This window comes from Streptomyces sp. NPDC032126 (genome assembly GCF_055580085.1).
In genome coordinates this window covers 987,774-1,102,394 of the sequence record NZ_JBVIMA010000001.1, presented here as the reverse complement: position 1 = coordinate 1,102,394, position 114,621 = coordinate 987,774, and the positions used below count along the sequence as shown (strand labels likewise).

The 114,621-nt window shown below is 73.6% G+C and carries 93 protein-coding genes, 1 tRNA gene and 1 pseudogene (2 of these 95 running past the window's edge); 51 read left to right on the top strand and 44 right to left on the bottom strand.

The genetic code is table 11. The features are described 5' to 3' along the window. The 3 genes from ACZ5NW_RS04620 to ACZ5NW_RS04610 all read left to right on the top strand — a co-directional run. Positions 1-187 carry the 3' end of an Rv1733c family protein gene (locus tag ACZ5NW_RS04620; RefSeq protein ID WP_468742232.1) on the top strand. It extends 401 nt beyond the left edge of the window, so only the last 187 of its 588 coding nucleotides appear in the window; its start codon lies beyond the left edge, outside the window; it ends in the stop codon at positions 185-187. Positions 188-298: 111 nt separating this feature from the next. Next, the gene (locus ACZ5NW_RS04615; RefSeq protein WP_468742231.1) at positions 299-1,267 is read left to right on the top strand and encodes an acetylxylan esterase; all 969 of its coding nucleotides are present in this window, start codon (positions 299-301) and stop codon (positions 1,265-1,267) included. Between the two features lie 167 nt (positions 1,268-1,434). Next, positions 1,435-2,235 (top strand): GntR family transcriptional regulator, encoded by an 801-nt coding sequence (locus ACZ5NW_RS04610; protein ID WP_468742230.1) that lies wholly within the window; start codon positions 1,435-1,437, stop codon positions 2,233-2,235. Here ACZ5NW_RS04610 and ACZ5NW_RS04605 read toward each other — a convergent pair. Further along, positions 2,205-2,963 carry a class I SAM-dependent methyltransferase gene (locus tag ACZ5NW_RS04605; RefSeq protein WP_468742229.1) on the bottom strand — a complete coding sequence of 253 codons (759 nt, stop codon included), beginning with the start codon at positions 2,961-2,963 and terminating at the stop codon, positions 2,205-2,207. The genes ACZ5NW_RS04610 and ACZ5NW_RS04605 overlap by 31 nt on opposite strands. 5 nt (positions 2,964-2,968) lie before the next feature. Continuing rightward, entirely contained in the window at positions 2,969-3,532 is a 564-nt protein-coding gene (locus tag ACZ5NW_RS04600; RefSeq protein WP_468742228.1) for a PadR family transcriptional regulator, read from the bottom strand. Positions 3,533-3,606: 74 nt separating this feature from the next. Here ACZ5NW_RS04600 and ACZ5NW_RS04595 point away from each other — a divergent pair, with 74 nt between their 5' ends. Further along, positions 3,607-4,008: a nuclear transport factor 2 family protein gene (locus tag ACZ5NW_RS04595; RefSeq protein WP_468742227.1), complete on the top strand. Its 402-nt coding sequence runs from the start codon at positions 3,607-3,609 to the stop codon at positions 4,006-4,008. A gap of 61 nt (positions 4,009-4,069) precedes the next feature. Here ACZ5NW_RS04595 and ACZ5NW_RS04590 read toward each other — a convergent pair whose 3' ends face one another. Further along, positions 4,070-4,990: a zinc-binding dehydrogenase gene (locus ACZ5NW_RS04590; protein WP_468742226.1), complete on the bottom strand. Its 921-nt coding sequence runs from the start codon at positions 4,988-4,990 to the stop codon at positions 4,070-4,072. Between the two features lie 479 nt (positions 4,991-5,469). Between ACZ5NW_RS04590 and rho the strand changes: the two genes are divergently transcribed. The 3 genes and pseudogenes from rho to ACZ5NW_RS04575 form a co-directional block, all read left to right on the top strand. After that, entirely contained in the window at positions 5,470-6,612 is a 1,143-nt protein-coding gene (gene rho / locus ACZ5NW_RS04585; protein WP_468742225.1) for a transcription termination factor Rho, read from the top strand. 100 nt (positions 6,613-6,712) lie between these two features. After that, on the top strand, positions 6,713-7,927 hold the full coding sequence (locus ACZ5NW_RS04580) for an abortive phage infection protein (protein WP_468742224.1): 1,215 nt from the start codon (positions 6,713-6,715) through the stop codon (positions 7,925-7,927). Positions 7,928-7,980: 53 nt separating this feature from the next. Next, positions 7,981-8,904, top strand: a pseudogene (locus tag ACZ5NW_RS04575) (D-alanyl-D-alanine carboxypeptidase family protein); the annotation flags it as partial. Positions 8,905-8,990: 86 nt separating this feature from the next. Here ACZ5NW_RS04575 and ACZ5NW_RS04570 read toward each other — a convergent pair. The 15 genes from ACZ5NW_RS04570 to ACZ5NW_RS04500 all read right to left on the bottom strand — a co-directional run bounded on the left by ACZ5NW_RS04570 (position 8,991) and on the right by ACZ5NW_RS04500 (position 25,885). Continuing rightward, complete coding sequence (locus ACZ5NW_RS04570; RefSeq protein WP_468742983.1) at positions 8,991-10,364, bottom strand: glycosyltransferase 87 family protein; 1,374 nt, start codon at positions 10,362-10,364, stop codon at positions 8,991-8,993. A gap of 35 nt (positions 10,365-10,399) precedes the next feature. Further along, on the bottom strand, positions 10,400-11,794 hold the full coding sequence (mptB, locus tag ACZ5NW_RS04565) for a polyprenol phosphomannose-dependent alpha 1,6 mannosyltransferase MptB (protein WP_468742223.1): 1,395 nt from the start codon (positions 11,792-11,794) through the stop codon (positions 10,400-10,402). 127 nt (positions 11,795-11,921) lie between these two features. Then, positions 11,922-12,860 carry a glutaminase gene (locus tag ACZ5NW_RS04560; RefSeq protein ID WP_468742222.1) on the bottom strand — a complete coding sequence of 313 codons (939 nt, stop codon included), beginning with the start codon at positions 12,858-12,860 and terminating at the stop codon, positions 11,922-11,924. Between the two features lie 36 nt (positions 12,861-12,896). After that, positions 12,897-14,306 (bottom strand): aspartate ammonia-lyase, encoded by a 1,410-nt coding sequence (gene aspA / locus ACZ5NW_RS04555; protein WP_468742221.1) that lies wholly within the window; start codon positions 14,304-14,306, stop codon positions 12,897-12,899. Between the two features lie 118 nt (positions 14,307-14,424). Beyond that, complete coding sequence (locus ACZ5NW_RS04550; protein WP_468742220.1) at positions 14,425-15,441, bottom strand: asparaginase; 1,017 nt, start codon at positions 15,439-15,441, stop codon at positions 14,425-14,427. A 44-nt stretch (positions 15,442-15,485) separates the two neighbouring features. Then, on the bottom strand, positions 15,486-16,925 hold the full coding sequence (locus ACZ5NW_RS04545; protein WP_468742219.1) for an amino acid permease: 1,440 nt from the start codon (positions 16,923-16,925) through the stop codon (positions 15,486-15,488). After that, a complete protein-coding gene (locus ACZ5NW_RS04540; RefSeq protein ID WP_468742982.1) occupies positions 16,922-17,599 on the bottom strand; it encodes a FadR/GntR family transcriptional regulator in 678 nt (225 codons plus the stop codon). Before ACZ5NW_RS04540 ends, ACZ5NW_RS04545 begins: the two co-directional genes overlap by 4 nt. A gap of 188 nt (positions 17,600-17,787) precedes the next feature. After that, positions 17,788-18,624: an undecaprenyl-diphosphate phosphatase gene (locus tag ACZ5NW_RS04535; protein ID WP_468742218.1), complete on the bottom strand. Its 837-nt coding sequence runs from the start codon at positions 18,622-18,624 to the stop codon at positions 17,788-17,790. Between the two features lie 82 nt (positions 18,625-18,706). Next, the gene (crcB, locus tag ACZ5NW_RS04530; protein ID WP_468742217.1) at positions 18,707-19,072 is read right to left on the bottom strand and encodes a fluoride efflux transporter CrcB; all 366 of its coding nucleotides are present in this window, start codon (positions 19,070-19,072) and stop codon (positions 18,707-18,709) included. 2 nt (positions 19,073-19,074) lie between these two features. After that, positions 19,075-19,482 carry a DUF190 domain-containing protein gene (locus ACZ5NW_RS04525; protein WP_468742216.1) on the bottom strand — a complete coding sequence of 136 codons (408 nt, stop codon included), beginning with the start codon at positions 19,480-19,482 and terminating at the stop codon, positions 19,075-19,077. Next, a complete protein-coding gene (crcB, locus tag ACZ5NW_RS04520; RefSeq protein ID WP_468742215.1) occupies positions 19,479-19,934 on the bottom strand; it encodes a fluoride efflux transporter CrcB in 456 nt (151 codons plus the stop codon). The genes ACZ5NW_RS04525 and crcB (ACZ5NW_RS04520) overlap by 4 nt, the downstream gene beginning before the upstream one ends. Before the next feature lie 494 nt (positions 19,935-20,428). Continuing rightward, complete coding sequence (locus ACZ5NW_RS04515; RefSeq protein ID WP_468742214.1) at positions 20,429-21,391, bottom strand: SMP-30/gluconolactonase/LRE family protein; 963 nt, start codon at positions 21,389-21,391, stop codon at positions 20,429-20,431. A gap of 144 nt (positions 21,392-21,535) precedes the next feature. Further along, entirely contained in the window at positions 21,536-21,823 is a 288-nt protein-coding gene (locus ACZ5NW_RS04510) for an ArsR family transcriptional regulator (RefSeq protein WP_468742213.1), read from the bottom strand. A 170-nt stretch (positions 21,824-21,993) separates the two neighbouring features. Then, positions 21,994-23,562, bottom strand: coding sequence for a glycoside hydrolase family 53 protein (locus ACZ5NW_RS04505; protein WP_468742212.1), 1,569 nt, complete (start codon positions 23,560-23,562; stop codon positions 21,994-21,996). A gap of 301 nt (positions 23,563-23,863) precedes the next feature. Further along, positions 23,864-25,885, bottom strand: a complete 2,022-nt coding sequence (locus tag ACZ5NW_RS04500; RefSeq protein ID WP_468742211.1) for a beta-galactosidase — start codon at positions 25,883-25,885, stop codon at positions 23,864-23,866. Between the two features lie 229 nt (positions 25,886-26,114). Here ACZ5NW_RS04500 and ACZ5NW_RS04495 point away from each other — a divergent pair, with 229 nt between their 5' ends. The 6 genes from ACZ5NW_RS04495 to ACZ5NW_RS04470 all read left to right on the top strand — a co-directional run bounded on the left by ACZ5NW_RS04495 (position 26,115) and on the right by ACZ5NW_RS04470 (position 31,286). Continuing rightward, entirely contained in the window at positions 26,115-27,443 is a 1,329-nt protein-coding gene (locus ACZ5NW_RS04495; RefSeq protein ID WP_468742210.1) for an ABC transporter substrate-binding protein, read from the top strand. Then, on the top strand, positions 27,440-28,417 hold the full coding sequence (locus tag ACZ5NW_RS04490; RefSeq protein WP_468742209.1) for a carbohydrate ABC transporter permease: 978 nt from the start codon (positions 27,440-27,442) through the stop codon (positions 28,415-28,417). Before ACZ5NW_RS04495 ends, ACZ5NW_RS04490 begins: the two co-directional genes overlap by 4 nt. Then, positions 28,414-29,325 (top strand): carbohydrate ABC transporter permease, encoded by a 912-nt coding sequence (locus ACZ5NW_RS04485; RefSeq protein ID WP_468742208.1) that lies wholly within the window; start codon positions 28,414-28,416, stop codon positions 29,323-29,325. The genes ACZ5NW_RS04490 and ACZ5NW_RS04485 overlap by 4 nt, the downstream gene beginning before the upstream one ends. Continuing rightward, the gene (locus tag ACZ5NW_RS04480) at positions 29,322-30,353 is read left to right on the top strand and encodes a LacI family DNA-binding transcriptional regulator (protein ID WP_468742207.1); all 1,032 of its coding nucleotides are present in this window, start codon (positions 29,322-29,324) and stop codon (positions 30,351-30,353) included. The genes ACZ5NW_RS04485 and ACZ5NW_RS04480 overlap by 4 nt, the downstream gene beginning before the upstream one ends. Before the next feature lie 98 nt (positions 30,354-30,451). After that, a complete protein-coding gene (locus tag ACZ5NW_RS04475; RefSeq protein ID WP_468742206.1) occupies positions 30,452-30,802 on the top strand; it encodes a VOC family protein in 351 nt (116 codons plus the stop codon). Between the two features lie 67 nt (positions 30,803-30,869). Beyond that, positions 30,870-31,286: a MarR family winged helix-turn-helix transcriptional regulator gene (locus tag ACZ5NW_RS04470; protein WP_468742205.1), complete on the top strand. Its 417-nt coding sequence runs from the start codon at positions 30,870-30,872 to the stop codon at positions 31,284-31,286. 39 nt (positions 31,287-31,325) lie between these two features. Here the strand turns inward: ACZ5NW_RS04470 and ACZ5NW_RS04465 are convergent, their stop codons facing one another. Next, positions 31,326-32,417 carry a hypothetical protein gene (locus ACZ5NW_RS04465; protein WP_468742204.1) on the bottom strand — a complete coding sequence of 364 codons (1,092 nt, stop codon included), beginning with the start codon at positions 32,415-32,417 and terminating at the stop codon, positions 31,326-31,328. Positions 32,418-32,469: 52 nt separating this feature from the next. Then, positions 32,470-32,865, bottom strand: coding sequence for an SseB family protein (locus tag ACZ5NW_RS04460; RefSeq protein WP_468742203.1), 396 nt, complete (start codon positions 32,863-32,865; stop codon positions 32,470-32,472). 214 nt (positions 32,866-33,079) lie between these two features. Between ACZ5NW_RS04460 and ACZ5NW_RS04455 the strand changes: the two genes are divergently transcribed. Next, positions 33,080-34,645, top strand: coding sequence for a hypothetical protein (locus ACZ5NW_RS04455; RefSeq protein WP_468742202.1), 1,566 nt, complete (start codon positions 33,080-33,082; stop codon positions 34,643-34,645). Here ACZ5NW_RS04455 and ACZ5NW_RS04450 read toward each other — a convergent pair. Continuing rightward, complete coding sequence (locus ACZ5NW_RS04450) at positions 34,572-34,943, bottom strand: winged helix-turn-helix transcriptional regulator (protein WP_468742201.1); 372 nt, start codon at positions 34,941-34,943, stop codon at positions 34,572-34,574. The genes ACZ5NW_RS04455 and ACZ5NW_RS04450 overlap by 74 nt on opposite strands. A gap of 122 nt (positions 34,944-35,065) precedes the next feature. Here ACZ5NW_RS04450 and ACZ5NW_RS04445 point away from each other — a divergent pair, with 122 nt between their 5' ends. The 13 genes from ACZ5NW_RS04445 to ACZ5NW_RS04385 all read left to right on the top strand — a co-directional run bounded on the left by ACZ5NW_RS04445 (position 35,066) and on the right by ACZ5NW_RS04385 (position 48,765). Continuing rightward, on the top strand, positions 35,066-35,716 hold the full coding sequence (locus tag ACZ5NW_RS04445; RefSeq protein ID WP_468742200.1) for an FMN-dependent NADH-azoreductase: 651 nt from the start codon (positions 35,066-35,068) through the stop codon (positions 35,714-35,716). A 111-nt stretch (positions 35,717-35,827) separates the two neighbouring features. Next, positions 35,828-36,589, top strand: coding sequence for an AfsR/SARP family transcriptional regulator (locus ACZ5NW_RS04440; protein ID WP_468742199.1), 762 nt, complete (start codon positions 35,828-35,830; stop codon positions 36,587-36,589). 50 nt (positions 36,590-36,639) lie between these two features. After that, a complete protein-coding gene (locus ACZ5NW_RS04435) occupies positions 36,640-38,151 on the top strand; it encodes an esterase/lipase family protein (RefSeq protein WP_468742198.1) in 1,512 nt (503 codons plus the stop codon). A gap of 182 nt (positions 38,152-38,333) precedes the next feature. After that, positions 38,334-39,482, top strand: coding sequence for a 3-dehydroquinate synthase family protein (locus ACZ5NW_RS04430; RefSeq protein WP_468742197.1), 1,149 nt, complete (start codon positions 38,334-38,336; stop codon positions 39,480-39,482). A 44-nt stretch (positions 39,483-39,526) separates the two neighbouring features. After that, entirely contained in the window at positions 39,527-40,738 is a 1,212-nt protein-coding gene (locus ACZ5NW_RS04425) for a sedoheptulose 7-phosphate cyclase (protein WP_468742196.1), read from the top strand. Next, positions 40,731-41,471 carry a cupin domain-containing protein gene (locus ACZ5NW_RS04420; RefSeq protein ID WP_468742195.1) on the top strand — a complete coding sequence of 247 codons (741 nt, stop codon included), beginning with the start codon at positions 40,731-40,733 and terminating at the stop codon, positions 41,469-41,471. The genes ACZ5NW_RS04425 and ACZ5NW_RS04420 overlap by 8 nt, the downstream gene beginning before the upstream one ends. Next, on the top strand, positions 41,468-41,884 hold the full coding sequence (locus tag ACZ5NW_RS04415; protein WP_468742194.1) for a hypothetical protein: 417 nt from the start codon (positions 41,468-41,470) through the stop codon (positions 41,882-41,884). Before ACZ5NW_RS04420 ends, ACZ5NW_RS04415 begins: the two co-directional genes overlap by 4 nt. Then, positions 41,881-42,426, top strand: a complete 546-nt coding sequence (locus tag ACZ5NW_RS04410; protein ID WP_468742193.1) for a VOC family protein — start codon at positions 41,881-41,883, stop codon at positions 42,424-42,426. The genes ACZ5NW_RS04415 and ACZ5NW_RS04410 overlap by 4 nt, the downstream gene beginning before the upstream one ends. Continuing rightward, positions 42,423-43,982, top strand: coding sequence for a GMC family oxidoreductase N-terminal domain-containing protein (locus tag ACZ5NW_RS04405; protein WP_468742192.1), 1,560 nt, complete (start codon positions 42,423-42,425; stop codon positions 43,980-43,982). Before ACZ5NW_RS04410 ends, ACZ5NW_RS04405 begins: the two co-directional genes overlap by 4 nt. Positions 43,983-44,006: 24 nt before the next feature. Then, a complete protein-coding gene (locus ACZ5NW_RS04400) occupies positions 44,007-45,128 on the top strand; it encodes an NAD(P)-dependent alcohol dehydrogenase (protein ID WP_468742191.1) in 1,122 nt (373 codons plus the stop codon). Positions 45,129-45,688: 560 nt separating this feature from the next. Then, positions 45,689-46,381, top strand: a complete 693-nt coding sequence (locus ACZ5NW_RS04395) for a response regulator (RefSeq protein WP_468742190.1) — start codon at positions 45,689-45,691, stop codon at positions 46,379-46,381. A 96-nt stretch (positions 46,382-46,477) separates the two neighbouring features. Beyond that, positions 46,478-48,577: a sensor histidine kinase gene (locus ACZ5NW_RS04390; RefSeq protein ID WP_468742189.1), complete on the top strand. Its 2,100-nt coding sequence runs from the start codon at positions 46,478-46,480 to the stop codon at positions 48,575-48,577. Between the two features lie 44 nt (positions 48,578-48,621). Beyond that, positions 48,622-48,765: a hypothetical protein gene (locus tag ACZ5NW_RS04385; protein WP_468742188.1), complete on the top strand. Its 144-nt coding sequence runs from the start codon at positions 48,622-48,624 to the stop codon at positions 48,763-48,765. 61 nt (positions 48,766-48,826) lie between these two features. Here ACZ5NW_RS04385 and ACZ5NW_RS04380 read toward each other — a convergent pair. After that, positions 48,827-48,900: transfer RNA gene (locus ACZ5NW_RS04380), tRNA-Pro, on the bottom strand. Positions 48,901-49,422: 522 nt separating this feature from the next. Here ACZ5NW_RS04380 and ACZ5NW_RS04375 point away from each other — a divergent pair. From ACZ5NW_RS04375 to ACZ5NW_RS04345, 7 genes are all read left to right on the top strand, one after another. Then, positions 49,423-56,337, top strand: a complete 6,915-nt coding sequence (locus ACZ5NW_RS04375; protein ID WP_468742187.1) for an SDR family oxidoreductase — start codon at positions 49,423-49,425, stop codon at positions 56,335-56,337. A gap of 44 nt (positions 56,338-56,381) precedes the next feature. Then, positions 56,382-60,914: a beta-ketoacyl synthase N-terminal-like domain-containing protein gene (locus ACZ5NW_RS04370; RefSeq protein ID WP_468742981.1), complete on the top strand. Its 4,533-nt coding sequence runs from the start codon at positions 56,382-56,384 to the stop codon at positions 60,912-60,914. Next, positions 60,911-61,222 (top strand): acyl carrier protein, encoded by a 312-nt coding sequence (locus ACZ5NW_RS04365; protein WP_468742186.1) that lies wholly within the window; start codon positions 60,911-60,913, stop codon positions 61,220-61,222. The genes ACZ5NW_RS04370 and ACZ5NW_RS04365 overlap by 4 nt, the downstream gene beginning before the upstream one ends. Positions 61,223-61,225: 3 nt before the next feature. Further along, positions 61,226-62,020 carry an alpha/beta fold hydrolase gene (locus ACZ5NW_RS04360; protein WP_468742185.1) on the top strand — a complete coding sequence of 265 codons (795 nt, stop codon included), beginning with the start codon at positions 61,226-61,228 and terminating at the stop codon, positions 62,018-62,020. Further along, positions 62,017-63,195: a glycosyltransferase gene (locus ACZ5NW_RS04355; protein ID WP_468742184.1), complete on the top strand. Its 1,179-nt coding sequence runs from the start codon at positions 62,017-62,019 to the stop codon at positions 63,193-63,195. The genes ACZ5NW_RS04360 and ACZ5NW_RS04355 overlap by 4 nt, the downstream gene beginning before the upstream one ends. Then, positions 63,192-64,250, top strand: coding sequence for a class I SAM-dependent methyltransferase (locus ACZ5NW_RS04350; RefSeq protein WP_468742183.1), 1,059 nt, complete (start codon positions 63,192-63,194; stop codon positions 64,248-64,250). Before ACZ5NW_RS04355 ends, ACZ5NW_RS04350 begins: the two co-directional genes overlap by 4 nt. Before the next feature lie 101 nt (positions 64,251-64,351). Next, the gene (locus ACZ5NW_RS04345; protein ID WP_468742182.1) at positions 64,352-64,696 is read left to right on the top strand and encodes a cupin domain-containing protein; all 345 of its coding nucleotides are present in this window, start codon (positions 64,352-64,354) and stop codon (positions 64,694-64,696) included. On the opposite strand, the gene ACZ5NW_RS04340 is transcribed toward ACZ5NW_RS04345, so the two are convergent. Then, a complete protein-coding gene (locus tag ACZ5NW_RS04340) occupies positions 64,686-65,690 on the bottom strand; it encodes a LacI family DNA-binding transcriptional regulator (RefSeq protein WP_468742181.1) in 1,005 nt (334 codons plus the stop codon). The two genes, ACZ5NW_RS04345 and ACZ5NW_RS04340, sit on opposite strands and share 11 nt — an antisense overlap. A gap of 122 nt (positions 65,691-65,812) precedes the next feature. Between ACZ5NW_RS04340 and ACZ5NW_RS04335 the strand changes: the two genes are divergently transcribed. Further along, on the top strand, positions 65,813-66,970 hold the full coding sequence (locus ACZ5NW_RS04335) for a Gfo/Idh/MocA family protein (RefSeq protein WP_468742180.1): 1,158 nt from the start codon (positions 65,813-65,815) through the stop codon (positions 66,968-66,970). Positions 66,971-66,995: 25 nt separating this feature from the next. Here ACZ5NW_RS04335 and ACZ5NW_RS04330 read toward each other — a convergent pair whose 3' ends face one another. Then, entirely contained in the window at positions 66,996-68,015 is a 1,020-nt protein-coding gene (locus ACZ5NW_RS04330; protein WP_468742179.1) for a LacI family DNA-binding transcriptional regulator, read from the bottom strand. Between the two features lie 124 nt (positions 68,016-68,139). Here ACZ5NW_RS04330 and ACZ5NW_RS04325 point away from each other — a divergent pair, with 124 nt between their 5' ends. From ACZ5NW_RS04325 to ACZ5NW_RS04310, 4 genes are all read left to right on the top strand, one after another. Further along, positions 68,140-69,309 (top strand): phytanoyl-CoA dioxygenase family protein, encoded by a 1,170-nt coding sequence (locus tag ACZ5NW_RS04325; RefSeq protein WP_468742178.1) that lies wholly within the window; start codon positions 68,140-68,142, stop codon positions 69,307-69,309. Positions 69,310-69,324: 15 nt separating this feature from the next. Beyond that, the gene (locus ACZ5NW_RS04320; protein WP_468742177.1) at positions 69,325-70,101 is read left to right on the top strand and encodes an SDR family oxidoreductase; all 777 of its coding nucleotides are present in this window, start codon (positions 69,325-69,327) and stop codon (positions 70,099-70,101) included. Positions 70,102-70,167: 66 nt separating this feature from the next. Then, positions 70,168-71,172 carry a Gfo/Idh/MocA family protein gene (locus ACZ5NW_RS04315; RefSeq protein ID WP_468742176.1) on the top strand — a complete coding sequence of 335 codons (1,005 nt, stop codon included), beginning with the start codon at positions 70,168-70,170 and terminating at the stop codon, positions 71,170-71,172. Between the two features lie 59 nt (positions 71,173-71,231). Continuing rightward, on the top strand, positions 71,232-71,678 hold the full coding sequence (locus tag ACZ5NW_RS04310) for a GNAT family N-acetyltransferase (RefSeq protein WP_468742175.1): 447 nt from the start codon (positions 71,232-71,234) through the stop codon (positions 71,676-71,678). Positions 71,679-71,687: 9 nt separating this feature from the next. Here ACZ5NW_RS04310 and ACZ5NW_RS04305 read toward each other — a convergent pair whose 3' ends face one another. Genes ACZ5NW_RS04305 through ACZ5NW_RS04285 form a run of 5 tightly spaced genes read right to left on the bottom strand, consistent with a single transcriptional unit; the run spans position 71,688 to position 76,217 of the window. Next, the gene (locus tag ACZ5NW_RS04305; RefSeq protein WP_468742174.1) at positions 71,688-72,248 is read right to left on the bottom strand and encodes a GNAT family N-acetyltransferase; all 561 of its coding nucleotides are present in this window, start codon (positions 72,246-72,248) and stop codon (positions 71,688-71,690) included. 49 nt (positions 72,249-72,297) lie between these two features. Further along, positions 72,298-73,200, bottom strand: coding sequence for a sugar phosphate isomerase/epimerase family protein (locus tag ACZ5NW_RS04300; RefSeq protein ID WP_468742173.1), 903 nt, complete (start codon positions 73,198-73,200; stop codon positions 72,298-72,300). A gap of 1 nt (position 73,201) precedes the next feature. Next, a complete protein-coding gene (locus ACZ5NW_RS04295) occupies positions 73,202-74,116 on the bottom strand; it encodes an ATP-binding cassette domain-containing protein (protein ID WP_468742172.1) in 915 nt (304 codons plus the stop codon). 5 nt (positions 74,117-74,121) lie between these two features. Further along, positions 74,122-75,198, bottom strand: a complete 1,077-nt coding sequence (locus ACZ5NW_RS04290) for an ABC transporter permease (RefSeq protein WP_468742171.1) — start codon at positions 75,196-75,198, stop codon at positions 74,122-74,124. After that, the gene (locus ACZ5NW_RS04285) at positions 75,198-76,217 is read right to left on the bottom strand and encodes a sugar ABC transporter substrate-binding protein (RefSeq protein ID WP_468742170.1); all 1,020 of its coding nucleotides are present in this window, start codon (positions 76,215-76,217) and stop codon (positions 75,198-75,200) included. The genes ACZ5NW_RS04290 and ACZ5NW_RS04285 overlap by 1 nt, the downstream gene beginning before the upstream one ends. Positions 76,218-76,483: 266 nt before the next feature. On the opposite strand from ACZ5NW_RS04285, the gene ACZ5NW_RS04280 reads away from it, so the two are divergent. Continuing rightward, entirely contained in the window at positions 76,484-77,242 is a 759-nt protein-coding gene (locus ACZ5NW_RS04280; protein ID WP_468742169.1) for a GntR family transcriptional regulator, read from the top strand. A gap of 55 nt (positions 77,243-77,297) precedes the next feature. On the opposite strand, the gene ACZ5NW_RS04275 is transcribed toward ACZ5NW_RS04280, so the two are convergent. The 3 genes from ACZ5NW_RS04275 to ACZ5NW_RS04265 form a co-directional block, all read right to left on the bottom strand. Then, positions 77,298-78,056 (bottom strand): SDR family NAD(P)-dependent oxidoreductase, encoded by a 759-nt coding sequence (locus tag ACZ5NW_RS04275; protein WP_468742168.1) that lies wholly within the window; start codon positions 78,054-78,056, stop codon positions 77,298-77,300. Between the two features lie 2 nt (positions 78,057-78,058). Further along, positions 78,059-79,237 carry an acyl-CoA dehydrogenase family protein gene (locus ACZ5NW_RS04270; protein WP_468742167.1) on the bottom strand — a complete coding sequence of 393 codons (1,179 nt, stop codon included), beginning with the start codon at positions 79,235-79,237 and terminating at the stop codon, positions 78,059-78,061. 124 nt (positions 79,238-79,361) lie between these two features. Continuing rightward, entirely contained in the window at positions 79,362-79,934 is a 573-nt protein-coding gene (locus ACZ5NW_RS04265; protein ID WP_468742166.1) for a TetR/AcrR family transcriptional regulator, read from the bottom strand. A gap of 124 nt (positions 79,935-80,058) precedes the next feature. Between ACZ5NW_RS04265 and galE the strand changes: the two genes are divergently transcribed. The 3 genes from galE (at position 80,059) to ACZ5NW_RS04250 (ending at position 86,520) form a co-directional block, all read left to right on the top strand. Then, positions 80,059-81,120 (top strand): UDP-glucose 4-epimerase GalE, encoded by a 1,062-nt coding sequence (gene galE, locus ACZ5NW_RS04260; protein ID WP_468742165.1) that lies wholly within the window; start codon positions 80,059-80,061, stop codon positions 81,118-81,120. A 160-nt stretch (positions 81,121-81,280) separates the two neighbouring features. After that, positions 81,281-85,771: an aminotransferase class I/II-fold pyridoxal phosphate-dependent enzyme gene (locus ACZ5NW_RS04255; RefSeq protein WP_468742164.1), complete on the top strand. Its 4,491-nt coding sequence runs from the start codon at positions 81,281-81,283 to the stop codon at positions 85,769-85,771. Next, positions 85,771-86,520, top strand: a complete 750-nt coding sequence (locus ACZ5NW_RS04250; protein WP_468742163.1) for a class I SAM-dependent methyltransferase — start codon at positions 85,771-85,773, stop codon at positions 86,518-86,520. Before ACZ5NW_RS04255 ends, ACZ5NW_RS04250 begins: the two co-directional genes overlap by 1 nt. On the opposite strand, the gene ACZ5NW_RS04245 is transcribed toward ACZ5NW_RS04250, so the two are convergent. The 3 genes from ACZ5NW_RS04245 to ACZ5NW_RS04235 are packed head-to-tail and all read right to left on the bottom strand — an operon-like array spanning position 86,420 to position 90,584. Continuing rightward, positions 86,420-88,288, bottom strand: coding sequence for a glycoside hydrolase family 15 protein (locus ACZ5NW_RS04245; RefSeq protein ID WP_468742980.1), 1,869 nt, complete (start codon positions 88,286-88,288; stop codon positions 86,420-86,422). The two genes, ACZ5NW_RS04250 and ACZ5NW_RS04245, sit on opposite strands and share 101 nt — an antisense overlap. Positions 88,289-88,296: 8 nt before the next feature. Then, positions 88,297-89,259: a UDP-glucuronic acid decarboxylase family protein gene (locus ACZ5NW_RS04240; protein ID WP_468742162.1), complete on the bottom strand. Its 963-nt coding sequence runs from the start codon at positions 89,257-89,259 to the stop codon at positions 88,297-88,299. A 20-nt stretch (positions 89,260-89,279) separates the two neighbouring features. Continuing rightward, positions 89,280-90,584, bottom strand: a complete 1,305-nt coding sequence (locus ACZ5NW_RS04235; RefSeq protein ID WP_468742161.1) for a UDP-glucose dehydrogenase family protein — start codon at positions 90,582-90,584, stop codon at positions 89,280-89,282. A 122-nt stretch (positions 90,585-90,706) separates the two neighbouring features. Between ACZ5NW_RS04235 and ACZ5NW_RS04230 the strand changes: the two genes are divergently transcribed. After that, positions 90,707-91,540 carry a class I SAM-dependent methyltransferase gene (locus tag ACZ5NW_RS04230; protein WP_468742160.1) on the top strand — a complete coding sequence of 278 codons (834 nt, stop codon included), beginning with the start codon at positions 90,707-90,709 and terminating at the stop codon, positions 91,538-91,540. Positions 91,541-91,587: 47 nt separating this feature from the next. Here ACZ5NW_RS04230 and ACZ5NW_RS04225 read toward each other — a convergent pair whose 3' ends face one another. After that, positions 91,588-92,814: a carboxylate--amine ligase gene (locus ACZ5NW_RS04225; protein WP_468742159.1), complete on the bottom strand. Its 1,227-nt coding sequence runs from the start codon at positions 92,812-92,814 to the stop codon at positions 91,588-91,590. A gap of 134 nt (positions 92,815-92,948) precedes the next feature. On the opposite strand from ACZ5NW_RS04225, the gene ACZ5NW_RS04220 reads away from it, so the two are divergent. From ACZ5NW_RS04220 to ACZ5NW_RS04210, 3 genes are read left to right on the top strand one after another with little or no spacing between them, the layout of a single operon-like run. Then, the gene (locus ACZ5NW_RS04220) at positions 92,949-93,983 is read left to right on the top strand and encodes a phosphotransferase family protein (protein ID WP_468742158.1); all 1,035 of its coding nucleotides are present in this window, start codon (positions 92,949-92,951) and stop codon (positions 93,981-93,983) included. A gap of 22 nt (positions 93,984-94,005) precedes the next feature. Continuing rightward, a complete protein-coding gene (locus ACZ5NW_RS04215) occupies positions 94,006-95,289 on the top strand; it encodes an NAD(P)-binding domain-containing protein (protein ID WP_468742157.1) in 1,284 nt (427 codons plus the stop codon). Then, entirely contained in the window at positions 95,286-96,164 is an 879-nt protein-coding gene (locus ACZ5NW_RS04210) for a glycoside hydrolase family 16 protein (protein ID WP_468742156.1), read from the top strand. The genes ACZ5NW_RS04215 and ACZ5NW_RS04210 overlap by 4 nt, the downstream gene beginning before the upstream one ends. On the opposite strand, the gene ACZ5NW_RS04205 is transcribed toward ACZ5NW_RS04210, so the two are convergent. From ACZ5NW_RS04205 to ACZ5NW_RS04175, 7 genes are all read right to left on the bottom strand, one after another. Further along, on the bottom strand, positions 96,090-96,986 hold the full coding sequence (locus ACZ5NW_RS04205) for a polysaccharide deacetylase family protein (protein WP_468742155.1): 897 nt from the start codon (positions 96,984-96,986) through the stop codon (positions 96,090-96,092). The genes ACZ5NW_RS04210 and ACZ5NW_RS04205 overlap by 75 nt on opposite strands. A gap of 11 nt (positions 96,987-96,997) precedes the next feature. Continuing rightward, a complete protein-coding gene (locus ACZ5NW_RS04200; protein WP_468742154.1) occupies positions 96,998-98,005 on the bottom strand; it encodes a glycosyltransferase family 2 protein in 1,008 nt (335 codons plus the stop codon). Beyond that, positions 98,002-99,354: a lipopolysaccharide biosynthesis protein gene (locus ACZ5NW_RS04195; RefSeq protein ID WP_468742153.1), complete on the bottom strand. Its 1,353-nt coding sequence runs from the start codon at positions 99,352-99,354 to the stop codon at positions 98,002-98,004. The genes ACZ5NW_RS04200 and ACZ5NW_RS04195 overlap by 4 nt, the downstream gene beginning before the upstream one ends. Positions 99,355-99,374: 20 nt before the next feature. Beyond that, positions 99,375-100,664 carry a glycosyltransferase family 2 protein gene (locus ACZ5NW_RS04190; protein WP_468742152.1) on the bottom strand — a complete coding sequence of 430 codons (1,290 nt, stop codon included), beginning with the start codon at positions 100,662-100,664 and terminating at the stop codon, positions 99,375-99,377. After that, positions 100,661-101,410, bottom strand: a complete 750-nt coding sequence (locus ACZ5NW_RS04185) for a glycosyltransferase family 2 protein (protein WP_468742151.1) — start codon at positions 101,408-101,410, stop codon at positions 100,661-100,663. The genes ACZ5NW_RS04190 and ACZ5NW_RS04185 overlap by 4 nt, the downstream gene beginning before the upstream one ends. Before the next feature lie 113 nt (positions 101,411-101,523). Beyond that, a complete protein-coding gene (locus tag ACZ5NW_RS04180; protein WP_468742150.1) occupies positions 101,524-101,892 on the bottom strand; it encodes a hypothetical protein in 369 nt (122 codons plus the stop codon). Beyond that, on the bottom strand, positions 101,889-103,766 hold the full coding sequence (locus tag ACZ5NW_RS04175) for a glycosyltransferase (RefSeq protein ID WP_468742149.1): 1,878 nt from the start codon (positions 103,764-103,766) through the stop codon (positions 101,889-101,891). The genes ACZ5NW_RS04180 and ACZ5NW_RS04175 overlap by 4 nt, the downstream gene beginning before the upstream one ends. Before the next feature lie 148 nt (positions 103,767-103,914). Here ACZ5NW_RS04175 and ACZ5NW_RS04170 point away from each other — a divergent pair, with 148 nt between their 5' ends. Both ACZ5NW_RS04170 and ACZ5NW_RS04165 read left to right on the top strand, forming a co-directional pair. Next, positions 103,915-104,787, top strand: a complete 873-nt coding sequence (locus ACZ5NW_RS04170; protein WP_468742148.1) for an alkaline phosphatase family protein — start codon at positions 103,915-103,917, stop codon at positions 104,785-104,787. A gap of 129 nt (positions 104,788-104,916) precedes the next feature. Continuing rightward, on the top strand, positions 104,917-105,669 hold the full coding sequence (locus ACZ5NW_RS04165; protein ID WP_468742147.1) for a TetR/AcrR family transcriptional regulator: 753 nt from the start codon (positions 104,917-104,919) through the stop codon (positions 105,667-105,669). 40 nt (positions 105,670-105,709) lie between these two features. Here the strand turns inward: ACZ5NW_RS04165 and ACZ5NW_RS04160 are convergent, their stop codons facing one another. Next, a complete protein-coding gene (locus ACZ5NW_RS04160; protein ID WP_468742146.1) occupies positions 105,710-108,382 on the bottom strand; it encodes a helix-turn-helix transcriptional regulator in 2,673 nt (890 codons plus the stop codon). Positions 108,383-108,884: 502 nt separating this feature from the next. On the opposite strand from ACZ5NW_RS04160, the gene ACZ5NW_RS04155 reads away from it, so the two are divergent. Then, positions 108,885-112,616 carry a type I polyketide synthase gene (locus ACZ5NW_RS04155; RefSeq protein WP_468742145.1) on the top strand — a complete coding sequence of 1,244 codons (3,732 nt, stop codon included), beginning with the start codon at positions 108,885-108,887 and terminating at the stop codon, positions 112,614-112,616. 21 nt (positions 112,617-112,637) lie between these two features. Then, positions 112,638-114,621 carry the 5' portion of a non-ribosomal peptide synthetase gene (locus ACZ5NW_RS04150; protein ID WP_468742144.1) on the top strand. It continues 1,403 nt past the right edge of the window, so 1,984 of the gene's 3,387 nt are visible here — the first part of the coding sequence; its start codon is at positions 112,638-112,640; its stop codon lies off the right edge, out of view.

The following is a 114,621-nucleotide window of genomic DNA, read 5'->3' as shown; positions in this document are numbered from 1 at the left end:
GCCGAGTGACGCGACGGTGTGGCAGCGCACCCTGACCATCGCGACGTGCGCGGCGGTCGGCACGGCCGGTGCGGTGCTGCTCGGCCACACGCTGGTGCGCAGGGTCGCCCTGTGGCACCGGCTGAGCGAATGGGAGCGCGAGTGGGCCCGCACGGAACCGGAGTGGACCCGGCGCCAGGGCGCATGACCACGGGCCCGCAGCGCGGCGCGCGGGGGTGCGCGAAAGGGTCTGGAAAGCGCTCCCACCCGCACGTACGGTGTGCTTGTTCGCACGGGAACTCAACAAAGGCGGTCCTGTATGGCCCTGTTCGACCTGTCCCTCGACGAACTCCACGAGTACCGCAGCGAATCCCCGGATCCGGAGGACTTCGACGCCTTCTGGTCCAAGACGCTGGCCGAGACGCGCGAGCACGACCTCGACGCCCGCTTCGAGCCGGTCGACACCGGACTGAGCACCGTCCAGGTGTTCGATGTGACGTTCGCCGGGTTCGGCGGTCACCCGGTCAAGGGCTGGCTGACCCTGCCGGCCGCCGCGCGGGAGCCGCTGCCGCTGGTCGTGGAGTTCGTCGGATACGGCGGCGGGCGCGGGCTGCCGCACGAGCATCTGCTGTGGGCCTCGACCGGCCGGGCCCACTTCGTCATGGACACCCGTGGCCAGGGCAGCGCCTGGGGCGGGGGCGGCGGCACGGCCGACCCCGTGGGCGGCGCGCCGTCGTACCCCGGTTTCATGACGCGCGGACTCGACGCGCCCGAGAACTACTACTACCGCCGGGTGTTCACGGACGGGGTGCGCGCGGTGGAGGCGGCCCGTTCGCACCCGCTGACCGACGCCTCGCGGACCGCGCTGACGGGCGGGAGTCAGGGCGGCGGCATCACGATCGCCGTGGGCGGGCTGGTGCCGGACCTGGTGGCGGTCGCCCCGGACGTGCCGTTCCTGTGCGACTTCCCGCGTGCCGTGACGCTGACGGACCGTCACCCCTACCGGGAGATCGGCCTGTTCCTCAAGACGCACCGCGGCCGCACCGAGGACGTGCTGCGCACGCTGTCCTACTTCGACGGCGTGCATTTCGCCGCGCGCGGCTCGGCGCCCGCGCTCTTCTCGGCGGCCCTGGAGGACCAGACCTGCCCGCCGTCGACGGTCTTCGCCGCGTTCAACGCCTGGGGGCACGAGGACAAGAGGATCGAGGTCTACGACTTCAACGACCACGAGGGCGGCGGCCCCTTCCAGCAGGCCGAGCAACTGCGCTGGCTGAGCGCGTACGCCTGAGGCGTTCGGCCCCCGCCGGACCCCGCCGGGGCGCGGTGACGCGGTCGGGGCGTTCGGTTTCGGCCGATCGCTCCGGCCACCCTTCCCATGTGGTTTAGACCAATGCTAGATCTGGTGGCGCACCGAGCACGCACGGATACGGCACGTCACCACAGGAGGCGCGCGGCATGGCCCGCAGCATCCCCCGGGAACACCCGGACACCGAACACCCGGACACCGCCCACCCCGACGACCGGCCCCTCTACTGGCGGATCGCGACGCAGCTGCTCGACCAGCTGCGGGACGGCACCGTCCCACCCGGCGCACGGCTGCCGGGCGAGCGCCGGCTGGCGGAGCGCTTCGGGGTCAGCAGGGACACCGTACGGCAGGCGCTGGAGATGCTGCGCCGGGACGGTCTGCTCGGGACCGACCGGCGCGGCAGTCACGCCGCGCTGCCCGGTACCCCGGTCGGCACCCCGTCCTTCCTCGCCTTCCCGGTCGGCGCCCGGGCCGAGGACCCGGTGGCCGTGGACCGGACCACCGTCAGCTGGGAACCGCCCCCGCCCGGGCACGCGGAGGCCCTGGGTCTCGCCCCGCACCGGCCGACGCTGGTGCACCGCTACGAGTCGCCCGGCACGGACGGGCGGGGCCGGCGCACCGCCGTGACGTCGTTCTCGGCCGTCGCGCTCGCCGAGGTCGAGGAGCTGGCCCGCTACCGCGACCGCACCGACACCGCCCACGCGCCCCAACTGCGGCGCGCCTACGACTGGATGCGCCGCGCGGGCCTCACCCTGCACCACCACGACTCGATCACCCTCCCCCACGGCCCCGAGGGCAGGGACGGCACGACCGGCACCGGCGCGCCCTCGATGCGGGTGACCCGCCGCGTGCACGACCAGTTCGCCCGCCCGCTGGAGATCACCGACCTGGTGCTGGACACCCGACAGGGCGCGCTGGTCTACGAGTTCACCCTGCCGTCGGCCGGCTGACCGACGGACGGCACCCGGGCCAGGACCAGCCGGACGCGTGGGCTTCCGTCGCCGCGCCGCCCGAACTCGGGCAGCGCCCGGAGGTCCACGCGGAACCCGGCGCGCTCCAACTCCCGCCGTACGTCGCCGAGTCGGAAGGCCCGGTAGTACATGACGAACGGCGGCCGCCACAGGGCGTTGCGCACCCGCATCACCGCGTCGAAGCCGAGCAGCATCCAGTACGCGGGGGCGGTCGGCCGGGGCGGGGCGAGCACGGGGAAGGCGAAGGTGCCGCCCGGGCGCAGGACCGAGCGCACCTGGGCGAACAGGCCCGGCAGTTCACGGGGCAGGAAGTGGCCGAACGCCCCGAAGCTCACGGCGAGATCGAAGGCGGGCGTGAAGGGCAGCGCGCGGACGTCCGCCCGGACCCAGGACACGCGCGGCCCGCTGATATCGGTGCGCTTGCGGGCCTCGGCCAGCATCCCGGCGCTGAAGTCGACGCCGGTGACACCGCGCCGGCACAGCCGGGCGAGCACGTCCATCCCGGCGCCCGTCCCGCAGCACAGGTCCAGCCCGTCGTCGTAGGGCCCCGTCGGCTCCAGCGCGGCGGCGACGGCGTCCAGGACGGAGTCGGGGGTGCGGAACGGGGTGTGGTCGAACTTGGGGGCGAGCAGGTCGTAGCCGCGCTCGACGGACGACAGCGCCTGGACGGCGAGTTCGCGCAGGCTCGGGCCTTCGGGGCTGAACATCCGTCTCACCCTAGGGCAACACGCTGCCGCACCACGGCCAGGGCCCGCTCGCACCAGCGCAGGTTCTCCTCCTCGAAGCCGATCCCGGCCATGAGGGTGAGATACGGGCCGACCCGGTCGGTCTCGCGCAGGTACTCCTCCTCGGTGCGGCCGCCGAGAAGCCGCTCGCGCACCCGCTCGTAGCGATCCAGCTTGCCGCGCGACCAGCTCATACGCTCCTCGATCAGCTCCCGGGTGATCTCCGGGTCCACCGCGTCCCCGGCCTGGATCTTGATCAGGAGTTCGTCGCGGATGGCGGTGGGCCTGCGGGGCGGGGCGGCGGCGAAGGCGCGCAGATCGGCGCGGCCGGTCTCGGTGAGGGTGAACATCCGCTTGTTGGGCCGCCGTTCCTGCTGCACCACCCGGGCCTCGATCAGGCCGTCCTGCGCGAGCCGCTCCAGCTCGCGGTAGAGCTGCTGCGGGGTCGCGGGCCAGAAGTTCGCGAGCGAGACGTCGAAGATCTTGGACAGCTCGTAGCCCGATGCCTCGCCCTCCAGGAGGGCGGCCAGAACGGCGTACTTGAGAGACATGTGGACACGGTAACAGCAGGTGATTATTCTCAGGCTCGCCTATTAAATTATTTGAGTAAGGGTGAGGTGAACCGATGCGCGCGTTCCGCGAGGCGGTCGAGGCCGGGGACATGGACGCCGTCGAGGCGCTGCTGGCCGAGGACGTCGTCTTCACCAGCCCGGTGGTGTTCAAGGCGTACGAGGGCAAGGCGATCACGGCCGCGATCCTGCGCGGCGTGACCCGCGTCTTCGAGGACTTCCACTACGTCCGGGAGCTCGCCGGCGCCGACGGCCGCGACCACGCGCTGGTGTTCGCGACCCGGGTGGGCGAACGGGAGCTGACGGGCTGCGACTTCATCCACCTCGACGAGGAGGGCCGTATCGACGAACTCACCGTCATGGTCCGCCCGTTGTCCGGGGCGCAGGCGCTGGCCGCGGCCATGGGGGCACAGTTCGACGAGATCCTGAAGGAGGCGCAGGCCCGGTCCGCCGGCTGAGAACCGTCAGGTCAGGGGCTGGGCGCGCCTCAGCCGGGGAGGGGCCCTTCACTGACCGGCGTCACGAGATGTCGAGAATCGCCTTGCCCCGCAGCGTGCGGTCGCTCAGGGCGCGTACCGCGTCCGCGATCTTCTCCCAGGGGCCGCGCCAGCCGACCGGGACCCGCAGCCGGCCACCGTCCACGAGGGTGAGCAGGCGCGTCAGCTGGGCGTTGCGGTCGGTGAGGCCGCCGCCGTTGTAGACCGACACGATGCTGCGGGGCGCGATGCTGCCCAGCGTCGACCCGACCGGGAGCACCGACTCCCGCCCGGCGGCCCAGCCCACGCTCTGCAGACTGCCGCCCGGCGCCAGCAGGCCGTAGGCGGCGACGAGTTGGTCCCCGCCGACGGTGTCCACCACGACGTCCACCGGCGCGTCCACCGCGTCGACGCCCGCCACGACCTCGTCCGCGCCCAGCTCGCCCACCCAGCGCCGCCCGTCCTCGGCACCGGCCACCCCCACGACGTACGCCCCGCCGAGCGCCGCCAGCTGGACGGCGAACCCGCCGACCCCGCCCGACGCCCCGGTGACCAGCACCCGGCGCCCCAGCAGCGGCCCCGCCTGCTCCAGCGCCCGCAGCGCGGTCCCCGCGGCGACCGGCAGGGCCGCGGCCTCCCCGAGGTCCACGCCCGCCGGGACCACCGCCACATCGGCGACGTCCATCGCCCGCAGGGCGCCGAAACCGCCTCCGGTGCCGAAGCCGACGACCCGGCTGCCCACCTCGGGTCCGCCGCCGTCCGGCGCGGCGGCCACCACCACGCCCGCCGCGTCATAGCCCAGCACCTCGCCGGGCCCGGCCTGCTCGGCGAAGTACAGTTCGGCGGCGTTCAGCGAGGTGTGCCGCACCTCCACCAGCACCTGCCCGGGGCCCGGAACCGGGTCCGGGGCCTCCCCGAGCCGCAGCCGTCCGGGTGCCTCGGGGTCCACGATCAGTGCGCGCATGGTCTGCCCTTCCGTCGTCAGGTGATCCGCCGTGCGTCCTACGCGCAACCAGCGCCGGGGCCGATCCCTTCCCGCGCGCGCGACGGGAACCGACGGGACATCGGCGGGGAATGGCGAGGAATGGCGAGGAATCGGCGGGAACAACTGCGGTCGCCGGCGCGTTCTCCCCTACGAAGCGGTGCAGCGGTGCTACGCTGCCATCAGCACTTGTGCACGCCCCGTCGTGGGCGCCGGTGCTGTTCTTCTCTCTCTTCACCCTTGCGTTCGACCTCGCGTCCGACGAAGGTCCGGTCGATCTCGTCCCCTACGCAGGCGCTCTTCCGGTACCGCCCGCGCGGTGCAACTCACCGCACCGGCCGTGCCGTTCCCGCCGCCGGCAGGCCCGCCCGTGAGGAACTCGCCCACGGCCGCCCGCCCTTCGCGGCTTCCCCTTCCCCTCGCATGTCACATGCCCGCCGTCCTCGAAAGGACCGCCCCCGATGACCACCACACTCGAACACCCCCCTGTCCAGGAGCAGCCCCCGGCCCGGATCGTCACCGGCGTCCTCGACGTCGACGGCGGCGGGAAGGGACATCTGCGCTCCCCCGACTGCCTGCCCTCCCCCACCGACCCCGCCGTCCCCCCGGCGCTGATCCGCCGTCACGGCCTGCGCAAGGGCGACCTCGTGGAAGGCGTGCTCGGCGGCCGCCGCGCACTGACCGACATCACCCGCGTCGAGGGCCGCGCACCGGACGCACCGCACGGCCGCCGGCACTTCCGCGACCTCACCCCCCTGCACCCCGGCGAGCGACTGCGCCTGGAACACCCGGCCGCCGGCCTCGCCGGACGCGTCATCGATCTGCTCGCGCCCGTCGGCAAGGGGCAGCGCGGACTGCTCGTCGCCCCGCCCAAGGCCGGCAAGACCGTACTGCTCCAGCAGATCGCCGCCGCCGTCGCCGGCAACCACCCCGAGTGCCGGCTGATGGTGGTCCTCCTCGACGAACGCCCCGAGGAGGTCACCGACATGCGCCGCTCGGTGCGCGGCGAGGTCTACGCCTCGACGTTCGACCGGGCGCCGGGACAGCACATCGCGCTCGCCGAACTCGTCGTCGAGCGGGCCAAGCGGCTCGTCGAGGCGGGCGAGGACGTCGTGATCCTGCTCGACTCGCTGACCCGGCTGTGCCGAGCGCACAACAACGCGGCCGCCGCCGGGGGCCGCACCCTGAGCGGCGGGGTCGACGCGACCGCGCTGCTCGGTCCCAAGCGGTTCTTCGGCGCCGCGCGGGCCGTCGAGGAGGGCGGCTCGCTCACCATCCTCGCCACCGCCCTGGTCGAAACCGGTTCCCGCGCCGACGACTTCTTCTTCGAGGAGCTGAAGAGCACCGGCAACATGGAGCTGCGCCTGGACCGCGAGCCCGCCTCCCGGCGCGTCTTCCCCGCCGTCGACATCACCACCTCCGGCACCCGCCGCGAGGAACTGCTTCTCTCCCCGGCCGAGTTGACCGCGACACGCGGACTGCGCCGGGCGCTCGGGTCCCGCGACGGCCACACCGGTCTGGAGACCCTGCTGGAGCGGATGCGGGCGACTCCCGACAACGCGACCTTCCTGCGCCGCGTCCAGCCCACCCTGCCGTCCGGCTGAGGGCCGGGCATCCTTCGGCGCCGTTCTCCCATCCCTTCGTCGGGGCACCGTAGACCTTCGGGGGACGGCAGGGCCCACCCGCGCTCGGCACAGTGACCGTATGGATGAGACCAAGGGGATCAGCCGGGCACGGTTCCTGGCCGGTATGGCGTCGACCGGGCTCGCGGCGGCGCTGCTGCCGGCCGGCGCGGCGGGAGCGACGGGCCGCGCGACGGGAGCGACGGGCGCCTCGGCGTCGACGGCGGACGGGCCGTCCCCGACGGCCACCGGCGCGGCCCGGCCCGCTCACGGGCGGCACGGGCTGTGTCACCGGGGCGTCGTCTACACCGTCGGCGAGGGCGAGACGCCCGGCACCGCCTTCAGCCGCGACCGGATGCGCGCCGACCTCCGGGTGATCCGCGACGAGTTGCACGCCGACACCGTCGACGTCACCGGCGACGGCGTGGAACGCCTCACGACCACCGCCGCCGAGGCGGCCGAACGCGGACTGCACGTCTGGCTCCAGCCCACCCTCGGCGACGTACCGGAGCGGGACGTCCTGGAACACCTGGCCGAGACCGGCCGGTTCGCCGAGCGGCTGCGCCGGCAGGGCGCGAGCGTCGACTTCAGCGTGGGCTGCGAGTTCTGGCTGTTCGTGCCGGGCATCGTCCCCGGCGACACGGCCGTGGAACGGATCAGGAACCTGCTCTCCGGCAGCGTCGACCCCGTCGCGATGCAGCGCCGTCTCGACCGGTTCACGGCGAGGGCGGCGGCGGTCGGCCGCTCCGTCTTCCACGGCCGGCTGGGGTACGCCGCCGCCCAGGACGACACCGTCGACTGGCGGCTGTTCGACATCGTGGGCATCGACTACTACGCCTCCCACCCGCGCCCCGTCGACCACCTCCGCGCCCTGCGCCGCTACCTGCGTTGGGGCAAGCCGCTGGCCATCACGGAGTTCGGCACCTGTGCCTACGTCGGGGCCCCCGAGACGGCGGGCATGGGCTGGGACGTGGTCGACGACTCCAAGAACCCGCCGGAGATCAAGGGGCACCTGGTGCGCAGCGAACGCACCCAGGCCGACTACGTGGCGGGGCTGGTGGACGTCTTCGCGTCCCTGAACCTCTACGCGGCGATGGCGTTCGAGTTCGTCACGCCGGACGCCCCGCACCGGCCCGGTGACCCGCTGCACGACCTCGACATGGCGAGCTACGGCCTCGTGAAGCCCCTCAAGGACCGCCCGGACGACCCGTCCTCCGACTGGCACTGGGAGCCCAAGGAGGCGTTCCACGCGCTGGCCGGACGGTACGCGCGGCTCGCCCGGACGCACGGCGGGTGAAGCCATCCGGGTGCTCGCGGGCGGTGTACGGCACGGGCAGCGCGGCGCCGGGCATGACCGTTCCTACGTTTGACCATATGACGATCGGATTTTCCTCTCGGATCCTCTCCTCCCGGGCCGCCGCCTCGGCCTGCGTGGTGTGCGTCGCCGGCGCCCTGGCCCTGGGACCCGCCGACGCCCTGGCCCTGGCCCTGGCCCCCGCCACGGCCGCCGCCCCGGCGGGCCCCACCCCCGCCGGGACCGGCGCCGGCGGGCCGGGCGCGCCGGGCGGGCCCGCGGCCACGCCCGCTTCCTCGCTGCTGCACCGCCCCGGCACCCAGGTCCGCCCGCACCGCCGGGCGCCGCAGGTCCCGGACGTCTCCGCGCTGTCGTGGCTGGTGGCCGACGCCGGGACCGGTGAGGTGCTGGCCGCCGCGAACGCGCACCGCAGGCTGCCGCCCGCCAGCACCCTCAAGACGCTGTTCGCGCTCACCGTGCTGCCCGGCCTGCCGGCCGGCGTCCAGCACGAGGTGACCGAGCGGGAGCTGTCCGGGATCGGCGACGGCAGCAGCCTCGTCGGCGTGGCGGCCGGACGCACCTACAGCGTCGCCGACCTGTGGCGCGGGGTGTTCCTCAACTCCGGCAACGACGCCGTGCACGTCCTGGCCGCCCTCAACGGCGGCTGGCACACGACCGCCCTGCGCATGCAGGCCACGGCGCACGCCCTGGGCGCGCTCGACACGCGCGTGCTGTCGCCCGACGGCTACGACACGCCCGGGCAGGTGTCGTCGGCGTACGACCTGGCGGTGTTCGGCCGGGCGGGGCTGCGCAACGCCGAGTTCGCGCGGTACTGCGGCACGGCCGTGGCGAGCTTCCCGGGGGCGAGCGGAGGGTCGTACGAGATCGCGAACACCAATCGGCTGCTGACCGGCGCGGACGGCGTCGAGCCCTACCCGGGGCTGATCGGCGTCAAGAACGGCTACACCACCAACGCGGGCAACACCCTGGTGGCCGCCGCCCGCCGGGGCGGACGCACCCTCGTCGTCACCGTGATGCACCCTCGCTCCGGCGGGCGTTTCGCCGTCTACGAGGAGGCGCGGGCGCTGCTCGACTGGGGGTTCGCGGCCGCCGGGCGGGTCGATCCGGTGGGCTCGCTGGACGCGTTGCGGGCGCGGCCGCGTCCCGGCCCGCCGGCGCTGCCGGTCGTCGCCTCCGTCGCCGCCCCCGCCGCGGCCGACGGACCCGGCGGCGGGCCGGGGCTGACCGACGTGCTGCTGATCGCGGGCGCCGCCGGGCTGGGCGCGGCGGCCGTCGCGTTCGGGCTGCGGCTGCGGCCCCGCCGCTCGGCGGGCACCTGATCGACGGGCAGCCACAGCAGCAGCCCGAGGGTGATCCAGGTGTAGGCGTTGCTGCCGACGAAGCCGTCGACGCCGGAGGCGTCGTGGAACCACAGCCACACCACGCTGGTGCACAGCACCGCGTACAGGGCGCCCGCGACGCGGGGGTGTCCGGCGCGGACCAGCACGGCGAAGGACGGCAGCAGCCACACCAGGTGGTGCACCCAGGTGATGGGGCTGACCAGACAGGCCGTCAGGCCGGTGAGGGCGAACGCCGCGTGCCAGTTCCCGGTGGCCGCGGCGCGCCGGGCCCGCACCGCCCACACGCCCAGCGCGCAGAGGACGAGCACCGCCCAGACGGCCCGGCTCTCCACACCGAGCCGGGCCAGGACGCCCTGCAGCGACTGGTTGGAGACGTAGTCCAGGCGGCCCACCCGGGTGGTGTCCCACATCGCCTCGGTCCAGTAGAAGCGTGAGGCGTCCGGGTCGACGAGGGCGGCCAGCGCGGTGGCCCCGGCGGCCACGGCGGTGGCGACCGCGGCCGCGCGACGGCGTCCGGCGAGCAGCAGCAGGCCGATGAAGAGCGCCGGCGTCAGCTTGATCGCCGCCGCGAGACCGATCCCGGCGCCCGCCCGGCGTGCGCGGCCGGTGGTGAGCAGCCAGGCGTCGGTCAGGACCAGGGCCAGCAGCACGACGTTCACCTGGCCGAAGCTGAGGGTGTCGCGCAGCGGTTCGTAGAGGGCCAGGGCGCAGGCGGCGAGGGCGGCGCCGTACCAGCCGTGGCGCCGCCAGGCGGGCCCGGTGAGCACGCGCAAGGCCCAGGCGAGGGCCGCCAGGTTGAGCAGCAGGCAGACCGCGATGGCCGTGCGCAGGCCGAGCAGGGCCATGGGCAGCATGGCGACGGCGGCGAACGGCGGGTAGGTGAAGCCGTACGGCGTGCCCGGCACCCGGTAGTCGTAGAGGCGGCCGCCGTGGTGGATCCAGGTGTCGACGGTGCCGTAGTAGACGCGCAGGTCGAACCAGTCGCGCAGCAGGGGCACGGTCGCGGTGAAGACGGTGACGGCGGCGGCGAGGGCGAGGACCAGCAGCAGGCGGCCGCGGTCGGTGGCGGGCGCGGACACCGGCAGCGGACGGCCTCGGTCGGTGGCGGCCGTTCTCATGCGGTCCTCCCCACGGCCGGGGCCTGGGTGGCGAGGTGGGCCTGCCACAGCACGACCACGGCGAGCGCGCCCCCGGAGACGGCCAGCACCAGCTGGTCGGCGCCGGCCGCTCCGCCGTCGGGCAGCACGGCGAGGGCCAGCACGCCGGCCACGGCGGCCGTCCGGTGCCGTATCGGGGTGTCGGGGGCCGCGGCGGCGATGAGGAACAGACCCCACAGGGCGTACCAGGGGCGGACGGCCGGGCCGAACGCGGCGACCGCGGCGAGGCTCAGCCCGAGCGCGTACACCGGGCGCGGCCGCAGCCGCCACCATATGGCGATCAGCGCGACGGCGGTCACCACGAGGCCGAGCACGTGCCAGGCGGGGACGGCGTACGGGGCGAGGCCGCTGCCGAGGTGTTCCAGCAGGGCGCGGGTGGCGCGGCCGAGGAGGCCGGTGAGCGCCCAGTTGTGCGGGGAGACGGGGGTGCCGAGGGCGCCGATCCAGCCGTATCCGGTGCCGGCGACGGCCGTCGCGGTGACCGTGGTGGCGGCGGACGCGGCCGCCGTCGTCAGCACGGCCGGCAGGGGGCGGCGCCCGGCACGCAGCTGGAGCACCAGGATCGCGGCGAGGCCGAGCGCGGCGGGGGCCTTGACCAGGGCGGCGAGGGTGACCAGCACCGCGCCCAGGGCGGGGCGGCGGCCGAGCGCGGCGACCAGGCCGAGGCCCAGCAGCCCGAGCATGATCGCGTCGTTGTGGGCGCCGGCCACCAGGTGCACCAGGACCAGCGGGTTGAGCACGCCCAGCCACAGCGCGGCGGCCGGGTCGGCGCCGCAGTGCCGGGCCAGCCGGGGCAGGGCGGCCGCCATCAGCGCCACGCCGAGGACGGCCACGGCGCGCATCCCGGCGAGGCCCGCGGGCAGTTCGCCGCGGGTCAGCGCGGACAGCGCGCCGGCGACGGCCAGGAAGACGGGGCCGTAGGGGGCGCCGGTGTGCCGCCACAGCGGGGCGACCTCGTCCGCGAGCGGGCCGCCGAGCCTGGACGGGCCGTGGGCGTAGACGTCGATATGGGCGTCGACCATGGCGCCCTGGGCGAGATAGCTGTAGACGTCCCGGCTGAACAGCGGGGGCGCGAGCAGCAGCGGCGCCGCCCAGACGGCGAGGACGAGCACCAGGGCGCGCGGGCTCGGCGGGGCGCTGCCGCGGACCAGGCGGCCGAGAAGTGCCCAGGCGGCGGTGAGCAGGACCAGCCCGAAGTACACGCCGACCAGGCCGAGGACGGCCTGGGGCGAGGAGGGCGCCAGGAGGTCGCCGGCGGGCAGCGCACCGGCCGTCTCGCCGCCCAGGGCGAGACAGGTGGTGCCGGCCAGGCCCAGCACCTGGCAGCGGCGGAGATCGACGGGAAAAGCCATGGCCAACACTCGGGCATCGTGTCAACGCCGGGTGGCCGGAAAGCGACGCTCCGCCCTCGGGGCGGCGGCCTGCTCGTGACCGCCGTGTGAGCGCGCCGGGCGGCTCCCGAGGGGCACGGGCGGCGGTTCAGAACACCGAGAGGCCGGTGAGGGTGGTGAAGCGGTCCAGGGCGGCCACACCGGCGACCGAGTTGCCCCGTTCGTCGAGGCCGGGGCTCCATACGCACAGGGTGCAGCGGCCGGGGACGACGGCGATGATGCCGCCGCCCACGCCGCTCTTGCCGGGCAGGCCCACCCGGTAGGCGAAGTCGCCGGCCGCGTCGTAGGTGCCGCAGGTCAGCATGATCGCGTTGATCTGTTTGGCCTGGCTGCGGGTGAGCAGCCGGGAGCCGTCGGCGCGTATGCCGTGCCGGGCGAGGAAGGAGATGGCCAGGGCGAGGTCGGCGCAGGAGGCGGTGATCGAGCACTGGCGGAAGTACTCGAACAGCAGCGTCGGCACGGCGTTCTCGATGTTGCCGTACGACTTCATGAAGTGGGCGAGGGCCGCGTTGCGGTCGCCGTGCGCGGTCTCGGACGCGGCGACGGCCCGGTCGAAATCGAGGTCCGGATTGCCGCTCTCGGCCCGCAGGAAGGCGAGCAGGGTGCCCGCCGCGTCCCCGGTACGGGTGTGCAGGCGGTCGGTGACGACGAGGGCGCCGGCGTTGATGAACGGATTGCGCGGGATGCCGTTCTCGTACTCCAGCTGGACCAGGGAGTTGAAGGGGTTGCCGGAGGGCTCGCGCCCCACGTGCTCCCACAGTTCGTCGCCCTCGCGGGCCAGGTCGAGGGCGAGCGTGAAGACCTTGGTGATCGACTGGGTGGAGAAGGGCGCCCGCCAGTCCCCCACGCCGTACACCGTGCCGTCCAGCTCCGCGACGGCCATGCCGAAGCGGCGCGGGTCGCGGGCCGCGAGCGCCGGGATGTAGTCGGCGGGACGGCCCCGGCCGGGGGTCCGCTCGATCTCCTCGGCGATGCGCTCCAGGACCGGCTGGAAGGCGAGGGACGACGTCGTTGTCATGATCACCATTGTGCCTCCGGGTCGGTCCTGGCGCGCAGCCGCAGGTCAGGCCAGCGGGGAGCCGCTGCCGGCGACGACCTCGGGACGGAGCAGGTCGGCGAGGGTACCGGCGGGCAACAGCCCCTTCTCCAGGACGAGTTCGGCGACGCCGCGGCCGGTGGCGAGGGCCTCCTTGGCGATGTCGGTGGCGGCCTCGTAGCCGATGTGCGGGTTGAGCGCGGTGACCAGGCCGATGGAGTTCTCGACGGTCGCGCGCAGCTTCTCGGTGTTGGCCGTGATGCCGTCGACGCAGCGCTCGGCGAGGGTGAGACAGGCGGTGCGCAGGTGGGTGATGGACTCCGACAGGGAGTGCAGGATGATCGGCTCGAAGGCGTTCAGCTGGAGCTGGCCCGCCTCGGCGGCCATCGTGATGGTGACGTCGTTGCCGATCACCTCGAAGGCGACCTGGTTGACGACCTCGGGGATCACCGGGTTGACCTTGCCGGGCATGATCGACGAACCGGCCTGCACGGGCGGCAGATTGATCTCGCCGAGACCGGCGCGCGGGCCGGAGGAGAGCAGCCGCAGGTCGTTGCAGCTCTTGGAGAGCTTGACCGCGACGCGCTTGAGGACGCCGGACATCTGCACGAACGCGCCGCAGTCCTGGGTGGCCTCGACGAGGTTCGCGGCGGTGACGAGCGGCAGCCCGGTGATCTCGGCGAGATGGCGGCGGGCCGACTCGGCGTATCCGGCGGGGGCGTTGAGGCCGGTGCCGATGGCCGTGGCGCCGAGGTTGATCTCATGGATCAACTGGACGGCCTCGTCAAGACGATTGCGGTCCTCGTCGATCATGACGGCGAACGCGGAGAACTCTTGACCGAGCGTCATGGGGACCGCGTCCTGCAACTGTGTACGGCCCATCTTGAGCACATTGCGGAACTCGACGGCCTTGCGGCCGAAGGCGTCCTGCAGGACAGCCATCGCCTTGAGCAGTCCACGTACCGCGAAGACCGTCGCTATCTTGACGGCGGTCGGGTAGACGTCATTGGTGGACTGGCCGAGGTTGACGTCCTCGTTGGGGTGCAGGAACCGGTACTGGCCCTTCTCGTGGCCGAGCAGTTCCAGCGCCCGGTTGGCGACGACCTCGTTGGCGTTCATGTTCGTCGAGGTGCCGGCGCCGCCCTGGATGACGTCGACGACGAACTGGTCGTGCAGCTTGCCCTCGCGGATCTCCCGGCACGCTTCGACGATCGCGGCGGCCTTCCGCGGCTCCAGCAGGCCCAGCTCCTCATTGGCGAGGGCGGCGGCCTCCTTGACGGCGGCGAGGGCCTCGATCAGATGCGGGTAGGCGGAGATCGGCGTACCGGTGATCGGGAAGTTCTCGGTGGCACGCAGGGTGTGGACACCCCAGTAGGCGTCGAGGGGAACATCACGGAACCCGAGCAGATCGTGTTCGCTCCGGGTGACGGCGTTCATGAAGAAACGATCCTCTTTCTGAGGTACGAAGATGAGAGCGCCCCTGAAAGGGGCACGGGGAACTGCGCGATCAGCCACGACGGTCCCGCAGCCGCAGACCGACAGGCGAGGCGGGCCGCTAGGCGCACGCACTCAACTCAAGGGGATCGAGAGCCCGGACGGCCCGCACACACCCGACCGGCTCCCCACCCCCGAGAAGCGGCTCCCCCACGAACTCGGCGAGCAGACCGGGATCGACGCCGGCGCGAGCCAACGCGGCCGCGGCCACCGGGATCCGCGCCCGGTTCGCCCCGTCGGAGATCTTGACCGCGACCGCCCGCCCATCGGGCAGCGCCGCGACCTGGACCCCCTCGAAGCCGTCCTTGGCGAGCAGTCCGGGAACGGCCCGCATCAGCGCGGCCACGTCCCGGCCCGCGCCGGAGGCCATCTCGGGGTGGGCCCGCATCGCGTCCGCCACGCGCGCCTCGGGGGTGCCGGGCACGGCGCCGGTGATACGGGCGGCGGCCCGGGCGAGCCCGTGCAGGGAGACCGCGAAGAGAGGGGCGCCGCACCCGTCGACGGTGACCCGGGCGATCCGCTGGCCGGTGAGGTCCTCGACGATCTCGGCGATCGCCTTCTGGAGCGGGTGCTCCGGGTCGAGGTAGCCGTCGAGGGGCCAGTCGTTGAGCTTGCAGGTGTACAGCATGGCCGCGTGCTTGCCGGAGCAGTTCTGGGCGAGCCGGGAGGGCGCGCGGCCCTCCCGTACCCAGGTGTCGCGCACGGCCGGGCCGTACGGCAGGTCCGGGACGTTGCGCAGGGCGTCCTCGCCGACTCCGGCGAGCTCCAGGATCCGCCGGGTTCCGGCGAGGTGGCGTTCCTCGCCGGAGTGGCTGGCGGCGGCGAGCGAGAGCAGCTCGCCGTCCAGAGGCAGCCCGGCCCGGACCATGGCGACGGCCTGGACGGGCTTGAGCGCCGAGCGCGGGTAGAAGGCCGCCTCGATGTCGCCGAGCTGGAGCTGGACCGAGCCGTCGGCGCCGAGGACCACGACGGAGCCGTAGTGGACGCCCTCCGTCACCCCGCCGCGTATGAGCTGGGCGACGGGGGCGTGGAGGGGCTCACGGATCGCGGGGGCGTCCGCGAGGGAACTGCTGTACATCACTGCTGGGATCACTTCGGGGTTGTCGTGGGCCGGCGCCGGTTTCACGCGTCGGCCTTGGCTGAGGTGCGCGCGATGCGGCCGCGGATGGCGTACCAGCCCGCTACGAGCGCTCCGACGATCAGCGGCAGGCACAGCACGGTGGTGCGTCCGGCGCCGCCGTCGGCGTACATGAGGACCAGGACGGAGGCGAGGAAGGCCAGCGTCACGAGCTCGGTCCAGGGGGAGCCCGGCAGGCGGTAGCCGGGGCGGGTCAGCTCGCCCTTCTGGGTCTTCTGCCAGAAGAGGAGGTGACAGACCATGATCATGCCCCAGGTGGAGAGGATGCCGATCGCGGCGAAGTTCAGCACGATCTCGAAGGCGTCCGCGGGGACGACGAAGTTGAGACCGACGCCGAGCACACAGATGCCGCTGGTCAGCAGGATTCCTCCGTACGGGACCTGGGTGCGGCTCATCTTGGCGGTGAACTGCGGGGCGGAGCCGTTCACGGCCATGGAGCGCAGGATGCGGCCGGTGGAGTACAGGCCGGAGTTGAGGGAGGACATGGCGGCGGTGAGGACGACCAGGTTCATCACGCCGCCCGCGGCCGGGACGCCGATGTTGGACAGGACCGTCACGAAGGGGCTCTCGCCGGACGTGTACTTGTTCCACGGCAGCAGCATCGACAGCAGGACGACCGAGCCGACGTAGAACAGGCCGACGCGCCACATGATCGAGTTGATCGCCTTCGGCATGATCTTCTCGGGGTTCTCGGTCTCACCGGCGGCGACGCCGACCAGCTCGACGGAGGCGTAGGCGAAGACGACGCCCTGGACGATCAGCAGCATGGGCAGCAGACCGTTGGGGAAGACGCCGCCGTTGTCGGTGATCAGGGACGGGCCGGGGGTCGTGCCGTCGACGGGGTGCTGGGTGACCAGCAGGAAGATACCGATGACCATGAAGATCACCAGCGCGCTGACCTTGACGATGGCGAACCAGAACTCCAGTTCGCCGAAGATCTTCACCGAGATCAGGTTCACGGCGAGGACGACGGCCAGGGCGATCAGGGCGATCACCCACTGCGGGATGTCGGAGAACATCCCCCAGTAGTGGGTGTAGGTCGCGACCGCGGTGATGTCGGCGATGCCCGTGGTGGCCCAGTTCAGGAAGTACATCCAGCCCGCGGTGTACGCGCCCTTCTCGCCCAGGAACTCACGGGCGTACGACACGAAGGCGCCGGAGGACGGGCGGTACAGGACGAGTTCACCGAGCGCGCGCACGACGAGGAAAGCGAAGACGCCGCAGACGGCGTAGGCGACGAAGAGGGAGGGTCCGGCGTCGGCGAGCCGGCCGCCCGCGCCGAGGAAGAGGCCGGTGCCGATGGCGCCGCCGATGGCGATCATGTTGACGTGCCGGTGCTTCAGGCTCTTGCTGTAGCCGACGTCTCCGGCGTCTACATGGGTGGACGAAGGGCGCGTCTCGTCTTTGAGGTGCTGTTCGCTCACGCCTCGGGTCCGCCTTCCAGGGGAGTGTTCGTGCGAGGGGGCCGCACGATGTCGGTGAGGGTCGTCTCGACCCGGTCGAGGTGATGGCTCATGGCCTCGACCGCGTCGAGCTCGGAACCGTCGATCAGCGCCTCGACGATCGCCCGGTGCTCGCGGTTGGACTGCTCACGGCGGCCGCCCAGCTCGTTGAGGAAGGCCGACTGACGCGCCAGTGCGTCACGGATCTCCTCGATGACCCGGCGGAAGACCGGGTTCTGGGCGGCCTCGGCGACGGCCAGATGGAAGAGGGTGTCCATCGCGACCCACGCTGTGGTGTCGGTCTCCCGCTCCATCCGCTCCAGCAGATGGGCCAGGTGGTCGAGGTTCTCCGGGGTGCGGCGCACGGCCGCGTATCCGGCGACCGGGATCTCGACGTGACGGCGCACTTCGAGCAGGTCGCTGGCCGCGTAGTCGCCGAAGGTGGGGTCCTCGACGGTGTTCGCGATCACGAAGGTGCCCTTGCCGGTCTTGGCGACCGTGAGGCCCATGGTCTGCAGGGCGCGCAGGGCCTCGCGCAGCACGGGCCGGGACACCTCGAGGGTGCGGCAGAGCTCCGCCTCGGAGGGGAGCTTGTCCCCCACGGCGTACTCGCCGCGCTCGATGGCGGCACGCAGATGCCCGAGCACCGCTTCCATGGCGCTGACGCGCCGCGGCGGCTGACTGGCTGTCCGGCTGTCTGACAGGTTCACGGAGGAGATGTTCCGGGTGAGCGACGGGTGGTGTCAAGGGAGCCGAAAGGAAAAATTCAACGGGCGTGAAGTCTGAAAAGAGACTTCACGCCCGTACGGGTCGGCCGGTGGCCGGCGGCGGCTCGGCGGAGCCGTCAGCTGTCGATGACCCCGGTGCCCAGCAGGCCGAAGAGCAGCACGCCGATGACGAGCCGGTAGACCACGAAGGCGTTGAAGGAGTGCTTGGCCACGAACTTCAGCAGCCAGGCGATGGAGCCGTAGGCCACGACGAAGGACACCAGCGTGCCCACGACCAGCGGGGCCGCGCCCACGCCCGCGCCCAGCGCGTCCTTGAGCTCGTACAGTCCGGCGCCGGTGAGGGCCGGGATGCCGAGGAAGAAGGACAGGCGGGTGGCGGCGACGCGGTCCAGGTCGAGGACGAGCGCGGTGGACATGGTGGCGCCGGAGCGGGAGAAGCCGGGGAAGAGCAGCGCGAGGATCTGCGAACTGCCGACGAGCATCGCGTCCTTGAGGGAGGTGTCGTCCTCACCGCGCTTGTGGCGGCCCATCTGGTCGGCCGCCCACATCACACCGCTGCCGACGATCAGCGAGCCCGCCACCACCCACAGCGAGGCCAGCGGGCCCTCGATGAGCGGCTTGGCGGCCAGGCCCACGGCGACGATCGGGAGCGTGGCGTAGATCACCCACCAGGCGAACTTGTAGTCGTGGTGGTAGCGCTCCTCCTTGTTGCGCAGACCGCGCCCCCAGGCGGAGACGATCCGCACGATGTCCTTGAAGAAGTAGACCAGCACGGCGGCGATCGCCCCGACCTGGATCACGGCCGAGAACCCGACGACGGCGTCGTCGTCGACCGGGATGTGCATGAGGCCCTCGGTGATCTTCAGATGGCCGGTGGAGGAGACGGGGAGGAATTCGGTCACTCCCTCGACGGCTCCGAGGACGACGGCTTGGCCGACGGAGATGGCACTCATGGAATCCAGTTCTGAGGTGAAGGGACGACAATGCTGTAGACAGTCCTACCAGGCGCAGGTACGACCGCGCGCACGGCGGACGCTAGCCCCAGAGCGCCTGGCCGGTCCAGACGCCGGCGAACGCGGCCCCGAGGCCGGCCACGACGCTCCCCGCGACGTTGCCGGCGGCGGCGAGGCCGGCTCCGGTCTCGGCCAGCCGCAGGGTCTCGTAGGAGAAGGTCGAGTACGTCGTGAGGGCTCCGCACAGCCCGGTGCCGAGGAACAGGCGCAGGTCGGTGCTCGCGGGTGCGGCGCCGGTGAGGAGGCCGAGGATCAGGCAGCCGGTGACGTTGACCACGAAGGTGCCCCAGGGCAGGACCGAGTCGTGGCGGGACTGCACGGCGCGGTCGGTGAGATAGCGCAGCGGGGCGCCGATCATTCCGCCGGCGACGACCACCAGCCAGTTCACAACTACTTCTTACCCTTCGCGTCCGGTGCGCCGGTCTCCCGGCCGGCGATGGAGGTGCCCCCGGTCGAGCGGAGCCCGGACCGAGGGAGGATGACCTCGCAGTCGTCGAGGATCACCAGGCCGCCCTGCGTGACCAGTTCGTCGAGCTGCGGCAGGAAGGCGCGGACGCGGTCCTCGGTGTCGACGATCACGACGGCCACCGGCAGGTCCTCGCTGAGGGAGAGCAGCCGGGAGGTGTGGATCAGAGAGGAGGCGCCGAAGCCCTCGATGCCGCGGAAGACGCTGGCGCCGGCCAGACCGGCCGCGTGGGCGCGGTGCACGATCTCCGAGTACAGCGGGCGGTGGTGGACGGTGTCGTTCTCGCCGACGAACACCGTGAGCCGAAGGGCGCGGCCGGTCGGTGCGGTCATCGCGGCCTCCTGATCAGCAGGCGGCGGGTCGCCGTGGCCGCGAGCCACACCGCGGTGAGGGCCGCGAGGAGGGTCGCGGCGAGATAGGCGAACGCGGTGGCGGGGCGGCCCGCGTCGAAGAGGCGCTGGAGTTCGACGGCGTAGGTCGAGAACGTCGTGAAGCCGCCGAGGACGCCGGTGCCGAAGAAGGGGCGCAGCAGTCGGTGGGCGGTCAGGGCCTCGGTGATCAGCACCAGGAAGACGCCGATCACGGCGCAGCCGGTGACGTTCACCCAGAACGTGGTCCAGGGGAAGCCGGTGTCCTGGGTGGGCCACCACTGGGCGGCCGCGTAGCGGGCGGTGGCACCGAGGGCTCCGCCGACGGCGACCACGGCCACCACGGGAAGCTGATCACGCACGGCGGACCGGGGAACGACCCCGCTGACCGGACTCTCCGCTTCCCGCGCTGTCATATCGCCCCTACGTCGTCTCCTGCCCGGCCGCCGCATCGACCCAGCTGGGGTGATCACGACCGAGCACCAGCGTAGCGCCGCGCGGAGGGGGGACGGCGGGCGGAGGGGAGACGGCGGGCCGAGGAGAGACGGCGGGCCGAGAGGAGACGGCGGGCGGGCGAGGCCCGCCGCGCCTCACCGACCCCGCCCGGCCACTGCCTCCCACGCCGACCTTGCTGCTGGCCGGCAGCAGCGCCGACCGACGCGTCGGCGTCCGGCACGCCGGGTCCGGACCGCCCGCCGCACGCCCCCCGGCACACACTGCACGCTTCGCGCGGCACACGCCCCGCACATACCGCACGCCCCGCGCGACACACCGCCCGGCACACACCGCACGCCCCGCGCAGCACACGCCCGGCACACACCCCACGCCCCGCGCGACACACCGCCCCGTATCGGGCAGCCCCGCGCTCGGCGGGTCGCGGGCGGCTGGTGCCTCCGGGCGGCTCCTCGCGTCAGGTGGGGTGCGGGGGCTCGTAGAGGGCGATGCCTCGTTCGTGGAGGCTGCCGAGGATCAGGTGGTCCTGGGTCGCGCAGACGCTGGTGGTCATGCGGTAGCCGGAGTGGCGGCGGGTGAGGTGGTGGAGGGTGCGGCCGGTGTCGTCGATCGCCAGGACCCCGATCGTGCCCGACGGGCGGTACGGGACGCGCAGGGCGACGCGGGCCGCGGCATGGCGGACCGCGGGGCTCGCCCGGTGGAGGAGGTCCAGCGGGGGCAGTCGCGGGGCGGCCAGGGCGACCCAGACGGGCGCGTCGGGTCCGGCCCGCCACAGGTTGTCGGGATAGCCCGGGAGGTTCTCGACGAGGGGCTCGCTCAGTCCGGCACGGGGCCCGGTGAGCCAGTAGCGGATCAGCCGGCGCGCGCCGGTCTCGGCGACGATCAGGAAGGAGCGGTCGCCGCCGAGGGCCAGCCCGTTGGCGAACTGCAGTCCCTCCAGGGCGACTTCGGGCTCCTTGTCATCGGGCCCGAGCCGCAGCAGACGGCCGGTGCCGGTGTGTTCGACGAGATCGCCCCGCCAGTCACGTAGGGAGTGGACGCGGTTGGAGACGGTGAACCAGATCGTGCCGTCGGGCAGGGCGACGGCGTTACTGGTGAACCGCAGCGGCTCCCCCGCCGCCTCGTCGGCGAGCACCCGCACCCGCCCGGTGTCCGGGTCGAGCCGCAGCAGGCCACCGTACGCGTCGCAGACCAACAGATCGCCGTCGGGGAGGAGTTCGAGGCCGAGTGGACGGCCGCCGATCTCCCCGACGCACTCCACCCGGGCCGAGGCCGGGTCGTCGAGGCCGTCGACGCGCAGGATCCGCCCGTCCGACACGCCCGTCAGGACTCGTCCTCTCGGATCGGCGACGACGTCCTCGGGGCCGCGGTCGGGGAGAGTGACGTACCGGAGCGGGACGAGAGGCGTACGACGGTCCACGGCGTCTGGCCTTCCTGTCGGCAGGCGGCCATCGTCCCAGCCGGTCGATGCGCCCCGGCGACCTCTGCCAGGGCTTTGCAGGATTTTTCCGGAAACGGTTCGCCTGCCGCTCCCACCCGCCCGACCAGGCCCTGGCGCCTCCCCCTACCAGCCCTTCTCGAACATCCGGGCGACCTCGGCGATGCGCATCTCGTCGCGGCGGTAGTAGGTGCGGCGGCGGATGCGGCGGGTGCGCAGCAGTCCGAGGTCGGCGAGCAGGGCGAGATGGGTGTCGGCGACGCGGCGGTGGACGCCGAGCTTGGCGGCGACGGCGCCGGCCGTGACGCCGTCCTCGACCGGATCACCGTGCCGCTGCGGCGGGAAGTGACGGGCCGGGTCCTTCAGCCACTCCAGGATGGCCAGACGCCGCTCGCCGACGGGAGTTCTCAGCATCGCGCCCCCTCCGTCCCCTCCGTCGGGGTCCTCGTACCGCTTCTTCCCACTCTTCCGCAGGAGAGGCCCCCGTGTCCCGGACTCCCCGCTCCTTGGCCGGGACCGAACGCCCTTACGGGAAGGGGGCGTTGTCCGACGGCCGACGCGATCGCCGCGTCGGCCGTCGCCGGTCACCGGTGGGTGAACCAGGACATGGACGTCAGCGCCTTGTCGTCGAAGCCGAACAGCGCCTGGTTCTCCCAGCCGTTGCCGGACGCGGCGTCGGTCGGGTCCCAGCCGTTGCCGGTGACCGCGGTCCAGGTGGCCTCCCAGTAGAAGACGCCGAGCCCCCGGCCGTTCGGGACGGCCTCCACGATGCTCGCCACGTCGTTCATCCACTTGGTCTGGCCGGCGACGGTGGCGGGGTAGCCGGAGACCAGCTCGCCGGTGGTGTCGATCTGGTTGACGAGCGAGTCGTCGCTGTCGAGACGGAAGGGGTAGGCCGTCTCGGCGACGAACACGGGCTTGCCGTAACGGGAGGCCGCGTCGTCCAGGGTGGTCTGGAAGTCGTGGAGCGAGCCGTGCCAGTAGCCGTAGTACGACAGGCCGATCGCGTCGAACCTCACTCCGTTGGCCACCGCGCTGTCGAACCACGCGCGTGTGCCGGACAGATCACCGCCCTTGGCGAGGTGCAGGGCGACGGTGGTGGACGAGTTGACCGCCTTGACTGCGTCGTATCCACTGTTGAGCAGTCCGGCGAGCTGCGACCAGTTGGAGGTCGATCCCTCGTTCCACAGCATGCCGCCGTTGATCTCATTGCCCACCTGGACCATGTCGGCGGTGGTGCCCTGCGCCTTCAAGGCGTTCAACACGTCGTACGTGTGGTTGTACACGTCCGTCTTGAGCTGGCTGTAGCTGTGGCCGGACCACGCGGACGGCTTGGACTGGGCGCCCGGGTCGGCCCAGGTGTCCGAGTAGTGGAAGTCGACCAGGAGCTTCATGCCGGCGGCCTTGACGCGCTTGGCCATGGCCAGCACCTGGGTCTTGGTGTTGTAGCCGTCGGCCGGGTTGCCCCACACCTTCAGGCGCGCGTAGTTCATGCCCGCGTTCTTGAGGATGGTGACGGCGTCGCCGGTGGTGCCCGAACCGGTCCTGTAGACGCCCCCCTTGGCCTCGCTCTTGGCGAGGGAGGAGATGTCGGCACCGTGGATCGAGGTACCGGTGGTGCCGGACGTGAAGGTCAGGTCGTCGACATTGATCCAGTTGCCCGCGTTGGCGTCACTGTTGATGCTGATCGTGCACTGGTTGTTGGTCACGTTGACCGGCACGACGACACGGATCCAGCCGCTCGCCGAGATCGGCAGGTCGGTGCGCCGTTCGGTGCCGCCGCAGTTCTTGAGGGCTATGTAGGCGGAGTTCTGGCCGCCGCCGGAGCGGACCCACGCGGTGAGCGTGTAGTTCCCGTTGGTCAGCCCGGAGAGGTACTGGTAGGTCTCCACCTTGTACGCGGAGGACGACCAGTGGGTCAGGCGGTAGCTGCCGCCGTGGCCGCCGGCCTCGGTGAAGGAGGCGGCGTTCTGGCCGGCGGCGGAGTAGGTCGACCAACCGGTGGGGGTGGCGGTGCCGGTGCCGTCGGACTCGAAGCCGCCGTTGGTGAGCGTGGCGGCGGCCTGCGCGGTCTGCGCGGGCAGGGCGGTGAGGGCGAGCCCCGCGGCGAGCGGCGGCAGCAGGGCCTTGAGGGTGCGTCTGGGATGGAACATCGTCGTCCGTCGTCCCTTCGACGTGAGGGGATGGGGACCCCCTCGGGAGGTGGGGCCCGGGTGATTCCCTCGGGGATGAGGGGCCCGGCGGTGGCCCCTCGTAGGTGAGGGACCGGGTGGTGTCCCTCGTGGGGTGAGGGACCCCCTCCGCCCGCGGCTCGCGGCTCCACGGGCGGAGGGGGAGTCGGTTTCAGGACGTCGCTTCCGGCCTCGCCGCAGTCGCGGTCCCCAGGGCCTCTTCCCATCCCGCGACCCCGGCAAGATGCGAAGGGCGACCCCGGCAGGAGCCGAAAGAAGCGCCCTAGCCGTCGAGTCGGACGACCCGGACGGCCCCCGCCGGGACCGCGAGGCGGCCGGCGGCGCGTTCGCCCGTCAGCAGCTCGGTGCCGGGCGAGTCCAGCGGCACCTTGGCGTCGGTGCCGGTGTGGTTGATGGCGAAGAGGTACGTGCCGGTCTCGCCGGAGCGGCGCACGACCTCGACGTCGCGGGGCAGGTCGGTGCGCGGGGCGAGCCGCGCGTCCTCTGCGGCCCGGTCGATAAGCGCGTCCAGGCCCTCGGCACCGAGGCGGGTGGAGACGTACCAGGCGGTGCCCTGACCGAGGCGGTGCCGGGTGACGGCCGGGTGGCCCGCGGCGAGGCCGTCCGCGTACGTCCAGACGGTCTCGGCGCCGCGCGGCACCACGAACTCCGTCCATACGTCGCCGCTCAGCTCGGAGCCGTCGGGGCCGGTGACGCGCACGGACTCGCCCTGGAGAAGCGGCGAGAACTCCTCGACGGTCAGCCCCAGGACATCGCGCAGCGGACCCGGGTGGGCGCCCTCGTGGACGGCGTCGTGCTCGTCGACGATGCCCGAGAAGTACGACACGACGAGGGTGCCGCCGTTCTCGACGTACTCCCGCAGGTTGTTCCCGGCCGCTTCCGTCATCAGGTACAGGGCGGGCACGACGACCAGCGGGTAGCGCGACAGGTCCGACTCGGGGTGGGCGAAGTCGACGGTGAGGTGACGGTCGTAGAGGGTCTCGTAGAAGGCGTCGGCGCGTTCGCGCGGGTCGGCGTCCTCGCTGGGGCGCCAGGCGAGGTTCTGCGCCCACCAGGAGTGCCAGTCCCACAGCACGGCGACATCGGTTTCGGTGCGGGTGCCGCGGAGGGCGGCCAGCGAGTCGAGGGCGGCGCCCAGCTCGACGACCTCGCGCCACACGCGCGTGTCGGTGCCGCCGTGCGGGACCATCGCGGAGTGGAACTTCTCGGCGCCGCGCCGGGACTGGCGCCACTGGAAGAACATGGCGCCCTCGGAGCCGCGGGCGACGTGGCCGAGGGAGTTGCGGGCCATCTGGCCGGGGGCCTTGGCGGGGTTGCGCCGCTGCCAGTTGACGCCCGAGGTGGAGTGCTCCAGGAGCAGCCAGGGCGCTCCCCCGGCCACCGAGCGCGTGAGGTCGGCGGCCATGGCGAGGTTGACGTGGGTGCGCCGGCCGTCGGTGATCAGGTAGTGGTCGTTGGTGACGATGTCGACCTCGCGGCCCCAGGCCCAGTAGTCGACGGAGTCGCACTGGCTGAGGGCGGTCATGAAGTTCGTCGTGACCGGGACGCCGGGCGAGCGGCGGTGCAGGATGTCCCGCTCCCTGACGAAGTTCTCGCGCATGGTGGCGTCGGCGAAGCGGCGGTAGTCCAGGGCCTGGCCCGGGTTGCCGACGGTCGGGGTGGCGCGCGGCGGGTTGATGTCCTCGAAGCCGCCGTAGCGCTGGCCCCAGAAGGCGGTGCCCCACGCCTCGTTGACCGCGTCGACCGTGCCGTACGTCGTCTCCAGCCAGCGGCGGAAGTGGGCGGCGCAGGAGTCGCAGTAGCAGGCGGAGACGGGGACGCCGTACTCGTTGTGCACGTGCCACATCGCGAGGGCCGGGTGGTCGCCGTAGCGCTCCGCGAGTCGCGTGGTGATGTTGGCGGCGGCCGCGCGGTAGTCGGCGTTGCTGTGGCAGATCGCGGCGCGGGAGCCGAACTCGTAGCGCAGGCCCTGGGGTGTGACGGGCAGGGCGTCGGGGTGGGCGCGGTAGAACCAGACGGGCGGCGCCACGGTGGGGGTGCCGAGGTCGACGCGGATGCCGTGGCCGTGCAGCAGGCCGATGACCCGGTCGAGCCAGCCGAAGTCGTACACACCGGGCGAGGGCTCCAGCAGGGCCCAGGAGAAGATGCCGACGCTCACCAGGGTGACGCCGGCCTCCCGCATGAGCCGGACGTCCTCGTGCCAGACGCTTTCCGGCCATTGCTCCGGGTTGTAGTCCCCACCGAAGGCGAGCCTGGTGAGGCCCTTGGGGCTGGTCTCCGGCATGGATCTTCTCCCGTTGAATCGATCATTTGGGAACGTTCACACACAGCGGCGGCGGTGCGAGCCCAACATAACCGCACAGCAACAACCATTGACAAGTGTCCGGGATGTTTCTCTACTGTGAACGCTCACAGAGAGCTTGGCAGATCCTCGCGACGCGTGGGACCCCGCCTCTGTGGTTCGCATGGCAGGTCCCCGCAGCGGGCGGGGGCCCAGGTCAGGGGAGAGATCCATGCCCAACACGCAGCGCCGCCGGCTCCCGAGAGTCACGGCCCTCGCCGTCGCCGTGTCCCTCGGTGCCACCGCCCTCGCCGCCTGCGGCTCGTCCGACGACGACAGCTCGGCCGAGTCCGGCCCTGTCTCGCTCACGTACTGGACGTGGACGCCCGGCATGGACAAGGTCGTCGACCTGTGGAACAAGGGCCCGGGCAAGAAGGACCAGATCACCGTCACGGCGAAGAAGCAGGCCGGCGGCGACGACCTGGTCACCAAGATCCTCACGGCGCACAAGGCCGGCAAGGCGCCCGACCTGGTCCAGGCGGAGTACCAGGCGCTGCCGACCCTGGTCAGCAATGACGCGCTGGCGGACATCGCCAAGAACATCGGCGACGCGAAGAGCAAGTTCGCCGACGGTGTGTGGCAGCAGACGACGCTCGGCACCGACGCCGTCTACGCGGTCCCGCAGGACATCGGCCCGATGATGTTCTACTACCGCCAGGACCTCTTCCAGAAGTACGGCCTGACGGTCCCCACGACCTGGGACGAGTTCGCCCAGACCGCCCGCGCGCTGAAGAAGAAGGCACCGGACACCGACCTGACCACCTTCTCCGCCAACGACTCCGGTCTCTTCGCGGGCCTGGCCCAGCAGGCCGGCGCCCGGTGGTGGACCACCTCCGGCGACAAGTGGAAGGTCGGCATCGACGACGCGGCCACCCGAAAGGTCGCCGACTTCTGGGGCGGCCTCGTCAAGGAGGGCGCCATCGACAACCAGCCGATGTACACCCCGGCCTGGAACAAGGCCATCGACACCGGCCGGCAGATAGCCTGGGTCTCCGCCGTGTGGGCGCCCGGCACCCTGACCACGGCGGCGCCGTCCACCAAGGGCAAGTGGGCCATGGCCCCGCTCCCCCAGTGGAACAAGAGCGACAACGTCACCGGCAGCTGGGGCGGCTCGTCCACCGCCGTGACCACGGACTCCCGGCACAAGGAGGCCGCCGCGAAGTTCGCCGCCTGGCTGAACACCGACGGCGAGGCCCTCAACGCACTGGCCAAGGAGGCCGGCATCTACCCGGCCTCCACGTCTGCCCAGCTCAGCGGCGCCTTCACCACCCCGCCGGCCTTCTTCTCCAACCAGCCGGACTTCTACACCACCGCCGCGAAGATCGCGAAGACGACGGCGCCCTCGGCTTGGGGCCCGAACGTGAACGTGGCCTACACGTCCTTCAAGGACGCGTTCGGCGCCGCCGCGAAGAACAAGTCCGACTTCGGTGCCGCCCTGGACAAGATGCAGTCCGACACGGTCGCCGACCTGAAGAAGCAGGGCTTCGAGGTCTCCGAGTGAAAGCCGCGGCACGCCGGAGGTCGTACGGGGTCGAGGGGGCCCCGTACGCCCACCCGTCTCCCGGCACCACCCGCACACGAGCGCGCAGCGCGCCCTACTTCTTCCTCCTCCCCGGAACCGTCCTCTTCGCCCTGTTCTTCGCGCTGCCCATCGGCTACGCGGTCTGGCTCAGCTTCCACAAGGTGAAGGTCTCGGGCCTCGGCCTGGGCTCCGGCGCCCGCAAGGAGGTCTGGGCCGGCCTGGAGAACTACACCGACGCCCTCACCGACAGCGAGCTGGCCGACGGCGCGCTGCGGGTGTTCGGCTACGGCTGCCTCGTCGTCCCGGTCATGCTGGGCCTGGCCCTGCTGTTCGCCCTGATGCTCGACTCCGACAGGGTCAGGCTCGCCCCCTTCACCCGGCTGGCGATCTTCCTGCCGTACGCCATCCCCGGCGTGGTGGCCGCCCTGCTGTGGGGCTTCCTGTACCTGCCGGACGTCAGCCCCTTCTACTACGTGCTGGAGAAGCTGGGCCTGCCGCAGCCGGATCTGCTGGACGGTGGTCCGCTGTATCTCGCCCTGTCGAACATCGCGGTCTGGGGCGGCACCGGCTTCAACATGATCGTCATCTACACCTCGCTCCAGGCGATCCCGGCCGAGGTGTACGAGGCGGCGAAGCTGGACGGCGCCACCCCGCTGCAGATCGCCCTGCGGATCAAGATCCCGATGGTGGCGCCCTCGCTGGTGCTGACCTTCTTCTTCTCGATCATCGCCACGCTCCAGGTGTTCAGCGAGCCGACGACGCTCAAACCCCTCACCAACTCCGTGTCCACGACCTGGAGTCCGCTGATGAAGGTGTACCGCGACGCCTTCGGCACGGGGGACATCTACGCGGCCGCCGCCGAGGCAGTGATCATCGCGATCGTCACGCTGGTGCTGTCCTTCGGCTTCCTGCGGGTCGCGAACCGCCGCACCACGCAGGAGGCATCCCGATGAGCACTCTTGCCGTCCACAAGGCCCCGTCGGCGGCCGGCGCCACCGGCACCGGCACGGCGCAGGGCCGTCCGCCGCTGCGCCGCCGGATCTCCCTGGTCCCGACGGTGACGCTGCTGCTGGGCGCGATCTACTGCCTGCTGCCCGTGGCCTGGGTGGTGATCGCGTCCACCAAGTCGGGCCGCGAGCTGTTCTCGACGTTCACGTTCCTGCCGGGTTCGGGCTTCGCCGACAACATCAAGGATCTCAACGCCTACCGCGACGGCGTCTACTGGAAGTGGATGGGCAACTCCGCCCTCTACGCCGGACTCGGCGCCCTGCTGTCGACCTGCGTGTCGGCGGTCAGCGGCTACGCCCTGGCGACGTACCGCTTCCGGGGCCGCGAGGCGATCTTCAACATCCTGCTCGCCGGCGTGCTGATGCCACCGATCATTCTCGCCATCCCGCAGTATCTACTGATCGCGCAGGCGGACTTCACCGACTCCTACTGGTCCGTTCTGCTGCCGCAGATCCTCTCGCCGTACGGCGTCTATCTGGCCCGTGTCTACACCGCCGCCGCCGTCCCGGCCGACGTGGTGGAGGCCGGCCGGATGGACGGGGCGGGCGAGTGGCGGATCTTCACCCGGATCGCGCTGCCCATGATGGTCCCGGGCCTGGTCACGGTGTTCCTGTTCCAGTTCGTGGCCGTCTGGAACAACTTCCTGCTGCCGTACATCATGCTCAGCGACGACGAGAAGTTCCCCGTGACCGTGGGTCTGTTCACGCTCCTCCAGCAGGGCTCCAACACCCCGGCGCTGTACACCCTGGTGATCACCGGCGCCTTCCTCGCGGTCCTGCCGCTGGTGGCGCTGTTCCTCGTCATTCAGCGGTTCTGGAGCCTGGATCTGCTGTCCGGAGCCGTAAAGTCATGACCATGAGCACATCGGGGGGCAGGCGCAGACCGCCCACGATCCACGACGTGGCGCGTGAGGCCGGTGTCTCCCGGGGCACCGTCTCGCGGGTCCTCAACGGCGGCCACTACGTCTCCCCCGCCGCCCAGGAGGCGGTCAACGCGGCGATCCGCAAGACGGGTTACGTCGTCAACCGGCACGCCCGCTCGCTGATCACCGGCCGCTCCGACTCCGTGGGCTTTCTGCTCACGGAGCCCCAGGAGCGGTTCTTCGAGGACCCCAATTTCAACGTCCTGCTCAGCGGTTGCACCCAGGCGCTGGCCGCGCACGACATCCCGCTGCTGCTGATGCTGGCGGGCACCAAGGACGAACGGCGGCGCATAACGCGGTACATCACCGCCGGTCACGTGGACGGGGTGCTGCTGGTCTCCAGCCACTCCGGCGACCCGGTCGCGGAGGAGCTGCGCCAGGCCGGGGTGCCCCTCGTCCAGTGCGGCAAGCCCATGGGGCCGGGCGCCAAGGTGAGCTATGTGGCGGCCGACGACCGGGACGGCGCCCGGGACATGGTGCGCCACCTGCTGTCGCTGGGCCGCCGCCGCATCGGCATGGTGAGCGGACCGCTGGACACCCCCGGCGGTGTGGACCGTCTCGCCGGCTACAAGGAGGTGCTCGCCGACGCGGGTGTCGAGATCGACGAACGGCTCATCGTCTCCGGTGACTACAGCCGCGCCAGCGGCGAGGCGGGCGCCGAACGGCTCCTGGCCCAGGCCCCGGACATGGACGCCGTGTTCGTGGCCTCCGACCTGATGGCGCAGGGCGCCCTGGTGGCGTTGCGCAGGGCGGGCCGCCGGGTCCCCGAGGACGTGTCGGTGGGCGGCTTCGACGACTCCGTCGCGGCGGTCGAGGCGTCCCCGGCCCTCACCACGATCCGTCAGCCCTACGACCGCATCAGCGCCGAGATGGTGCGGGTGCTGCTGGCGCAGATCGGCGGCGAGGACCCGGCGGCGGTGATCCTGCCGACGGAACTGGTGAAGCGGGACTCGACCTGAGTCGGTCAGGATCGGAGAAGCGGCACCCCCCTCCCCCTCCTTAGCGTGTAACCACCGACGAAATCCCGTCGGTCCACGCACAGCGAGGAGGGTCCGCCGTGACCACCACCGGACTTCAGACGATCATCTACCCCGTCAAGGACATCGCCCGGGCGAAGGCGCTGTTCAGCACCCTGCTGGAGGTCGAGCCGTACGCCGACGAGCCCTACTACGTCGGCTTCAAGGCCGCCGGCCAGGACATCGGCCTCGACCCGAACGGGCACGCCCAGGGCCTGACCGGGCCGGTGCCGTTCTGGCACGTCACCGATCTGCGGACCCGCCTCGCGGCCCTGGTGGAGGCGGGGGCGGAGGTGGTCCAGGACGTGCGCGACGTCGGCAACGGCCGGCTGATCGCCTCCGTGAAGGACCCCGACGGCAACCTGGTGGGACTGCTCCAGGACCCCTCCTAAGCGGCGCCTGCGCCCCGCACTAGTTGCACAGGAAACAATTGGCCGGGACGGTGTTACCTTCGGGTGTATGGGAGCGAACACGGCCGCGGCCGGCCTTGAGGACCGGTGGCGGGACATCCTGTCGGTGCACGCGCGCACGATGTGCGAGATCGACCGCGCGCTGCACCCGCACGGCCTCGGGGCGAGCGACTTCGAGGTGCTCGACATCCTCGCCTCGGAGACACCCCGCGAGGGCGAGCACTGCCGGGTGCAGAACCTCGTCGGACGGGTGCATCTCAGCCAGAGCGCGCTCTCCCGGCTGATCGGCCGGCTGGAGAAGGAGGGCCTGGTCGAGCGCTCGGTGTGCGTGGAGGACCGGCGCGGGGTGTGGGTCGCGCTCACCCGCAAGGGCCGCGACCTGCACAGCGAGGTGCTCCCGCTCCAGCGGGCCGTGCTGGAGCGGATGCTGGCCGAGCGCGCGGCGCCGGCCGCCGGGGGGTCGTAGACCGCCCAGCGGCGGTCCTCGCCGGGGCGTCGTAGCCGGTCAGCGGCGGTCCTCGCCGGGCCGCCGGTCCACCGGGCGCCGCGGCGGGATCTGCGGTGAGTCGAAGTCCCGCGGCCCGGTCCACAGCGCCGGTACGGCGTCGCAGCGGCGGCACAGCTCCTGGGCGACCGTCTCGTAGTTGACCCGCCAGCCACGGAAGTGCGGCCAGGCCTCCCCGGCGGAGCGTTCCGCCAGGAAGCCCGACGCCTCCAGCATCGCCACGGCCGCCTCGAACTCCACGAAGGTGAGGCGGACCGGTGCGTCCGGGTGGGGGTCGGGGTCGAAGGGCAGCCGCACCGAGCGGGCGATGTCGCGCAGCGCCATGAACCCCGCGCGCAGCACCAGCCGGGCCTCCGGCGGGGCGGTGCGCGGCGTCAGCGCGAGCTGGAGGGCCGCCGCGTCCATCACCGCGGTCAGGCCGACCAGCCAGCTGCGGTGGGGGCGGGGCGAGCGGAACGCCAGCAGCACCGGGTAGGTGGCATGGCTCTCGCCCATGTCCGCGGCGAGCCGCTCCCAGGAGCGGTACAGCTCGGGCAGCGCGGTCTCGGTGTCGACCAGCCACTGCCGGGCGAGGATCTCCGGCCCCCAGGCGGGCTCGCCGGCCCGGGACTGCAGCAGGGTCACCTCCAGCTCACGGCGGTTGTAGGCGGCGTACAGGGTGGGCAGGTAGGCGATCTGGAGCGCGATGACGACGGGGCCGGTGGCCGCCGCGACGAAGTCGAGCGCGGACAGGCGCAGCCGGTCGCCGCTGGCGAAACCGAGGGTGAACAGGCTGGAGCCCGCCTCGCGGAAGGCCGCGGTGACCGACAGCGGGGACAGCGCGTACTGGAGCAGCGCGAAGCCGAGGAAGGCACCGCCCAGCCAGGTCGCGAGCATGCCGATCAGCATCAGCGGGGCGAGCCAGGTCTGGGCGCGGTCGGTGGCCTCGTAGCCGCCCCTCGGCGCGGTGAGGCGGAGCAGTCGGCGCAGGGTCCACCACAGCCGGAACACCACGGCCGAGTACAGGCCGCGGGGCACCACGAGGGTGCGCAGAATGCTGCTGAGGACCACGGCGAGCACGAGCCCGCCGATCACGCCGGGGATCCACGTCATGCGGTCATTCTGCGGGCTGCGCCGGGCGGACCCGACTCAGCCGGACCAGCGCTCAGCGGGCCAGCAAGGTGCGCACTCCCTCCGAGCTGAGGGTCAGGCCGTGGTCGCCGGCGGGGTCGATGGTGAGGGAGAGATCGCCCTCCGGCCACTGAGCGGCGAGGGCGCCCAGCGGGACGAGGCGGTAGCGCGAGATGTACGGCAGCAGCTCGGACATCTCCAGCTCGGAGGTGAAGACCGGTACGACGGGGGCGCCGCCGGGCTGTTCCAGGACGGGCAGGGCGACGGAGGACGGGTCGGCGGCGTCCTCGTCGGAGGTGTCGTCGGGCACCGGCACCAGGACCTCGCTGTGCGCGAGGGTGTCCAGCGCGGTGCCGTCCTCCGCGTCCCTGGCCAGCGCGTCCAGCGCCCGGCGGGCCGGGTTGGTGTCGTCGCGGGCGGAAGTGTTCATGACGGGTCCCCTGACGTCGGCGTTCTCCTACGTCCCGGCCCGGAAGCGCTCCGCCCGGGTCCACTCGGGCCTCGCGTACCCGAAGCGGAGGGCCGTAATCCCCCGTTTGCGGGGCCCGCTCCCACCGAGCTGCGCGCCCGTTGTGCCCGGGTTAGGTTGACGCTGTCCGTTCCGGGGCGACACAGCCCACCCGTGCTGGGGGTGAGAGTGGCCGATGGCCGAATCCGTGCGGCCGGCCGCCACCCCCGGGGTCCGGGGCCGTCGCGACGACCTCTGGGCGACGGCCGTCGCGGGTGGGTTCACGCTGGCCCAACTCGCCCTGGTGCGGCCCGGGATGGGCCTCGGCTGGGACGAGACGGTGTACGTCAGCCAGGTCAGCGACCACGCCCCGGCGGCCTTCTTCAGCGCCCCGCGCGCCCGCGGGGTCACGCTGCTGGTGGCACCCATCGCCGCCTGGTCGTCGTCCACGCCGCTGCTGCGGGTCTATCTCGCGGTCCTGTCCGGCCTCGGCCTCTACCTCGCCCTGCGCGCCTGGCGCGGGCTGTTCCCGGCGCGGGTGGTGGCGGGCGGCGGCGCCGTGTTCGCCTCCCTGTGGGTGACGCTCTTCTACGGCCCCCAGGCCATGCCCAATCTCTGGGTGGCCGTCGGCGCCCTCACGGCCGTCGGCTGCTTCTTGCGTGCCCAACGGGATCGCGGTCCACGGGACCCTGACCGGCCGGCCCGTCTCCCGCGCGCCCCGGCCTGGGGGATCGCGGCGAGCGCCGCGCTGATGGCGCTCATGCGGCCGGCCGACGCGGTCTGGGTGAGCCTGCCGCTGCTGATCGCGCTGGTCGCCGTGCCGCGATGGCGGTCCCTGCCCCTGCTCGCCGCGCTCCTGGCGGGGCTGGCGGCCGGGGCGGCCGACTGGGTGATCGAGGCGTACACCGCCTACGGCGGCCTGGGCCAACGCCTGTCCGACGCCTCCCGCATCCAGGGCGGGCTGGGCTGGCAGCTGGCGATCGACGACCAGCTGCGCAGCCTCGGCGGCCGCACCCTGTGCCGCCCCTGCACCGGCGCGATGCCCGGGGCGCCGGTGCTCGTGTGGTGGTTCGCCCTGCCGCTGTTCGCGCTGCTCGCCCTGGTGCCGGCGGTACGGCAGCGGCGCGCCGGGCCGACCGTGCTGCCGCTCGCCTGCGCGGCGACGGCGGCCGTGCCGTACCTCTTCCTGATCGGCTACGCCGCGCCGCGCTTCCTGCTCCCCGCCTACGCCCTGCTGGCGATCCCGGTCGCCGCCGCCGTGTCGTTCCTGGTCACGGGGGCGCGCGGGGCCTGGCGTCCGATGGCGGTCACGGCGCTGGCGATGGGCCTGGTGGGGCATCTGGCGGTGCAGTCCGCGGTGCTGTGGCACACCGTGCGGCGGACGACGGCCTCCCACCAGGAGTGGGCGCGCGTCGCGGCCGACCTGCACCGGCACGGCGTACGCCCGCCGTGTGTGCTCACCGGCCACGCCGCCCACGCGCCCACGGTGCCGATCGCCTTCTACGCCGGCTGCGCCTCCGCCCACACCGGCGGGCACGACGGCAACACCACGGCCGCCGCCCTCACCCGGACGGCCGACCGGATGCCGGTCGCTTTCCTGACCACCGAGGCACTGCGCCCGCCGCCGTACGCGCGCGCGTGGCAGGAGGTCCGCCTCGACGGGCGGCTGTACGCCTATGTCGGCCCGGTCACTGCGTCGCGGCGGCCCGGCACGGGCGCACCTCGGACAGGTGCTCCTTCGCCCACTCCGCCAGTGCGTTGAGGGCGGGTTCCAGCGCGGCGCCGGATTCCGTGAGGCGGTAGGCGACCCGCAGCGGCGGCCCCTCGTCGACCTCGCGCAGGACGAGCCCGGCGGCGCCGAGTTCGGCGAGGCGGTCGGAGAGCATGCGCTCGCTGATGCCGGGGATGGCCCGGCGCAGATCGGCGAAGTGGACGGGTTGGCCCATCAGCACGGCCAGGATCGGCCCGTTCCAGCGCTTGCCCAGCAGCTGGAAGACGAGGGTGATGCCGCCGTCCACCTTCTTGCACGCCCCCGCGTCGTGTACCTGCTCCACCGCCATGGGTTCAGGGTACTACTCCGCCGTAGGGGGATGAAAAAAAGTAAGCCCCTGTGTTAGATATAGCTGTGTACGAAAGTTCAGCCCGGGCGTCCGCCCGGTCCCACCCCCTTCTGGAGACACCCATGGCCACGCTGCTGCACATCGACTCGTCCGTCTTCTCCGGCGAGAGGTCGGCCTCCCGCGCCGTGACGGAGACCTTCCGCCGGACCTGGGAGGAGCAGCACCCCGGCGGCACGGTCGTCTACCGCGACCTGGCCACCGACCCCGTCCCGCACCTCACGGCCGACGCGCACCTCGCCGGCTTCTCCGCCCCCGCGGACCACACCGCCGCCCAGGCCGAGGCCTTCGCCGCGCGCGTACGGCTGATCGAGGAGCTGGAGCGGGCGGACGCCGTGCTGATCGGCGCGCCGATGTACAACTACTCGATCCCCTCGACCCTCAAGGCCTGGCTGGACAACGTGATCCTGATGGGCCGCACCGCCGGCGAGAACCCCTCCGTGAAGGGCATCCCGGTCACGGTGGTCGCCAGCCGCGGCGGCTCCTACGCCCCGGGCACCCCGCGCGAGCCCTTCGAGTACGTCCAGACCTACCTGAAGGCCCTCCTCGGCGACGCCCTCCGCATGGACGTCGACTTCATCGTCCCGGAGCTCACGATGGCCCCGCACAACCCGGCGATGGCCGAACTGGTCCCGCTCTACGAGGCCTCCCGCGAGCGCGCCCTGCACGACGCGTCGGTCAAGGCGAAGGAACTGGTGCAGCGCCTCGCCGCCTGACCCCCCTCGCCGCCTGCCCCCCGGCGCCCCGGCTCGCGCGGCCGGGCGGCCGGACGCGGCACGGAGTTGCAGCGCCCCGCGCACCGGCCGACACTGAGGGCGACCCGGCTGGTGAGCGAGGCGATCACGGTGGTGGTGTCCCGTCCTCCCCGACTGCGGCTGCTCGGCCGGTTCCGGCTGGACTACGGGACCGGGCCCGTCGAACTGGGCCGCAACGGCCAGCGGCTGCTGGCGTTCGTGGGACTGCGCGGCCAGGTCTCCCGCACGGTCCTCGCCGGCACGCTGTGGCCGGACGCCACCGAGGAGCACGCCCGGGGCAGTCTGCGCACCGCCTTGTGGAAACTGCCCCGCGACGACGGTCCCCTGCTGCGGTGCGCCGGGGAGGACCTGGTGGCCGCCCCGGCGCTGCGCGTCGACGTGCACGCCTTCACCGAGACCGCGCTCGGCGTCGTACGAGGACGCGGTCCGGCGTACGACACGCCGCCGCCGCTGCTGCTCGGCGGGGAGGACCTGCTGCCCGGCTGGGACGAGGACTGGGTGCTGCTGGAACGCGAACGCCTGCGCCAGCTGCGGCTGCACGCCCTGGACGCGCTGGCCGAGGACCTCGTACGGCAGGGCCGTCCGGCGCTGGCCCTGGAGGCGGCCTGGGCCGGGGTGCGCGCGGAGCCGCTGCGGGAGAGCGGGCACCGGGCCGTCGTGGCGGCGCATCTCGCGGAGGGCAACCTCAGCGAGGCGGTGCGGCACTATCACGCGTTCCGGCGGCTGCTGCGCACGGAGCTGGGAGTCGATCCGTCCCCGTGCTTCGCGCGTCTGCTGGCCGGTCACGGGATCGCGGTCGCCGGGGCGGATGACGGCCGGATGACGGCGGGCTGACGCGGGGCCCGTAGCGTCGGTGATGGGCTGCCCGATCCGGGAGGACCACCATGGCATCCGAGGAGTCGCCGATCGTCTACGTCCGCGGGTTCGCGGGGGACACCTCCGGCATCGACAAGGCCGTGACGGACCCCTTCTACGGCTTCAACGAGGGGTCCACGCACATGCGCGTCGGGCCGGGGAACGAGCCGTACTTCTACCAGTTCGAGAGCCCGCTGCTCCGGCTCCACCTCGACGAGGAGTACCAGATCCTCGTCGACGGCGGCCAGGAGCAGTATCTCGCCCGCAACGCCACCATCCCCCGGCGCAGCGTCTGGATCCACCGCTTCTACGACGTCTCGTCCACCACGTGGGGAGCCAAGCCGAGGGAGTTCCGGCTGGAGTCGGCCGCCGAGGACCTGCTGCGGCTGATCGACACCCTGCGGGAGAAGTCCGGGGCGCAGCACGTCCACCTGGTCGCGCACTCCATGGGCGGTCTGGTGTGCCGGTGCCTGATCCAGAAGATCCTGCCCGACCTCGGCCGTGAACCCGCCGACTGCGTCGGCAAGTTCTTCACCTACGGCACCCCGCACGGCGGTATCGCCTTCGACGTGGGCTTCGGCCTGCTGGAGCGGCTGCGCGACCTCACCGGCGTCGCCGGCGCGGAGATCTTCGGCCGGGAGCGGATGTACGAGTACCTCACCCCGAAGACCCTCCTCGACCACGACGGCCCGGGACGCAGCTGGGACGCCCGCACGATGCCCCCGGAGCGGCCCTTCGCCTTCCCGCTCGGCCGCGTCTTCTGCCTGATCGGCACCGACCCGGCCGACTACGACGTGGCGCTCGGACTGTCCGCCACCGCCGTCGGACCGCGCAGCGACGGCCTGGTGCAGATCGACAACGCGTACGTCCCCGGCGCGCACCGGGCGTATGTGCACCGCAGTCACAGCGGGCGCTACGGGCTCGTCAACTCCGAGGAGGGCTACCAGAATCTGCGGCGGTTCCTGTTCGGCGACCGCAAGGTGGAGGCCGCCCTCGTCGGCCACACCCTGCCCGACCGGGCCGACACCACCTGGCAGGCGGAGGTCGTGCTGTCGGTGCGCGGTCTGCAGATCGTGACGTACGAGCGGAAGAGCGCCCAGTGGTGCCCGATCCAGCTCCACGACGGGGCCGGCGGGGCGGACGGGGCGGTGCCGCTGGTGACCACCTTCCTGAGTGGCCGCCAGCGCCCCGCAGGCTCCGACTTCCTGCGCTACGCCCTGCATCTGCGCGTCCTGTCGCTGCGCCGGCACGAAGGGCTGCTGAGCTTCGGCGACCATCTGGAGCAGACGGCGGACTTCGACGACATCCTCGTCGTCGACCTGGCCGACGACCCCTCGGGCCCGCTGCCCGCGATCTCCGCCGAGTGGAACTCCAGGATCGACACCCCGATCAGCGACTACCACCCCAAGGGCGGCACCGCCCTCAGCGACGAGAACCCCGCCCCGGGCATCTGGGCCTGCGACATCCCACTGCCGCACGGGGCCGCCCGCATCCTGGGCGAGGACGCGCGCATCCGGCTCACCGTGACGCCGTGGGAGTGACGCACCCGCCAGAGGGCGGGGTGGGCGGGAGGCGGCGGTCAGGACGGTGACGGGGCAACTGTCCCGTCACCCCTAGGGGTCCGGCCGGGGCCGTGACAGGGCGGTGGCCTCAGGCCCCCGGGACATCGGGCGGCCGACCTTTGAGGAGCAGGTTTCGCAGACCACTCCTCAGAGGTCCTCTCATGGCGTCCACGCTTCCCACCCCTTCCCTCGACCGCGCGGTCGTGGCCGGCGGCATCCGTCGTCCGGTGCTGATCCGCGCCGGCGACGACGGCCGGCGCGCTCTGACGCGGGCCGCGGCCGACCTCGCGCCGGAGGCGTTCCTGCTGGTGACCCCGGCCGGACTGCCCGAGGAGCACATCGCCGACGTCACCGGCCGGCTGACCCCGCTCGCGCCGGTGCGCCGACTGAGCGTCCCGTCCGGCACCCCGGACCCGGCGGACCGGCGGGCGCCCGCACCGGGCGAGCTGGTGGTCGCGCTCGGCGGCAGCCGGACCGTCGCGTACGGGGCCGGGCTCGCCGCGCACGGCCACCGCGCCGGTCACGGTTCACGGCTGATCGTCGCGCCCACCACCCCGCGCGCGATGACGGACACCGCGCTCAGCGCCGCCCACCCCCAGGCGCCGGGCTTCGTACCCGCCCTCGTGTGGGCCCAGGTGGATCTGCTGCGCACGCTGCCGCCGGGTGAACTGCGGGCGGGGCTCGCCCCGTTGGTGCGCGACGTGCTCGCCGTCAGCCCCGCCTTCCGGGACTCCGTCGGCCCGCTGCTGCGCCCGGACCGCACGGGGCACGACCCCGGGCTTCTGGCCCGCGCGGTCGCCCTCGCGGCGGAGATCCGCGCCACCCTCATGGCGTACGACCCGCTGGAGCGGGGCCCCGCGCTGGCCTTCCGGTACGGCCGCACGGTCGAGACGGCACTGCTGTCCCTCACCGCGCGGGGCCCGCACCGCCTGCGCCGGGGCGACGCCACGGCCCTCGGGCTCCTGGTCGCCGCCCGGGTGGGCGTCCTGCTGGGGCTGCTGAGCCCGGCCGACGAGCAGGCCCACCGCGACCTGCTGGAGCGGTGGGGAGCCCCGAGCGTGCTGCCCGCGCCGCTGACCGCCGCCCAGGTGGCCGCGGCGCTGCGGCGGGGCGGCGGGGCACCGGGCACCCTGCCCGCCCCGCACTCCGGCCCCGTCCGCATGGTCCTGCTCGACGGTCTCGGGCGGCCCCACGCGACGCGTGGCCGCCTCCTGACCGAGGTCGACCACGACGTCCTCGCGGCGGCCCTCGAAGCCATCGAACCGGCCACCACCCCGGCGGCCCTGGCGCCCGTGCCGACGGCCGCTTGACCTCCTGCGCCTCACCGGCATCCGATCCCGCAAAGGAACCCACCATGCCCTTCCCGCCCCCCACCACCCACGGCCTCGTCACCACCGAAGGACCGGGTCCCGCCCGCAGCTGGACCGTGGCCACCGCCAAGCCGGTCAGCTACCGGGTCCGCTTCGCACCCGGCCTGCTGGACCCGGCCGACCCGGCCCTCGCCCACGCCGGCGTCCCGGACTCCGCGCCCGTCCCGGCCCGGCGGCTGCTGGTCGTCGAGGAGCAGGTCGACCGGCTCTACGGCGACGCCCTGCGCGCCTACTGCGACGGCGCGGGCCACGACGCGTACACGGTGCACGTGCTGCCCGCCCACGAGCGGCTGAAGACGATGGACTCGGTGTACTCGGTCGTGGCCGCGATGGACCGCTTCGGCCTGGACCGCCGGCGCGAGCCGGTGGTCGCCGTCGGCGGCGGGGTGCTCCTGGACGTCGTCGGGCTCGCGTGCAGCCTGTACCGGCGCAGCACCCCCTACGTCCGGGTGCCCACCACGCTGATCGGCCTGGTGGACGCCGGTGTGGGCGCCAAGACCGGCGTCAACTTCGGCGACGGCAAGAACCGGCTCGGCACCTACCACCCGGCCGTGGAGACCCTGCTCGACCCCGGTTTCCTCGCCACCCTCGACCGCCGGCACATCGGCAACGGACTGGCGGAGATCCTGAAGATCGCCCTGATCAAGGACCGCGACCTGTTCGATCTGCTGGCCGGCAGCGGGCGGCAGCTGCTCGACGCGCGGTTCCAGGCCGAGGGCCCGCTGGGCACCACCGCGCACCACGTCCTGGCCCGTGCCGTGCACGGGATGCTGGAGGAGCTCCACGACAACCTGTGGGAGCACCGCCTGGAACGGGTCGTGGACTACGGGCACTCCTTCAGCCCCACGCTGGAGATGCGCGCCCTGCCCGCGCTGCTGCACGGCGAGGCCGTCAACCTCGACATGGCGCTCACCACCGTCATCGCCCGCCACCGGGGTCTGGTGACGGACCGTCAGTGCGCGGCCGTGCTCGATGTGATGCGCGCCCTGGAGCTGCCCGTCCACCACCCCCTGCTGGAGCCGGGGCTGCTGTGCTCCGCGCTCGCCGACACCGTGCGCCACCGCGACGGCAGGCAGCGGCTGCCGCTGCCCGTCGGCATCGGTGACGCGGTGTTCGTCAACGACCTGACCGACCGTGAGATCGCTGCGGCCGCCGCCGAGTTGGCCCGGCCGAAGGAGGTGCGTCGGCATGCGTGAGGCACTCGTCGTCGCCGATGTGCACACCCCCGCCGACGTGCACGGCGTGCACGACTCCGACGGGCTGTCCCGCTGGTCCTGCCTGGCCCGCCGGCCCGGCCTGCACGGCGGCTGGGAGGCCGTCGAGTGGGCCTGGCTGCCGCCGGGCGGGATCAGCGGGGAGCATCTGCACTCCCGCACCGAGGAGCTGTACTTCCTGCTGAGCGGGCGCGGCGAGATCCGGCTCGACGGCCGGCCGCACGCGGTCGGCGCGGGCGACGCCGTACTGACCGGCCTCGGCTCCCGCCACGCCCTGCACAACACCGGGCGGAGTCCGCTGTCCTGGCTGGTCGTCGAACTGCCCGCCGGCGGCCGCCCGTTGCCCTCCCCCGCACCATCCCCCGAGGAGCACCCCGTGACATCGCACCACCGCAGCACGGTCGTCCGCGACCTGCGCCACCACGGCCCCCTGGACGCCTCCACCGTCCTCACCGGCCCCCTGCGCACCCTCCGCGTCGCCGATCTGCCGCCGCACGCCGGCCTCGAACTCGCCGCCCACGGCACCGAGCACACCGTGTTCGTGCTCAGCGGCACCGGCACGGCCCGCTCCGGCGACCGCGAGGTGCCGCTGGCGGGTGGCACCGCGCTGACCCTGCCGCTGGGCGGCACCGTACGGCTGTGGGCCGGGGACGGCGGCCTGGAGTACTTCCACGCCGTCCTCGACGTGCCGCTCCCCGAGGAGGGACGGTCGTGATCGTCCACAACGGCCCTGCCTCCGCAGCCCTGTTGGGCCCGGGCGCCGAGCACGCCTCGGTGCGCTGTCTGGCCCGGCGCGGGATGCTGCACAGCGAGTGCGAGGCGTTCGACGAGGTGCGGCTCGCGCCCGGGACGCGCTGGGCGCTCACCGGCCGGGACGGCACCGAGGCCGCCTGGTACGTGCTGGCCGGGACGGTGGTCGCCGACGGCCGCCCCGTCCCGGTCGCCGCCGGCGGCCTGGTCCTCACCCGGCACGGCAGCGCCACCACCCTCACCGCCGGCCGGCACGGCGCCCGGCTGCTCTGCCTGACGGTGGGCCCGGCGGCCGTCACCCGCGCCCTGCCGCCGCGCACCCCCAGCACGAAAGCGCACCGCACCCTCCCTCCGACCCCTTCCCAGGAGCCCTCATGACGACCCCCGCCCTGCGCGTTCCCGGCGTCGGTGCCGTGCATCACGTCGCGTACACCGTGCCCGATCTCGACGGGGCCGTGGACTTCTTCACCGAGGTCCTCGGCGCCCGACTCGCCTACCGCACCGGCCCGGTCGCCGATCCCGGCGGCACCTGGATGGCCCGGCACCTGGGGGTACACCCCGACGCCGTCGCGCACATCGCGATGCTCCGCCTCGGCCCGGTCACCAATGTCGAGCTGTTCGAGTACACCGCCCCGGACCAGCGCCGCAGCTATCCGCGCAACAGCGACTGGGGCGGCCACCACCTGGCCCTGGGCACCGGTGACCTGGACGCCTCGCTGCGCCATCTGACGTCGTACGACGGTGTCGAGGCGCTCGGCGAGCCGCAGACGGTCGCCGACGGGCCGATCGCCGGCACCCGCTTCGTGTACGTCCGCACGCCGTTCGGGCTGCATCTGGAGCTCGCCGAGACCCCGGACCGCCCGCCCTTCCACGACACCACCGACGTACGGCTCTACGCGCCCCCGGGAGGCATCTCATGAGCGGCGTCTGGGGGCCCGGTTCCCCGCCCGTGGTGCGCGCGGAGCTCGACGCGTACGACGCCGACGTCCTCGTCCTCGGTTCGGGCGCCGGGGGCGCCACCACGGCCTGGGCGCTGGCCTCCACCGGGGCGCGCGTGCTGGTCGTCGAGCGGGGCGGGTTCCTGCCGCGCGAGGAGGAGAACTGGTCGCCGCGCGCGGTGTTCGGGGAGGGCCGCTACCACAACGCGGGCACCTGGCGCACCGCCGACGGCCGCCCGTTCACCCCGTCCGCGCACTACTACGTCGGCGGCACCACCAAGGTGTTCGGCGCGGCCATGCCCCGGCTGCGGGCCGGCGACTTCGACGCCGTGCCGCATCTCGAGGGGACCTCGCCCGCCTGGCCGTTCGACTACGCCGACCTGGAGCCGTACTACGCGGAGGCCGAGCGGCTCTACCGGGTGCACGGCACGGCCGGCGCGGATCCGACGGAGCCGCCGCGCAGCGGCCCGTACCCGTGGCCGCCCGTCGCGCACGAGCCGGTGATCGGCGAACTCGCCGAGCGGATCGCCGCGCAGGGGCTGCATCCGTACCCCGTGGAGCTGGGCGTCGACCTGGGCGGGAACGGCACCTGTCTGCGGTGCGGGACCTGTGACGCCTACCCCTGCCGGGTGGGTGCGAAGAGCGACGCGGAGACCCGGGCGCTGCGGCCCGCCCTGCGCACCCCGAACGTGCGGCTGCTCACCGGCACCCGAGCGGTGCGGCTGCGCACCGATGTCTCCGGGCGCCGGGTGACGGGCGTGGACGCGGTGCGCGACGGGCGGGCGGTGCGGCTGCGGGCCGGAACGGTGGTGGTGTCCTGCGGAGCCGTCAACTCGGCGCTGCTGCTGCTGCGTTCGGGCGGAACCGCGCATCCGCACGGGCTGGCCAACGGCAGCGGACTGGTCGGCCGGAACCTGATGATGCACAACAACAGCGTCCTCATGGCCGTCGACCCGCGCCGCCGCAACCCGGTGACCTTCCAGAAGACGCTGGCCGTCAACGACTTCTATCGACCCGGACCGCACACCGAACATCCGCTGGGCAACCTCCAGTTGATGGGCAAGGTGCACGCCGACGGCCTGGCGGCCGCCGCACGCCCGGTGCCCCGGCGGCTGCTCGGCGCGCTGGCGGCGCGCAGCGTGGACTGGTGGGTGATGTCGGAGGACCTGCCCGACCCCGAGAACCGGGTGCTGCCGGGGCCGGGCGCCGACGACGTCACCGTGCGGTGGCGGCCCACCAACACCCTCGCCCACCGGCGGCTGGTGCGCGCCGCCGCCCGGATGATGCGGCGGGCCGGATATCCGCTGGTGTTCACCCGGCGCATGGGTGTGGAGGCGACCGGGCACCAGTGCGGCACCACGGTCGCCGGGCACGATCCGGCGCGCTCGGTGCTCGATCCGTACTGCCGCAGCCACGAGGTGGCCAACCTGTTCGTCGTCGACGGCGGCTTCTTCCCGTCGTCGGCGGCCGTCAATCCGACGCTGACCATCGCCGCCCAGGCCCTGCGCACCGTGCGCGAGGGCGGCGTGCTGCCCTGAGAACCACCCCGAGGGAGCCCTGCCATGCCCATCGCCACCGCCGCCGTGGTCCGCGCCCGGGGCCGGGCCTTCGCGCTGGAGGAGATCCGCGTCGAGACGCCCCGCGCGGACGAGGTCCTGGTCCGGATCCGGGCCGCCGGCCTCTGCCACACCGACCTGAGCGTCCGCGCGGGCGCCACCCCGTTCCCCGTGCCCGCCGTGCTGGGGCACGAGGGCATGGGCACCGTCGAGGCCGTCGGCCCCTCGGTGGCGTCCGTCGCGCCCGGCGACACGGTCGTGCTGAGCTTCGCCTCCTGCGGCGGCTGCGCGGCCTGTCTGACGGGCCGCCCGGTGCGCTGCGTCCACTGGCCCGCGCTGAACCTGTTCGGCGGCGCCCGCCTGGACGGCAGCGCCACGCTGCACGGCACCGGGCGCCACGCCCAGGCCCCGCTGCACGGGCACTTCTTCGGCCAGTCGTCCTTCGCCACGCTGGCCCTCACGGGCGAGCGGGGGGTCGTGCCCGTGCCCGCCGATCTGCCGCCCCGGGTGCTGGCACCGATGGGCTGCGGGATGCAGACCGGCGCGGGCGCGGTCCTCAACGTGCTGCGCCCGGAGGCCGGCCACACGCTCGCCGTGTACGGGACGGGGTCGGTGGGGCTGACCGCGGTCATGGCGGCCCGGCTGACCGCGGCGACCCGGGTCATCGCCGTGGACCCGGATCCGCGCCGCCTCGCCCTGGCCCGCCGGCTCGGCGCGACCGACACGGTGAACCCGGCGGAGGACGACGCCCTGGACGCCGTACGGGATCTGACGGGCGGGCGCGGGGCGGACCGGGCGCTGGAGACCAGCGGGCTGCCGAGGGTGCTGCGGCAGGCCGTGGACGGGCTGGCCGTGAGCGGGATGTGCGGGGTGGTCGGGGCGCCACCGGCCGGCACGGAGGCGTCCTTCGACGTGCCGGGCATGCTGGACCGGGGGCCGCGGGTGGTCGGCGTGAACCAGGGGGACGTGGTGCCGCGGGTGTTCGTCCCGGCCCTGGTCGATCTGTACCGGGCGGGGCGACTGCCGCTCGACACCCTGGTCAAGGAGTTCCCGTTCACCGAGATCGAGGAAGCGGCGAACGCGGCGACCCGGGGCGACGCGGTCAAGGCGGTACTGACACTGCCGTGACGGGGGCGGGCGGGGCGCGGGGCCTACGGGGACTCCCGCAGGCCGTTCCCCGGGCTCACGAGGTTCCCGGCCCGCCGTCCCCGGGCCTACGGGGCACCCCAGCCCGCCGCCCCCGGACCTACGGGGGACTTCCGCACCCCGTCCACGGGCCCTGGGGACTCCCGCACGCCGCCCCCGGGGCCTGCGGGGCACCCCGGCCCGCCACCCCCGCGTCTACGGGGCACCCCGGCCCGCCACCCCCGGACCTACGGGGGACTCCTGCATGCCGTCCACGGGCCTGGGGACTCCCGCACGCCGCCCCTGGGGCCTGCGGGGCACCCCGGCCCGCCACCCGGGCCTACGGGGCACCCGGCCCGCCACCCCCGGGCCCACGGGGGATTCCCGCATGCCGTCCACGGGCCTGGGGACTCCCGCACGCCGCCCCCGCGTCTACGGGGCACCCCCGCACACCGCCCGAAGGCCGCCCAGGGGGCACCCCACGCACCGGCCCCCACCGGCGACGCTCGCCCGCATGCCCGCAAAATATGCCGAAGTCATCCCGGCCGCTTACCGTTCGAGTCGTGAGTGACGACGCTGGTGAGACCCTCGTCGACGGGGAGCGGCCGGTGCTGCGCGCGCTGGTCGTGGAGGACCATCCGCTGTTCCGCAGTGGGCTGAAGTCCGCGCTGGAGAGCCTCGGCGAGGTGGTCGTCGTGGCGGAGGCGGAGACCGTGGCGCAGGTGCCGGCCGCGGTGGCCGCGCACGGGCCCGACGTGATCATCATGGATCTCCAGCTGCCGGACGGCTCCGGCGTCCAGGCGATCCGCACGCTCGCCGAGGACCACCCCGGTCTGCCGGTACTCACCCTCACCATGTCCGACGACGAGGGCGACCTGCTGGCCGCCCTCCAGGCCGGGGCGCGCGGCTACATCGTCAAGGGCGCCCCCGCCGAGGAGGTCCTGCACGCCGTACGCACGGTCGCGGCGGGCGGCGCGGTCTTCGGCGCCGGGGTCGCGGCACGGCTCACCGACCTGGTCGCGGGCGGCAGGCGACGCGACGCCGAACAGCTGTTCCCGGCACTGACCGGCCGGGAGGTCGAGGTGCTCGCACTGATCGCACGCGGCTTCGACAACCGTCGTATCGCCCGGGAGCTGGTCCTGTCGGAGAAGACGGTCCGCAACCACGTCACGCACATCTTCGAGAAGCTGCACGTCGCCACGCGCGCCGAGGCGGTCGCCCGGGCCCGGGACGCGGGTCTGGGCGAGGACGCCTGAGCCGCTTACGGGAGCCGGACGGGACCGGTGCCTCATGCGATCGGGACGGTGGGCGGGGGACTCTGGGAGACCTGCCGGCGACGTGAGGAGCGGGCGATGAGCGAGAGAGCGACCGGCGCCAGGTCCCCCGGCACAGGGCGTGAGCTGCTTCCGGCGTACATCGTGTGCGCGGTCACCGCGCTGTCGGTGGTGGTGTGGGCGCTGCTCACGCTGACCCACCTCGACGCGGCCGCCGTCGGGTACGACGAGTTCCACCTCACGGTCCAGAATCTGCTGCTGGGCCTGGGTTTCGCGCTGTCCGGCCTGTCCTTCCTGGCTCGCCGCTCGGGGATCGTCTTCGGCTGGTTCCTGCTGGTGACCGGGGCGTCGTCCGCGGTGTTCAACACGCTGCTGTTCACCGTCTCGCTGGATCTGCTGCCCCGTTGGCTCGGACCGGTCGCGCTCGTCGTCGGCCTGGTCTTCTACACGCTGTTCGGGCTGCTGCTGCTCACCCAGCCGATCTGGCTGCCCGACGGCCGGCTGCGGGGCCGCTGGGCCCGTGGGTACGTCGTCGCGATGTTTCTGCTGAGCGCGGCCCAGAATTTGTACGGCTGGACCACCTTCGACGCGTGGATGGGGGTGTCCAACCCGATGGGCGGGGGCGCGTGGGCGGCGTTCTGGCAGCGCACCGAGCCCGTGCTGGGCTGGGTCGACGAACGGGGGATGGAGATCCCGCTGGTCGCCGCCCTGGTGATCATGGCCGTGCGGATGGCGGCCTCGGCAGAGTACCGGCGCGCCACCTACTGGGTCACCGTGCCGTACACGGCGTGGTGCCTGTGGCTCCTGCTGGGGTTCCACGCGCAGCTCCCGCCCACCGTCGAACGCCCCCTGCACTATGTGGTCGCGGCGGTGTGGCCGGTCTCGCTCGGCTACGCCCACGCCCGCGCGCGGACCTGGTACCTGGACCGGGCCGCCCGCCGGGTCCTGACGGCGCTGCTGCTGACGTTCCTGCTGCTCGCCGCGTCCGCGGCGGTCGCGGGCGTGCTGCTGAGCCTGGCCCCGCACACCGGGGACGCCGCACAGCTCCTCCCGGCGTGCGCGCTCGGACTGCTCCTCGGGGTGCTGCTGCGGCCCACGTCCCGCTGGGCCGCGCGCCTGATGGACCACTACTTCTACGGCGACCGCGCGCACCCGTACCAAGTGGTGCGCAACCTGGCGAAACGGCTCAGCCGGGCACCCGACCCGGGGGACGCGCCCGAGTTGCTGGGCGACACCGTCGTGCGCGTCCTGGGCCTGCCCGCGGCCTCCGTCACGGTGCACACCCACCACGGGCCGCGCGAGCTGGTCAGGGTCGAGAATCCGGGCCCGGACGCGGAGCGCTTCCCCATCGTGTACCGGGACGAGGAGATCGGGCTGCTGGCGGTCGCGCCGCGCCCCGGTGAGCTGGCCCTGGATCCGCAGGACCGGGAGGCGGTGCAGGTGTTGGCCGAGCAGGCCGCCCCGGCCCTGGCCTCGCTGCGGCTGTACCAGGACCTCCGGAGCAGCCGTGAGCAGCTCATCCACGCCCGCGAGGAGGAGCGCCGGCGCCTGCGGCACGAGTTGCACGACGGCCTCGGTCCCGCGCTGTCGGGCCTGCGCCTGCAGGTCGACGCCGTACGGCGCGGGGCGGCGGCGGAGGTGGCCCGGCCGCTGGAGGGGGTGTCCGACGGCATCGGATACGCGATCCGCGAGCTGCGGCACATCACGGACGGACTGGCGCCGGCCGCCCTGGACGGCGCGGACCTCGAACAGGCGCTGCGCCGGCTCGCCGAGCAGCTCAGCAGCCGCAGTCTGAGCATCGCGGTGTCGGTCGAACCCGATCCGCTGCCGCCGTTGCCGGCGGCTCTGCAGGTCGCCGTGTACCGGATCACGGCCGAGGCCCTCAACAACGTCGTACGGCACTCGCACGCCGACCTGGCCCGAGCGGTGGTGAGCGCGGTGGACGGCCGGGTGAGCCTGCGGATCACCGACAACGGCGACGGCTTCGCCACGCACAGCTCGGGCCCGGGCCTGGGGCTGCGGTCCATGGCGGAGCGCTCCGAGGAACTGGGCGGAGCCTTCACGCTGACCAGCAGTGCGGGCGGCACGGTCGTGGACGCGGCGTTCCCGGCCGAGCCCGGGACCACGTTGGGACCGAGGTCCCATGCGCCCGGGGCCGAGGGCGCCACAGACTCGTAGGCGATCGATGAAGCACGCCCGAGGGGCGTCGAAGGGAGATGACCATGAACCGGAACCGGACTGCGGGCTCCGCCAAGGAACGCCTGGTGACCGGCGCTCTACGGATCGCCGTGGCGCTCCGTCTTCCCGGGGCCAAGGACCGGCTCACGGCCCGCTGCTTCCCCCATGGCCGACCGGAGTGCCCGTAGGACTCCCCCACACAGCCGGAGGCCGCCTCGTGGATTCCACGAGGCGGCCTCCGCCCTGCTGTCGGGACGACAGGATTTGAACCTGCGACCCCTTGACCCCCAGTCAAGTGCGCTACCAAGCTGCGCCACGTCCCGTCGCGCTCTCGCGGGGTGAACCGTGTGAACGCGCAGGTAAACCCTACCCTACGGGCGTGTGTGCGGCGGCCGGGGCCTCGGCCGCGGCGCACCGGGACCCCGGCGGGCGGTCCGCTCACCCCGACCCGCGCTTCCGGTCACTCCGGGGCCGGTCCGAAGAATTTCCCGGGCGGGCCCGGAATGCCGCCGGAATGCCGGAAAAGTGCGCCCGGATTCGGACATGCGCCCCCAGCGGGCGCCTTTTCCTTCGATCGTTCGTGTTTCACCTTCATGAGGCCGGAGTAAACGCGTCAACTCCCCCATGAATTTGGTCCCGATTTCCGCCGCAGTGGCCCCCAACGCGCGGCTGACCGAATCAATACGGCTGATGAGCGCCGCACAGTTGCCTCATTGACCAGCGAGTAACAAGCGGTCTACCTTTCAACGCGTTTCGCGCAGACGCTTCTCGTCGGTGTTGTTCCTGCACCCGTGCACCTCCCCGCACACCCCCCACCGTGCAGTTTCACCTTGATTCGGAGAATCATGACGTCCGCTGTGCGTCCCCAGGAAATGATCATCGGCATCACTCCGTTCGGCGAACCCGATCCCGGGCTCGCCCTGGCCGTGGGGCGCGCCGGCGGGCTCGGGGTGCTCGACCTGGGCACCGGCGACCGCACGGCACGCGAGGCACTGGCCCGGCTGCGCGACGCGGACCCGGGCGCGGGCGGATACGGCGTCCGGATCGGCCCGCGCTGCCGCCTGAGACCCGGCGACCTCGTGCCCGGAGGGATCCGTACGGCGGTGCTGGCGCCGGACGCCGCCTGGTCGGCCGGTGAGGCGCTCGCCCTCTTCCCGCGCGTACTGGTGGAGGTCACCGACCTGCCGGGCGCCCGGGAGGCGGCCCGCGCCGGGGCGCACGGGCTGATCGCCCGGGGTGCCGAATCCGGCGGCCGCGTCGGCGAGTTGAGCACCTTCGTGCTGCTCCAGCAGGTGCTCGCGGCCCCCGACGTGGAGCTGCCGGTCTGGGCCTGCGGGGGCATCGGTCCGCGCACGGCCGCCGCCGCGGTGGCCGGCGGGGCCGCCGGAGTCGTCCTCGACAGCCAGCTCGCCCTGCTCGCCGAATCGGCCCTGCCCGAGCCGGCGGCCGCCGCGTTACGCCCCCTGGACGGCTCCGAGACCGTCCTGCTGGCCGGCCACCGGGTGCTGCGCCGCCGCGGCCCGGACGCCCCGTCCGTGCCGGAGGGCGCGGACGTGGCCGCCCTGCTGGGCGCCCGGGATCCGCGCACGCAGCTGCTGCCCGTGGGCCAGGACGGTTTCCTCGCCGCCCGGTTCGCCGACCGCTTCGGGGACGTACGGCGGACCGTGCGCGCCCTGACCGACGCGGTGCGGGACGCCGTACGCGACGACGCTCCCGGACGGGCGCTGGGGCCGGACGTGCCGATGAGCCGGGCGCTCGGCACCCGGCTGCCCCTCGCCCAGGGGCCGATGACCCGGGTGAGCGATCAGGCGTCGTTCGCGGCGGCCGTGGCCGACGACGGGGCGCTGCCCTTCCTCGCGCTGGCGCTGGCCGACGGGGAGCGGGCGCGGGAGATGCTCGCCGGGACCCGGGACGCGGTGGGCGACCGGCCGTGGGGCGTGGGCGTTCTGGGCTTCGCCCCGGAGGACGTGCGGGCCGCGCAGCTGGAGGCGGTACGGCAGGTGCGGCCGACGCACGCGATCATCGCCGGCGGGCGGCCCTCCCAGGCGGAGGCGCTGGAGCGGGACGGGATCCGCACCTTCCTGCACGTGCCGTCGCCGGGGCTGCTGCGGCAGTTCCTCCAGGCCGGGGCGCGGCGGTTCGTCTTCGAGGGCGCGGAGTGCGGCGGGCATGTCGGGCCGCGGGCGAGCTTCCCGCTGTGGGAGGCCCAACTCGCCGTCCTGGAGGACCATTTCGGGGAAGGCTCCGCCGAGGGCGTCGAGGTGTTCTTCGCGGGCGGGGTGCACGACGAGCGGTCGGCGGCCATGGTCGCCGCGCTCGCCGCGCCGCTGACCGCGCGCGGGGCGGCCGTCGGCCTGCTGATGGGCACGGCGTACCTGTTCACCGAGGAGGCGGTGGCGCGCGGGGCGATCCTTCCCCTGTTCCAGCGGCAGGTGCTGGCCGCCGAACGCACCGCCCTGCTGGAGTCGGCGCCCGGCCACGCCACCCGCTGTGTGCCGAGCCCCTTCGCCGCCGGCTACGCGGCGCACGAGGCCCGGCTGCGCGCCGAGGGCGTGCCCGAACGGCGGATCTGGGAGGAGCTGGAGCGGCTCAACGTCGGCCGGCTGCGCGTCGCCAGCAAGGGCGTGGAGCGGGACGCCGCCGGAGCGCTCACCCCCGTCGACGAGGAACGCCAGCTCATCGAGGGCATGTTCATGGCCGGAGAGGTGGCGGTGCTGCGCTCGGCGACCACCACCGTCGCCGCCCTGCACCAGTCCGTGACCGCCGGGGCCGCCGGACTCCTCGCCTCCCGCGCGGCGGAACTGCGCGGCCCCCTGGGCCTGACGCGGGAGTCGACGCCCCCCGCACCCGACCCCCTCGACATCGCTGTCGTCGGCATGGCCTGCATGTTCCCCGGAGCCCCGGACCTCGCCGCGTTCTGGGCCAACGTCGTCGGCGGCCACGACGCCGTCACCGAGGTGCCGGCCGAGCGCTGGGACCCGGCCGTGCACCACGGCTCGTCCACCGAGTCCAAGTGGGGCGGCTTCCTGCCCCGCATCCCCTTCGACCCGCTGCGCTACGGCATCCCGCCGGCCTCCCTCGGCAGCGTCGAACCGGTCCAGCTGCTGTCCCTGGAGGCCGCCCGGCGTGCGCTGGACGACGCCGGATACGGCGACGCGGGGCGGGAGTTCGACCGCTCGCGCACCTCGGTGGTGTTCGGCGCGGAGGCCGGCAGCGACCTGTCGAACACGGCCACGCTGCGGGCCGTGCTGCCGTCGTACTACGGGCACCTCCCGGACGGACTCGCGGACCAGCTCCCGCGGCTGACCGAGGACTCCTTCCCGGGCATGCTCGCCAACGTCATCTCCGGGCGCATCGCCAACCGCCTCGACCTCGGCGGCGCCAACTACACCGTCGACGCCGCCTGCGCCTCCTCGCTCGCCGCGGTCGACGTCGCCTGCAAGGAACTCGCCGCGGGCACCAGCGACGTCGTGCTGTGCGGAGGGGCGGACCTGCACAACGGCATCAACGACTATGTGCTGTTCTCCTCCGTGCACGCCCTCTCCCCCACCGGCCGCTCCCGCGCCTTCGACTCCTCCGCGGACGGCATCGCCCTCGGCGAGGGCGTCGCGTGCGTGGTGCTGAAACGGCTCGCCGACGCCGAGCGCGACGGCGACCGGATCTACGGCGTGATCAAGGGACTCGGCAGCTCCAGCGACGGCCGCTCCCTGGGCCTGACCGCGCCCCGGCCCGAGGGACAGCGGGCCGCGCTGGAACGGGCCTACCGCAACGCGCGCGTCTCCCCCGCCGACGTGGGCCTGGTCGAGGCGCACGGCACCGGGACCGTCGTCGGGGACCGCACCGAACTCTCCGTCCTCGGCGAGGTGTTCACCGCCGCCGGGGCGCGCCGGGGCGGCTGTGCGATCGGCTCGGTCAAGTCGCAGATCGGGCACACCAAGTGCGCCGCCGGACTGGCCGGCCTGATCAAGGCGGTGCTGGCGCTGCACACGGGCGTACGGCCGCCGACGCTGCACGTCGAGCGGCCCAACGCGGCCTGGGACGCGGACACCAGCCCGTTCGTCTTCCACACCGAGGCCCGGCCGTGGCCGGCGCCCGCCGGTGAACGTATCGCCGGGGTCAGCGCGTTCGGCTTCGGCGGCACCAACTTCCATGTGGTGCTGGGTGCCTACGCCGGCGGCGTCCCGCCGGTACGGGGCCTGGACTCCTGGCCGGCCGAGCTGTTCCTGTTCCGGGGCCGCGACGGCGACGCCGCCCGCCGGGCCGCCGAGGAGCTGCTGACCGCCGCCGAGTCCGACGACCGGCCCTGGCGCCTGCGCGACCTGGCCCTGAGCGCGGCCCGGCGCGCGGACGCGGGCACGGAGCCGGTCCGCATCGCGGTGGTGGCCACGGACGTGCCGGACCTGACGGAGAAACTGCACGGGGCGCTCAGGGGCGAGCACGATCCGGGGCGGGGGGTGCACCTCGCCGAGACGGACGCGCCCACCCGCGCGCACGGGGCCGAGGCGGACGCCCCCGCCAGCGCTCACGACGTCGCATCCGCCCCCGGCAAGGTCGCCTTTCTCTTCCCCGGGCAGGGCAGTCAGCGTCCCGGCATGGCCGCCGACCTGTTCGTCGCCTTTCCCGAGCTGCGCCACTATCTGGAGCTCGGCCGGGATCACGCCGACGCGCTCTACCCTCCCGCCGCCTTCGACGACGCCGCCCGCGACCGTCAGCGGGCCGACCTCACCGACACCCGGGTGGCGCAGCCCGCCCTCGGGATCGCCGGGCTCGCCACACACGCGCTGCTCACCGCGGCGGGCGTCCGCCCGGACATGGCAGCCGGACACAGCTACGGCGAGCTGGTCGCCCTCTGCGCGGCCGGCGCCCTCGATCCCGAGACCCTGCTGACCCTGAGCGTGCGGCGGGCGACGGCGATCCTCACGGCCGCCGGGGACGAACCGGGCACCATGGCGGCCGTGTCCGCCGGCGCCGAGGACGTCGCCGCCGCGCTGCGTTCGGCCGGGGCCCCCGCGTCCGTGGTGATCGCCAACCGCAACTCGCCCGAGCAGACGGTGATCTCCGGCCCGACGGACGCCGTGACCGAGACCGTACGGCTGCTGCGCGAGCGCGGGTTCGGCGTCCGGCGCATCCCGGTGGCCTGCGCCTTCCACAGCCCCCTGGTCGCCGGCGCGGCGGACCGCTTCGCCGAGGCGCTGGCCGAACTCCCCGTGCACGCACCGGAATTCCCCGTGTGGGCCAACCGCACGGCCGCCCCCTACGCCGCCGACCCGGACGCCGTCCGGGCCGAACTCGCCGCGCAGATCGGCGCGCCCGTGGCCTTCGCCGAGCAGATCGAGGCGATGTACGCGGCCGGCGCGCGCGTCTTCGTCGAGGCCGGCCCGGGCACGGTGCTGACCCGGCTGGTTGGCCGGATCCTCGGCGACCGCCCGCATCACGCGGTGCCCTGCGAACCCCGCCCCGACGGCGGACTGCCGGGCCGTCTCGACGCGCTGGCCCGGCTGGCGGTCGCCGGACTGCCGGTGCGCGCGGGATGGCTGCTGCGCGGCCGGGACGCCGTCGACGCGCTGCGCGCGCCCGTGCCGAAGCGGCCGGGCTGGACGGTGGACGGCCAGCTCGTACGGACCGCCGCCGGAGACCTGCTGCCCGGTGCGCTCGCACCGGCCCGACGCGTCGAGAAGCCCCTGGAGGCGACTGTGCCGACGAATCCCCCGCACGGCGCCCCGTCCGACCGGGACGCCCTGATCACCGAGTTCCTGCGCACCGGCCGCGAGATGATCGCCGCCCAACGGGACGTGCTGCTCACCTACTTCGGGGCGGGCACGGTGGCTCCGGCCCCGGTGATCACGCTGCCGGCCGAGGTCGTCGCCGTCGAGCCCGTGACCGCTCGGCCCGTCGGAACGGCCGTCGACGAGATCGCCGGGACGACGACCCCGGAGACCGACGTCCCGGCCGACATCCAGACCGACGCGCAGCCCGACGTGCAGCAGGTCGTCCTCGCCGTCATCAGCGAGCGCACCGGCTACCCCGTCGACATGATCGAACCCGACCTCGATCTGGAGGCCGACCTGAGCGTCGACTCCATCAAGCGCGCGGAGATCGCCGGTGAACTCGCCCGGCGGCTCGGGGTCGGGGACGGCGCGGACCTGGCCGCACTGGACGACGCCGCGGTGGAGGAGCTGGCCAAGGCGCGGACGGCCGCCGCGGTGACCGACTGGCTGACCGCCCGGCTCGCCGGACCGGCGGCCCCGCCCCGGACCGAGCCACCGCGGACCGAACCCGCGCGGCCCGAACCCGAGGTCACCGGCGAGCCGCCCCGCCGCCAGGTACTGCGGCCGGTGCTCGTCGAGGGTCCGGAGCCCCGGCGGGACCCGGCGTCGGTGCTGGCCGGGACGCGGTGGGTCGTCCTCGGGGACGGCACCGCGGCGAGCGCGCGCCTGGCCGCCCACGGCGCCGAGATCGTCGTACGCGACCAGGACCATCTGCTCACGGACGAGGACGGGCCCGTCGACGGGATCCTGTACGCGGTGGCGGCCGACGGGGCGCCGCTGCTGCCGGACGCCTTCCCGGTGCTGAAGGCGGCCGTGACGCGGCGGCCGGGGTGGCTGCTCGCCCTGCGGCCGCCCGGCGCGGACCGGGCGTCGGCGGGGCTGCGCGGTCTGTTCCGCACGCTCGCCCGGGAGTACCCGGAGACCGTCGTCCGGCTCGTCGACCTCGCCACGGAGGAGCTGGCCGGGGACGGTCTCGCGGACGCCGTCCTCGCCGAGGTGCTCGCCCCCGACCGCACCCCGGTCGTGCTGCGCACGGCCGCCGGGCGGCACGGGTACGAGCTGGTCGAGGCGCCCCTCGGGACGCTGGGCGGCACGGGTGCCGGGCCCGCCGGCGACGGGGCCGCCGAGGCCGCCGCGCTCGGGCTGGACCGGGACGCGGTCGTCGTCCTGGCGGGCGGGGCGCGCGGCATCACCGCACAGTGCGCCGCCGCACTCGCCGGCGCCTCCCGCTGCCGTCTGGAACTCCTGGGCAGGACGCCCGCGCCGGACGGCCCCGAGGACCCGGGCACGGCCGCCGCGCACACCCCGGCCGAGCTGCGCGCGGCGCTCGCCGCGCGGGGCGGCATGACCCCGGCGGAGATCAACCGGGAGGCCGAACTCCTGCTGGCGCGGCGGGAGATCACCGCCACGCTGGCGGAGCTGACGGCGCTCGGCAGCCGGGTCCGCTACCGCTCCGTCGACTTCCGGGAGCCGGAGGCGGTGCTCCAGGCCGTCAAGGAGATCCACGCCGAGCACGGCCGCCTCGACGGGGTGGTCTACGCGGCCGGGGTCGTCGAGGACCGGCTCGTCGCCGAGAAGACGGCGGAGTCCTTCCAACGGGTCTACGGCACGAAGGCGACCGGCGCCGGGGCGCTCCTCGCGGCGCTGGAGGAGCTGCCCGAACGGCCCGCGTTCACCGTGCTGTTCGGGAGTATCGCGGCCGTCCTGGGCAACCGGGGGCAGGCCGACTACGCGGCCGCCAACGACGCCCTGGAGACCCTCGGCACGGACTGGGCGGCGCGCACCGGGCACCGGGCGCTGACCGTGCACTGGGGGCCGTGGGCGCCCGCCGCCGGGCACGGCGGGATGGTCGGTCCGGAGCTGGCGCGGGAGTACGCGCGGCGCGGTGTCCGGCTGATCGACCCGGAGGAGGGCACCGCCGCGCTGCTGCGCGAGCTCGCCTGGGGAGACCCGGCCGCGGGCGCCGTCGTCTACACGGCGTCGGGCTGGTGACCGCGCGGGTGACACCACGTCAAGTGCCGGTCGCCGTCGTGGGGATGGCCGCGCTGCTGCCCGGCGCGGGCGACCTGGACGCCTACTGGCGGAATCTGCGCGACGGCGTCGACGCGATCGCCGAGGTGCCGGACGGGCGGTGGGACGCGGACTACTACCGGCCCGGCTCCGCCGCCGAACCGGCGGTGGCGGACCGGGTGTACTGCCGGCGGGGCGGGTTCGTGGACACGCTGGCCGAGGTGGAGGTCACCCGGTTCGGCATCATGCCGGCCTCGGTGGCCGGCACCGAGCCCGACCAGCTCATCGCGCTGCACGTGGCGGCGGCCGCCCTCGCCGACGCGGGCGGCCCCGACCGGCTCCCCGACCGGCGGCGCGTCGGCGTCGTCCTGGGCCGGGGCGGCTACCTCACGCCCGGGCTGGTCCGGCTCGATCAGCGGGTGCGCACGGCGGGCCAGCTCGTACGCACCCTGGGCGAGCTGGTACCGGATCTGACGGCCGATCAACTCGACCGCGTGCGAGAGGCGTTCACCGATCGGCTCGGGCCGGACAGTCCTGAGTCGGCGATCGGGCTGGTGCCCAACCTCGCCGCGTCCCGCGTCGCCAACCGGCTCGACCTGCGCGGTCCGGCGTACACGGTGGACGCGGCCTGCGCCTCCTCGCTGGTCGCCGTCGACCAGGCCGTCGGTGAACTCGGCGCCGGGCGCTGCGACCTGATGCTCGCCGGGGGTGTGCACCACTGCCACGACATCACGCTGTGGAGCGTCTTCTCCCAGCTGCGGGCGCTCTCCCCCAGCCAGCGCATCCGGCCCTTCCACCGGGACGCCGACGGCATCCTGATCGGCGAGGGCACCGGCGTGGTCGTCCTCAAGCGGCTCGCCGACGCCCAGCGGGACGGCGACCGCGTCTACGCGGTGATCCGGGGCACCGGGGTGGCGAGCGACGGCCGCGCGGCCGGGCTGGTCAACCCCGACCCCGGCGGGCAGGCGCTGGCCGTGCGGCAGGCTTGGCGGGCGGCCGGTCTCGACCCGGCCGAGCCGGGCTCGATCGGCCTGCTGGAGGCGCACGGCACCGCGACACCGGCGGGCGACGCGGCCGAACTGGCCACGCTGGCCGAGGTGTTCGGCACTGGCGACGGGGAGCACGCCGTCATCGGCTCGGTGAAGTCGATGATCGGGCACACCATGCCGGCCGCCGGCATCGCCGGTCTGATCAAAGCCGCCCTCGCGGTCCACCACCGCACCCTCCTGCCGACCCTGCACTGCGACACCCCGCACCCCGCCCTGTCCGACACCCGCTTCCGCACCCTGCCGGAGGCGAAGCCGTGGGAGACCGACGAGGGGCGGATACGCCGGGCAGCCGTGAACGCGTTCGGCTTCGGCGGAATCAACGCCCACGTCGTATTGGAGGAGGCACCGGGGGCCGAGGGATCGGTACGGGGCAACGCGGCGAGGGGCGGCAGGCCCGCACCGGACAGCGGGCGTAGCGGCGGTCCCCTCCAGGTCGAGGAGCCCGAGCGGGTGCTCCTGCTCGCCGCCGACGGCCCCGAGGGGCTCGGCGCGCTGCTCCACGCCGACGACGCCGCCGTACGGGCCGCCGGGCTCGACCCGGCCGAGCCGCACAGGGAGGCCGGGCGGGCGCGCCTCGGCATCGTCGATCCGACCGCCAAACGCCTCGCGCTGGCCCGCCGGGCGGTCGCCAAGGGCCGGTCCTGGCACGGGCGCGGCGACGTGTGGTTCCGGCCGGAGCCGCTGCTGGGCGCGGGCGGGGGACGGCTGGCGTTCGTCTTCCCCGGCCTGGAGGGCGACTTCGCCCCGCGGGTCGACGACGTGGCCGCGCACTTCGGACTGCCGCTGCCCGCCGTCGCCAAGGACGAGGTCGGCGACGTGGGCCGGCACGGCTTCGGCGTCGTGGCCGTCGGCCGGCTGCTGGACGCCGCGCTGCGCCGGGCCGGGATCGTGCCGGACGCGGTCGCCGGGCACAGCGTGGGCGAGTGGACGGCGATGGTGGCCGGCGGGATGTACGACGGGGACGAGGTGGACGCGTTCATGGCGGACTTCGACCCCGACTCGGTGACCGTGCCCGGCCTCGCCTTCGGCGCGATCGGCGCGCCCGCGCAGCGGGTGCTGGACGCGCTGCGCGACGAGGGATGGGCGGCCGCCGGTCTGGTGCTGTCGCACGACAACGCCCCCGGCCAGTCGATGGTGTGCGGCCCGGACACGGCGGTGGAGGAGTTCGTCCGCGCCTTCCGCGCACGGGGCGTGCTGAGCCAGGTGCTGCCCTTCCGCTCCGGCTTCCACACGCCGATGCTGGCGCCCCACCTGGGTCCGATCCGGCAGGCAGCGGCGCGCTTCGCCCTGCGTGCGCCGGACGTGCCCGTCTGGTCCGGCACGACCGCCGCGCCCTTCCCGTCCGGGGAGGCGGAGATCCGGTCCCTGTTCGTACGGCACCTGCTGGAGCCGGTCCGCTTCCGGCAGCTCACCGAGGCCCTGTACGCGAGCGGTCACCGGGCGTTCGTCCAGGTCGGCCCCGGTCAGCTGGGCTCCCTGATCGACGACACGCTCGGCGCCCGCGACCATCTGGCCGTCGCCGCCAACTCCCCGCACCGCGGCGGCCTCGCCCAGCTGCGCCGGGTGGCGACCGCGCTGTGGACGGCGGGGGCCGCGGTGTCCCCGGCGCCGGCACCGACGCGGCGCGCGGAGAAGGCCGTACGACCCGGGCGGCCCCCGGTGCGCCTCGACCTCGGCGGGTCGCTGGTGTCCCTGGCCCCACGGGACGTGGCCGCGCTACGGGCGGACCTCGGTCGGGCGCGCCCGACCGCGCACGCGCCGCTCGGCGCGCTGGCCCCGCACCTGCCCGTCGCCGCCGAACTGGACGCGCTGCTGCGGGAGACGGCCGACACGGCGGCCGCGCTCATCACCGCACGGGGCACGACGACCGTCTCCCGCACACCGGCGCCGGCACCGGCACCGCCCCCCGTACGAACACCCGCGCCCGCGGCACCGCCCCTCTCCCCTCGGCACACCACCGTCCACGTCTCCCCCGACTCCATGCCCTACCTCCTCGACCACTGCTTCTTCCCGCAGCGCCCCGGCTGGCCGGACATCGCGGACCGCTGGCCGGTCGTCCCCGCGACGACGATCGTGCGGCACATCATGGACGCGGCGGCGCAGGCGGCCCCCGGACTGCTGCCGGTCGCCGTGCACGGGGCGCGTTTCGAGGAGTGGCTCACCGCCGCCCCCGCCGTGGACGTACCCGTGACGGCGACGCCGGACGGCCCGGACCGGCTCTTCGTGGCCTTCGGCCCGCGCGCCCGCGCCACCGTGGAACTCGCCGCCCGTCATCCGGCCCCGCCGCCCGCCCCCTGGCGCGTGGACCCGGCGAGCGAGCGCCCGCCCGCCCATACCGCCGCCCAGCTCTACAGCGAGCGCTGGATGTTCCACGGCCCCGCGTTCCAGGGGGTCAGCGAACTGACGGCGATCGGTGACCGGCATGTGCGCGGCCGGATCACCACGCCGTCCGCCCCCGGCGCCCTGCTGGACAACGTCGGCCAGATCCTCGGCTACTGGATCATGTCCACCCGTACCGAGCGCACGGTCGTCTTCCCCGTGGGGATGCGCGAGATGCGCTTCTACGGCCCGCACCCGGCCCCGGGCACCGACGTCGGCTGCCTGGTGCGGATCACCTCCCTCACCGACACGCTCCTCGAAGCCGACGTGCAGCTCACCGTCGCGGGGACGGTGTGGGCGGAGCTGCGCGGCTGGCAGGACCGCCGCTTCGACAACGACCCGAAGACGCGTCCCGTCGAGCGTTTCCCCGAGCGCAACACCCTCTCCGAGGTCCGGCCGGGCGGCTGGACGCTGCTGCACGAGCGGTGGCCGGACCTGGCCTCCCGGGAGCTGATCATGCGCAACTCCCTGGGCGGCGCGGAGCGTTCGGAGTACGCCGGGCACGCTCCGCGCGGCCGCCGGCAGTGGCTGCTGGGCCGTATCGCGGTCAAGGACGCGGTGCGGCGGTGGCTGTGGGACCACGGTGAGGGCCCGGTCTTCCCGGCGGAGCTGCGCGTGCGCAACGACGCGGCGGGCCGCCCGTACGTCACCGGTGTGCACGGCCGGACGCTGCCCCCGCTGGAGGTGTCCCTGGCGCACTGCGCCGAGGCGGGAGTCGCGATCGTCCGGCCGCGTTCATCGCGTCCCGGCGGTGGGCCCGGTATCGACATCGAGGAGGTCACCGACCGGGGCGAGCAGGCCGTGGCGGTCGCCCTCGGGCCGGCCGAACTGCGTCTGCTGCGCGAACGCTGTGCCGCGACCGGCGAGCCGGAGGCACTGTGGTTCACCCGGTTCTGGACGGCGAAGGAGGCGGCCGCGAAGGCGGAGGGCACCGGATTCGACGGCCGGCCCCGTGACTTCGCCGTCGTCGACGCCACCCCGGAGGGCGACCTCCTCACCGTCTCGGGCCGCTCGGCCCCCGTCCACACGGTGCACTGCGCACCGGTCGTCAATCCGCCCGGCCTGCCGCACCGGGAGTACGTCGTCGCCTGGACCACCGGACCCGAGCCCGAGGAGGCCCCCGCCCGATGAACACCTCGCCCACCGCCACCGAGGAGGCGGTCCTCGCCGATGTCACCGGCATGCTGGCACGGCTGCTGGAGGACGAGTACGGCCTCGACGACGTCGAGATCGGCATGAGCACGACGTTCAACCGCGACCTGGAGCTGGAGAGCATCGACCTGGTGACGCTCGCCGGACTCCTCCAGGAGCGCTACGGCGACCGGGTCAACTTCGCCGAGTTCCTGGCCGGGATGGAGTTCGACGAGATCATCGAGCTGACCGTCGGGCGGCTCGTCGAGTACGTGGTGACCAGTCTGAAGGCCACGGAGGCGGGCTGAGCCATGACGATGGTCGACACCGGCCGGCTCCGGTTGCACGTCCAGCGGATCGGCCCGCGCGGCGGCCCCACCGTGGTGCTGGTGCACGGACTGCTCACCGACAGCCTGGCCAGCTACTACTTCACCGTGGCCCCGGCGTTCGCGGCCGCCGGCCTGGACGTCGTCATGTACGACCTGCGCGGTCACGGCCGCAGCGACCGCCCCCCGAGCGGCTACGCGCTGGACGACGCCGTCGAGGACCTTCGGGCCCTGCTGGACCGGCTGGGGGTGACCGGCCCGGTGCATCTCGTCGGCAACTCCTACGGCGGCACGATCGCGTTCGGCTACGCGGCCCGGCACCCCGGGCGGGCGGCGAGCGTCAGCCTGATCGAGTCCGAACCGGCCACCCCCGCCTGGGCGGTGAAGCTCGGCGGCATCCTGCATCGCGTGGTGCACGAGCTGGCGTACAACGAGCCGGACGCCATCACCTGGATCACCGCCCACCGCGGTCACAACACCGCCCGGCTGGCCAAGGGTGCGGCCCGGCTCGCCCGCGAGACCAGTCTGGGCCGGGACATCCCCGCCAGCACCGTGCTGACGCGGGATCAGATCGCGGCGGTGCGCTGTCCGGTGCTCGGCGTGTACGGCGGCGACTCCGATCTCGCCGAGGTCGCGCCGTGGCTGGAGGAGTCGCTGCCGGACTGCCGGACGGTGGTGATCCCGGGCCACGAGCACTCGGTGCTGGTGGAGGCCGCGGGGGCCGTGGGCGGGCACGTCCTGTCCCTGATCCGGCAGTCCGGCGGGCTGGCGGTCCGGTGAGCCGGTTCCTGTTCGTCGTACCGCCGCTGGTCGGGCACATCAATCCGGCCGTCGGGGTCGCGGCCCGGCTGGCCGACCGGGGACACGCGGTGGCGTGGGCGTGCCCCGATCCGGGGCTGGTCGCGCGGCTGGCCGGGGACGAGTCGGCGGTGTTCGGCTGCGCGGGTCCGGTGCCCGGCGCGGACGGGGCCGGCCGGCCGCCGGAGCTGCGCGGACCGGAGGCGCTGAAGTTCCTGTGGGAGTGGTATCTGCTGCCGCTGGCCGAGGCGATGGCGCCGGGCGTCCGGGCCGCCGCCGAGGAGTTCCGGCCGGATGTGGTGGTCGCCGACCAGCAGGCGTTCGCGGGGGCGCTCGTCGCCGAACGGCTGGGGCTGCCCTGGGCGACCTCGGCGACCACGACCGCCGAGCTCACCGACCCGCTGGCGGGGCTGCCCAAGGTGCGGGAGTGGGTCGACGGGCGGCTGGCGCGGCTGCGGCACACGGTCGGCGACGCGTCGGGCACCGCGGACCCGCGCTTCTCGCCACACCTCGTCCTCGCCTTCAGCACACCCGAGTTGGCGGGCGCGGCGGGACCGGACTCCGTCCGCTGGGTCGGCCCCTCGATCGACGCGCGCCCCGCGCCCGCCGGCTTCCCCTGGGACCGGCTGGACCCCGGGCGGGCGACCGTGCTGGTCACCCTGGGCACCGCCAACGCCGACACCGGCGGCCGCTTCCTCGACCTGTGCACGAGCGCTCTGCGGGAGCGGGCCGACCGGGTGCAGGGGGTGATCGCCGATCCGGGCGGCACGCTGGGGCCGCCCGGCGACGACAAGGACGTGCTGATCGCCGCGCATGTGCCGCAACTCGCCCTGCTGGAACGGGGCGTCGACGCCGTCGTCTGTCACGCCGGACACAACACCGTGTGCGAGGCGCTGTGGCACGGCGCGCCGCTCGTGGTGGCCCCCATCCGGGACGACCAGCCCGTCGTGGCCGGGCAGGTCGTGACGGCGGGGGCGGGGGTGCGGGTGCGGTTCGGGCGGGTCACCGCCGCGAGGCTCGGGGCGGCGCTCGACGCCGTCCTGCACGAACCCGGACCCCGGGCGGCGGCCGGGCGCGTCCGTACGGCGTTCCGCGCGGCGGGCGGAGCCCCGGCCGCCGCCTCCCATCTCGAACGACTCGCCCTGGAGCCCAGTTGAGCGACAACGAGCGGATCCACGCCCTGCGCCCGGCCTACCAGGCCGATCTCGCCGCCGGTCTCGACCGGTTCTTCGAGCCCCGGCGCACCGACTGCCCCTGGTGCGGCTCGGACCGGCTGACGACCCGGCTGCGCACGACCGACCTGCTCCAGCACAAGCCGGGGCGGTTCGTGCTGGACCGGTGCGCCGCGTGCGGGCACACCTTCCAGAACCCCCGGCTCAGCGAGGCCGGCCTGGAGTTCTACTACCGGGACTTCTACGACGGCTTGGGCGAGAAGAAGCTCGGCGACACCTTCGGGGGGCGTACGGCGATGTACCGGGGACGGGCCGAGGCCCTGCTGCCGTACGACCCGGCGCCGAAGACCTGGCTGGACGTCGGCACCGGGCACGGCCACTTCTGCGCGGCCGCGCGGGACGTGCTGCCCGGCACCTCCTTCGACGGGCTCGACTTCACCGACGGTGTCGAACTCGCCGAGCGGGAGGGACGGGTGGAGCGGGCGTATCGGGGGAGCTTCGTGGACCTCGCGCCCGACCTGGGCGAGCGCTACGACGTGGTGAGCATGTTCCATTACCTGGAGCACAGCACCGACCCCGACCGTGAGCTGCGCGCGGCGCGGGAGGCCGTGCGGCCGGGGGGTCATGTGCTCATCGAGGTGCCGGACCCCGGGAGTCGGTACGCCGCGATGCTCGGGCGGTGGTGGTTGCCCTGGCTTCAGCCCCAGCATCTGCACCTCATGCCGTCGGCGAATCTGCGGGAGCGGTTGACCGGGCTGGGTTTCTCGGTGGTCGCCGAGCAGCGGGCCGAGGCGCACGATCCCGTGGATCTGCTGGCCGCGGTGTGGTTGGCGCTGGATCATTTCGCCCCGCGTGAGGACGCGCCGTGGTTGGCGGCCGCGCCCGGCCGTCTGCGGCGGGCCGGGCGGGGGGCGGTGCTGCTCGCGGGGGTTCCCGCGCTCGCCTCGGCCGCCTTGCTCGATCGGTTCGTCGTACGGCCGTTCGTGGGGCGCCTCGGGTTGTCCAACGCGTATCGGATCGTGGCCCGGCGGGTCCGTTGATGCCTGACGGCTGACGGGATGACGTTGTGTCCGCCGCGAGCCCTCGATCCCTAACACTGTGTCCACGCCGCACGGGCCCCGTCGGCGACTACGGTCCCCCCATGACGCACAGCTTCGCCCTGCACATCCCCGACGCCGAGCTCGCGCCCGAGCCGCTGGATCCCGCCCAGGTCGTCTCCGGGACACCCGAGGTGACCGGGAAGGTGGTGTGGGAGTCCGCGGACGGCCGGCAGCTGCGGGGGGTGTGGCAGATCACGCCCGGCGTGGTGACCGACACGGAGGCGGACGAGGTGTTCGTCGTGGTCAGCGGGTCGGCGACCATTGAGGTCGAGGGCGGGCCGACGCTCACGGTCGGGCCCGGCGACATGGCTGTGCTGCGCGCCGGCGACCGTACGACGTGGACGGTGCACGAGACGCTGCGCAAGGCATACGCGATCAGTCGGTGAGCGGGGGCGCCGTCGAACCCCGGATCTCCAGCGTGGGCGCCGCGAGGTGGAGCCGCCCCGCTCCCCCGGTCCCGGCGAAGCGCTCCAGGAGGCAGCGGGCCGCACGGCGGCCGACCTCGTGGCTGGCGTTGTCGACGGTGGTGAGCCAGACGTGGCGCAGCCGGGCGATGCTCGTGTTGTCGTAGCCGACGACGGACAGGTCGCGCGGCAGGCGCAGGCCCAGTTCCTCGGCGGCGGACAGCGCCCCGATGGCGGCGATGTCGTTGACGGCGACGACGGCCGTCGGCCTGCGGTCGGCGCTCAGCAGGCGCACCGTCGCGCGGTAGCCGCCCTCCTCGGTCATGTCGCCGGCCTCGACCACCGCCTCGTCGGCGAGGCCGTGGGTGCGCATCGTCGCCTCGAAGCTGCGCCGGCGCAGCTCGCCGACGGCCCCGTAGCCCGCGATGTGCGCGATGCGGCGGTGGCCGAGCCCGATCAGGTGCTCGGTGACCAGGCGGGCGCCGCGCTCGTCGTCGTTGGCGACGACGTCCACCGCGGGCGGGCCCGGCTCGCGCGCGCCGGCCACCACCACCGGCAGGCGCTCGGCGACCGCCCCCAGCTCGGTGGGGTCGGGCAGCGTGCCGACCACGATCAGGCCGTCGACCCCAAGATCGAGGAAGGGCCCGGCGGGGTCCTGTCCGGTGCGGCGGTTGAGGCGGGCGTCGGCCAGGACCATGCGCAGGCCGTTGTCGTGCAGCAGGGAGTTCAGCCCGTCGAGCAGCTCGACGAACCAGGGGTTGCGCAGATCGTTCAGCAGGACGCCGACGGTGCGGGTGCGCTGTTCGCTGAGGCTGCGCGCGGCGGCGTTCGGACGGTAGCCGAGTTCGCGCACGGCCCGCAGCACGGCCTCCCGCTTCTCCGGGCGCACCTGGTCGGAGCCGCGCAGGACGAGCGAGACCAGCGACTTGGAGACGCCGGCCCGGTCGGCCACATCGCGGATGGTCGGCGGTCGCATGGATATGGACCGTTCCATGGTCGGCACCGCTTGTCAAAGGCGGTGCTAAGGGTTGACACCGGCGCCGGGGCGCGCCGAAGGTGGGTCGGACAGGAAATGGACCGGTCCAATGAGGGGCTGCAATGGTGGACACGCTCGGCGTCGCCGTCATCGGGTTCGGCTGGATGGGACGGGTGCACACCCAGGCGTACGCCCGGGTCCCCCACCACTATCCGCGGCTCCCCCTGCGCCCGGAGCTGGTGACGGTCGCCGAGGAGGTACCCGGCCGGGCCGAGGAGGCCGCCGCACAGTTCGGCTTCGCCTCGACGACCCGGGACTGGCGCGAGGTGGCCGCCGACCCGCGCGTGCGGGCCGTCAGCGTCACCGCACCGAACTTCCTGCACCGCGAGATCGGTGTCGCGATGGCCGAGGCCGGCAAACACCTCTGGATCGAGAAGCCGGTGGGGCTGACCGCCGCGGACGCCCGCGCGGTGGCGGACGCGGCGGCCAAGGCCGGCGTGCACAGCGCGGTCGGCTTCAACTACCGCAACACGCCCGCCGTCGAGACCGCCCGCGACCTGATCGCCGCCGGCGAGATCGGCACCGTCACGCATGTCCGCATCCGCCTCTTCAGCGACTACGCGGCCCACCCCCAGGGCGCCCTGACCTGGCGCTACGAACGGCGGCGCGGCGGCAGCGGAGTGCTCGGTGACCTCGCCTCGCACGGCGTCGACCTGGCCCGCTTCCTGCTCGGCGACATCGTCCGGCTCACCGCCGACACCGCGGTGTTCGTCCCCGAACGGGCCCGCCCGACCGGCGCCACCGCCGGACACACCCTCGCCACCGGCGGGCAGCCGGGCCCGGTCGAGAACGAGGACTACGTCAGCTGCCTGCTGCGCTTCGCCTCGGGCGCCCGCGGTGTGCTGGAGGCCTGCCGGGTGTCGGTCGGCGAGCAGAACGCCTACGGCTTCGAGGTGCACGGCACCCGGGGCGCGGTGTTCTGGGACTTCCGCCGCATGGGCGAGCTCGGCGTCAGCCGTGGCACCACCTACCAGGACCAGCCGGTCAGCACGCTGTACGTCGGCCCCGGACACGGCGAGTACGGCGCGTTCCAGCCCGGCGCCGCGACGAGCATGGGCTACGACGACCTCAAGGTGATCGAGGCGTACCGCTTCCTGCGTTCGATCGCCGAGGGCACGCCGTACGGCGCCACGCTCGCGGACGCCGTGCACAGCGCGACCGTCCTCGACGCCATGTCCCGCTCCGCCGAGAGCGGCACCTGGGTGGACGTGCCGGGGTGATCGGGGCCGGGGCGACGGGCGGCGCCTAGACCGGCATGTTGAACGGCGTGACCACCTGAATCGCCGCCGGTGCCGCCGCCCCCGCCGCCGGCAGCGCGCCGTGCGCCCGCATCACGTGATGACACGCCTCCCGCACATCGTGACGCAGGTCGTGATGGAGCACGGCGGACAACCGGTGCTCCCGCAGCAGCCGTGTGTTGTCGTGATCGAGGTCGTGCGCGACGAACACGGCGCACTCGCGACCGGCGTCCGCGAACGCGCGCAACGTGGCGATGTTGCCCCCGCCGATGGAGTAGACCGCGCGGATGTCCGGCTCGCGTTCGAGCGCGGCCCGCACCAGGTCGTACTGGGTGGCGTCCAGCCCCTGCCCCTCGGTGATCTCGACGAGCGCCCGCTCGGGGTGCCGGGCCCGCATGGCACCCCGGAAGCCCATCTCGCGCTCCTCCTCGTTGCGGAAGAAGCCGCTGCTGAGGCTGGTGAGCACATGGCCGGGCCGGTCGCCCAGCCACTGTCCCATGAGGTAGGCGGCGGTGGCTCCGGCGGCCCGGTTGTCGATGCCGACGTAGGCGAGGCGGGCGCTGGCGGGCAGATCGGTGACGAGGGTGACGACCGGGATGCCGGCCGCGGTCAGCCGGCCGACGGCGGCGGTGACCTCGGGGACGTCGGGCGCCTTGACGATCACGCCCTGGGAGCCGCGCCGGGCGATCCGGTCCAGCGTGTCCACCAGCTCGTCGACCGGCCCGGTCTCCCGGAAGTGGAAGCGGGAGCGCAGCACGGCCGGGTGCAGCGACGGCAGCTCGGCCTCCAGGGCGGCCCGCACCGCGCTGCTGAAGCGCTCCGGCGCCTGCATCACGATGTCGACCATGAAGGTGCGGCCCACCAGCCGGACCTGGGTGCGCTGGCGGTCCAGGTCGGCGATGGCCCGCCGCACCTCCAGCGCGGTGGACTCGCGCACCCCGCCCCGGCCGTTGAGGACACGATCGACGGTGGCCTCGCTCAGACCCGCCTGACGGGCTATCTCACGGATCGGGAAGGGATGGCCCACAGCCGGCTCCTCGGACGCGTCATGAGGGGTTTTTGATGGCTCGCTGCTGGTTGTTCGAGGGGTTTGTACTGACAAGAATGACAGAGCCGCGTCACCTCCCGTGACCGTGACCGAAAGGACGACGATGTCCTCCTCCTTGGCATCCCCGGCGGCCTCGGCCTGGTTCACCGAGCGGGACTGCGACCTCGACGCCTTCCGGCCACTCGTCGAGCGCGCCACCGACCTCGCCGACTACCCGCACGCGGCGTCGGTCGCGGACAACGTCCTGGTCTACGACAGCGACCGGCTGCGCGCGGCCGACGGCCACCGGATCCGTACGGAACTCGTGCGGGCGCTGGCCGACGGGCCCGGCGTGGTGGTGTTCCGGGGCGCGTTCCCCGACCCGGCCGTGGTGGACCGGATGACGGAGGTCTTCGACACGCTGATCGCCGAGCAGCACGCCTCGGGCGGGACGTCCGGCGACCACTTCGCCGCCCCCGGCGCCAACGACCGGGTGTGGAACGCGCTGGAGAAGGCGGCCCTCCTCGACGCCGACGCCTTCGCCGACTACTACGGCAACGACGTCGTCGCGCTGGTCTCACAGGCCTGGCTCGGCCCCGGCTACCAGATCACCGCGCAGGTCAACGTGGTCAACCCGGGCGGCGCCGCGCAGACCCCGCACCGCGACTACCACCTCGGTTTCCTCTCCAACACGACGGCGGCCGCCTACCCGGCGCACGTCCACCGGCTCTCCCCCGTGCTGACCCTCCAGGGCGCGGTGGCCCACGGCGACATGCCGCTGGAGTCGGGCCCGACGCTCTACCTGCCGTACTCCCAGACGTACGAGCCGGGGTATCTCGCCTGGCGGCTCCCGGAGTTCCAGGCGTACTTCGACGCGCACCGCGTCCAGCTGCCGCTGTCCCGGGGCGACGCGGTGTTCTTCAACCCGGCGGTGTTCCACGCGGCCGGCACCAACCGCACCACGACCGTGCGGCGGGTCGCGAACCTCCTCCAGGTGTCCTCGGCGTTCGGCCGGGCGATGGAGACGGTCGACCGGGAGGCGGTCGTGAACGCGGTCTACCCGGTGCTGCTGGAGCGGGCTGCGCGGGGCGCGGACGAGGCGTGGCTGGAGCGGGTGGTCCGCGCGAGCGCCGAGGGCTACCCCTTCCCCACCAACCTCGACAGCGACCCGCCGGTTGACGGCCTGGCCCCGCCCGCCCAGGCCGACACCGTACGGCGGGCCCTGCGCGAGCGGTGGACGCCCGAGGCCCTGCGGGGCGCGCTCAGGGCGGACGCCGAGCGACGGACGAGCTGAAGGGACGGGTCCGCCATGGGACTTCTCGACGACAGGATCGTCCTCGTCAACGGCGGCAGCCAGGGCGTGGGCGCCGCGATCGCGCGGGCCGCGGTGCGCGAGGGAGCGGTCGTGGCCGTCACCGGGCGCCGCCCCGAACCGGGCGAGGCGCTGGTGACCGAGCTGGCGGCCGCCGGGGGCAAGGCGATGTACGTGCAGGCCGATCTCTCCGACGCCGACCAGGCCAGGTCGGCCGTCGCGGAGGTCGTCGACGCGTACGGCCGGATCGACTGCCTGGTCAACTCCGCCGGCCTCACCACGCGCGGCACGCTGCTGGACACCACGCCGGAACTCTTCGACCAGCACATCGCGATCAACCTCAAGGGGCCGTTCTTCGCCATGCAGGCCGCGGTCGCCGACATGGTGAGCCGTCGGGCGCCCGGCACGATCGTCAACATCATCACGTCGTCGGCGCACGGCGGGCAGCCGTTCCTCGCCCCGTACGTCGCCGCGAAGGCGGGGCTGATCGGCCTGACCCGCAACGCGGCGCACGCCCACCGCTTCGACCGGGTCCGGATCAACGGCCTGAACATCGGCTGGACGGCGACCGAGGGCGAGGACGCCACCCAGCGGGCCTTCCACGGCGCCGGTGACGACTGGCGTGAACAGGCGGCCGCCCGGCTGCCGATGGGCAAGCTCGGCCAACCGGACGAGATCGCCGACTTCGTGGTCTTCCTGCTGTCCGACCGGTCGGGCGTGGTCACGGGATCGGTGATCGACTGGGATCAGAACGTCCTCGGCGGACTCGACTAGGCCCTCGGACGCGCCGTCCACGCACCAGCACCACCCTTCGCACCACATCTGAGGAGCTGCACCCCCATGCGTATCGGAATCCTCGGCCTCGGCCGCATCGGCGCCTTCCACGCCGAGACCCTCTCCGGGCTCGACGCCGTCGACTCGCTCGTCGTCACCGACCCCTTCACGGACGCCGCCAAGGCGGCGGCGGAACGATTCGGCGCCGAGGTGGCGGACTCGCCGGAGGCCCTGCTGGCCGCCGGGGTCGACGGCATCGTCGTCGCCGCGGCGACCGACGCCCACCCGGCCCTGATCCTCGCCGGCGTCGAGGCCGGCGTCCCCGTCTTCTGCGAGAAGCCCGTCGCGAGGACCATGAACGAGGGCGTGGAGGTGCTCAAGGCCGTCCGGGGCAGTGCCGTGCCGATCCAGATCGGCTACAACCGCCGCTTCGACGCGGGCTTCGTCGCCGCGCGGGCCGCGGTCCGGTCCGGCGCGCTGGGCACGCTGCACACGGTCCGCTCGACCACGCTGGACCCGGCGCCCCCGCCGGCGGCGTACGTGGCCGCCTCGGGTGGCATCTTCCGCGACTGTTCCGTCCACGACTTCGACATCATCCGCTGGGTGACCGGCCGCGAGGTGACCGAGGTGTACGCGGTGGGCGGCAACCGGGGCGCGGACTACATCAAGGAGGCGGGCGACGCCGACACCACCGGCGCGATGCTCACCCTGGACGACGGCACCATCGCGGTGGTCTCCAACAGCCGCCACAACGGCCGGGGTTACGACGTCCGCATGGAGATCCACGGCTTCGACGACTCCATCGCGGTGGGCCTGGAGGACAAGCTGCCGCTGCGCTCGGTCGAGCCGGGGGTCACCTTCCCGTCCGGCACCCCGCACGACTTCTTCATGGACCGCTTCACCGCGGCCTACCGAGCTGAACTCACCGCGTTCACCGAGGTGGTGGCCGGCACCCGGCCCTCCCCGTGCACGATCGAGGACGCCCTGGAGGCGGGCTGGATCGCGGACGCGTGCACCCTGTCGCTGCACGAGCACCGGCCGGTGACGATCGCGGAGGTGCGGGGCGCGTAGGCCCTACGAGCACCGGGGGGGCACGTGGGCGACACGTGCCCCCCTGTCATGCTCGGCCCATGAGCCCGGAGATCACCCCCGCCGATGTCACCGACCTCCACCAGGTCCTCGCCGACCACTCCCGCTACTGGGGCGAGCGCGATCTGCGCGCGCTCCATCTCACGGCGCTGGTCCAGGAGTTCGGCCGGACCTGTCTCGTCGCCCGCGACGGCGCGGGCATCCGCGGCTACGTCATCGGCTTCGTCACCCCGGACGGCACCGGTTACGTCCATCTGATCGCGACCCGCGACGACAGCCGTGGCACCGGGCTGGGCCGCGCCCTGTACGCGGCCTTCGAGGAGGCGGCCCGCGAGCAGGGCGCCGTACGCCTCAAGGCGATCACATCGGTCACCAACACCGGCTCGATCGGCTTCCACCGCGGCCTGGGCTTCGCCGCTGAGGTGGTGGAGGACTACAACGGGCCCGGCCGGCCGATGGTGGTGTTCCGGCGCGAACTGCCGGTCTGAGCCCCGGCCTCAGCCCGCCCGGTGGCGGACATGGAGATGGCCGTCCAGCGGGAAGTCCGGGGGCGCGGCGGGCAGCTGGGCCTCGAAGGCGTATCCGGCCTTCTGCGCGACCCGGCAGGACGCCGCGTTGTCCACCTGGTGGAGGAGATCGAGGCGGTCGAGCGCGGGCAGCGCGCCGAACGCCCAGTCGGTCAGGGCGCCCAGGGCCCGCGGGGCGATGCCCCGGCCGCGGACGTGGGCGGCGGTCCAGTAGCCCACCTCCGCACGGTCGCCGCCGGCGGCCAGGTCCTTGAGGACCGCGCCCCCGACGATCCCCCGCCCGTCCTCCACGAGGGCGAACGCCAGCCGGTCCCCCGACTCCCGGCCCCGCTCCTGCTCGCGCACCCACGCCCGGGCGTCCGCCTCGTCGTCCACGGCGATGCTCGTCCAGCGGCGCAGCGCCGGGTCCCGGCACAACGCGACCAGTTCCGGCGCGTCCTGGGGCTGCCAGGGGCGCAGGCGCAGCGCGGAGGCCGACGCGGTGGCGTCGGCCTCCAGGTGTATGTCCCGGCGTACGGCGATCTCGTCCATGCGCCCGAGACTAGGGCTCTTTCTCGGATCTCGCGTGGACCGCCGCCGCTTATGCCCCGCAGGACCTCAGGAACCGGCGGGTCCGGGTGGCGATGGGGAGCGGCTTGTCCGGCTCGCACGGGTACATGTCCTGCTCGACGATCGCGAACAGCTCCACGCCCAGCTTCTGCGCGGCCGCCAGCACCGGCTCCAACGCCGGTACGCCGGAGGGTGGTTCGCACATCACCCCGCGCTGGACCGCCGGTCCGAAGGGAACGCCGTTCGCACGGACGTCGGCCAGGATCTCCGGGTCGACCTGCTTGAGGTGCAGATAGCCGATGCGCTCGCCGTAGGTCTCGATCAGTTCGACGCTGTCGCCGCCGCAGTAGGCGTAATGCCCGGTGTCCAGGCAGAGGTTGACCAGCTCGGTGTCGGTCGAGTCCAGGAAGCGCTCGACGTGCGCCGCGGTGTCGATGTGGGTGTCGGCGTGCGGGTGGACGACGAGGTCCAGGCCGTAGGTCTCCCTCACCTCGTGCCCGAGGCGTTCCATGCCCTTGGTGAGATGGGCCCACTGCTCGGCCGTGAGCTCGGGTGGCTCCAGGATCTCGGCGGTCTTGTCGTCGCGCCAGAAGGACGGGATGACCACCAGGTGGCGCGCGCCCATGGCCTGGGTGAGCGCGGCGACCTCGCTGACGTGGGCCCAGGTGGACTCCCAGACGGAGGGGCCCCGGTGCAGGCCGGTGAAGACCGTGCCCGCGGACACCTTCAGGTTCCGCCGGGCGACCTCGTCGGTGAGGCGGGCCGGGTCGGTCGGCAGATAGCCGTAGGGGCCGAGTTCGATCCAGGAGTAGCCGGCCTCGGACACCTCGTCCAGGAAGCGTTCCCACGGCACCTGCCGGGGGTCGTCGGGGAACCACACGCCCCAGGAGTCGGGGGCGGATCCGACCCGGATGCGGTCGAGCTCTTCGGGCATGTCACTCGGTTCCTTCCGGCGTCTTCAGCACCGGCGCGGTCAGGTCCCGCTCCTCCGGCAGCTCCTCCACGTCGACGCCCCGCACCTGGGACAACTCGTGCTTGAGTGCGGCGAGTTCGGCGCCTCCGGCCATGTGGTTGGTGAGTTCCTCGAGGCTGACCTGGTCGCGGGAGGCGGAGAGTTCGAGGGTGCCCAGGCGCAGGACGCTGAAGTGATCGCCGACCATGTAGGCGTGGTGGGGGTTGTGGGTGATGAAGATGACGCCGAGACCGCGGTCGCGGGCGGCGGCGATGTACTTCAGGACGACGCCGGACTGCTTGACGCCGAGGGCGGCGGTGGGCTCGTCGAGGATGAGCACGCGCGCGCCGAAGTAGACGGCCCGGGCGATGGCGACGCACTGGCGCTGGCCGCCGGACAGCGTGCCGATGGGCTGCTCCAGGTCGTCCAGGACGATGCCCATGTTGCGCAGTTCCTCGTCCGCGGTCCTCTTCATCCGGGGGATGTCGAGCCGGCGTACCGGCCAGGGGCCCTTGGTCATCTCGGAGCCGAGGAAGAAGTTCCGCCACACCGGCATCAGCGGGACCGTCGCCAGGTCCTGGTAGACCGCGGCGATGCCCTTGTCCAGCGCCTCGCGCGGGGTGGAGAAGCGCACGGGCCGGCCGTCGACGAGGAAGTCGCCCTCGGTGTGCTGGTGCAGCCCGGAGATGATCTTGATGAGGGTGGACTTGCCGGCGCCGTTGTCGCCGAGGACGCAGGTGACCTTGCCGGGGTGGACCTGGAGGTCGACGCCGTGCAGGGCGCGGATGTTGCCGTAGGACTTGCCGGCGTTGCGCAGTTCGACGAGTGCCCCGTCGCCGCCCTCGGGGGCGGTGTCCATGACGATCGCGCCGTGCGCCCCGGTTCCGTTGCTGGTCATGTGCGTCACCTCCGGGTCGCCGTGCGCTGGACCCACAAGTTGATCAGGACGGCGCCGAGGAGCATGACGCCGAGGAAGGCCTTGAACCAGTCGGGGTTCCAGCCGGCGTACACGATGCCCTGCTGGACCATGCCGAACATGAAGGCGCCGAAGACCGGTCCGATCGCGGAGCCGGCGCCGCCGGTGAGGAGGCAGCCGCCGATGACGGCCGCGGCGATGTAGATCAGCTCCTGGCCGACGCCCTCGCCGGACTGGACGGTGTTGAAGGAGAACAGCTGGTGCATGCCGACGAACCAGGCGCCGAAGCCGACCAGCATGAACAGGGAGATCTTGGTGAAGGTGACGGGGACGCCGACGGCCCGCGCGGACTCCTTGTTGCCGCCGACGGCGAAGATCCAGTTGCCGTACCTGGTGCGCAGCAGCACCCAGGTGGCCAGCGCCGCGAAGACCAGCCACCAGATGATGGTGATCTTCACCTGGACGCCGCCCACCTCGAAGGAGGAGGCGAAGACCTTCTTGGCCTGGTCGAAGCCGTCCATGTCACTGATGTCGTCGGTGGCGACGTTGCCGGTGACGAGCTTGGTCACCGCGAGGTTGACGCCTTGCAGGATCAGGAAGGTGCCGAGGGTGACGAGGAAGCTCGGCAGGCCCGTCTTGACCAGCATCCAGCCGTTGAACGCGCCGATCGCCAGCGACACGAGCAGCGCGACGATCACACCGACCCACACGTTCATGGTGAGTTGGTAGCTGAGCATGGACGCGGTGAGCGCCGAGGTGATGACGGCGACACCGGCGGAGAGGTCGAATTCCCCGCCGATCATCAGCAGCGCCACCGGCAGGGCCATGATCCCGATGGTGGACGACTGGTAGAGGATGTTCGCCATCGAGCTGGCCTCGCGCACCGGCGAGGCCGCGATGAGGAAGAACACGTACACGGCGACGGCGCCGAGGAACACGCCCACCTCGGGGCGGGCCAGCAGCCGCAGCGGGAGCGGGCGTTGGGAGGTCCGGCCGTCGGACTGCCGCGGGCCGGGGGCCGGCGGTGTGGTCACCGCCGGCTCGGCGTGCTGAGCCATGCTCATCACCGGGTGCCCTTCGCGGCGAACGCGGCGACCGTGTCGACGTTGGACTTGTCGACGAAGGCCGGACCGGTGAGCACCGGCTGCTCCCCGCCGCCCATGTAGTTGCCGTTGTTCTTGTAGAGCCACAGCGAGTCGATCGCCAGGTAGCCCTGGAGGTACGGCTGCTGATCGACCGCCAGCTCCACCGTGCCCTTGCTGATGGCGCCCGTCAGATCCTTGTTGAGGTCGAAGGTGGCGATCTTGGCCTTGCTGCCGGCGTCGGACACCGACTGCACGGCGGTCAGCGCGATGGGCGCGCCGAGCGTCACGATGTGGTCGATCGACTTGTCCTGGCTGAGCTTGGCGGTGATCGTCGACTTCACGGAGGGCTGGTCGGTGCCGTTGACGTAGAGGTTCTCGATGGAGCCGGAGAAGGTCTTCTTCACACCGTCACAGCGCTGGGTGAGACCGATGTTGCCCTGCTCCTGGATGACACAGACGGCCTTCTTGGCGCCGAGGGAGTTCAGCTTGTTGCCGAGGGCCTCGCCGGCCACCGACTCGTCCTGCCCGAAGAACTCCAGCAGGCCGAGCTTCTTCCACTCGCTCACCCCGGAGTTGAGGCCGACGACGGGGATCTTCGCGGCCGTCGCCTTGGCGATGACGTCCTTGAGGGCGTCCGGCTTGGCGAGGGTGACGGCGATGCCGTCGACCTTCTGGTCGATGGCGTTCTGCACCAGGTTGGCCTGACCGCCCGCGCTCGGGTCGGCGGAGTAGACCAGCTTGACGTTGTCCTTGGCGGCGGCGGCCTCGGCGCCCTTGCGGACGATGTCCCAGAAGGTGTCGCCGGGCGACTGGTGGGTCACCAGCGCCACGGTCATCTGCGGGGTGTTCGCCTTGCCCGCCGAGGCGCCGCCCGCGCTCTCCTCGGCCTTCTTGCCGCCGGAGCTGCTGGAGCAGCCTGCGAGGGTCAGGGCCACCGCCGCGGCCATGGCCACGACCGGGGCGATTCTGCGGGATCGGGCGGAAGAAGAGCGGTCCATCTTTCCTGCACCTCACTGTGCTGCGGGGGAAACGACGGGATATCGACGGGGCGGGGCGCCCCGGACGCGGCTCGTGCGCTGTTGGGACGGGATCCAATCCCCTGACGCGCCCACTGTCAATACTTTGTTAAGACATCATTTCACGAGCAGGTCCGAATGTAAGCACAAAGTATTGACAGGGCGAGTCGGGCCGCCTACATCTGAGGGAGCGATCTCTACCCCGTACGTGCTCGCGTCACCCACCGACCCGGGGAGGTGCCCCCACGATGGCCAAGACCTCCGCGCTGGAGGGGCTGCGTCTGGTCCTGGACCGCGCCAGCCCGGTCCCGCTCTACTACCAGCTCGCACAGCAGTTGGAGGCGGCGATCGAGCACGGGGCGCTGGCCCCGGGCAACCTCCTGGGCAACGAGATCGATCTGTCGACCCGGCTGGGCCTGTCCCGGCCCACGGTCCGCCAGGCGATCCAGTCGCTCGTCGACAAGGGACTGCTGGTGCGCCGGCGCGGGGTCGGCACCCAGGTGGTGCACAGCCAGGTGAAGCGTCCGCTCGAACTGAGCAGCCTCTACGACGACTTGGAGGCGGCCGGGCAGGGACCGACCACGGAGGTGGTGCGCGACGAACGGATCCCGGCGCCCGCCGATGTCGCGGCCGCGCTCGGGCTCGCGGAGGGCAGCGAGGTGACCGTCCTGGAGCGGCTGCGCCGCACCCACGGCCAGCCGGTTGCCCTGCTGTGCAACTATCTGCCGCCGGGCCTGCTGGACCTCGACAGCGGGCGACTACGCACGACGGGCCTGTATCGGATGCTGCGGGCGGCGGGGATCACCCTGCACAGCGCCCACCAGACGATCGGCGCCCGCTCGGCTACCGCCGAGGAGGCCGCCCGCCTCGACGAGAAGGAGGGGGCGGCCCTGCTGACCATGCAGCGCACGGCGTACGACGACACCGGGCGCCCGGTCGAGTACGGGACGCACATCTACCGCGCGTCCCGGTACTCCTTCGACTTCCAGCTACTGGTCCGACCTTGAGGGGCGCGGGGAACTGCGCGACCAGCCACAGCGCACCCGCAGACGAAAATCCGGCCTACCGCGGAGCCATCCGCAGGGCGCCGTCCATGCGGATGGTCTCGCCGTTGAGGTAGTCGTGGTCCACGATCGTCAGGGCGAGCTTGGCGTACTCCTCGGGCTGCGCCAGGCGGCGCGGGAAGGGGACGCCGGCCGCGAGCCCGGCGCGGAACTCCTCGGACACCGTGGCCAGCATCGGCGTCTCCACGATGCCCGGGGCGATGGTGCACACCCGGATGCCGTACTGCGCCAGGTCGCGCGCCGCCGGCAGGGTCAGCCCGACGACGCCGCCCTTGGAGGAGGCGTAGGCGGCCTGGCCGATCTGGCCGTCGTAGGCGGCGATGGACGCGGTGTTCACGACGACACCCCGCTGCCCGTTCTCGTCGGCCTCCGTCTCGGCGATGGCCTCGGCGGCGAGCGCGAGCACGTTGAACGTGCCGATCAGGTTGATCTGGACGATCTTGGCGTACAGGGCGAGGTCGTGCACGCCGCGCTTGCCGACGATGCGCATCGACGGGCCGATCCCGGCGCAGTTGACGACCGTGCGCAGCGGCACCCCCGAGCCGGCCGCGGTGGCGACGGCGGCGCGGACCTGCTCGGGGTCGGTGACGTCGGCGGCCACATAGGTCACGCCGGGCACCTCGGGCGCCTTGTCGATGCCGTCCTTCAGGTCGAGCGCGAAGACCCGGGCCCCGCGCTCGGCGAGGGCCTTCGCGGTGGCCGCGCCGAGACCGGACGCACCGCCGGTGACGAGGGCGGCGGTGTTGTCGAGCTGCATCCTCACTCCTTGCCGAGGACGGTGAGCACACCGCCCTCGCTCCGGTCCAGCGCCCGGGAGATGACCAGGCGCTGGATCTGGTTGGTTCCTTCGAAGATCTGCATGACCTTGGCCTCGCGCATGTAGCGCTCGACGGGGAAGTCGCGCGTGTATCCGTATCCGCCGAGCACCTGCACCGCGTCCGTGGTCACCTTCATCGCATTGTCGGTCGCCACGAGTTTCGCAATCGACGCCTCGCGGGTGAAAGGCAGCCCCTGGTCTTTCAGCCGTGCGGCGGCCAGCGCGGTGGCCCGGGCCGACTCGATGGCGGCGCCCATGTCGGCGAGCACGAAGGCGAGTCCCTGGTGCTCGATGATCGGCTTGCCGAAGGTCTCCCGCTCGCGGGCGTAGCGCACGGCGTGGTCGAGGGCGCCCTGGGCGAGGCCCGCGGCGACCGCGGCGATGCCGAGCCGGCCGCAGTCCAGCGAGGCCAGCGCGATCCTCAGGCCCTCGCCCTCCTCGCCGATGCGTCGCTCGACGGGCACCCGGACGCCGTCGAGGCGCATGGTCGCGGTGGCGGAGCCGGTCAGACCCATCTTCCGCTCCGGCGGGTCGGCGCTCAGGCCGGGCGTGTCGGCCGGCACCAGGAAGCAGGAGATGCCGTGCGTGCGGTCGTCGGAGGTGCGGGCCATGACCGTGTAGAAGTCGGCGTAACCGCCGTGGGTGGTCCACGCCTTGGCGCCGTCGAGGACGTAGGAGTCGCCGTCGCGGACCGCTCGGGTGCGCATCGCGGCGGGGTCGGATCCGGCGTGCGGCTCGGACAGGCAGTAGGCGCCGAGGAGTTCACCGCCGAGCAGCTCCGGCAGCCATTTCGCGCGCTGCTCCTCGGTGCCGAAGCGGGCGAGCGGGAAACAGGACAGCGCGTGCACGGAGACGCCGACGGCGACGCTGGACCACACCGCCGCGATCTCCTCCAGGACCTGGAGGTAGACCTCGTACGGCTGGCCGGCCCCGCCGTGCTCCTCGGCGAAGGGCAGACCGAGCAGTCCGCTGCGGCCGAGCGTGCGGAAGACGTCACGCGGGAAGACCCCGTCCGCCTCCGCCTCGGCAACCCGGGGTGCGAGTTCCTTGGCGGCGAGGGTGCGCGTCAGCTGGATGAGCTGAACGGCTTCCTCGGTCGGCAGGGCGCGAGTGGCAGGCATGGCGACCTCCACGAAAGTGATACTGGAATGAGTACGAACGTATCATTCCCAGTACGGAAGCCGGGCGCAACGCGAGACGGGTACACAGTCCGATAACGGTCGGTTCTCGGGGTTCTCGGGGGCGTCAGGGCGCGACGGCGTGCACGATCAGCGACGCGAGCTGCTCGTACGCCTCCGCGTCGCTCAGGCCGGTGCGCACCCCCAGCTCCCCCTGCTGGATCTGGCGCATGGTCGCCGCGGCCACCTCGCCCACGAACGCGGCGTGCACGTCCCGGAAGGCGCCGTCGGAGACGCCCTCGGCGATCAGCTGACGCACCCGGTCCGCCGCCCAGCGCGTGTTGGCCTCGTACACCTCGCGCGCGGGCGGGAAGTGGGCCACGTCGTCGAGGAACCGGCGGGAGAGCGGCCGCAGCTGTTCGGCGACGGCGGTCAGATAGGCGCGCACCCGGTCGGACGGCTCGGCGGTCTGGGCGACGCGCTTCTCGACGGCCTCGGTGGCACCGCGGAAGTAGTGCTTGACGGCCTCCACGACCAGCCCCTGCTTGCTGCGGGCGAGCTGGTACAGCGTGGTCTTGGAACAGCGCAGCCGCTCGGCGAGGTCGTCGAGGGTGAGGTCGGAGAAGCCCTCTGCCGCCAGCAGCGCGACGAGTCGTTCCAGCAGGTCGGCCTGTCGGGCCGTACGACGGGTGCGCGGCATGATCCCAGCCTATCCGCGCCGCACGGATGAGCGGACGGACGGCCCTTGACTGGCGGCCGGGAGGGGCGCACAGTCGTACGGAGAGGCGATTTACACCGTAAACGTACATTGTGGGAGCCGGTCCATGAGCGCACCCACCACCACCGTGCTGGTCACCGGCGGCGCCGGGTTCATCGGCAGTCACGCGTGTGTGGAGTTGCTCGACCACGGCTACGAGGTCATCGCGGTCGACGACTACTCCAACAGCTCGCCGCAGGTCTACGCGCGCGTGGAGCGGGTCGCCGGCCGTTTCGTGGGAGCGGTGTACGAGCTGGACATACGCGACCGGCGGGCCCTGTCCGCCGTCTTCGCCCGGCACTCGGTGGACGCGGTGCTGCACTTCGCCGCGCAGAAGTCGGTGAGCGACTCCACGCGCGCACCGGTCGAGTACTACGACACCAATGTCGGCGGCACCACCGCGCTGCTGCGCACCATGCGGGACCACGGCGTGCACCGGATGGTGTTCTCCTCGTCCTGCTCCGTCTACGGCGACGCCGGCCCCGGACCGCTCGACGAGTCCACCCCGGCCCGGCCCACCAACCCCTACGCGACGTCGAAGTGGCTGTGCGAGCAGATCCTCGGCGACGTCTGCCGGCGCCGCCCCGAGTACTCCGTGCTGTGCCTGCGCTACTTCAACCCCGTCGGCGCCCACCCCAGCGGGCTGCTCGGCGAGGACCCGCGCGGCACACCGGAGAACCTCATGCCGTACGTCGCCCAGGTCGCCGTGGGGCGCAGGGAGCGGCTGCGCGTCCACGGCACCGACTACCCCACCCGCGACGGCACGGCCGTACGGGACTATCTGCACGTCATGGACACCGTCGAGGCGCACCGCGTGGCGCTGGACCACCTCTCCGACGCACCCGGACTGCGGGTGTACAACCTCGGCGTCGGACGGGGGTGCACGGTCCTGGAGGTGGTCGACGCGTTCTCGCGGGCCTGCGGACGGCCGGTGCCGTACGAGGCCGCGCCCCGGCGCCCCGGCGACGTGGCCGAACTCGTCGCCGACCCCGGCGCGGTGGAGCGCGCCTGGGGCTGGCGGGCGACCCGGGATCTGGACGCCATGTGCCGGGACTCCTGGCGTTTCCAGCGGCTCAATCCCCATGGATACGAGGACTCGGCACGGCGGCCAGAGGCCAAGGAGCGATGAGCGGGCCCGCTCGTCGGAGAGAGAGCGAGGGTGGCGAGGCATTGTGCGGGGATTCGGCACAGGATGCGACCGCGAGCGGGGCGTGCCTAGGATCGGACGCACAGCCCGGATCCACGCGCCGCCGCCACCCGGTGTCCGCCGCCTGGGGGAGGCGTTGCCCATGCCGAGATCCCGCCGGGTGATGGCCGCCCATCTCTCCGTGGCGGCGACCGTCGCCATCCTGTACCTGACGGTGCCCAGCTTTCTGTCGGTGCTCTGGGCGCTGATCGGGCTCAGTGGGGTCACGGCCGTGCTGATCGGAGTGCGGATGCACCGGCCCGCGCACCGCTGGCCCTGGCTGGCGCTCGCCGCGGGGCTGCTCGCCTTCACCGCCGGGGACACGTACTACAACGTCCAGGAGCAGTACTTCGCGGCGTCCAACCCCTTCCCCTCCCCCTCCGACGCCTGCTACCTCGCCGTCTATCCGCTGTTCGCCGCCGGGCTGTTCGGGCTCGTCCACTACCGGTGGGCCGACCGCGATCTGCCCAGCCTGCTGGACGCGCTGATCATCACCGCCGGACTGGCCCTGCCGATCTGGGTCTATCTGGTGCAGCCGCTGACCATGCTGGACGGGCTGACCTGGCAGCAGCGGGCCATCAGCATCGCCTATCCGCTCGGCGACGTGCTGGTGCTGGCGATGCTGGCCCGGCTGCTCGCCCCGGGCACCGTCTCCGGCCGCAATCGCTCCGTGCAGCTGCTGGTCGTGGGCACGGTGACGCTGCTGTGCTTCGACATCGCGTACGGCATCCTCCAGCTCAACGGCAGCTGGCAGACGGGCACGCTGCTGGACACCGGGTGGATCGTCTTCTACACGGCGTGGGGACTGGCCGCCCTGCACCCCTCGATGCGGCGCCTGACCGAACCGGAGCCCCTGCCCCCGACCCTGCTGCCGCCCTTCCGCCGTCTGCTGCTGCTCACCGCGGCCACCCTCGTCGTGCCCGGGGTGCTGCTGTTCGAGGAGCCCCTCGACACCGTCCCCGACGCGACCGTGCTCGCCGCCGTCTCCAGCGCCCTGTTCGTCCTGGTGATCCTGCGCCTGGCGAGCATGGCCGTGGCCCACCGCAAGGCCGTCAGCCGCGAGCAGACCCTGCGGACGGCGACGGCGTCCCTGGTGGCGGCGATGAGCGGCCAGGACATCGCCCGCTCCTGCGAGGCCGCGGTCACCGCGCTCGTCGGCTCGGACACCCCGCACATGACCCTCCTCCTCCCGGCCGGCGAGGCCCACGAGGCGTACGCGAAGCTCGGCCACCGGGCCCACCCGCCGGAACCGGCCAACCCGGAGCCCCCGGCCGCGACCGCGCCCACGGCGGCCGAGACACCCGGCGGCGACGGCACAGAAACGGCCGGGGCGGGTCGTGAGGCCGGGCTCGTCGGTCTCCCGAGCGCGCCGGGCCGGGCCCCGGGTCCGGTCGGCCGGGGCATTCTGCCCGGGGCCCTGCTCGTCCCCGTCCCCCGGCTCGCGGCGCCGCTCGCCGCCCGGCTCGGGACCCTGCCGACCGCCCTGCTGTGCCCGATGGTGCATCCCGACCGCCCCACCAGCGCCGAGTCCGCCGGAGCCCTCCTCGCCGCCGGACCGGAGCGGCGGCTCGCCGAGATCCGGGGCTCGCTGGAGATCCTCGCCTCGCACGCGGGGCTCGCCGCGGAGCGGGTCGCGCTGCGGCGGGAGATCAGCCGCAAGGAGAGCGAGGCGTACTTCCGCACCCTCGTGCGCCACGCCTCCGACGTCATCCTGATCGTCAACGACGACACCACCGTCCGCTACGCCAGCCCCTCCGCCCGTGCCGTCTTCGGCAGCGCGGACCTGGAGGGCACGGCGCTGCGCGACCTGGTGGACCCGGACGACCGCGTCCGCGTCCAGCGCACCCTGGCCTCCCTGGGCGCCGACGGGCGCCAGGAGACCCACGACCACTGGTGGGTGCACCGGGGCGGGGTCCGGATCGAGGTGGAGGTGCGCTGCCGCGACCTGCGGCGGGACGAGACGGTCGGCGGCCTGGTGGTCACCCTGCGGGACGTCACCGAGCAGCGCCAGCTGGAGCACGAGCTGACCCAGCGGGCCTTCCACGACTCCCTCACCGGCCTGCCCAACCGCACGCTGCTGCTGGAGCGCACCGGCCGCGCCCTGCTGCGCGGCCGCCGCGAGTCCACGCTGACCTGCCTGCTCTTCGTCGACCTGGACGACTTCAAGATCGTCAACGACACGCTGGGCCACTCCGTCGGCGACCGTCTGCTGCGGGCGGTGGCCGAGCGCCTGTCGGAGACCCTGCGCCGCACCGATACCGCGGCCCGCCTCGGCGGCGACGAGTTCGCGGTGCTGATGGAGGACGCCCGGCAGCCGCTGGACGCCGAACTGCTCGCCGCGCAGATCATCCAGACCCTGACCCGCCCCTTCCAGCTCACCGGTGAGACGGTGGGCGTCTCCGCCAGCGTGGGCGTGGCCACCGCCCGCGACAGCGCGGACGCCGAGGAACTGCTCGCCCTCGCCGACCTGGCGCTGTACGCGGCGAAGGCGGCCGGCAAACGCCAGTGGCGCCGCTTCCGGCCGCAGCTGCGGCTCAGGATGGCGGAGCGGCACGATCTGCGGGCCCGGCTGGACGACGCCATCGCCCGCAACGAGTTCGCGCTGCGCTACCAGCCGGTCGTCGACATCACCGCGGGCGAGATCGTCGGCTTCGAGGCACTGGCCCGCTGGCCGCACACCCGGCGCGGTCCCGTCCCGCCCGGCCAGTTCATCCCGCTCGCCGAGGAGACCGGCCACATCACCCCGCTGGGCGCCTGGGTGCTGCGCAGCGCCACCGCCGACATGGCCCGCCTCCAGAACCACGCGCGGGCCGCGCCGCCGCCGTACGTCAGCGTCAACGTCTCCGGACGGCAGTGGCGCGACGCGGGCTTCGTCGGGGAGGTGCGCCGGGCCCTGGAGACCCCGGGGCTGTCCCCCGGCTCGCTGCAACTGGAGCTGACCGAGTCGGTGCTGGTGCCGCCCGACGAGCTGATCGACCACGTCGTGCGGGACCTGAAGGACCTGGGGGTGCGGATCGCGGTGGACGACTTCGGCACCGGGTTCTCCTCGCTCCGCTACCTGCGGGAGTTCCCCGTCGACGTCCTGAAGATCGACAAGTCGTTCATCGACGACATCCCGCGCGACCCGCAGCAGGTCGCGCTCGTCGAGGGCATCGTGCACATCGCCGACACCCTCGGCCTCCAGGTGATCGCCGAGGGCATCGAGGAGCAGGCGCAGCGCGATCTGCTGACCTCGATGGGGTGCCGCTTCGGGCAGGGCTATCTGTTCGCCCGGCCGATGACGCTGGAGGAGGGCGAGGCGGCGGTGCGGCACAACGGCACGCCCCCGGCCCGCCCGCGCACCTCCCTGCGCACGGTTCCGGACGTGCCGCGCGACACCCGCTGGGCCGATCTCGAACGGCTGCGCGCGTCCAGTCCGATGAGCGACGCGGTGCTGGACGAGGTGCGCGGCCGGCACATCCGCTGCGGCGACCACTGGCTGATCGACTTCGCCTCCTGCAACTACCTCGGCTTCGACTGCGATCCCGAGATCATCGACGCGGTCGAGCCCACCCTGCGCCGCTGGGGCACGCACCCCAGCTGGTCGCGGCTGCTGGGCAGCCCCCGGCTCTACCCGCAGATCGAGGAGCGGCTCGCGGCCCTGCTCGGCGCGCCGGACACCCTGCTGCTGCCCACCCTCACCCTGATCCACATGTCGGTGATCCCGATCCTCGCCGGCCACGGCCATGTGTTCGTGGACGCCACCGCCCACCGCACGGTCTACGACGGCTGCGTGGCCGCCCGCTCCCAGGGTGCGTCCCTGCACCGCTTCCGCGCCGACCGGCCGAGCCATCTCGCCGCCCAGCTGCGGGAGTTGCCGGCGAACGGACCCCGCCTGGTGTGCGTGGACGGCGTCGACAGCATGAGCGGCAACATCACCGACGTGCCGACGCTCGCCGCGATCTGCCGGGAGCACGGCGCGACGCTGTACGTCGACGACGCGCACGGCTTCGGCGTCATCGGGGAGCGCTCGCCCGACGAGCCGTGCCCGTACGGCAGCCGCGGCAACAGCGTGGTGCGGCACACCGGCGAGTCGTACGAGAACGTGGTGCTGGCCGCCGGATTCTCCAAGGCGTACTCGTCGCTGCTGGCCTTCCTCGCCCTGCCGACCGCCCTGAAGAACCATCTGAAGATCGCCGCCGGCCCCTATCTGTACTCCGGGCCCTCCCCCACCGCGTCCCTGGCCACCACGCTGGCCGGCCTGGAGGTCAACGACCGGCGGGGCGACGCCATCCGCGCCGACCTGCACCGCAAGACCCTGCGGCTGCTCGACCGCGTCCACGACCTCGGCCTGGACACCCCCGCCAAGGACCAACTGCCGATCCTGGAGATCCCGTTGGCCGATCCGTCCGACCTGGAGGCGGTCGGCTCCTTCCTGTGGGAGCACGGCGTCTACGTCACACTGGCCGCCTATCCGCTGGTCCCGCGCGACCGGGTCGGCTTCCGCGTCCAGCTCACGGCGCTGAACTCGGACGAGGACATCGACACGCTCAACGACACGCTGACCGACCTCGACCGGCACTTCGGCCTGCGCCACCGGGAACCCGCCTCGTGATGCCGACCCGCAACGACGACGTGGACTGGGACCGCTGGCCCGTCGACGACTACCTGGCCGAGAACTACCGGGAGCTGCACCCCTGCGACGCCGCGGTCATCGCCCACCACGCCGCCTACTACCGCGCCCTCGGGCCGGACGGCGTCGAGCGGTCCGTGGAGTTCGGCGCGGGACCCAACCTGTATCCGCTGATGCTGGCCGCCTCGGTCAGCCGCCATATCGACGCGGTGGAGACGGGGGCGGCCAACATCGCCTATCTGACCGGGCAGTTGGAGCGGGGGCCGGACGCGAGCTGGCTGCCCTTCTACGAGCGGTGCCGGCAGCTGCTGCCGGACCTGCCGGGGCGGCTACCGACGGCGCTGGCCCGGGTGTCCGTGGTCCACGCGGACGTACGGGCGCTGCCCTCGGGACGGTACGGCCTGGCGTCGATGCACTTCGTGGCCGAGGGCGCGTCCGAGGACTTCGCCGAGTTCGAGGAGTTCTGCGGGCACTTCGCGCGCTCGGTCGCACCGGGCGGGCATCTGGTCGCCGCGTTCATGGAGAACATGCCGACCTACCGCATCGGGCCCGCCTCGCGCTGGCCGGGCTGTCCGGTCGATCCGGACACCGTGCGGGCGGTGTTCGCGCCGCTCACCGAGCGGCTGGACGTCACACGGATCGACGCCGATCCGACGCTGCCGGACTACGGGGACTCGGGGATGGTCCTGCTGACAGCGCGAACGCGGTCTCGGCCAGGGCGACATGGCTGAACGCCTGCGGGGCGTTGCCCAGTTGGCGTCCGGCGTCCGGGTCCCACTGCTCGGCCAGCAGACCGACGTCGTTGCGCACGGCGAGCACCCGCTCGAAGACCTCGCGGGCCTCGGCCGTACGGCCCGACCCGGCCAGCGCGTCGGCGTACCAGAGGGTGCAGGCGACGAACGCGCCCTCGCGGCCCGGGAGTCCGTCGCCGCCGGGTGGATAGCGATCCAGGAAGCCGCCGTGGTCCAGGCCACGCATCGCCCGCACGGTGCCGAGGACGCGCGGATCGTGGGCGGGCAGGAAGCCCAGCCGGGGCAGCAGCAGCGTGGCGGCGTCCAGACCGGGCGCGCCGTAGACCTGGACGAAGGAGCGCTGCACGGGGTCCCAGCCGTCCCGGCAGACCTGTCGGCGCACCTCGGCGCGCAGCGCCCGCCACACGGCGAACGGGGCCTGGCGGCCCAGGAGTTCGCCCATGCGCAGGGCGCGGTCGGCGGCGACCCAGGCCATCACCTTGGAGTGCGTGTACTGCCGCCGGGGCCCGGGCACCCGCCACAGCCCCTGATCGGGCTCGCGCCAGTGCCGCGCCAGGAAGCCCATCAGCGCCTCGACCACGTCCCAGCCGTGCTCCGGCGGGGGGATGCCCGCCCTCAGCGACAGATAGAGGGCGTCCAGCACCTCGCCGTAGACGTCGAGCTGGAACTGTCCGGCGGTCGGGTTGCCGAAGCGCACCGGGCGTGAGCCCGCGTAGCCGGGCAGCCAGGACGCCTCGGTCTGCGACAGCAGCCGCTGGCCGCCGACGCCGTACTCGGTCTGGAGGTCGGCGGGGTTTCCGGCGAGGGCGCGCACCAGCCAGTCCAGCCAGGCCGCGGCCTCCTCCCGGTGGCCGCCGTGCAGCAGGCAGGACAGGGTGAGGGTGGCGTCGCGCAGCCGGCAGTGCCGGTCGTCCCAGTTGCGCACACCGCCGATCTCCTCCGGCAGGGAGGTGGTGGGGGCGGCGACGATGCCTCCGGTGGGCCCGTAGGTGAGCGCCTTGAGGGTGATCAGGGAGCGCACCACGGCGTCCCGCCAGGGGCCCTCGTAGCGGCAGCGGGCGGCCCACCGGTGCCAGAAGTCGACGGTCTCCTTCAGCGCGGTCTCGGCGGGGACGGCGAGCGGTGCGGGTTCCTCGTCCTGGTGCGAGGGCGCCCAGACGAGGGTCAGGGCGAGGCGGCCGCCCGCCGGGACGACGGCGTCGACGACGGCGGCGTGCTCCCGGCCCCGGGCGCGGGCCGGCCCCTCGGCCCCCAGCCACAGGGCGTCGGGTCCGGCGACGGCCACGGTACGGCGGTCGTCGACGCGGATCCACGGGAGCACCCGCCCCTGGTGGAACCGGGGCCGCAGCTCGCTGCGCACCGCAACACAGCCCGCCAGCCCCTCCACCAGGCGGACGACGCAGGGCAGTTGGGTGCGGGGCGGCATGAAGTCGGTGACCCGGACCGTGCCGGTGGGGGTACGCCACCAGGTGTCCAGGACGAGGGTGTCGGGGCGGTAGGCGCGGTGGGTGCACACGGCCGGGCCGGAGTGCGGCGCCACCCGCCAGCGGCCGTGCTCGGCGGTGCCGAGGAGGGCGGCCAGGCAGGCGGGCGAGTCGAAGCGGGGCAGGCACAGCCAGTCGACGGAGCCGTCGCGGCCGACCATGGCCGCGGTCTCCAGATCGCCGATGAGGGCGTAGTCCTCGATGGGCGGGCTCTTGACGGACGGCCCCGTGGCGGGCGGGCTCCGCAGGCCGGTGGGCGGCACGGTGGCGGTCACGCGGATCGCCCCGCGACCGGGACCCGGCCCGCCGTGCGGCCGCCGAACCAGTCGACCGTGCGGCGCACCCCTTCCGGGAGCGGCACCGCGGGCTGCCAGCCGAGCAGTTCGCGGGCGCGGGTGATGTCGGGGCGCCGCCGCGCGGGATCGTCGACGGGCAGCGGCAGGAAGCGCAGCGCGCTGGACGAGCCCGTCACCTCCAGGACCAGTTCGGCGAGTTCACGGACCGTGCGCTCGACGGGGTTGCCCAGGTTGACGGGTCCGGGCAGCGGGGAGTCGACCATGGCGACGAGTCCGCGGACGAGGTCGTCGACGTAGCAGAAGCTGCGGGTCTGGCCGCCGTCTCCGTGGACGGTGAGCGGTTCGCCGCGCAGGGCCTGGTGGACGAAGGTGGACACCACGCGGCCGTCGCCGGGGCGCATCCGGGGGCCGTAGGTGTTGAAGATCCGCACGATGCCCGTGTCCACGCCCCGGCTGCGCCGGTAGGCGGAGGTGAGGGCCTCGGCGTAGCGCTTGGCCTCGTCGTAGACGCTGCGCGGGCCGACGGGGTTGACGTGGCCCCAGTAGTCCTCCCGCTGCGGGTGGACGAGCGGGTCGCCGTAGACCTCGCTGGTGGAGGCCAGGACGAAGCGGGCCCCGTGGTGGAGCGCGAGCCGGAGCAGGTTCTCCGTGCCGCGGCTGCCGGCGGCGAGGGTCTGCAGCGGGCGGCGCGCGTAGTCCACCGGTGAGGCGGCGCTGGCCAGATGGACGACGGCGTCGACGGCGTCGACGGCGGGCGGGGACTCGGTGACGTCGCAGGTGACGCAGGCGAAGCCGGGAGCGCCGAGCAGATGGGCGATGTTGCCGATCCGGCCGGTGGAGAAGTCGTCCAGACAGTGGACGGCATCCCCCCGGCCGAGCAGGGTTTCGCACAGATGGGAGCCGAGGAAGCCGCTTCCGCCGGACACCACCACACGCATGGCTCCTCCTCGCCGCCTTCTCAGCCGAGCCGGGGCCGGCCCGGTGCGCACAGCGTCCAGCCGGCGGCGCGCCAGACGCTGGGATCGAGGGTGTTGCGGGCGTCGACGAGGGCCGGCACGCGCACGACGGCCGCCAGGGCGGCGGGGTCGAGTTCCCGGTACTGCGGCCACTCGGTGAGGTGCAGCACCACGTCCGCCTCCTCGCACACCTTGGTCACGTCCGGGGCGTACTGGAGGGCGGGGTGGGTGACGCGGGCGTTGTCGATGGCCTCCGGGTCGTGGACCCGGACGCGGGCGCCGAGGCCGTGCGCGAGGTCCGCGACGGCGAGGGCGGGCGAGTCGCGCACGTCGTCGCTGAGGGGTTTGAAGGCGGCCCCGAGGACGGCCACGTGCCGTCCGTCGAGGGTGCCGCCGGCGATCCGTTCGGCGAGGCCGACGATCCGGCGGCGCTGGCGGGTGTTGATCGCGTCGACCTGGCGCAGGAAGGCCACGGACTCGCCGAGACCGAGTTCCTCGGCGCGCGCGGCGAAGCCGCGGATGTCCTTGGGCAGGCAGCTGCCGCCGAATCCGGCGCCGGGGGCGAGGAAGCGGGGGCCGATGCGCGGGTCGGCGCCCAGGGCCTCGGCGAGGGTGAGGACGTCGGCGCCGGTGGCGTCGCAGATCTCGGCCATGGCGTTGATGAAGGAGACCTTGGTGGCGAGGAAGGAGTTCGAGGCCAGCTTGACCAGTTCGGCGGTGGCCGGGTCGGTGACGATGAACGGGGTGCCCTCGCGCAGCAGGGGGGCGTAGAGCTCGCGCAGCCGGGCCCGCGCGCGGGGGGAACGCACCCCGGCCACGATCCGCTCGGGACGCAGGGTGTCCTGGACCGCGCAGCCCTCGCGCAGGAACTCCGGGTTCCAGGCGACGTCCGCCGCTCCCCGCAGCCGTACGGCCAGCCGCTCGGCGGTGCCGACCGGGACGGTGGACTTGCCGACGAGCAGGGCGCCGGGGCGCAGATGCGGGGCGAGGCCGTCGACGGCGGCCTCGACGTGCGTGAGGTCGGCGGCCCCGGTGCCGGGGCGCTGCGGGGTGCCGACGCACAGGAAGTGGGTGTCGGCGAAGGCGGCGGCGTCGGTGGGCGCGGTGCTGAACCGCAGCCGGCCGCTGTCCACCACGCGCCGCAGCAGGGCGCCCAGGCCCGGCTCGTAGAACGGGGGCCGTCCCGCCGCGAGGGCGGCGACGCGCTCCCCGTCGAGGTCCACCCCGAGGACCTCGTGGCCGAGGTCGGCCATACAGGCGGCGTGCACCGCCCCGACGTACCCGGTGCCCAAGACCGTCAGACGCATCCCGCTCACCCTCGTTCCGCATGACGTGGATCCCATTGAACTGGTATATTTACGGCGTATACGTACATAATCAACCCAGGGGGAGCCAGGGTCAACACGGGGCCAGGCAGGAGCAGTCGGCCATGGAGAATCCGTTCCGCGCAGAGACCGCGAGGCGCCTGCGACACCTCGCCGGGGCATTCGCCACCGATCCACGGGAGGCGGCGCGCCTCGTACCGGAGGGCGTCGCGAGCTACTTCGAGCACCCGGTCGCACAGCGCGTCGAGGACCGCTGGGAGGAGCGGCTGCACGCGTGGATCGAGGTCCCGTGGCCCTGCGTGGAGAGCCACAACGGGCAGCGGCTGTGGGACACCGTGACCGCGGAGCTGTCGGAGCGCGGCTTCGCCGTCGGACGGCACACCTACGGCCAGTACAGCGACGCCGACGCCGCGCTGGGCCGGGCGGTGTGGTGCGCGGTGCGCCACACCCACCCCCGCGTGGTGGTCGAGACGGGCGTGGCGCGGGGCATCACCAGCCGCGTGATCCTGGAGGCGCTGGAGCGCAACGGCGACGGCCGGCTGTTCAGCGTGGACCTCCCGCACCCCTTCGAGGCCGCCCTGCGCGCCGAGACGGGCGTCGCGGTGCCCGCCCGGCTGCGGCCGCGCTGGACCTACGTCGAGGGCTCCAGCAGACGGCGGCTGCCGGGCCTGCTGCGCGAACTGCGCCGGGTGGACGTCTTCGTCCACGACAGCCTGCACACGGCCCGCAACACGCGCTTCGAGATGGACCGCGTCGGGGCCGTGCTGTCCCCCAGCGGGCTGATGTTCGTGGACGACATCAGCACCCACCAGGGCTTCGCCGGCTGGACCGGCGCCACCCCCTGGGCCCGCACCCTGGTCTGCCGCTCCGACGACGGCGAGGGCCTGTTCGGCATCGTGGGCACCCAGCCCGCGGCACATGCGGCGGCCCGGCCATGACCGGGGCCGCGCCGGCCACCGCCCGTCGGCCGCGCCGGGGGCGGACCTCAGCCGGCGATCCGCGCGCGGGCCGACCGGGCCAGCCGGCGGGCCACCAGACCGCCGAACCGGATCCCCTCGACCAGCGCGGGCAGCGGGTCGTCACGGCACAGCCAGGCCCGCTCGGTGGGGCGCTCGTACAGCAGGTCCCGCGGCAGCCGGCCCTCGGTCCGCAGCCAGGCCGCCGCCGAGGGAAGGTCCAGCTGACCCACGACGAAGACCCGCCCCTCCGCCTGCGGACCCTGCGGGACGTCCCGGCCGGTGAGATCCAGGTACAGGGCGCGGACGACGTCGACGCCGTGGACGTTCTCGAAGAGCCGGAACTGGGCCCCCGTGCGGGGATTGAAGTCCACCAGCTTGTAGCGGCCGTCCCGGCGGTCGTAGCGCCAGTCCAGGTCCGCCACCCCGCAGTAGCCGATCCGGCGGCACAACCGCTCCGCGAGACGGGCCAGTTCCGGGTTGTAGAGGCCGACGGCGCGGGTGGTGGCGCCCGCGTACGGCGGCCAGGAGCGCAGCTTCAGACCGGTGAACAGGGCCCTCGGCACCCCGCCCGCGCCGCAGTACAGGTGGGTGATCCAGTCCTCCGCCTGCCCGCGCGGGATGTACTCCTGCATCAGCAGCGGCGGGGGCGCGCGGCCCGGGAAGCGGTCGAGCAGCTCGCGTTCGTCGCGGACCTCGACGGTGGAGCCGGGCACGGCCGGGGTGCGCAGCCTGCCGAACGCCTCCAGGTTCTTCACGACCAGCGGATAGCCCAGCGCCCGGCCCGCGTCGAGCATCTCGTCCCGGTCCGCCGGCACGTACGAGCGCGGCGAGGGCACCCCGGCCCGCACGCAGATCTCGTGCACGCTCGCCTTGCCCGCCAGCAGACGGGGCAGCCCGGGCGGCACCGGGGGCAGCAGGAAGCACTCCGCCAGGCGGTCGGCGTGTTCGGCCAGGACGATGGCCGCCTCGTCGTCCGTCGGCACCGCCACGCTCCTGCGGCCGATCGCCCTGCCGATCGCCAGCAGGCCGTCCGCGAGCCGCTCGGGGGGCTCGCGGCCGCTCGTCGGCCAGACGACCCGGCGCGCCACGTGCCGGGAGACCGCGAGCGGGGTGAGGCGGTCCTCCACGACGGCGTGCACGGGGACGCCCAGGCGGCCGAGGGTGCGGGCCACGCCGAGCGAACCGTGGTGCTGTGGATAGCTGCCGATCCTCGCGAGCAGCGCGGGCACCTGGTCGCCGCGCAAGGGGACCACCCGCCTTTCCCGCCGCAGGACAGGGACCCGGGGAGGTGCCGGAGATGAAGACCGGCATATCGCCCGAATCCATTATCGCGAGCGCGGCGGCCACCGCTCGCGCCCGGCCCGTCCCGGGCCGGTCCCGGAGGAGGGTGTCCGGAGCCCCGGCCCGACTGGCCGGGCTGCTCCCCCTGTTCTTCCCTCGCGCGCTGGCCGGGCTCGACGACCGGTTCCGCGCCCGGCGGCTGATGCGCGCCGCCGGGCCCTGCGCCCTCACCGTCGTCCCGCGCCCCTCGCGGCTCCAAGGGGGCCTGCTGGTGTTCGAGGCGCGGTGCGGCGGCGTGGACATGGTGGTCAAGCACCCGCGCACCGAGCATCTCGCCGTCGTCGTCGCCGAGGAGCGGGCGGTCCTGGGGGCCCTGGTGACCGACCCCCGCCTGGCCCCCTGGCTCCCGCTGTTCCCCCGGGTGCTGCCGGTGCCTGTCCCCCCGGGGACGCTCGCGCAGCACCGGCTCTCCGGCATCCCGGCGGAACGGTTCCCCGGCGGCGGCGACCCTCCGCGCGCCGCCACGCTCGCGCTCGCCCTGTGGGCCGAGCTGCGGGCGGCGACCGGCCGGCGCCGGCCGGCGGTCGAGCGCGCCGGGTCGTGGGTCACCCCACGGCTGGCGGCGCTCACCGCCGGCATCGACGGCTACGGCGTCCACCGTGCGGACTTCGCGGCGCTGCGCCGCCGGCTGGACGCGGCGCTGCGCGGGGCGGTGCTGACCGAGGGCTGGACGCACGGCGACTACCACCCGGGCAATGTGCTGCTGTCCGGCGAACCGCCCCGGGTCACCGGAGTCATCGACTGGGGCGGCGCCCGCGCCGAGGGCCCCTGCGAGATCGACGCCTGCACCTACGTCCTGGCCCTGCGCCATCTGCTCACCGGCCGCCCGCTGGGCGAGCTGGCCGCCGAGGCGCTGCGCCACGGCCTGTCGGACGCCGACCGCGCCGTGCTGGCGGCGGCCGGCCTGGACCCGGACCGCGACCTCGGCGACCCGTTGGCGCTCGTCCTGCTGACGTGGCTGTGGCATGTGACGGGCAATCTCCACAAATCACCGAAGTTCGGCCACAGCCGCGGGTGGCTCACCCACACGGTCGCCCCGGTCCTGCGCGAGTGCGCCCGCTGGGCCGGCGACGCGCCGTGACCGCCCCGAGGAGGGAGTGACCATGGCCATCCACATCCGTTCCGCCCCCACGCACCGGCGGACCGCCACCGCGGCCGCCTCCCGGCAGGCGCCCACCGTCGTCGTAGGGGCCGGCCCCTACGGCCTCGCCACGGCCGCCTGGCTGGCCGCCGCCGGAGTGCCCCGCCGGGTCTTCGGCGATCCCATGGAGTGCTGGCACACCCATATGCCCGAGGGCATGTGCCTGAAGTCTGTGCCGACCGCGTCCTGCATCTCCGCGCCCGAGCCCGGCTACGGTCTGGCGGACTACCGCGCCGCCCGGGGGCTCGGTCCGGTCGGCGACACCTATCCGATCCCCGTGGACGAGTTCATCGCCTACGGGCGGTGGTTCCAGGAGCGCCGCGTGCCCGAGTTGGAGCGGCGCGGGGTGCGGGCGGTCCGCCCGCTGGACGGCGGGTTCGCCGTCACCCTGGACGACGGCGAGGAGTTCCCGGCCCGCAGCGTGGTCATGGCCACCGGGCAGGTGCCGTTCGCCCACGAACCGCCCGAGCTGGGCGGGCCGTTCCCGGCGGAGCTGGTCTCCCACACCTGCCGCCACCGCGACCTGGGCCGGTTCGCGGGGCAGCGCGTCGCCGTCCTCGGGGCGGGGCAGTCGGCGCTGGAGAGCGCGGCGCTGCTGCACGAGGCCGGGGCCCGGCCGGTGGTCCTCGCCCGGGCCCCGGCCGTCGCCTTCGGCGATCCGCCGGTCACCGACCACCCGGCCGAACGGCCCCGCGCCGTACGGCTCGTCAAGCCCGGTTCGGCCCTCGGCCCCGGCTGGTCGCTGCTGGCGTGCGCGCGGGGCGGCGCGGCCTTCCGGCACCTGCCGGAGAGCGTGCGCACGCGGCTGCTGCACAGCGTGCTCGGCCCGTCCGGCGGCTGGTGGCTGCGGCACCGCGTGGAGGGCCGCTTCCCGGTGCTGTGCGGCCGCACGGTGCTCGATGTCGGGACCGATGACGGCGGAGACGGCGGAGTGCGCCTGGATCTGGCAGACGCCGACGGGCGGCGGGAGACCCTGCGCGCCGACCATCTGCTGCTGGCCACCGGATACCGGGTGGACATCGACCGGCTCGGGCTGCTGGCACCGGAACTCCGCGACGCGGTGCGCACGTCCGGCGGGGCGCCCCGGCTCTCGCCCGGTTTCGAGTCCAGCGTGCCGGGCCTGTACTTCACGGGACTGGCCGCGGCGCCCACCTTCGGGCCCGTGCTGCGGTTCGTCGCCGGCACCGGATTCGCCGCGCGCCGGCTCGCCCGCTCGGTCGCGGCGGGAACCCGGACGGCACGATGACCGTACGCGGGGCGGCTCTGGGAGCGCTGATGGTCGTGCTGGTCGCCTGCGGCGGCATCGGCTCGGTGCGGCTCGCCGCGCCGTCCCCCGCCGGCCCGGCGGCTCCGACCGCCCCCTCCTTCGCCGACCGGCCCGACCCGTACGCGCGCCCGCCCGTGCCGGGCGACTGGCGGCTCGTCTTCCGCGACGAGTTCGAGCAGGGCCGCCTCGACCGGGACCACTGGACCACGTGCTACGACTGGAACGACGGCGGCTGCACCATCAGCAGCAACAACGAACTGGAGTGGTACCGGCCCGGCCAGGTCTCCGTGACCGACGCGCTGACGCTCACGGCGACCCGCCGGCCCGCCGTCGGCTCCGACGGGCGGACGTATCCATGGGTCTCCGGCATGGTCTCCACGGGCCGCGACAACTGGTACGCCGAGCCGCCGCGCCGGACGTTCACCTACGGCTATGTCGCCGCGGCCGTCCGCATCCCCTCCGAGCAGGGGATGCTGCCCCAGTTCTGGATGATGCCCGCGTCGCGCTTCACCCCGCCCGAGATCGACATCATGGAGTTCATCGGCAGCACGCGCGACCTGTCCATGTACGTCCACTGGCAGGACGCGGACGGCGTCCGGCACCAGGAGAAGGGCACCTACACCGCGAGCGGGTTCCCCTCCGGCTACCACGTCTTCGCGGTGCTGTGGGAGCCGGACCGGCTCGTCTGGTACGTCGACGGCGTCGAACGCTTCCGGGTGACCGATCCGGCGCGGATCCCCGACGTCGCCATGGAGGTCATCCTCGATCTGGCCGTCGGCTCACCCAGCCATCCACCGCCCGGGGTCGACTCGGCGCGGATGCTCGTCGACTGGGTGCGGGTCTGGCAGCGCTGACGAGCGCGGTCCGGCCGGCTCGACGCGGGTCGGACGGACCGGGCCCGGTACGACCCGTCCGGCGACCGCCCGTGCCCTGCGGTAGGTCCGCCAGGCCCGCGTGCGCAGGCTCTCGGCGAACGGCGCCACCGGCGCGCCCGCCCCCAGCACCCACTGGCCGAAGCGGTCCGGGCCGATGTCGGCCGTCACCATCAGCCGGGCGAACCACAGCGGATGGTCCCGCGCCGAGCTGAACGCGTACGGCCCCCGTACGGCGGCCGCCGAGGTCCAGCCGGCCTCCTCGACCAGCGCGCGGACGGTGCGGCTGGAGTAGCCGTGCGGGTAGGCGAAGGAGACCACGGCGTGCCCCAGGGCGTCCTCGATCTCCCGCTTGCAGCCGCCGACCTCCTCCCGGACCGACGCCCGGGGCAGGGTGTCCAGTTGGGGGTGGGTGCGGGTGTGCCCGCCGATCTCGATGCCCGCCGCGTCCAGGTCCCGCACCTGCGCCCAGGTGAGGGTCGCGGCCCCCGGGAAGGGTCCCGCCGACCCGCCCAGGGCGCCGGTGGTGACGTACAGGGTGGCGGGCAGGCCGCGCGCGGCGAGCAGCGGGACGACCGTGGCGGCGAAGTCCGCGTACCCGTCGTCGAAGGTCAGCACCGCGCAGCGGGGCGGCAGCGGCGGGCCGCCGTGCAGCGCGGCGACCAGGCGCCGCAGCGGGACCACCCGCAGCCCGCTCTCCTCGATGATGTCGAGATGGCCGGCGAAGACGCGCGGACTCACCGCGTAGGGCGCGAGCCAGCCGGGCGGGTCGTCGCACACCGCGTGATAGAGGAAGACCGGCACGGCCCGCACGGTCACACCGCCGCCCGTGCGGGGGGTACCGGGACCACGGGCCCCGTTCGCGGACTCCCGCCGCCCTCCAGCGGCCGGATCCGGCCGACGGCGTAGCCGGTGACGGTGGCGCCCACCCCCGCGCACAGCGCGGCGGCCGCGCGCAGGGCGCCGGGCCGTCCGGTGCGGCCCAGTTCGCGGACGAGGGCCCGGGGGACGGTGGAGCGCAGATAGGCCCGCTCGCTGGCGAGCGCCGGTCCGCTGCCGCTGCGCCGGGCCACCACGGCCTTGGACAGCCCCTCGATGTAGCAGCGGTTGCGGAAGTAGGACCAGCGCGTCCGGTCCTCGGGCACCCGGTGGTCCACCGCCGCCGCGGGCTCGTACAGCAGGACGGCGTGCGGGTCGCGGGCGGCGAGGCGCAGACACAGGTCGGTCTCGTCGCAGCTGGCCGCCGGGCGGGCGCCGACGCGGCCGAGGGCGTCGAGGAAGCCGCCGACGGCCAGCAGGGCGGTGCGGCGGAAGGACATGTTGGCGCCGATGAAGTTGCGCACCGGGACGGCCCGTTCGGGCTGCCCGTGGAAGGAGCAGCCGACGACCCAGTCGAACTCGGGTGGGAACCACACCGGCCGTCCGGTGACCCAGTGCGGCCGCACGAGCCCGCCGACGCCCGCCACGCGTGGGTCGGCGTAGGGCGCCAGCAGCCGGGCGGTCCAGCCGGGCCGGGCCACGGCGTCGTCGTCGAGGAAGGCCACCACGTCCCCGTGCGACACCGCCACGCCGGTGTTGCGCCCGCCGGACAGGCCGCGCCGGTGCCGGTTGGGCACCACCCGCACCCCGGGCAGCTCCCGGGCGGCGCGGGCGAGCAGTTCCGGGTTGTGGTCGACGACCAGGACGACCTCGTCGGCGGGCCGCTCCTGGGACAGCACCGAGGCGATCGCGGCCCGCAGGTCGGGCCACCGGTCGAGGGTGTAGGCGCAGACGACGACCGACAGGACGGGCTCGGCGGACGCGCCGGATCCGGCGTGGTTCATGACGACCTCCGGGGTGCCGGGACGAGCCAGCGCGACCGGCACGCCAGCAGGAAGACGGCCAGCAGGCACTGGGCGACGAGCCAGGCGACGCCCGCGCCGCTGACGCCGAGCCGCGGCACCAGCACCACGGTCAGGGTGAGCACCAGCGCGCACAGCGCCGCTTGGAGGGCGACCGCCCAGCGCAGCCGGCGCCGCGCCCGCGCGACGTCGATGGCCACGCTCACCAGCAGGTTGGGCACGGCGGACAGCGCGAGCAGCCGCAGCAGGGCGGTGCCCTCGGCCGCGTAGCCGGGGCCGAAGAGCGACAGGATCCACGGCGCGCCGGCGAGCAGGACCGCGGTGATGCCCGCCAGCAGCAGCGCCGAGTGGCGCAGGACGCGCAGGCCGTTGGCGACGAGTTGCTCCGGGCGCCGCACCGACTCCACGATCAGGGAGGTTCCCATGTTGCGGGCCAGCAGGTAGGGCACGTAGGCGATGCTCCAGGCGAGCGCGAAGTAGGCGCTGCGCTCGGCGCCGAGGCTCTCCAGCACGATCAGCGGGACCAGGGCCTCGGCGGCCGTCCGGAACAGGGAGCCGCACCAGTCGGCGGCCGCGTACCCGAGCATGCGGGGCGGTGGCGGGCCCGGTGACGCGTCCCGTTCGTGCCGGGGCACCGCCTGGCCCAGCAGGACGGAGTTGGCCACGACCAGGGAGACGACCAGGGCGCCCGCCCAGGCGAACAGGATCCCGTAGGTGAGGGCCAGCCAGGCGCCGAGGCCGAGCAGCAGGATCTTGACGAAGGCGAAGATCAGGTTCTCGCCGACGACCCAGCCGGGCCGGCCGACGGCGGTGAGGGCGCCGTCCTGGAGCACGAAGACCGCGTATCCGGCGGTCGCCACCAGGAAGCAGCCGCCGGGGAAGGGCGAGAGCAGGACGTGGAGGCTCGGGGCGACCAGCGGGATCAGCGCGAGGAACAGCACGGCGGCCAGCACGCTGACGCTGGTGCTCACCGCGTAGCACCACAGGACCAGCCGGCGGGTGTGGCGCCCGGCGGTCGGCACGAAGCGCACCAGGAAGTCGTTGAGGTTGAGCTGCCCGATGCCGGTGAGCAGCACGGACGCCGCGAGCGCGGAGTAGCTCAGGCCCACCGTCCGCTCGTCGTACCAGTGGGTGGCGCACAGCCAGAAGACGGCGCCGACGCCCGAGTTGACGACGGAGCTGACCATGAGCAGATGCCCGGTGCGCAGCAGGCGTTCGCGGGGCAGGGTGGTCGCGGTGCGCAGGGTGGCCGGGAGGGAGCGCCGGACCCGGCGGGCGGGGCTCGCCTCGGAGCCGGTGGCCTCGGTGCCGGTGATGGAGCGGGGGTCCACGCCCTCACCTCGTCCGTCGCTCACCGTGGGCGGCGTCCGCCGCGCGCGAGGCGGCCGCGCAGGTATCCCCAGGGCCCGTAGGCGAGGCCGCGCAGTTCCCGGAGGGCGAGGCGGCGGTTCCAGCCGCATTCGGGGTCGTCGGTGCGCTCGCGGGTCCTGGTCGCGGCGTAGCGGATGCCCCGGGGCAGGCGTCGCAGCAGGGCGGGCAGCCGGCCGGGGTGGTGGAGCAGGGCGCCGGTGAGGTAGGCGCCGAGGCCGGCGCCGTAGCCGAACGCCTGGGCGGCCACGGCGTCCTGGGTGCGCCGGTGGTGGTGCCAGACGATGGCGCGGGGCTGGTAGGCCAGGGTGTGACCGGCCGTCAGGACCTCGAAGAAGGCGAGCAGGTCGTCGCCGCCCCGCGCCGGGGTGCCCGCGCCGGTCGCCGGGTCGAAGCCGCCGAGGGCGCGCAGGACGTCGGTGCGGAAGGCCATGTTGGCGCCGGAGCCGAAGTGCCCGGCCGCGAACGGGAACAGCGGGTCCGGCGCCGGGTCGGACAGCGACCAGGTGCGCGCCCGGTACCCCTTGGCGAAGCCGCCGTGCCGCTCCAGGACGGCCTGGGCCGGGGTCTGGAGCTCGGCGGGCACGATCAGCCCGGTGACGCAGCCGACGCGGGGGTCCCGGGCGAACGTCTCGGCGAGGGCGGACAGCCAGTCGGGGTCGACCAGGGTGTCGTCGTCCGTGAAGGCGACGAGGGCGCCGCGGGCGCGGGCGAGGCCCCGGTTGTGGGCGCGGGCCAGCCCGGGCACGGGTTCGCGTACGTAGCGGACCCGCCCGGCGAAGGCGCCCCGCACGAGGGCCTCGGTGGCGGTGTCGGAGGGGGCGTTGTCGACGACGATGACCTCGAACTCGGGATAGCGCGCCCGCAGCAGCGACCCCAGACACCGCCGCAGCCGCTCGACCCGATCACGGGTGGCGACGACGACGCTGATGAGGGGCAGGGGGCCGGCGGCGGGCCGCGCGAGCCGGCCGTCGCCGCGATCCACCCGCGCTTCTTCCCGTGCTTCCACTTCGGTGAAGGCCGTCGGTTCGTCCAGTTCGGTGAGGGCCGTCTCGGCGACCGCGTGCCACAGGGCCTCGGGGCCGGTCGGGGCGGTGGCGGTGACCATGCCGAGGGGGAGGCCGTGGAGGCGTACGAGGGCCCTGACCCGTCCCTGGAGCAGGACCGGCCCCTCGTCCCCCGGGAGCCGGAACTCGCTCGGGCGGGCCAGGTCGACGTCGGCCACGGGCAGGGGGACGCCGACGGTGGCGGAGCGCACCGGAACGGCAGTCACGACGCGCTCCGCTCGTGCCGGGCGGAGGTCACGGCGCCCGGCCGTTCCGCGAGCAGGGTGTGCAGGACCCTGCGCCCGTCGGAGATGGCGTGCAGATGGGAGCGTCCGCTGCGCCGGGGCAGCTCCAGGCTGGGCACCTCGGCGATGCGCAGTCCGGAGCGCAGGGCGTGCGCGATCATCTCGGCCTCGATCTCGAATCCGGCGGCGTGCAGGTCGAGTTGGTCGAGGAAGCTGCGCCGGAACGCGCAGAACCCGTAGCACAGGTCGGTCAGGGACGCGTGGTAGATGCGGTTGGCGGCGGCGAGCAGCACCTGGTTGCCCAACCGCCGGAAGTGGGTGATGTCCAGGGATCCGCCGCCGGCGACGAAGCGGGAGCCCTTGACGAAGTCGTAGCCGTTCTCCAGGAAGTGCAGATAGTGCGGGATCTCCTGGGGCGACATGCTGCCGTCGGCGTCGATCATCACCACGTAGTCACCGGTCGCCGCGCGGAAGCCGGTGCGCAGGGCGTTGCCCTTGCCGGGTCCGCTCTGCCGGACGTGACGGACCGAGGGGAGGCACTGCTGGGCCATGGTGACGGTCGCGTCGATCGAGTCGCCGTCGACCAGGATCACCTCGTCCACGCAGGCCGGTATCTGCTCGAAGACCCAGGGGATGTTCCTGGCCTCGTTCTGGGCCGGGACGACCAGGCTCACGCGCGCGGGCGGCCTTCCCGCACCGTTGCCGTTGCTGTTCGGATCGCTGTACATGATCGCGTTCTCCGCGTGCTTATGTCGTCCGTACTTACGCCATACGTTTACGACGTATATCCACACATTCGCCCCATTTGTCGACCACGTCAAGTGGATACGGGCGGACGGGGTCACCCGCGGCGGGGCACCAGGGCCAGCGCGGAGGTCAGGACGGCCAGCACGAGCAGGCCCCGGGTCGCGGTGAACACGCCGCCGAGGAAGAGTCCCGCCACGACCGCGGCCGCCAGGGACATGCTGAGCGTCACCGTGAGCACGCCCGCCTCCAGGACCGCCGTCCGGCCGCGGGCCGCGCCGGGCCGGACCCAGCGGACGGCGGCCAGCCCGGGGCACAGACACAGGAAGAGGGCCGTCACGGCCACCCGCGGGACGCCGCCCGCCGGCAGCGCGGACGCAGCCAGGGCCACCCAGCCGGACAGCGCGAGCGCCCAGCGCGGCCCGCTCACGGCCCCGGCCCCGGGTACGCGCGGCAGCCCGTTCACGGCCCCTCCTCCGGGCGCGCGTACCGGTAGACCACGGCGTCCCGGTTGCGGTACACGGGCACGAAGCCCGTCGTCCGCGCCAGTCCGGAGTCCAGGCGCCGCACGATGTCGCCGGGCAGGACGCCCCGGAAGACGCAGTCGGCGGCCTGGGCCCGGTTGAGGACGACGTACGCGGGCCGCTGCGAGGTGGCGCCGCGCACGAACGGCATGAGGCCCCGCACCGGATCCTCGACCAGCCTGCGCCGGTCGGCGATGTCCTGCTCGTCCAGCTCGATCCGGGAGTGCCGCTCGTAGTCCTCGTACAGGCCGGGCACGGCCGCGGTCACGGTGACGAGCTGGAAGCCCGGCGGGGCGGTGGCCGTGACGAACCGTACGGCGGAGTACTCCTCCTCGGTGAACTGGTTCGCCGCCTCCTTGCCGTAGTAGCCGAAGACCAGCCCGGCGAGCAGGATCACGAGCACCGGCCAGCGGGCGAGAGTCCGCAGCGGCGGCCCGGCTCCCCGGCGCTCGGCCGCGCCACGCGGGAAGAGCAGGGCGGCGACGAGGAAGGCCGCGGCGGGCAGCGCGAAGAGATAGGCGCGGAAGATCATCTCGCCGCCGTAGGCGTTCGCGGCGAGCAGTGGCAGCGGGGCCACGACGAGCAGCGGAAGGCCGGTGCGGCGGGTCCAGCGCCGCACCACGAAGGCGGTGGCCGCCAGCAGCAGAACCATCGCGGACAGCGCCCGGTCGGCCCAGGACACCACCACCTGCCCGGGGGCCGCGGTGCCCAGCGAGGCGAGCCCGGAGGACACGTTGGAGTCGGCCCGCAGCAGCGCGCCCAGGAAATCGTGCAGGTTGGAGGCGAGATAGGACCGGGCGACGGTGACGTCCCACAGCAGCGTCAGCAGCACCGCGCCGGCCAGGGCGGGCAGCACCACGCGCCGGTTGCGGCGGGGCAGCGCGAGCGCGACCAGCGCGCTGATCATCATGAGCGGCGTCAGCGGGTGCGAGGAGACGATGGCGAACTGCAGGAGCAGGACCGCACCGAGGAGGCCCGGGGTCCACCTGCCCGGCCGGGCCCGGCGCGGTGGATGCCGCGCCGAGCCGGGAAGTTGCCCCACGACCAGGGCGATCATCGTCACGAACAGCAGGAAGGCGAAGGCCTGCGGGGCGAAGTAGTCCTGCCCCACCCAGGAGCACGAGTAGAAGATCCACGCGCCCGCCCAGATCAGCCGACGGTCGCGGGTCACCGCGCGGTAGAGCAGCAGCAGCGGGCCGAGCAGCAGGGCGTTGAGGACGGGCGGGGTCCAGGCGGCGTAGGAGAGCGCCGACTCCATGCCGGTCGCCTTCAGGAAGAACGCGTTGAGCTCGAAGAAGACCGGCCACTGGTTGTAGAGCGAGAGCTTCTCGACGCTCGGCACGTCACCGTTGTGGCGGATCACGGCGTCGACGACCGCGACGTGTTTCCACGCCCAGCTGTAGCGCAGGGTCGGGTAGAGCAGGGTGGGGGTCGCGTGGATCACCGCGATCAGCCCCAGGACGTACCCGGCGAACCAGCCGTGCCCGGTGCGCCGGTCGGCGAGCGCCAGGCAGAAGCCGAGGGCGAGCAGCGCGAGGGCGGCCCAGAAGAGCACCGGCAGCACCTGGAGCAGACCGAAGTCCCGCATCCCGCGCAGGTTCACGTGGCGCAGCGAGAGCAGCCACAGCACGAGCGCCAGGGGCAGCAGGGCGCGCGACGACCACCGCAGCGCCGTCCGCCCCCGACCGGCACCGGCGTCCGGGGGCGGACGGCCGTGCCGTGCCGGGTCGGGCCCTTCGGCGGACGTCTCCCGCGGCGCGCCGCCCCGCAGGGAGCGCGCCGCGCGGTCGCCCGCCAGGGTCTGGCGCTCGTCCATCAAGCCGTCTCCCTCGGTGCGCGTCGGCGTCGCCGACGCGCCGGAATCAGAGGCAGGGAGCAGGAAGACCGGTCAGAATGCGAAGGTAATACTCATTGCCACGTTAGTGCCGTTTGCCGCACCCGGCAGGAAGAGGGCGAGGCCGCCAGTGACGCGCACAGGACGCCGCCGCACCGCGAGAGCGCTCGCCGCGTGGACGTCCGTGCTGGCTTCCCTGCTGGTCACGGCTGGCTGCCAGGATGCCTCGTCGGCGGATTCCGCCGTCCCCCGGCCGGACCACATCGTCGTCGTGGTCGAGGAGAACCACGGCTACGACTCGATCGTCGGCAACCCCCAGGCGCCCTACCTCAACGAACTCGCCCGGCGCGGCGCCTCGCTCACCGAGTTCTACTCCCTCGCCCACCCCAGCCAGCCCAATTACCTCGCCCTGTTCTCCGGCTCCACGCAGGGCGTCCGCGACGACTCCTGCCCGCACACCCTGACGGCCCGCAATCTCGGCACCCAACTGCTCCAGGCGGGACGCACGTTCACCGGGTACTCCGAGAGCCTGCCGCATGTCGGCTACCCGGGCTGCCGCAGCGGCACGTACGTCCGGCGGCACAGTCCCTGGGTGAACTTCAGCAATCTTCCCGCCTCGGCGAACCGCCCGTTCACCGCCTTCCCCCGCGACTTCTCCCGGCTGCCGGCCGTGTCGTTCGTCATCCCCGACCTGGAGCACGACATGCACGACGGGAGCATCGGCGCGGCCGACACCTGGCTGAGGAAGCACCTCGACGCGTACGCCGGCTGGGCGATGACCCACAACAGCCTCCTGGTGGTCACCTGGGACGAGGACGAGGGCCGCGCCGACCAGGCCAACCGCATCCCGACGTTCCTCGTCGGCGAGCGGGTGCGGCCCGGCGACCACGACCAACCGAACAATCTCTACGGGCTGCTGCGCACGCTGCTCGACGCGTACGACCTCAAGCCGCTCGGCCACAGCAGGGACGCCGATCCGCTCGACGTCTGGCGCGACACGTGAGGGCCCGCCGCGCCCCGTCCCCGGGCCTGCGGGGCCGTTCGGGGGGTGTCCGGGAGGCTTTCGTTTACGGCGTAAACACGGGGGGTAAGGGCGAGTCGGACCGCGTCGGGCGGCGCTGGGAGGCAGGCCATGGCGAGTGACTCGGGGGACGCGCCGGCGCGGCGGGCCAGCGACCGGGGCCGGTACGGCAGGCTCAGCCGGGACCGGGTGCTCACCGCCGCTCTGGAACTGGTCGACCGCGAGGGGCTGTCGGCGCTGAGCATGCGCCGGCTGGGCGCCGAACTCGGCGTCGAGGCCATGGCCCTGTACCGGTACGCCGCCGGCAAGGACGCGCTCCTGGACGGCCTGGTCGAGGCCCTCTACCTGGAGCTGGAGAAACGCCTGGCCGAGCCCCCGGACCCGGCGGCCCGGCCGCCCGCGGACGTTCCCCTGTGGCGCGCCGAGCTGCACCGCACCGCCCTGGCCTCCTACGAGGTCTGTCTGCGCCACCCCCAGGTGGTCCCGCTGATGGCCACCCGGATGCTCGCGGTGCCGCTGGCCCGGCGCCCGCTCGCCGTCCTGCGGGCGCATGAGCGGGTGCTGGGGCTGCTCGACCGGGCCGGACTCGACGAGGCGCGGATCGCCGCGGCCTTCCAGGCGTACACGGCCTGGCTGCTCGGCTACATCTCGGTGGAACTGCGCCCCATGGTGGACAACCCCGACGAGCCCGACCCGGCGTTCCGCCTCGGGCTGCACCGCATGCCGCCCCAGGAACTGCCCCTGCTGCGCGAGGCCGCGGCCACCCTCGCCGAACGCGGCGGCCCGCAGGCTCTGACGGCCGGCCTGGACGCCCTGCTGGACACCTTCACCCGGTCGGCCCCGGCAGGGCCGGGGGCCGCCTAGCGCCCTGCCTTCGGGTCCGGCCGGCGCCGGGGTGCGCGTCTCAGGGGACGAGTTCGGACAGGGACGACGGCAGTTGGGTGCGGCGGCGGATGCCGAGTTTCCGGTAGGCGCGGGTGAGGTGCTGTTCGACGGTGCTGACCGTGATGAAGAGCTTCCGGGCGATCTGCTCGTTCGTCGAGCCCCGGGCGGCCAGTTCCGCCACCCGCCACTCCGCCGAGCTGAGCCGGCACACGGGCGGGTCGTTCTCGCCGAGGGACTCGGCCCAGCCCGCCTCGTCGGCCGCCGGTGCCGGCGGTTCCGGCAGGAGCGCGGCGCAGCGGTCCGCCAGCGTCCTCGCCATCCGGGCGTGGCGGCGGGCCTGCACGGAGTCCCCCGCCGACTCGTAGGCGTGGCCCAGGTCGGCGAGCGTGTACGCCAGGTTCAGCGAGTCGCCGCAGCGGTCGAGGAGGTTCGCCGCCTTCAGCAGCGTCGGCGGGCGCTCCTCCGGGCGGAGGGTGGCCGCCAGGGCGCGGTAGGTCAGGCCGCGGGCGCGCGGGTGGCCGGCGGGGAGCAGCGCCATCTGCTCGGTCAGGAGCTGCCGGGCCTGCGCGACGAGGCCCTGGTGGAGGTAGGCCCGGGCGGCGTGGGCGCGCCAGGGCACCGCGGACGGGCAGTCGGCCTCCCACAGCTTCATCAGGTGCCCGGCCGCCAGGAAGTCCTGGAGAGCGGCGTCATGGCGGCCGCAGGCGAGGTGGTGGTGGCCCCGGGCGTCGAGGTAGACCACTCCGCCGAGGGTTCCGAAGGCGGCGCTGGGCACGGGGAAGGCGAGATGGCTCTCGGCCTCCGCCAGGTTCCCCGTAGCCGTGGTGGTGAGCACGAGCAGGGAGAGCGGGATGACGACGGCCGTCCCCCAGTTCTCGCGCGGCATCAGCGCGAGCGCTGCGCGGGCCTGCCGCTCGGCGTTGGCCAGGTCTCCGAGACGGTAGTGGATCTCGGCGCGCGCCGAGGTGAACAGGGCGTGCCACACCAGCCCGTACGTCTCCCCCATGGAGGCGAGGAGGGCGTCGCACCACACGGACGCCTTGTCGAGGTGGTCGGAGTAGATCAGGACCGTGAGCGAGGCGAGCGACGACGCCGGGCTCGCCGCTCCGGCCAGGGCCTCCCGCAGCACCAGTTCGGCGGCGGCCACGGCGCCCTCCTCGCCGGCGCCCCGCAGGACCGCGCCGAGCGCGGCCGCGGCCCGGTGTTCGGGAGCGCCGGGGCCGACGTCCTGACGGGCGGCGGCCACGAACTCCGGGGCGGGCGTGATGCCCGGGTACGTGAGCGGCAGCCACAGGCGCAGCCGCTCGGCGTACGGGACGGTGTCCGCGTCGGGCTGCGGACGGGAGTCGTCGGCGAGGCGCGCCATCACGCGGGTCGCCTGCTCCACCTGGCCGTTCCAGAGCAGGCTCCGTACGACGGGGACGGACTGGCGGACGGAGAGTTCGCCCTGTTCGGCGGCCGCGACGAGATCGGGCAGATAGTCCCGCACCGCACCGGGGTCGTGGCGCCACATGACGTCGGCGAGCCTCGCGGCGATACCGGCCCGTTCCCGGCCCTGCGCGCACTCGCGGTGCGCTCGTTCGAGGTAGCCGACGGCCGCCTCGTGGTCTCCGCCGGCGAGGGCCTGGTCGGCGGCCTCGCACAGCAGGCGGGCGGCGCGCGAGCGCAGGGCCTGGCGCTGCTCCCGGGGGATGCTGCCGAGCACGGCCTCGCGCGCGCTCGGCTGTCCGAGCAGCTCGTGCTCCAGCAGTCCGCCGACGCCGGGGGACGCGGCGATCCGCTCAACGGATTCCGGGTCCATGCCGCACAGGCGGGCGACGACGGCCGCCGACCGGGGCTCCCTCAGGGTGGCCATCGCCTGCGCGATCTCCAGCACGCCGGACTCGGCCCGGTACAGGCAGCTCAGGACGGCGCGCCCGAAGACGGGGCCGGGCACGGGCTCCCGCCGCGTGGGCGACTCGGCGAGCCCGGACGTGTAGTCCTCGGCCAGGGCGTGCACCAGCAGCGGCCGGCCGCCGCTGAGCTGGGCGCACGCGGGGGCGATCCGGCACGCGGTCTCCAGGTTGAAGTACTCCTCCAGCACCGTCGCCACTCCCGTCCCGGAGAGCGGTTCGAGGTCCAGCTGGGTGCAGTTCGGCATCCTGAGGAACTCGGCCTGGAGGATGCGCTGGACGCTGTCCCGGCCCATGTCCGGGCAGTAGGTGAGGACGATGGAGATCGGCGCGTTGCCCATCCGGCGGGTCAGGGCGAGCAGGAGGAGCAGCGACTCGACGTCCATGAAGTGCGCGTCGTCGATGCAGATGACCAGCAGCGGGCTGTCGGTCAGGTACGCGAAGGCCCCAGGCAGGCGGCCGAGGATCGGCGAGGAGGTCTCCCCGTGCTGACCCGCGCCGCAGAGGCTCTCCATCAGCTCGCGCGCCTCCAGGCCCGCGTCACGGGAGAGCCGGCACCCCCGGAGCAGCTGGTCGATGATCCCCAGCGGCTGGTCGCGCTCGAAGCTCGACGCCGTGGCCTGGAGGACCGTCGCCCCGGCGTCGGCCGCGTCGCGCGCGAAGGAGTCGAGCAGGGCGGTCTTTCCGCTGGCGAGTGGGCCGCCGATGGCGACCATCTGACATCGGCGGCCCAATGAACACTCGCTGTAGACCTGGGCCAGCGTCTTCTCTTCCTTGTCCCGTTCGACCAGCTTCTCCATCACTTCTCACCATCTCGCAACACAGGGACAGGGTGCGCGGAAACCCGATGAATGCACGCGATCTTGTGGATGAGATGTCAGAAGGCCGTTCCGAGCTGTGATCATCATTAACCGGAATTCCCCCGTCCGGCGTGAACCAATACGTTCAGCTGAGAGTCCAGGTGGATAAACGGCTGCGACCTGGGCCGTCAGCGTACCCACGGGCAAAGCCCGACGGAATATGAAAAATGCACTACCCCTGGTGCATCCCCCACGGCCGGGCCCGCCCTGACCCCCGTCAGCCCTGGCCGGGTGCCCATATCTCTAGCCGAGCGCCCCTACCCCAGCAACCCCTATCACCCGTCGTCCGCCCGCATTAGGGGTGCGCATAGGGGTGAAAGTGGGGTATCAGGCGATCACTTCCGCCCAGTAGGCTCGGCCGAGAATTGGACTTTGGACTGAGGAAATATTTATCCGTTCCCGGGCACACGCACTGCTTAAATGACGGGGAGCCGCACGGTCAATGGCTGATGAAGAAAAGCTGCGTCAGTACCTGAAGAAGGCCACCGGCGAACTGCAGCGCACCACCCGGAGACTGCACGAGGCCGAACTCAGGGATTCCGAGCCCATCGCGATCGTGGGCATGGGCTGCCATTTCCCGCCCGATCTGCGTTCCGCGGCGGATCTCTGGCGATTCGTGGCGGACGAGGGCGACGGAATCTCGTCGTTCCCCGACGACCGGGGATGGGGCGACGTCGACGCGCCCGGCGACGGCACCGAAACCACCCGCCAGGGTGGCTTCGTGACCGGAGCCGACCGGTTCGACGCCGAGTTCTTCGGGATCGGCGAGCACGAGGCGCTGGCGATGGACCCGCAGCAGCGGCTGCTCCTGGAGACCGCGTGGAACGCCGTGGAGGACGCCGGCCTGGATCCGGCCGGCCTGCGCGGGACACCGACCGGCGTCTACGCGGGCGTGTCCTACTGCCACTACGGCGCCGGACCGCGAGCGGCGGCGGTCCCGGCCGGCGTCGAGGACCAGCTGATCATCGGCGGCACACCGAGCACGACGTCGGGCCGCGTCTCCTATGTGCTGGGGCTGCGCGGACCGGCCATCAGCGTGGACACCGCCTGCTCGTCGTCCCTGGTGGCCATCCACCTGGCGTGCCAGGGGCTGCGGCGCGGCGACTGCGAACTCGCGCTGGCCGGCGGCGTCACGATCATGGCCACACCCCACGTCATCGTCGAGTTCGGCCGCCGCGGCGCCCTCGCCGGGGACGGCCGGTGCAAGCCCTTCGCGGCCGCCGCGGACGGCATGGGGTTCGGCGAGGGGGCCGGGCTGCTGGTGCTGGAGCGGCTGTCCGTGGCTCGGCGCCACGGCCACCCCGTGCTCGCGGTGATCCGGGGGTCGGCGGTCAACCAGGACGGCGCGACGAACGGGCTGACCTCGCCGAGCCGTTCGGCGCAGGAGGCGGTCATCCGGCAGGCGCTGGCGGCCGCCGGGCTCACCCCAGACCAGGTCGACGCGGTGGAAGGCCACGGGACCGGCACCGCGCTCGGTGACTCCATCGAGGCCGAGGCCCTCATCGCCACCTACGGCGAGCACCGGTCCGCCGACCGGCCCCTGAGGCTGGGCTCGGTCAAATCGAACATCGGCCACACCCAGACCGCGTCCGGGGTGGCGGGCGTGATCAAGACGGTCATGTCCATGCGCGCGGGCCTCCACGCCCGGACCCTTCACATCGACCAGCCGTCGGCCTACGTCGACTGGTCCGACGGCACGGTCGCCCTGACGACCGAGTCGGTTCCCTGGCCGGCCGAGGGGCGTCCCCGGCGGGCCGGCGTGTCCTCCTTCGGCATCAGCGGCACCAACGCGCACCTGATCGTGGAGGAGCCGGCCACGACGGACGGCGAGCGGCAGGGCGGCGAGCGGCAGGGCGGCGTCGACGCCCTCGTCACCCCCTGGGTGCTCTCGGCGAAGACCGAACCGGCGCTGCGGGCCATGGCCGCGCGGCTCGGCGACCACGTCGCCGCCCACCCGGCCCCGGCCGCAGACATCGGCAGGTCCCTCGCCCGCACCAGGGCCGGGTTCGGACACCGCGCGGTCAGCGTGGCCACCTCCGTCGACGAGCACCGCGCCGCGCTCGCCGCCCTGGCCCGCGGCGAGGACGCGCCCGGTCTGATCACCGGCGCGGCCGCCCCCGCGCGAACGGCCCTGGTCTTCACGGGCTCCACGGACGGCGAGCCGGGTGCCGGTGACCCGGCCCAGGAGATGGCGGAACGGTTCCCCGCCTTCGCCGAGGCGTACGACGACGTACGCACGCGTCTGGAGGCGCGGCTCGACCGGCCGCTGACGGCGTACCGGCACGCCGCCGTGTTCGCCCTCCAGTGGGCGCTGTACCGCCTGGTGCGGTCCTGCGGAGTGGAGCCGGACCTCGTCGCCGGCTCGGGCGTCGGCGAGATCACGGCGGCCCATGCCGCCGGCGTCCTGTCGTCGGACGACGCCATCGCGCTCGCGGCCGCCGCCGCGCGTGCGGACGAGACCGGGGACCACGGCGACGAGGACGGGCTGCGGGCCACCGCCGAGCGGATCGAGTACGCGAAGCCGGACATCACGATCATCGCCCCCGGCGAAGCCGGCGAGCCCGGCCACCCGGACCACTGGGCGTCCGGCGACTTCCTGCGCACCGACGCCGGGGACCTTCTGTCCCGGGTGCGGTCGCAGGGGGCGACGGCCTGCCTGGAGCTGGACCCGGGAGCCGCCGGCCCGGCCGAGGAGGTGCTGGCCCGTCTCGCGAGGGCGTACACGGCCGGCGCGGTGGTGTCGTGGGAGGGCGCCTTCACCGGCACGGGCGCCGGCCAGGTCCGCCTGCCCGGCTACCCGTTCCAGCGCAGGCGGTACTGGCTCGACGCGCCGGTCACCCGGGACCGCGGCGGCGACGAGGTGGTGCGTGAGCACGTACACCCGCTGCTCGGGGGCCCGATCGACCTCGCCGACCCGACCGAGGTCCGGTTCACCCGTACGCTGACGGCACGGGACCCCTGGTACGTGGCGCAGTACCGGTTGCGCGGCGCGCCCGCCCTGCCGCCCGCCGCCGTGGCCGAATGGGCCCTGGCCGCCGCGCGCCACGCGGCCCCCGACGGCGGCGCCGCCCCGACGATCGAGGACCTCGTCCTCGGTGAGCCGACCACCCTGTCCGGCCCACGGCCGTCGGCCACGCAGTCGGCGGCCGTACAGACAGCGGCCGCGCAGACGGCGATCGTGCAGACGGCGGTAGAAGCCCACGGCGCGGTCCGCCGGTTGAGGGGATTCGGCCGGGCGTCCGGCGCGGAACCGGGCGGCGGCGACCGCGGCTGGACCCTCCGGTTCACCGCCTCGGCCCGTGCCGGAACGGCACCGGCCCCCGGCCCCGCGGACCTCGACCGGCTGCGCTCGGAGATGACCGAGGCGGATCCGCAGGCGCTGTTCGCGCGGCTCGACGACGCCGGAATCGCCTGCGGCCCGGCCTTCCGGCAGGCGGTCCGCCGCTGTTGGCGGGCCGACGACGAGGCGCTGACCCTCGTCGAGCCCGACCCGGCCGTCGCCGCCGACGACGACACCTACGTCCTCCACCCCGTGGTGTTCGAGACGTGCCTGCTGACCGCCTTCCCGCTGGTCGCCGGTGACGGCGAGGCCCTGTGGCTGGCGTCGGGCCTCTCCCGTCTCACCGTCCACCGCGAGCTGCCCCGGCGGCTGTGGTGCCATGTGCGCCGCACCCCGGACGGCCCGGTCCACCTCGCGCTCTTCACCGACACCGGCGAGCCCCTCGTCACCGTCGAAGGGCTGACGTACGCCGCGTCCGACCTGGGCGAGGAGGCGGGCCCCGGGGAGCCGGAGATCGAGCCGTGGGACGTGGAGGAGCTGGCGCGGCTCGCCGTCGTGGAGCCGCCGGCGGCGCGGGAGGCGCTCACGGACCTCCTGTTCGCCCGGGTGACCGCCCTGGTCGAGGGGCTCGCGGAGGACCGGGAGAGCCTGCGCGCCGGGTTCCCGGGCAGCCGGCTGGGCGATCTCGGCCTGGACTCGCTGCGGGCGATGCGGCTCAGGGAGCAGTTCCGCACCGGGCTGCTCGTGGACGTACCGCCCCAGCGCCTGCTCGGCGACACCACCGTCGCGGACGTCGTCGACCTGGTCTGCCGGTCCCTCGCCGCCCGGAGCCTCGTCGTGACGGGCGACGAGCAGCCGGAGGCCGCCGGACCGATCGAAGAACTCATCCTGTAACCCGCCAGGAAGGCAGGCACGATGTCCACGGATCTCTTCGCCGAGTTGTACCGCCGCGGGGTGAGGATGCGGCTGGCCGACGGCCGACTCCATGTGACGGCCCCGCCCGGTGCCCTGACTCCCGAGCTGCGCGAGGAGATGAGGCTGCGCCGGGACGAGCTCATCGAGATCATCACGCGCTCCGAGAGCGGGGGCGAGCCGGTGAGCCTGACGCCCCGGCCCGAGGAGCGGCATGAACCGTTCCCGCTGACGGACATCCAGCAGGCGTACTGGGTGGGCCGGACACCGGCGGTGGAGCTCGGCGGGAACGCGGCCCACGGCTACATCGAGTTCGACACCGGGGAGCTCGACATCCCGAGGCTCGCACGCAGCCTCGACAAGCTCGTGCGGCGCCACGACATGCTCCGGGCGGTCATCGAGCCCGGCGGACTCCAGCGCGTCCTGCCCGAGGTACCGCCGTACGACATCCAGGTCACCGATCTGTCCGGGCTGGACGAGGCCGCGCAGGAGGCCGGGATCGCCCGGATCCGGGACGAACTGGCCGACCAGATCCTGCCCACCGACCGCTGGCCGCTGTTCGAGGTCCGCGCGACCCGGCTGGGCGACCGACGCTGGCGCCTGCATCTCAGCCTGGACATGCTGATCATGGACGGGTTCAGCATCGGGCTGTTCCAGCGCGACTGGTTCCACTTCTACAGCCGGCCGGAGGCCGAGCCGGAGCCCATCGAGGTCACCTTCCGCGACTACGTCCTGGCCGAGCAGCGGCAGCAGGGCGAGCGGCGGTTCGAGGCCGACAAGCGGTACTGGCTGGACCGGCTCGACCAGCTGCCGCCCGCCCCCGAACTGCCCCTGGCCGTCCAGCCGGGGCAGCTGTCCCGGCCGTCGTTCGCCCGGCAGCACGCCCGGCTGTCCCGCGACCGGTGGACCGCCGTCAAGGAGACCGCCCGCCGCCGGGGCCTCACCCCCTCCGCGGTGCTCATCGCGGCCTACGCCGATGTACTGCGGCGCTGGTCGAAACGGCCGGAACTCACCCTCAACCTGACGCTGTTCAACCGTCCCCCGCTCCACCCGCGGATCGGCGAGGTGATCGGCGACTTCACCTCGGTGATCCTGCTGGAGACGCGGCCGGAGGCGGAGGACTCCTTCGCCGGGCGCGCGAAACGCCTGCACCACCAGCTGCTGGACGATCTCGGGCACTCCACCTACTCCGGCGTCCGGGTGCTGCGGGAGCGCGCCCGGCGCTTCGGCGGCCGTCCGGGAGCGGCGATGCCGGTGGTGTTCACCAGCATGATCGGCTTCGACTCCGCGTCGAACCTCACCGAGTCGGCCCGGATGTTCGGCGAGGTGGTGTACGGCGCGAGCCAGACGCCGCAGGTCTGGCTGGACTACCAGGTACTGGAGGACCGGGGCGAGCTGCTGGTCAACTGGGACTTCGTCGACGGACTCTTCCCCGCCGGCATGATCGAGGAGATGTTCCTCGCCCACCGGACCTGCCTGGAGCGCCTCGCCGAGAGCGAAGCCGCGTGGGACGAACGCGAGCTGATCGCACTCCCCGACGCGCAGGCCGCCGAACGCGACCGGGCCAACGCGACCGAGGCGCCCATCCCGCCGCGCACGCTCTGCGGCCTGGTCGAGGAACAGGCCGCGCGGACCCCGGACGCGATCGCCGTGATCGCGCCCGACGGCGAGCACACCTATCGCGAACTGGTCGACGACGCCCACCGGCTGGCCCACGCCCTGCAGTCGATGGGGGCCACCCCGAACACCCTGATCGGCGTCGTCGCGGAGAAGGGCTACGAGCAGGTGGTGGCGGCTCTCGGCGTCACCCGGTCCGGGGCCGCGTATCTGCCGATCGAACCGCGCTGGCCCGCCGCCCGGCGCGAGCAGCTCCTGCGGCAGGGGCGGGTCCAGGTGGTGGTCACGACCCGGCGGCTGCGCGACGAGCCGGCCTGGCCCGACGGGATCCGGCGGGTGACCCTCGCCGACGAGGCGGTACGGACCGCGC

Excerpts from the sequence above, each read along its gene's own strand:
- ACZ5NW_RS04540 (WP_468742982.1), bottom strand. The coding sequence starts at position 17,599 with ATGGAAGCGGTGCTCGGGCATCTGCGTGCCGCCATCGAGCGCGGCGAG.
- ACZ5NW_RS04165 (WP_468742147.1), top strand. The coding sequence starts at position 104,917 with ATGGCGAGTGACTCGGGGGACGCGCCGGCGCGGCGGGCCAGCGACCGG.
- ACZ5NW_RS04320 (WP_468742177.1), top strand. The coding sequence starts at position 69,325 with ATGGGACTTCTCGACGACAGGATCGTCCTCGTCAACGGCGGCAGCCAG.
- ACZ5NW_RS04200 (WP_468742154.1), bottom strand. The coding sequence starts at position 98,005 with ATGAACCACGCCGGATCCGGCGCGTCCGCCGAGCCCGTCCTGTCGGTC.
- ACZ5NW_RS04485 (WP_468742208.1), top strand. The coding sequence starts at position 28,414 with ATGAGCACTCTTGCCGTCCACAAGGCCCCGTCGGCGGCCGGCGCCACC.
- ACZ5NW_RS04290 (WP_468742171.1), bottom strand. The coding sequence starts at position 75,198 with ATGAGCATGGCTCAGCACGCCGAGCCGGCGGTGACCACACCGCCGGCC.
- ACZ5NW_RS04495 (WP_468742210.1), top strand. The coding sequence starts at position 26,115 with ATGCCCAACACGCAGCGCCGCCGGCTCCCGAGAGTCACGGCCCTCGCC.
- ACZ5NW_RS04265 (WP_468742166.1), bottom strand. The coding sequence starts at position 79,934 with ATGCCGCGCACCCGTCGTACGGCCCGACAGGCCGACCTGCTGGAACGA.
- ACZ5NW_RS04460 (WP_468742203.1), bottom strand. The coding sequence starts at position 32,865 with ATGAACACTTCCGCCCGCGACGACACCAACCCGGCCCGCCGGGCGCTG.
- ACZ5NW_RS04500 (WP_468742211.1), bottom strand. The coding sequence starts at position 25,885 with ATGCCGGAGACCAGCCCCAAGGGCCTCACCAGGCTCGCCTTCGGTGGG.
- crcB (WP_468742215.1), bottom strand. The coding sequence starts at position 19,934 with ATGACAGCGCGGGAAGCGGAGAGTCCGGTCAGCGGGGTCGTTCCCCGG.
- ACZ5NW_RS04155 (WP_468742145.1), top strand. The coding sequence starts at position 108,885 with ATGGCTGATGAAGAAAAGCTGCGTCAGTACCTGAAGAAGGCCACCGGC.
- ACZ5NW_RS04595 (WP_468742227.1), top strand. The coding sequence starts at position 3,607 with ATGCGCGCGTTCCGCGAGGCGGTCGAGGCCGGGGACATGGACGCCGTC.
- ACZ5NW_RS04365 (WP_468742186.1), top strand. The coding sequence starts at position 60,911 with ATGAACACCTCGCCCACCGCCACCGAGGAGGCGGTCCTCGCCGATGTC.
- ACZ5NW_RS04535 (WP_468742218.1), bottom strand. The coding sequence starts at position 18,624 with ATGAGTGCCATCTCCGTCGGCCAAGCCGTCGTCCTCGGAGCCGTCGAG.
- ACZ5NW_RS04420 (WP_468742195.1), top strand. The coding sequence starts at position 40,731 with ATGCGTGAGGCACTCGTCGTCGCCGATGTGCACACCCCCGCCGACGTG.
- ACZ5NW_RS04425 (WP_468742196.1), top strand. The coding sequence starts at position 39,527 with ATGCCCTTCCCGCCCCCCACCACCCACGGCCTCGTCACCACCGAAGGA.
- ACZ5NW_RS04185 (WP_468742151.1), bottom strand. The coding sequence starts at position 101,410 with ATGTACAGCGATCCGAACAGCAACGGCAACGGTGCGGGAAGGCCGCCC.
- ACZ5NW_RS04235 (WP_468742161.1), bottom strand. The coding sequence starts at position 90,584 with ATGCGTCTGACGGTCTTGGGCACCGGGTACGTCGGGGCGGTGCACGCC.
- aspA (WP_468742221.1), bottom strand. The coding sequence starts at position 14,306 with ATGAACGCCGTCACCCGGAGCGAACACGATCTGCTCGGGTTCCGTGAT.
- ACZ5NW_RS04505 (WP_468742212.1), bottom strand. The coding sequence starts at position 23,562 with ATGTTCCATCCCAGACGCACCCTCAAGGCCCTGCTGCCGCCGCTCGCC.
- ACZ5NW_RS04445 (WP_468742200.1), top strand. The coding sequence starts at position 35,066 with ATGGCCACGCTGCTGCACATCGACTCGTCCGTCTTCTCCGGCGAGAGG.
- ACZ5NW_RS04295 (WP_468742172.1), bottom strand. The coding sequence starts at position 74,116 with ATGACCAGCAACGGAACCGGGGCGCACGGCGCGATCGTCATGGACACC.
- ACZ5NW_RS04580 (WP_468742224.1), top strand. The coding sequence starts at position 6,713 with ATGGATGAGACCAAGGGGATCAGCCGGGCACGGTTCCTGGCCGGTATG.
- ACZ5NW_RS04550 (WP_468742220.1), bottom strand. The coding sequence starts at position 15,441 with ATGTACAGCAGTTCCCTCGCGGACGCCCCCGCGATCCGTGAGCCCCTC.
- ACZ5NW_RS04340 (WP_468742181.1), bottom strand. The coding sequence starts at position 65,690 with ATGCGACCGCCGACCATCCGCGATGTGGCCGACCGGGCCGGCGTCTCC.
- ACZ5NW_RS04335 (WP_468742180.1), top strand. The coding sequence starts at position 65,813 with ATGGTGGACACGCTCGGCGTCGCCGTCATCGGGTTCGGCTGGATGGGA.
- ACZ5NW_RS04560 (WP_468742222.1), bottom strand. The coding sequence starts at position 12,860 with ATGGTGATCATGACAACGACGTCGTCCCTCGCCTTCCAGCCGGTCCTG.
- ACZ5NW_RS04300 (WP_468742173.1), bottom strand. The coding sequence starts at position 73,200 with ATGCCCGAAGAGCTCGACCGCATCCGGGTCGGATCCGCCCCCGACTCC.
- rho (WP_468742225.1), top strand. The coding sequence starts at position 5,470 with ATGACCACCACACTCGAACACCCCCCTGTCCAGGAGCAGCCCCCGGCC.
- ACZ5NW_RS04210 (WP_468742156.1), top strand. The coding sequence starts at position 95,286 with ATGACCGTACGCGGGGCGGCTCTGGGAGCGCTGATGGTCGTGCTGGTC.
- ACZ5NW_RS04270 (WP_468742167.1), bottom strand. The coding sequence starts at position 79,237 with ATGCCTGCCACTCGCGCCCTGCCGACCGAGGAAGCCGTTCAGCTCATC.
- ACZ5NW_RS04390 (WP_468742189.1), top strand. The coding sequence starts at position 46,478 with ATGAGCGAGAGAGCGACCGGCGCCAGGTCCCCCGGCACAGGGCGTGAG.
- mptB (WP_468742223.1), bottom strand. The coding sequence starts at position 11,794 with ATGGCTTTTCCCGTCGATCTCCGCCGCTGCCAGGTGCTGGGCCTGGCC.
- ACZ5NW_RS04370 (WP_468742981.1), top strand. The coding sequence starts at position 56,382 with ATGGCCGCGCTGCTGCCCGGCGCGGGCGACCTGGACGCCTACTGGCGG.
- ACZ5NW_RS04435 (WP_468742198.1), top strand. The coding sequence starts at position 36,640 with ATGGCATCCGAGGAGTCGCCGATCGTCTACGTCCGCGGGTTCGCGGGG.
- ACZ5NW_RS04360 (WP_468742185.1), top strand. The coding sequence starts at position 61,226 with ATGACGATGGTCGACACCGGCCGGCTCCGGTTGCACGTCCAGCGGATC.
- ACZ5NW_RS04610 (WP_468742230.1), top strand. The coding sequence starts at position 1,435 with ATGGCCCGCAGCATCCCCCGGGAACACCCGGACACCGAACACCCGGAC.
- ACZ5NW_RS04430 (WP_468742197.1), top strand. The coding sequence starts at position 38,334 with ATGGCGTCCACGCTTCCCACCCCTTCCCTCGACCGCGCGGTCGTGGCC.
- ACZ5NW_RS04455 (WP_468742202.1), top strand. The coding sequence starts at position 33,080 with ATGGCCGAATCCGTGCGGCCGGCCGCCACCCCCGGGGTCCGGGGCCGT.
- ACZ5NW_RS04405 (WP_468742192.1), top strand. The coding sequence starts at position 42,423 with ATGAGCGGCGTCTGGGGGCCCGGTTCCCCGCCCGTGGTGCGCGCGGAG.
- ACZ5NW_RS04315 (WP_468742176.1), top strand. The coding sequence starts at position 70,168 with ATGCGTATCGGAATCCTCGGCCTCGGCCGCATCGGCGCCTTCCACGCC.
- ACZ5NW_RS04450 (WP_468742201.1), bottom strand. The coding sequence starts at position 34,943 with ATGGCGGTGGAGCAGGTACACGACGCGGGGGCGTGCAAGAAGGTGGAC.
- ACZ5NW_RS04275 (WP_468742168.1), bottom strand. The coding sequence starts at position 78,056 with ATGCAGCTCGACAACACCGCCGCCCTCGTCACCGGCGGTGCGTCCGGT.
- ACZ5NW_RS04305 (WP_468742174.1), bottom strand. The coding sequence starts at position 72,248 with ATGGACGAGATCGCCGTACGCCGGGACATACACCTGGAGGCCGACGCC.
- ACZ5NW_RS04215 (WP_468742157.1), top strand. The coding sequence starts at position 94,006 with ATGGCCATCCACATCCGTTCCGCCCCCACGCACCGGCGGACCGCCACC.
- ACZ5NW_RS04465 (WP_468742204.1), bottom strand. The coding sequence starts at position 32,417 with ATGACGTGGATCCCCGGCGTGATCGGCGGGCTCGTGCTCGCCGTGGTC.
- ACZ5NW_RS04605 (WP_468742229.1), bottom strand. The coding sequence starts at position 2,963 with ATGTTCAGCCCCGAAGGCCCGAGCCTGCGCGAACTCGCCGTCCAGGCG.
- ACZ5NW_RS04385 (WP_468742188.1), top strand. The coding sequence starts at position 48,622 with ATGAACCGGAACCGGACTGCGGGCTCCGCCAAGGAACGCCTGGTGACC.
- ACZ5NW_RS04375 (WP_468742187.1), top strand. The coding sequence starts at position 49,423 with ATGACGTCCGCTGTGCGTCCCCAGGAAATGATCATCGGCATCACTCCG.
- ACZ5NW_RS04250 (WP_468742163.1), top strand. The coding sequence starts at position 85,771 with ATGCCGACCCGCAACGACGACGTGGACTGGGACCGCTGGCCCGTCGAC.
- ACZ5NW_RS04230 (WP_468742160.1), top strand. The coding sequence starts at position 90,707 with ATGGAGAATCCGTTCCGCGCAGAGACCGCGAGGCGCCTGCGACACCTC.
- ACZ5NW_RS04590 (WP_468742226.1), bottom strand. The coding sequence starts at position 4,990 with ATGCGCGCACTGATCGTGGACCCCGAGGCACCCGGACGGCTGCGGCTC.
- ACZ5NW_RS04600 (WP_468742228.1), bottom strand. The coding sequence starts at position 3,532 with ATGTCTCTCAAGTACGCCGTTCTGGCCGCCCTCCTGGAGGGCGAGGCA.
- ACZ5NW_RS04615 (WP_468742231.1), top strand. The coding sequence starts at position 299 with ATGGCCCTGTTCGACCTGTCCCTCGACGAACTCCACGAGTACCGCAGC.
- ACZ5NW_RS04280 (WP_468742169.1), top strand. The coding sequence starts at position 76,484 with ATGGCCAAGACCTCCGCGCTGGAGGGGCTGCGTCTGGTCCTGGACCGC.
- ACZ5NW_RS04310 (WP_468742175.1), top strand. The coding sequence starts at position 71,232 with ATGAGCCCGGAGATCACCCCCGCCGATGTCACCGACCTCCACCAGGTC.
- ACZ5NW_RS04400 (WP_468742191.1), top strand. The coding sequence starts at position 44,007 with ATGCCCATCGCCACCGCCGCCGTGGTCCGCGCCCGGGGCCGGGCCTTC.
- ACZ5NW_RS04525 (WP_468742216.1), bottom strand. The coding sequence starts at position 19,482 with ATGACCGCACCGACCGGCCGCGCCCTTCGGCTCACGGTGTTCGTCGGC.
- galE (WP_468742165.1), top strand. The coding sequence starts at position 80,059 with ATGAGCGCACCCACCACCACCGTGCTGGTCACCGGCGGCGCCGGGTTC.
- ACZ5NW_RS04510 (WP_468742213.1), bottom strand. The coding sequence starts at position 21,823 with ATGCTGAGAACTCCCGTCGGCGAGCGGCGTCTGGCCATCCTGGAGTGG.
- ACZ5NW_RS04160 (WP_468742146.1), bottom strand. The coding sequence starts at position 108,382 with ATGGAGAAGCTGGTCGAACGGGACAAGGAAGAGAAGACGCTGGCCCAG.
- ACZ5NW_RS04255 (WP_468742164.1), top strand. The coding sequence starts at position 81,281 with ATGCCGAGATCCCGCCGGGTGATGGCCGCCCATCTCTCCGTGGCGGCG.
- ACZ5NW_RS04285 (WP_468742170.1), bottom strand. The coding sequence starts at position 76,217 with ATGGACCGCTCTTCTTCCGCCCGATCCCGCAGAATCGCCCCGGTCGTG.
- ACZ5NW_RS04240 (WP_468742162.1), bottom strand. The coding sequence starts at position 89,259 with ATGCGTGTGGTGGTGTCCGGCGGAAGCGGCTTCCTCGGCTCCCATCTG.
- ACZ5NW_RS04410 (WP_468742193.1), top strand. The coding sequence starts at position 41,881 with ATGACGACCCCCGCCCTGCGCGTTCCCGGCGTCGGTGCCGTGCATCAC.
- ACZ5NW_RS04480 (WP_468742207.1), top strand. The coding sequence starts at position 29,322 with ATGACCATGAGCACATCGGGGGGCAGGCGCAGACCGCCCACGATCCAC.
- ACZ5NW_RS04325 (WP_468742178.1), top strand. The coding sequence starts at position 68,140 with ATGTCCTCCTCCTTGGCATCCCCGGCGGCCTCGGCCTGGTTCACCGAG.
- ACZ5NW_RS04345 (WP_468742182.1), top strand. The coding sequence starts at position 64,352 with ATGACGCACAGCTTCGCCCTGCACATCCCCGACGCCGAGCTCGCGCCC.
- ACZ5NW_RS04470 (WP_468742205.1), top strand. The coding sequence starts at position 30,870 with ATGGGAGCGAACACGGCCGCGGCCGGCCTTGAGGACCGGTGGCGGGAC.
- ACZ5NW_RS04175 (WP_468742149.1), bottom strand. The coding sequence starts at position 103,766 with ATGGACGAGCGCCAGACCCTGGCGGGCGACCGCGCGGCGCGCTCCCTG.